We start from the raw sequence: 111,521 nt of genomic DNA, 5'->3' as shown, positions 1-111,521 counted from the left end.
TCCCGCCCATGAACGTGGGCTATGCCGGCATGAAGGATCGCCACGCGGTGACGCGCCAGGTCTTTACCGTGCAGTTGCCGGGCAAGGCGGATCCGGACTGGAGCGCGTTCCCGCATGCCGGCGTGACGCTGACGGCGCTTGGGCGGCACTCGCGCAAGATCAAGCGTGGCGGGTTGCGCGGGAATCGTTTCGTGCTCGTGCTGCGTGAGATCGAGGGTGATCGTGCCGAGGCCGAGGCGCGCCTTAGCGCAATCGCTGCGCGAGGCGTGCCGAATTATTTTGGTGAGCAGCGCTTTGGCCTGGGCGGCAATAACGTCGAGCAGGCGCGTGCGATGTTCAAGGGCCGTCGCGTCGATCGTGACAAGCGCTCGATCCTGCTGTCGTCGGCACGCTCGCACATTTTCAATGGCGCCCTGGCCGAGCGCGTGGCAGCCGGTACGTGGGATGCGGGCATGGATGGCGAGATCTGGGGCCTGGATGGTTCGCGTTCGTGGTTCGGGCCGGAAGTGTTCAACGACGCGCTTGCCGAGCGTCTCGCCCGCTTCGATATCCATCCGACCGGGCCTTTGTGGGGCAGGGGAGATACGCCGGCCTCCGGGGATGTCGCGGCGCTTGAGAATGCCGTTGCCGCCCGCGACGCCGATCTTGCGGAAGGCCTTGTTGGCGCGCGGATGGATCAGGAGCGCCGTGCGCTGCGTCTCAAGCCCGCCGATTTCGCGTGGCGCTGGCTGGAAGATGGCGCACTCGAAGTAAGCTTCGCGCTGCCCGCCGGCGCCTATGCCACCACGGTGATCCGCGAGCTCGCCCTGACCAGCTGACCGTGGCTATGTAGGAGCGTCAGGCTTTAAGCAGGACGATCACTGCGCCCGTGCCGCCTTGAGCGGGCTTGGCCGAGGCGAAGGCGACCACATCGTCACGCCGCCGTAGCAATTTGTCGGTGAGGCCCTTCAGGACCGGCCCGGCGGCTTTGGAGCGCAGGCCCTTGCCGTGGATGATCCTGGCGCAGCGCACACCGTCATGACGGCACTCGGCCAGGAATTCAGCGATGGTGAGCTGCGCAGCCGCCGCGTTCATCTGATGCAGGTCAACCTCGGCCTGGATGCTGAACTGGCCGCGCTTGAGCTGTTTCAGCACTTTCGGTGGATAGCCGTCACGCAGGTACGATAATTCTTCACCGACTTCGAGATCCGCGGGGTCGTAGTCGAACAGCATGGAATCCGCAGGAACCGCCGCTTCATCCGCATCGCGCATGAATGGCACCGGGGCCGGGCGGGGCCGCTCCGGTACGGCTTCCCTGGCAATCATGGGCCGGACGTCGCCGATCGCCTCGCGGAACAGGCGGCTGTCGTCGTCATGCACCGAGGGACTTCGTCGTTTCATGAACTCCATCCTAGCCGGTTCCGGTGAATCCCGCGCCCCGCTCCGGTAGACTTGGGTGGTCGCGCGGCCCGGGTTGAATATGGGGCCGCCAGCCCCGTTTTTCGATCTGGATCAGCATGCAAGTTCTGGTTAGCAACGACGACGGCGTGGAAGCTCCGGGCATCCGGGTGCTTGCCGAGCGTCTTGCCGGGTTCGGCACGGTGACCGTGGTCGCCCCTGACCGTGACCGCTCCGGCGCAAGTAATTCGCTCACCCTCGATGCGCCTATCCGCGTACATCGTCTCGACGAGCGGCGCTATCGTGTCGCGGGCACACCCACGGATTGCGTCCACCTCGCGCTCTCGGGCCTGCTCGATCACGAGATCGATATCGTTGTCTCGGGTATCAACAACTGCGCCAACCTCGGCGATGACGTCATCTATTCAGGGACGGTCTCCGCGGCGATGGAAGGGCGCTTCCTCGGCTTGCCCGCCATCGCGGTATCGCTGGTGACGAAAGAAGGCTCGGGCCATCATTTCGAATCCGCTGCCCACGCCGTGCTCATGCTCATGCGCCGCCTGGTCGTCGATCCACTCCCGGCCGACACCATCTTGAACGTGAACGTCCCTGACCTTCCGTGGGAGGAGATCCAGGGCTTCGAGGTCACCCGCCTGGGCAAGCGGCACCGGTCCGCACCGGCTATCCGCACCGAGGATCCGCGCGGCCGCGACATGTGGTGGATCGGTCCGCCGGGCAAGGTGGACGACGAAGGCCCGGGTACCGATTTCAACGCGGTCAGTCGCGGCTACGTTTCGGTGTCACCTATCCATACCGATCTCACGCGCTTCCAGGCGCTGGAGAAGGTGAGCAGCTGGATGCTCTCGCTTTCGTCGGCCATGGACAGCGAGGAGGCCGCCTGACGTGGTGAACCTGCACGCCCTGCCAGCGTCGGCATTGCGTGGCGAAGGCATGACCTCGCAGCGCGCCCGCGACCGCCTGGCTGCCAAGCTGGCGGAAGAGGGTATTCGCGATGAGCGTGTGCTGGAGGTCATTCGCCAGTTGCCCCGCCATCATTTCATCGACCAGGCGCTGCACTCGCGTGCCTACGAGAACAACGCGCTCCCGATCGGCCACGGGCAAACCATTTCCCAGCCCTGGATCGTGGCGCGCATGACCGAAGCGCTGATTGAACATGGCATCCCCGAGCGGGTGCTCGAAATCGGCACGGGGTCGGGCTACCAGGCCGCCGTACTCGCGGGGATCGTGCCCACCGTCTACACGGTGGAGCGCATCGAGGAGCTCCTGCGCCAGGCCCGTCGCCGGTTCCGCCAGCTGGGTATCGAGAACCTGCGTTCGCGCCATGACGACGGCAAGCTGGGCTGGCCGTCCGATGCCCCGTTCGATGGCATCATCCTCACGGCCGCTGGCGACCGCATCCCCACGCAATTGCTCGATCAACTGAAACCCGGCGGCGTCCTGGTCGCGCCGGTGGGCAGCCCCAGCCAGCAGGTGCTTATCCGGTTGCGCAAGGACGAAAACGGCGAAGTTATCCGCGAAGAACTTGGCGCGGTGAGTTTCGTACCGCTACTTGGCGGCATCGGATGATGCGCCTTCCACATAAGGGAGTCCGCTGAATGCGGTTGTTTGGATCGCTTTACGAACGTGCCATCGTCTGGGCACGCCACCGCCATGCCGTGCGTTACCTCGCCGGCCTATCGTTCGCCGAAGCGTTCATTTTCCCCATCATGCCCGAGGTGATGCTGGCGCCCATGATGCTGGCGGAGCCTAAAAAGGCGTTCCGCTATGCCAACTGGAGCCTGCTGTTCTCGCTGCTTGGCTCGTTGGTCGGCTATGCCTTGGGGCACTTCGCGTTCGAGGCGCTGAAACCGGTGCTCGAATCGATGCACCTGCTGGCGCACATCCAGGAAGGCGTAGCCAACCTCCAGAAGGATATGCAGTCGCACGCGCTCGGTCTGTACATCGTGCTGGCCATGGCGGCGCTACAGCCGGTGGTCCCGATGAAATTCGTGACCTGGGCCGCCGGCATCGTCGGCGTTCCCCTCCTGCCGTTCCTCCTGTGCATGCTGATCGGCCGCGGCAAGCGGGTGTGGCTGCTGGCGCTGCTGGTCCGTATCTTCGGTGAACGGGCGGAGCAGATGCTGCGCAAACACATTGAGTGGATCGGCTGGGCTGTTATCGTAGCCATCATCCTCCTGGCTGCCTGGTGGTTCCTCCTGCGATGAGCGACCGAGAAAGGACATCTGCGATGCGCTTGCTTCGTCCGCTGGGCCTGACCGCAGTGGGCGGCGCCGTACTCCTTGTCGCCGGCTGCGGCGATCTCGACCCTACCCGCCATTCGGTGGTGGTGACGCGGCCTTCCGGTTATAGCGCGAGCGCGCCGCGTGCGTCGGCGCCTACGCCGCCCCCGCCGGGCGGCGTTTACCGGGTGAACAAGGGCGATACCCTTTACAGCATCGCGTTCCGCAACAAGGTCGATTTCCGCGACCTTGCCAAGTGGAACAATGTTGATTCCTCCTACACGATCTGGCCGGGGCAGGAGCTTCGGCTGTCACCGCCAGACCAGGGCAAGCCTGCTCCGGCAGCCTCGCCCTCGCATGCGGCACCCGTGGTTGCCGCGGTGCCCCCGCCGCCGCAGGGCCATGCGGCCGCGCCGGCAGCACAGCCGCCCCAGCCTGGCTTCCAGAGCGTGAGCGATGCCGATGTGGCGCCGGCGCCGGCGACCACCACCAATACCCCCGTCGTAGTGGCCGGCAAGCCCGCCGACTCTGTCGTGCCGCCGCCCGCGCCGCCTACGGCCACGCCAGCCGCCGCGCCTGCGCCGGTCGAGAACCCGCCGGCTTCGACGCCGATCATTGCCAGCGGCGCCACGCGTAACGCCGGTGGCATCACCTGGCGTTGGCCGGCCGATGGCAGCCTCATCAAGCGCTTCGCCTCAGGCGATGCGATCCCCGGCATCGAGATCGCTGGCAAGTCGGGCGACCCGATCCGCGCCGCCGCCGATGGCGTGGTGGTCTACAGCGGCAACGGCCTCGTCGGCTACGGCGAGCTGGTGATCATCAAGCACAGCGATAGCTTCCTCTCCGCTTACGGCCACAACCGCAAGCGTCTGGTGAAGGAAGGCGAAAAGGTGAAGGCGGGGCAGACAGTGGCCGAGATGGGTTCGTCGGGTGCCACCCGTGACGAGCTGCAGTTCCAGATCCGCCGCGACGGCAACCCGGTCGACCCGCTGCAGTTCCTGCCACCGAAATAACGCCGTTCGCGATAACGCCTCAGGGCCTGCTGGCGAAGCAACGTAGGAGCCCACCCTGTGGGCGACGCCGTTCGCGGAAAAGCTGCAGGGCCTGCTGCGTCGCTGCGAAAGATGTCGCCCACAGGGTGGGCTCCTACGGCGGTGAGGCGAAAGATGTCGCCCACAGGGTGGGCTCCTACGGGGTTGCGCGTGCCTTGCGGGCTTCGAATGCCTGAAGGTGCGCCCAGGCCGTTTCCAGCATCGGTGCCTTGATTCCCTGGGCATGGCCCCGTCGCAACATATCGCCGACGATATGGTCCGCCTCGATTTTCTGCCCTGATTCCAGGTCGCGCAGCATCGAGGCCGTCAGGGGAGACCCTTCCTGCGTCAGCACTTTCCAGGCCTGCGAGCGCGCCTGGTCGGGCACGGGCTGGCCGGAGGCGCGGGCAATTGCCAGGCATTCGTCGTAGAGCTGTTCTACAAGACGGCGCCCGTCATCGGTGCCGACGATGTCGCCGATGCTCGCGCGGAACAGACAGGTGCTGCCCGCCAGCGCGGTGAGGAAGGTGAACTTCGCCCAGAGGTCGCGGCTGATATCCGTGGAATGGACGTGGTCGACCTTCGCCTCGGCGAAAGCGGCCGCCAGGGCGTCGCAGCGGCCGTCATGGGCCGCGCCATCCCGTTCGCCGAAGGTCACGGAAGCGCCGTTACCGTAGTGGATGACCTCACCGTCGGGGCCTTTACCGGCGCTGATGACGCACATGCCGCCGATGACCTTATCCGGCCCGAACCGCGCGTCGAGCGTGGCGTAATGGGCCAGTCCGTTGAGGATCGGCAGCACGGCGGTGTGCTCACCCACGGCCGGGTCGATCGCCTCGATCGCGGAGTGCAGGTCGTAGGCCTTGCACGAAAGAAGGACCAGATCGAAGGCGCCGGCGTCGGCGACGGTTTCCGCCGTGACGTGCTTCACCTTCAACGTGGCATCGCCGAACGGGCTACGGATGACCAGTCCCTTCTCGTCGAGCACGGCCGCGCGGGCAGGGCGGACGAGAAAGGTGACATCGAGGCCGGCCTGGGCAAGGCGCCCGCCGAAGTAACCGCCGGTCCCGCCGGCGCCGAGGACCAGGATACGCATGGGCGTTTTAGCCTTGCTTGGGCAGGATGAAAGCGGCCAGCACCCGGCGGCCTTCGCCGGACAGCAGGCTGTAGGTACGCGCGGCGGACCCGCTGGTCATGGCTTCCACGCCGATGCCGCGGCGGAGGAAGCCCGCCATGACCTCTGCCGGTGGGAAGACCTGGCGCTCGCCCGTGCCGATGATGACGATCTCGGGCTTGAGGGCGCCGATGGTTTCCACATCGGCCAGACTCATCTGGCTGGCGTCGGTGACAGCCCAGTCCTCCACCACCTGTTCAGGCGTGAGAAGCAGGCTGGCGTGGAAATCGCGATCCACCACCGTGACGGTGTCCGCGCTGACCCGGCGTACGAAAAGGTATTCGCCGGGACGATCGAGCGTGAGATCCATGGGGCTTACCGGGGCAGGGCGAGCTTCGGATCCTGTTCGTTGCGGCGGAACAGGACCACGACGTGGCCGATTTCCTGGACGGTTTCGGCCTTGGTCTCGCCGGTGAGGAAGGCGACCTGGGCCTGGCGCTCTTCCTTATCGCCGCCCGAGAGCTTGACCTTGACCAGCTCGTGCTGGTCCAGGGCGTTGCCCAGTTCCTTGGCGACAGCGTCGGTGGCGCCCTTGTTGCCAAGCAGGATCACGGGGGAGAGGTCGTGCGCCAGGCTGCGGAGGTAGCGGCGCTGCGTAGGGGAGAGCGACATTGCGTTCAGGTTCGATTCGCGGGGGAGAGGGCCCAAAGGGTATCATGCGTGCCCCCCTCTCTTCTTTATCTGGCGGTTCCCCGGCCAATGGCACGTAGTAAAAGCAGCTCCCGCTGGCTCAAGGAGCACTTCGATGACCCGTTCGTCAAGCGGGCCCAGGCCGAGGGGATGCGTTCGCGCGCCGTTTTCAAGCTCGAAGAGGTGCTTGAGAAAGATCGCCTGATCAAGCCCGGCATGACCATCGTCGACCTGGGCGCCGCCCCGGGCGGATGGTCGCAGCTGGCGCGCCAGCGCCTGGGCGAGTCCGGCAAGGTCATCGCCCTCGATATCCTGCCCATGGTCGGCCTGACCGGCGTGGACTTCATGCAGGGCGATTTCCGTGAAGAAAGCGTCCTTCGTGAGCTGGAAGGCATGCTGGAAGGGAAGAAGGTCGATCTTGTCCTCTCGGACATGGCCCCCAATATGTCGGGTGTGGCCCTCGCGGACCAGATCCGAGCCATGGATCTTTGCGACCTCGCCCGGCAGTTTGCGCTCGATTGGCTGACGCCTGGCGGCTCGTTCCTGGTGAAACTGTTCCAGGGGGCCGGTTTCGATGAGTACTTAAAGAACTTGCGCGCTGACTTCAGTCGCGTGACGATGCGTAAACCGAAGGCCTCCCGCGCGCGTTCGCGAGAGGTCTATGCGCTGGCGACCGGCCTTAGATCCGCGTCCCGGCAACCTGGCGAGAACCGCGCATGAATGAGATGGCTAAAAACCTGTTGCTGTGGCTGATCATCGCGGTGGTCCTGCTAACGGTCTTCCAGACCTTCAATCCGCACAGCGGATCGTCGCAGGATATGTCCTACACGGCGTTTGCCCAGCAAGTCGATAACGGCAACGTCGCGAGCGGCACGATCACCTCGTCGGCTCCCCCGACCATTACCGGCAAGCTCAAGGATGGTGTCAGCTACCGCACGGTCGTGCCGGTGGTCGGCCTGTCCACCAGCGACCTGGTCAAGCAGATGCGCGACAAGGGCGTCGATCTCCGCCAGGAGCCGGCTGATAACGGCTTCTCGCTGATCGGCCTGCTGTTCAATTGGCTGCCCATCATCATCTTCGTCGCCGTGCTTATCTGGTTCATGCGCCAGATGCAGGCCGGCTCCGGTGGCCGTGGCGCCATGAGCTTCGGCCGTTCGCGCGCCAAGCTGCAGGGCGAGGACCAGGTCAAGGTCAACTTCTCCGACGTCGCCGGTTGCGACGAGGCCAAGGAAGAGGTCGGCGAGCTCGTCGAGTTCCTCCGCGACCCGGGCAAGTTCCAGAAGCTCGGCGGCAAGATCCCGCGCGGCGTGCTCATGGTCGGTCCTCCGGGTACCGGTAAGACGCTGCTCGCCAAGGCGATCGCCGGCGAGGCCAAGGTGCCGTTCTTCTCGATCTCCGGCTCGGACTTCGTCGAAATGTTCGTCGGCGTGGGCGCCAGCCGCGTCCGCGATATGTTCGAGCAGGCCAAGAAGCACGCTCCCTGCATCATCTTCATCGACGAAATCGACGCCGTCGGCCGCCATCGTGGCGCCGGCATGGGTGGCGGTCACGATGAGCGTGAGCAGACCCTCAACCAGCTGCTGGTCGAGATGGATGGTTTTGAAGGCACCGAGGGCATCATTGTCATCGCCGCCACCAACCGTCCCGACGTGCTCGATCCGGCACTGCTGCGCCCGGGCCGCTTCGACCGCCAGGTCGTCGTGGGCCTGCCGGACGTGAAGGGTCGCGAGCAGATCCTCAAGGTGCACATGCGCAAGGTGCCGACCGCAGCCGACGTCGATGCCATGACGATTGCCCGCGGTACGCCTGGCTTCTCCGGCGCCGACCTGGCCAACCTCGTCAACGAGGCGGCCCTGTTCGCCGCGCGTGAGAACGCCCGCGAAGTCCGCATGAGCCACATGGACCGTGCCCGCGACAAGATCCTCATGGGTGCCGAGCGCCGCTCGATGGCCATGAACGACGAAGAGAAGAAGCTCACCGCGTACCACGAGGCTGGCCACGCCATCATCGGCCGCCTGGTGCCGGAGCACGATCCGGTCTACAAGGTCACCATCATCCCGCGCGGTCGCGCCCTGGGCGTCACCATGTACCTGCCGGAAGGCGATCGGTACAGCATGAACAAGGTGGCGATCGAATCGCAGCTGGCCTCGCTGTATGGCGGCCGTGTCGCCGAAGAGATCATCTTCGGTGCTGACAAGATCACCACGGGCGCTTCCAACGACATCGAGCGCGCGACCAAGATGGCGCGCAACATGGCGACGAAGTGGGGCCTCTCGGATGAGCTCGGCCCGGTCATGTACGGTGAGGAAGAGGACGAGGTCTTCATCGGCCGCTCGGTGACGCAGCACAAGAGCGTCTCCAACGAGACCGCGCGCAAGATCGACGAAGTGGTGCGCACGATCCTTGATCGCGCTTACGCGCGCAGCAAGGACCTCCTCACCACGAACATCGACAAGCTGCACGTGATGGCCGAGGCGCTGCTCCAGTACGAGACGATCGATGCCCGCCAGATCGACGACATCATGAACGGCCGTGAGCCGGGCCCGCCGGCCGATTGGCAGAAGCCGGGTTCCACTCCGCCGCCGCCACCGCGTGGCGACGCCGGCTCGGCGCCGGACAAGGTCGGTAAGCCGGCTACGCAGCTGTAAAAGGGAAGGGCGGCCATAGGGCCGCCCTTCTTCGTTTGGTGCCCCGCAGAACGCGCTACAGGCCGTCTATGCGCGCGCACCGTCCGGGAGGAGGGCGCTCCATCGCAGAGCTGCCCATGGCTTTTAGCCGATTAGCCCAGGGTTGCCGTATCCCTGTAGGAGCGCGCTTGCGCGCGACGCCGTTCGCGCCACCGCTACAGGACCATTTTCCAGGGGTGCGACACATTGCCCACCTCCAGACTCAAACCCCTATGCGACAACCATTTAGCCGTCCAATTACCCCAACTGTTACCGTCTCGCGAAAAAAAGTTTCAGAAAAGTGTTGACGCCCACCCCGGATATCTGAATAATTCCGCTTCTCGACACGGCGGTAACGCTTCACAGCGGTCTCCACCGGGTCAAATGTTTTAAGTGTGCGCCCGTAGCTCAGTTGGATAGAGTACCAGGCTACGAACTTGGTGGTCGGGAGTTCGAATCTCTCCGGGCGCACCATTTTTAAAACACCATTGAGTCGTTCGCGTTTCGGTGGTGGTAGTGGAAAGTGTGGTGTGTTCATACGGATTGACGGGCTAGGCTTTGACCCGTAGCATCTGAAAGCTTCACCAATACACCGGTGTGGTTTTAGGTTTCGGGGTATAGCTCAGTCTGGTAGAGCGCCAGCTTTGGGAGCTGGATGTCGGGGGTTCGAATCCCTCTGCCCCGACCAATTGGTGCTCTACGTACAGTGCCTGCGCCTGTAGCTCAACCGGATAGAGCATCGGCCTTCTAAGCCGACGGTTGCAGGTTCGATTCCTGTCGGGCGCGCCAGTTCAGGTTTATGGTGGGCGTAGCTCAGTTGGTTAGAGTACCGGATTGTGATTCCGGATGTCGTGGGTTCGAATCCCATCGTCCACCCCACTTTTAGTGTGTTACAATTTACGTTTTAGGGCCGTTAGCTCAGTTGGTAGAGCAGTTGACTCTTAATCAATTGGTCGAAAGTTCGAATCTTTCACGGCCCACCAATTCGAAAGGCACCTAGAGAAATCTAGGTGCCTTTTTCTTTATTTGCTACGCTTCACGCGTTTCATCTTTATGACACGCTGGCGCAAAGGGCCAGGGAAAGGTCCGGAATGATCATCGAAGAAACCTCGGTCTCCCGTCGGCCGAAGCGCGCCATGCCAGCCTGGCTGCTGGGCGCTCTCGTCGTGGCGTACATCCTCATTGCGCTCAACCGCAGCCTGTGGGGCGAGGCGCATGATGCCCTCGCAGTCTCGCAAGGCACGGCCGGGTTCTGGGCACTCAGCATCGCTGTCTGGGGCCGGTTGATAGCCAATATGGTCCTTACCGTTGCCATCGTTCTGTGGCCGCGTATTGGCAAGCCGCTCCTGGCTATCCTGATCCTCGTTTCCGCTGCCAGTGCGTACTACACGCAGACGTTTGGCGTGCGCTTGAATGAAGAAATCATCCAGAGCATTTTCGAGACGACCCGGGCGGAAGCGGGTGCGCTGATCACGCCGGCCTTCCTTGGATGGATGGCTCTGTACGGTGTGCTCCCGGTCGTCATCATCGCGGTGCTTCCCGTCCGCTTCATGCCGATGTGGCGCAGCCTCGGTGTGCGCGCCGCGATCATCCTTGTTGCCGCTGCCATGTTGCTGCTCCCGCATTTCCTTGTGGGCCGCAACTACATTTACTTTGAGCGCAACCATCGCGGCATGTACGACGTGTACCACCCGTACGCGGCGCTGAGCGGCACGTTCCACTACCTGCAGCGCGACGTGTTCCGTAAGAAGCCCGTCGTGACGCCGATCGGCACGGACGCCGCGTTGGCGCCCAGCGCCGCCATGGCCGCACGCAAGCGCGTCGTCGTGCTGGTGGTGGGTGAGACGGCCCGTGCGGAGAACCAGTCGCTTCAGGGCTACGGCCGCGACACCAATCCGGAAATGAAGCGCGAAGGCGCCATCTATTTCAGCGACGCCTGGTCGTGCGGTACGGCGACCACCGTCTCGGTCCCGTGCATGTTCTCGAACATGACGCGCGAGAAGTTCGACAAGCCCGCGGCCAAGGCCCGTTGGAACGCGCTGGACGTGCTGCAGCACGCGGGCGTGGATGTGTTCTGGCGCGACAACGACGAAGGCTGCAAGGACGTCTGCGCACGCGTACCGAACGATGACGTGACCGACGCGAAGATCGCTGGCCTGTGTGACGCCAGTGGCTGCGTGGACGATATTCTGGTCGGGGACCTCCCGGAGCGCCTCGCAAAGATGCGTTCACCGGCGCTGCTCGTGCTGCACATCAAGGGCAGCCACGGTCCCGCTTACTTCAAGCGCTACCCGGCGGAGTTCAACGTCTTCAAGCCGGGCTGCGAAACCGCCGAGGTGCAGACCTGCTCCTACGCGCAGACCGTCGCGAGCTACGACAACACGATCCTCTACACCGACCACATCCTCGGTAAGGTGGTGGAGGCCCTCAAGGCGGAGCCCGACACCGACAGCGCCATGATGTATCTCTCCGACCACGGCGAATCGCTGGGCGAGAACGACGTTTACCTGCACGGTGCGGATTGGGCTACGGCTCCGTCCCAGCAGAAGCACATCCCGATGCTGATGTGGCTCTCGCCGGGCTGGGTTCGCGATAGCGGCCTGCGGATGGATTGCGTGGCCCAGCGTCGCGTGCAGCCGGCCAGCCAGGACAACCTGTTCCACACGCTGCTGGGCTTCTTCGGCACGCGCACCGAAGTGTACAAGCCGGAGCTGGATCTCCTGGCCGGATGCCAGGGCTGACGATCCGGTAGTTCGGGGGAGCCGTTCGGCGGCGAAAGGCGAGGGCGGTTATGGACCGCAGGCGAGCCTGCCCCTAGAATGGCGCCGCAATGCGAGAGTGGCGGAATTGGTAGACGCACCAGATTTAGGTTCTGGCGGGGTAACCCGTGGGGGTTCGAGTCCCCCCTTTCGCACCATATGAAAATGAAACGCCCCGGCATCCGCTCGATGCCGGGGCGTTTTCTTATCTGGATTCGCAGCGATGCAGCTTGAACATGCCTCGGCCCACGTCCATCCCCGTGCTGGTTCGAATGCTCTCAGTCAGGTGAGGCAGGAAGATGTAAACAGGGGCAGTTGAGCCGGGCGAGGGGATGACCGTGGTAACGACTTCATCCTTGCCCCAGGCGATAAAGTCCCTGACGCGGTCGAGGAGGCCGGGTTCGTGAGGGAGTTCCCAAAGATCCCAGGAGGGCTTCTGCCGATCGGTGCTTTCCAGTAGGTGGATGATGCCGCTACTGCCCTGGTCGTAGATAAACCAGTCGTCGAATCTTGCTGTCGCGCTTGTGCGATGCGGCTCAAACGAAAGGTGGAATGCTGCGATGTCGTCGGAGCCCGGCATCCACGCGGGCCTCGGTACGATAACGAAATCTGCGTATCCAGTGCTTTCGCTAGTGGTGAACTTGTAGTGAGCTCTTTCGACCGGGCAGGCCGTTGCGGCGACTGTCGCTGAGGCGAATCCCACAAGAGCCGAAAACTTCATTGCCTTCGAACGCATGTTAGCTTTCCTCCGGCAAGGACGTGTCCCGGCACGCGATTAGCTTGAACATGCTCCCGGCGCCACGTTTTGCGACGTCCCATACGTGTGTCGATAGGCCAGGAATCAGCAGATACGTAGGCGCTGTATCGAGCGCCGAAATCGGCGCATCAACCAGGACGCGGTCGTCATTCCAGGCAAAGAACTCGAGTGCATAGGGCGCGGCCATCCTTCGCTCCCTGTTTTCAACGGGTTCCCAGATCTGCGTTCCAGGTGCCGTGTTCTCTACTAATTCCGTCCTTCCGGTCTCACCTCTGCGAGCAAGGAACCATGCATCGTACGCTGCTCCCGCTTTGCGTCTTGGAAAGCTGATCTTGAGAGTCAGCGCGTGCGAAGCATGCTCCCGAGGACCGCGAACTTGATGGAATTGTGCGGTTCCATGGCTCGCCTTCGACGTGTCGCGATAGATCGCTTGCTGGATCGGGCAGCCGATAGCATTCCCCGCCGCCACGACGGCGATCAAAGAGGCAATCGTGCGGCGGGGAAGAACGTGCATGACTAGTTCCTATTCGACGTGCAGGGAAAGCGTGTACCACTTGTCTTTGAATGCGGTCAGTTTCTTCCGGGTTTCCTCGTTGACCGCAAAGTCGCGGGGATTGAATGGGCCAGCAGTGTGTGAGGCGTAGGCGTAGTCAACGAAAGGCATGGTCCCCTCAAGCGCGCCAGATGCGAGATGTGCCGAGTACCGTGCGCGGAACCAGTCGACTTCGTCGTACATTGCGACGATCTGGTCAGAGGTGTCGTGTCGATTCAGATGCTTATGGCGTTCGTTCCAGGGATTGACGAGAAACTGAAAAATGCCAATGGCGGATGAGTCGGGATTCGTTGCTCCCTCGTTGAAACTGCTTTCTTGAAAGGCAGTCGCGACTACGATGGATATGGTCACTTCTGGCGCGCCTCTGGAGAATCCTGCATCCACGATTTGGCTGATGATCCTTTCCTGATGAGCGTTTAAGCGCATCTGAAGGCTGTATCGATGTCCACCACGGGTGATGTACTTGTATCCGCCTCTCTGATACGGCGTCAATCTGCTTCCTGGAGTTGACCCCGTTCCTGGAAAGGGGCCGATGTGATCAATTGGAGGTTGGAGAGGGGTTGGTTGGCTAGGGGGCGTCGGCGTTGGATCTCGGGGACGGTCGGCGTTGACGACCGTCGGGGGGAGGTCTACGGGCGGCGGAGAAGGGAGTCCGCCATCGCCGCCTGGTTCAGTGCCAATCTTTGGTTTGTTCATGGTGTGCAGGTCCTTTTGTCCGGAGTCCGTCCGGCTCGGTTCGCGGTTCACGCTGATGCGCAGTGAACGTTACGGACCCAGTGACTTACCCGATGTCGGCGCAGTACGGCGCGACATGTAGTCCTTTTCTGAGCGTTCTTTACGTCGCGAACGCCATGCGCATTTGTACTGGCGGGGGCGTTCGATCGGGGCCGGACAGTTGCATCGCGAAGGCGTTGTGGGCAGCGGCCGCATTGCGAAGCCGGAGATGAAGCGCTTCCTAGCTTAGGATCGAGCGGAATTGGCATGGCGCCATGGTTGTAGTATCCGCATCGTGCTGTCTCGACTGAAATGGTCCCGGCCTCAATCTAGGGCCGGGACCTTCTTTCAAGCCGTCTAGAAGACCGTGATCGTGTTGCGATCAGCCGCGCATGTGCCCCCGACGCATGCTGACGTTCGGGTCGGTGCGCTCCCCGTACGCGGCATGTAGCAATTGACGCTCGCGGCAGTCTGGCCGCTGACTGGGTGCGAAACGTAATCAGATAGTGCTGTCCGACAGCGCTCATCGACGACGACTTCGCCCGTGATGGTTGCGGGGCCTTCCGATCGATAGTTCACCTGACCTCGGTGGACCGAATTCTGATTCACGGGTACGGCGTACGGGCCGGGTGCTCTCGCCTGGATGGTGGGCGCGCGAGCGCCTGTTTGTTTCGAGGCCAGATCGCCATCGGGAGCGGGCATGTGACAAGCGACGCTGGAGAGGGTGTCCGGGCCGAGGATCAGTGTCGCGACGACCGTGGCGTTCTCTCCCATGGCTTCGCAGAGACGCGCGTCCAGATCGCGGGTGGGCTGCGGTTGAGCGTCGTGAATGTAAAGAAGATCGCCGTTAGGGAGTTCGGTGAGGTTTTGCTCAACTACAGTGTCGAGGCCGTGCTCATCCTTTATGACGACATGCCGAGTGATTCGCTTCTCGCCGGGATGCGACGAGATAACCTGCTGATCGATGATCTGGCTGAAAGCTATCGAAGGGATCAGGGCGATCGCTCCGATGTACGGAGTCAAGCGTTTACACATGTGACGCACCTCTTTGCTGTGGCTAAGGAGGTACTAGCTTCGCGTCAACGACTCGCGCGGTCTGTCGGGCTCACCTGATGGTTGTGCGGGTCGTCTTCACTAGTAGACGTCGTTCATGCCTGACCTGCTTGTAGGTCGAGCCCTCGGGCATGCTCAAAGCGTCTTGACTAGCGCCGTTACCACCGCTGCGGCGGCGCTGATGGCTGTGACCACGATGGCCCCGAGACCTATGGCGGGGTAGTAGCGTGCCTCGGCCCGGATCTTTTCGGCTTAAGCTTCAAATCGCGCAGCTCGCGCCAAGGTCTGTGCGCGTATGGTGGCTGCGAAGTCGGACGCGGACTCCGCTTCTTTTTCGATCTTTGATGTTTCGGCGTGGAGCTTCGATGACTCCGATCTCAGCTTGATCGCCTCGGCTTCCAGTCTGGCGGCTTGCGCCCGGCTTTTCGTGGCTTCAAGATCTAGCCGCGCCATCTCGACGCGTGCTTTCATCGCTTCGAGATCGAGTCGCGAAGACTCGCTACGCGCCTCTGCAAGGTCGGCGGCGGCCTTGGTATCCGCTTCGGCGCGACACTTCATGGATTCGGCGTGGAGCTTGCACGCTTCCATGAGTGTGCGGGTTAGTTCGGCCGTCGCCAGCCGGTCGTCTGTCATGCGGGAGCCATCCATCGTGTTCGGGCCTCGGGTTCCTGGTGCTAATCACCACGACGTACGGTACGGCGCGGGTGAACTTGAGAACAGTCGGCCGTGCTCAATAGGCTGTGTAAGGCAATTCCTTCGTAACTCTCGCGGACCGCGCGCGCGGTCAAGACCGGTTTGCGATAGAGAACAGTAGGGTGGCCAAAGTGGCCAGGGACGTAAGCAGCGACGTCACAATGGCGACGCCCATCCAGAACGGATACCAGTGCCTTTCGTATTCGAGCTTGTCGATCTCGGCGTACATCTTGCGCATCTCAAGCGATGTGCGTTTGTACTCTTCAAACCAGCGTTTCCGTTCTTCGTCCAACGTGATGGCCCGATCCATGAGGTGCGTACTCCGTAGCGTAGCAGGCGCGTTTTGCCTGCACGCAGGGTGGGCCGGGCCATCGGCACGCAACAGTCGTACCGTTCGGATAGGCGTTGTAGGGTTTTCCCGGGTTTACACGTGGGCGGGAGCGTTTGTCCGTCGTGCAACGACATTCGCCAGGCATGCGAGCACCACGGTGATTGCGAAGTTCGCGCCGAACGCCATGGTCTGCGAGACGTTGAGTAATGCCGCAAACAATGAACCACCAATAGCGAGTGTGGAGGCCACGGTGAGCGATTCGCACAACTGCAGCGCCGAGGCATTCGTGCCTTGTTCGTGCGGTGCAGACATCGAAAGCGCAAGCGTCGAAACCGTGCCGTAGACCATGCCGATACCGAGGCCGGTGGTTAGCCAACCCAGCACGGCGATCGGTACGGGCGTGGAGGCGAATGTCGCGAGGCCTGCGATGACGGTACCGATCGCCATGAGGCCGGTGCCGCGATTCAACAACGCCTGACGCGAGATCTTTGCGAGGTGCCCCTGATACCACGAGCCCGAGAACCAGCCGACCGCGCCGACGCTGATGGCGAGCCCGGACCACGTCGGTGAAAGCCCATGCTGACGTGAGAAGGCGAGCGGAAGGAAGGCCTCAGCGCCGAAGAACGCCGATGCTGCCAGGCCGCGAAGGCCAATCACCGCGGGCAGGCCGCGCGCGGCGCGGAGGGTGCCCATCGGAAGCAGGCGGCGCCCGCAGACGACAAGGGCAATCAGCGCCGGGATCAGCAGGGCGACGGCGCGCCATCCCTGTTCCTGTCCGGCGACGAATAGCGCGCATGCACCGAGCGACGCGCCCACGGCGTTGGCCATGCGACCAGGCGCATCGTTGTCGTGGACGACGGGCGGGTCGAGCGAGCGCACTGCGCCGCGCACGCCCAAAGCTGCCGGAATTGCCAGCAAGGGCACCGCAAGAAAGACCCAGCGCCAGCCGACGTGCTCGACGATCAGTCCGCTCACGGCGGGGCCGATCAGTGCAGGTACGACCCAGCCCGCCGAGAACGAGGCGAACACCTTGGGCCGGAGGCGCTCCGGGTAAAGGCGGCCGACGATCACATAGAGGGCGGGCGAGAGCAGGCCTGCACCGAGTCCCTGGATGAGCCGGCCTACGAGCAGCATGGGCATGGTGTGGGCAAAGCCCGCTACCAACAGGCCGGCAACAAAGCCACCGAGTCCGGTGGCGAGGGCGGGGCCCGGGCCGCGGCGGTCGCTCCAGCGGCCAGAGATCACCATGCCGATGACGCTGGTGGCGAGCACGCCGCCAAAAGCGAGGGCGTAGAGGCGCAGTCCGTTCAACTCGCGGGCCACCGTCGGCATGGCCGTGGTGACGGCCAGCGCCTCGAAGGCAATCAGTGAGATCAGGGAAACCATGCCCAGGGTGGCGGCGCGGTAACGGGGTGCGAGGATGCCGTCGGTCGGGGAAGCCGCGGCGTCGAGGAGCTTGGGGTCAGACATGCCCACGTTCATGGTCAATCCTTGGGGGAGGGGAGTGTCGGACGGTTGCGTGCGAGGTCCGGAGGCGGCAGGATCGGACCTGAACCATGGTTGAGGTCAAGCGATGCGCGAGCTGAGCGTAGGTGAAGTGGCCCGGCGGGCGGGGGTGGCGGTCTCGGCGCTGCATTTCTATGAGCGGAAAGGGCTGATCCATAGCTTGCGGACGGCGGGCAACCAGCGCCGTTACGGCAGCGACGTGCTCCGCCGCATCGCGGTGATCCGGGTGGCCCAGCGGGTAGGCATTCCCCTGGAGGCCGTCAGGCAGGCCCTGGCGACGCTCCCAGACGGCCGGACGCCCAGCCGCGAGGACTGGGCGGGCCTGTCCGCCCGTTGGCGCCAGGACCTTGATGACCGGATTTCGCAGCTCACCAACCTGCGAGACCGGCTGGGCGACTGCATCGGCTGCGGGTGCCTCTCGATATCAGCCTGCGCCCTCGCCAACCCGGGCGATGCGCTCGGCTCGGAAGGGGGCGGCCCCCGGCGCTGGGGCGGGCCCTGAGCCCTGTTGCGGGGGCGTAAGCGCAAAACGTAGAATGGGCAGTCATTTGCGGGGTTTTCCGCCAGCACCGGTTGGTCCGGGGTGGGGCCAGGCGCTCGCGGTGAATCCCTATAGTTTTGGTCAGGCGGCGGATGCCGCCATCACGCCGCATATAAGCGGTGGTTTCAGGAGAGGTCATGCAGGTTTCGGTTGAGAATGTCGGCAAGCTCGGGCGCAAGCTCACGGTGAAGTTCCCGGCCGAGCGTCTGGAGACGCAGGTCTCCGAGCGCATCGCGGAAATGGGCCGTACGGTCCGCCTCAAGGGCTTCCGCCCCGGCAAGGTCCCCACCACGGTGATCAAGCAGCGCTTCGGCGCGCAGGTCCGTGGCGAGGCGCTTTCGGACCTCATCGGCACCACCCTGCGTGAAGCCGTGACCCAGGAAAAGCTCCAGCCGATCGCCAACCCGTCGGTCGACACCACGGGCAATGCCGTCGACGGCGAAATCGCCTACACCGCCACCTTCGAAGTCATGCCGGAATTCCCGGCGGTCGACGTGGCTGCGCTCGAGATCGCGCGCCCGAAGGCTGAGGTCAAGGACACCGACATCGACAAGATGATCGAAACCCTGCGCACCCAGCGTCGCAGCTTCGACGAAGTGTCGCGCGCCTCGAAGGACGGCGATTTCGTGATGTTCGAGTACTCGGCTGAAGCCGGCGACTACCGCTTCCCGGCCGAAGGCCTGGAGCGCGCGGGCAGCGTCCTCGGTTCGGGCACCCTGTTCAAGGCCCTCGACGAGGCCCTGACGGGCCGTACCGCCGGTGAAGACCTGGTCCAGGACGTGGCCTTCCCGGAAGACTTCCGTAACCCGGAACTCGCCGGCAAGACCGCCAAGGTCACCTTCAAGATCATCAAGGTCCAGGAGCCGAACCTCCCGGCCGTCGATGCCGAGTTCATCCAGCTGTTCGGCGTGGCCGATGGCGATGTCGAGACCTTCCGCAAGGAAGTCCGCGCCAACCTCGAGCGCGAGCTCAAGGCCACGCTCATGGCCCGCCTGAAGTCGGAAGTGGCTGAAAAGCTTGCCGGCGCTTACTCGGAGCTGGACGTGCCGGAACTGATGGCCAACGCCGAGGCCCAGAGCCTGGCAGCCGGCAACCTGCCGCGCGGCCAGCAGCCGTCGCCGGCCATGGTGGCCGAGGCCCTTCCGTTCGCGAAGAAGCGCGTCATCGCCGCTCTGCTGATGGGCGAAATCGCCCGCAAGAACGAGCTGCGCCTTGACCGCAAGCGCATGGGTGAGATGCTGACCGCGATCGCTTCCACCTATGAAGAACCGGAAAAGGTCATTGAACTGTATAACAGCGACCCCCAACTGATGCAGGGACTGCAGAACCGCGTGATGGAAGACCAGGTGGCTGAGTGGGTGGCGGATAACGCCAAGTCCACCGACCAGGAACTGAGCTTCGACGAGGTCATGCGGCCGATCGGCGCCTAAGGCGCCGGTTTCCCAGCACTAACCGGGCCCCATACCCAGGAGAATCGCATGTCCATGGCTCCGATCCAGAACCTCAACCTGGTGCCCATCGTTGTCGAGCAGACCTCGCGCGGCGAGCGCTCGTACGACATCTATTCGCGCCTCCTCAAGGAGCGTGTGATCTTCGCGGTGGGCCCGGTCGACGACTACATGGCCAACGTGATCGTCGCGCAGCTCCTGTTCCTTGAGTCGGAAAATCCGGACAAGGACATCAACCTGTACATCAACAGCCCGGGCGGCTCCGTCACCGCGGGCATGGCGATCTACGACACCATGCAGTTCGTGAAGCCGGACGTCAGCACCATGTGCATCGGCCAGGCCGCCTCCATGGGCGCCCTGTTGCTGGCGGCGGGTGCGGCTGGCAAGCGTTACTCGCTGCCGCACTCCCGGATCATGATCCACCAGCCCTGGGCTGGCGGCATTTCCGGCCAGGCAACGGATATTGAGATCCACGCCCGTGAAATTCTCACGATGCGTGAGCGTCTCAATGCCATCCTGGCGCACCACAGCGGCAAGACGGTCGAGGAAATCGCCCGTGATACCGAGCGCGATCGTTTCATGAGCGGCGCGGAAGCGCAGACTTATGGCCTGATCGATTCGGTTCTCGACAAGCGCACGGTCGACACCGTCAAATCCGCTTGATAGGTACTTTCGCTTGTGAAATCCAGCACTTCGCCCCGGCTTCCCGGGGCGGGGTGCTGTGCTATTCTCAAAGCGCATCTGGATTCTCAGTAGGGCCCAAAGCATGAGCGACGAGCGGCAAGGCCGTTCCAACGACGGCAAGATTCTGTACTGCTCCTTCTGCGGCAAGAGCCAGCATGAAGTGCGCAAGCTGATCGCCGGCCCCAGCGTGTTCATCTGCGACGAATGCGTTGAGCTGTGCAATGACATCATTCGCGAGGAACTGGAAGAAAAGGCGGCCTCCGGCCGTACCCAGCTTCCGAAGCCGCGCGAAATCATGGAAGCGCTTGACCAGTACGTGGTCGGCCAGACTCGTGCCAAAAAGGCGCTGTCTGTTGCCGTTTATAACCACTACAAGCGCATGGAATCGCGCCAGAAGAACGACGAAGTCGAACTCGGCAAGTCGAACATCCTCCTGATCGGTCCGACCGGTTCGGGCAAGACGCTGCTGGCGGAAACGCTGGCCCGCCTGCTCAACGTGCCGTTCACCATCGCGGATGCCACGACGCTGACCGAAGCCGGCTATGTCGGTGAAGATGTCGAAAACATCATCCAGAAGCTTCTGCAGAAGTGCGATTACGACGTCGAAAAGGCGCAGAGCGGCATCGTTTACATCGATGAAATCGACAAGATTTCGCGCAAGAGCGAAAACCCGTCGATCACCCGCGACGTGTCCGGCGAAGGCGTGCAGCAGGCACTCCTCAAGCTGATCGAAGGCACGCTTGCCTCCGTTCCGCCGCAGGGTGGCCGTAAGCACCCGCAGCAGGAGTTCTTGCAGGTCGATACGCGCAACATCCTCTTCATCTGCGGCGGCGCGTTTGCCGGCCTGGAGAAGGTGATCCAGCAGCGTTCCGAGACCACCGGCATCGGCTTCGGCGCCGAGGTCCGCTCGAAGGAGCGCACCGAGAACGTCGGCAAGATGCTGTCGGAAGTGGAACCGGCCGATCTGGTCCGTTTCGGTCTTATCCCTGAGTTCGTGGGCCGCCTGCCGGTGGTCGCGACGCTGGATGAGCTCGACGAGGCCGCATTGATCCAGATCCTCACCGAGCCGAAGAACGCTGTCACCAAGCAGTTCCGCAAGCTGTTCGATATGGAAGGCGCCGAGCTGGAGTTCCGCCCGGAAGCCCTTTCGGCGATCGCCAAGCGCGCACTGAAGCGGAAGACGGGTGCACGCGGTCTTCGCACCATCCTGGAGCAGGTGTTGCTCGATACCATGTTCGAACTGCCGTCGCTTGAGCACGTCAGCAAGGTCGTGGTCGACGATGCCGTCATTGATGGCCAGGCTGAGCCGTACCTGATCTACCGCGGCAATCTGCAGCAGCGGATCGCGGGCGAGGGCGGCGACGCCGCCTGACGCTTCCAGGCGTGGCTATCCAGCGGCCCCGGCGCCTTATAGCGCCGGGGCCGTTTTTGTATGTAGGCCTGGCCCTTGATGGTCCCTTCGCGAACCTCCACTTGACTACCATGGTAGCTCCGGCGCAGTGTCGGGGCGAACCCCAACTCTTTGAGGGAAATCCCAGACACATGGCGAAGAATCGCAGCCAAACCACGAGCGGAGCCGCGCTGGACCTGTTGCCGGTCCTCCCCCTGCGCGATGTCGTCGTCTACCCGCACATGGTCATCCCGCTGTTCGTCGGGCGCGACAAATCCATGCGCGCGCTGGAACAGGCGATGGAAGGCGAACGGCAGATCCTCCTCGTTGCGCAGAAGAGCCCGGATATCGATGATCCGTCCGTTGAAGACCTGCATCAGGTCGGTACGCTGGCGGGTGTGCTACAGCTGCTGAAGCTTCCCGATGGCACCGTCAAGGTGCTCGTCGAGGGCCAGTCGCGCGTGCAGGTCGAATCGTTCGAGGACGATGCCGGCATGATGCGCGGCCGTGCCCGCGTCATTGAGCCCATCTACACCGGTAGTGAGCGTGAGCTCGATGTGGTTTCGCGCTCGCTGGTCTCGCTCTTCGAGCAGCTGGTGAAGCAGAGCCGCAAACTGCCGCCGGAAATTCTTGCGACGCTGTCCGGCATCGACGATCCGTCGCGCCTGGCCGACTCGATCGCCGCGCACCTCTCCGTGCGCATGGCGGACAAGCAGAAAGTCCTCGAGACCTCCGACGTTGGCCAGCGCCTTGAGCTGCTCATCGGCCTCGTCGATGGCGAGATGGATCTGCAGCAGGTCGAGAAGCGCATCCGCGGCCGCGTGAAGTCGCAGATGGAGAAGAGCCAGCGCGAGTACTACCTCAACGAGCAGATGAAGGCCATCCAGAAGGAACTGGGTGAGGGTGAGGAAGGTACCAACGAGATCGAAGAACTCCAGAAGAAGATCGACAACGCGGGCATGCCGAAGCCGGTACTCGCGAAGGCGCGCCAGGAGTTCAACAAGCTCAAGCAGATGTCGCCGATGTCGGCGGAAGCCACGGTCGTGCGCAACTACCTCGATTGGGTGGTGGGCGTGCCGTGGAAGAAGCGCAGCAAGGTCCTGAAGGATCTCGCCCTCGCACAGGAAACCCTCGATGCGGATCACTTTGGCCTGGAGAAGGTCAAGGAGCGCATCCTTGAATACCTGGCGGTGCAGCAGCGCGTAAATACCATGAAGGGCCCGATCCTGTGCCTCGTCGGCCCGCCTGGCGTCGGCAAGACCTCGCTCGGCCAGTCCATCGCCAAGGCCACGAACCGCAAGTTCGTCCGCATGAGCCTGGGTGGTGTGCGCGACGAGGCCGAGATCCGTGGCCATCGCCGTACCTACATCGGTTCCATGCCGGGTCGCATCGTGCAAAACCTCAACAAGGTTGGCACGAAGAACCCGCTGTTCGTCCTCGATGAAATCGACAAGATGTCGATGGATTTCCGTGGCGATCCGTCCTCGGCGCTGCTCGAAGTGCTCGACCCGGAGCAGAATCACGCGTTCAACGACCACTACCTCGAAGTCGATCTCGACCTGTCGGAAGTGATGTGGGTGGCTACGGCTAACTCGCTCAACATCCCGGGCCCGCTGCTCGACCGCATGGAAGTGATCCGCATCCCGGGTTACACCGAAGACGAAAAGCTCAACATCGCGCAGAAGTACCTGCTGCCGAAGCAGCTGAAGGCCAATGGTCTGAAGGTGGATGAGCTGTCCATCGCGGAAGACGCGGTGCGTGACATCGTCCGTTACTACACGCGCGAATCCGGCGTGCGTAACCTCGAGCGCGAAATTTCCAAGATCTGCCGCAAGGTGGTGAAGGAGCTTGCGCTGGGCACGGTGCCGGCGAGCGCGAAGGCCAAGCCTGCCAAGGCGCCTGCGAAGTCCGCGAAGGGCAAGGTAGCTGCGCCCGGCCAGGTGCGTGTCGATGCCGCGAATCTCGACCATTATCTCGGCGTGCGCCGCTTCGATTTCGGCCGCGCCGAGCAGCAGAACGAAGTGGGCCTGGTGACGGGCCTCGCATGGACGCAGGTCGGTGGCGATCTGCTCAGCATCGAAGCCTCGGTCGTCCCGGGCAAGGGCCGTCTGGTCCACACCGGCCAGCTTGGCGATGTGATGAAGGAATCGATCCAGGCCGCACTCAGCGTCGTGCGTGCACGCGCCGCGGGTCTTGGTATCGAGCCGGATTTCCACGAGAAGCTCGACATCCACATTCACGTGCCGGAAGGTGCGACGCCGAAGGATGGCCCGAGCGCGGGTATCGCCATGTGCACCGCGTTGGTGTCGGCACTCACCAAGGTGCCGGTGCGTTCCGAAGTGGCCATGACCGGCGAGATCACCTTGCGCGGTCGTGTGTTGCCGATCGGTGGCCTGAAGGAAAAGCTGCTTGCGGCGCATCGTGGTGGCATCACCACCGTGATCATTCCCGAAGAGAACCGCAAGGACCTCGTCGATCTGCCGGAGAACATCACCAGTTCGCTGGAGATCCATCCGGTGAAGTGGATCGACGAAGTGCTCGATCTCGCACTGGAGCGCCCTCTGGGCCCCAGCAAGGCGGCGGATGGCAAGCCGGTTGAGGTAACCCGCAAATCAGGCAAGGGTGGCAAGGGGAAGAATTCCCCGTCGCTTACGCATTGATTTGACGTAACGTGCCGTCGTAGCGGCAAAAGGGCGCACCACAAGTGCGCCCTTTTTATTTTCGCTAACCTGTCATTAACTACCCGCGATAATCTTTTTTCACCACGAACGCAAGCCTCCCCGAATGATGCACTCGCGCTGAAAACGTTGGTATTGCTCGTGTTGCGGCGGGGGGAGGGCGCTGGTATAAAGGCCACACCGCCATCGCCCGCGCCGCAAGGGCGCCATGCATCGCGGGGTCGCCGATCATGCCCATGGCAGGTCCGTTGACCTGACGTATTTTCGTCCGGGATCGCCGTCCGGCGTTCCGAATTACCTTTAGGGAGTCACGTAATGAACAAAACCGAACTCGTCGCTGCTATTGCTGAGAAGTCCGAGCTGTCGAAGGCCGATGCCGGCCGCGCGCTCGAGGCTTTCATCGAAGCGGTGAAGGAAGGCCTGAAGAGCGGCGGCGACGTCGCCATCGTGGGCTTCGGCACGTTCAAGGTGCGCAGCCGCGCCGCTCGCACGGGCCGCAACCCGCGCACGAACGAAGAGATCAAGATCCCGGCGTCGAAGGTTCCGGCCTTTACCGCTGGTAAGGCGCTCAAGGATCACGTAAACTAAACGGCTTACCGTTGCCGGGTGCTTAGCTCAGCGGTAGAGCGTCGCCTTTACACGGCGCTGGTCGGGGGTTCGATCCCCTCAGCACCCACCAACGGGAAGTGGAGTGGTAGTTCAGTCGGTTAGAATGCTGGCCTGTCACGCCGGAGGTCGCGGGTTCGAGTCCCGTCCACTCCGCCAATCGTCCTGCAAAGGCGCCCGTGTGGCGCCTTTGTTTTATCTACCGCCGGCAACGGTTTGCCGGTGCCACCTGTGCGAGTCGCATCATGCTGCAAGCCCTGCGTAACAAGATCCACGGTTGGCCCGCTGCCATCGTCCTTGGCATCTGCGTCTTCGCCGTCGCCTTCTTCGGCATCGAGTCGTATTTCGTCTCGCACCAGGATACGTTCGTAGCCAAGGTCGACGATCACGAGATCTCGCAGCAGGATTGGCAGAACCGCCTGACCGAACTGCGCCAGCAGCTCGCGGCTAATCCGAACTCGCCGTACACGGTGGCCGATCTCGAAAAGCCCGAGATCAAGCAGCAGGTCCTGGAAGGCATGATCAACCAGGTGCTCCTGCAGAAGGCCAACACGGATCTCGGCCTCGCCGTCTCCGATCTGGCTGTGCGCGACACGATTGGCACCGACCAGGGCTTCCAGGTCGATGGCCGCTTCGATCCGGGCACCTACCGCGCCGTGCTCGCCTCGCAGGGCATGACGCCGGCGATGTACGAAGCCAAGATCCGCTCCAGCCTGGCAACGCAGATGCTGCCGGAGGCCATTTCGGCCACCACGCTGGTCAGCGATGCGGATATCGATAACTTCTTCCGCCTGCACGACCAGCAGCGCGACGTTCGTTTCGTCAGCCTGCCGCGCCCGGTGCTGGCCGACACGAACGTGGCTGACAACGACATCGACACGTTCTACAAGTCCCACATCGCGGACTACACCACGCCGGAGCAGGTCTCCGTGCAGTACCTCGAAGTGAAGCAGGCAGATCTGAAGGTGGGCGAGCCCACCGATGCGCAGCTCCACGAGTACTACGACAAGTTCAAGCAGCGCTACGCCCAGCCCGAGCAGCGCATGGCGTCGCACATCCTCATCAACGTGCCGAAGAACGCGACGCCCGACCAGCAGAAGGCCGCGCTCGAGAAGGCGAAGAAGATCGCCGCCGAAGCTACGCCGGAGAACTTCGCGAAGCTCGCCGCCGAGAACTCGGACGATCTGGGCTCCAAGCGTACGGGCGGCGATCTCGGCTGGCTCGAAAAGGGCGTGACCAACCCGGCCTTCGATGCCGCGCTGTTCGCCATGAAGAAGGGTGAAGTCAGCAAGGAGCCGATCCTTTCGCCGGACGAGGGCTACCACATCATCTGGCTGCGCGATGCGCGCGAAGGTGATGCCAAGCCGTTCGCAGAAGTCCGCGGCCAGTTGGCCGGTGACTGGACCAAGGCCGAGGGTGAGCGCCTCTACAACGAGAAGGCCGGCCAGCTCGCCGACCTCGCCGAGCGCAACCCGGGTTCGCTCGATGCGGCCGCGAAGGAACTGGGCCTCGAGATCAAGACGAGCCCGCTGTTCGGCCACAAGGGCGGCGAAGGCATTCCGCAGGATCCGAAGTTCATCCAGGCCGCGTTTGCCGATGACGTGCTGAACCAGGGCAACAACTCGTCGCTCGTGCAGGTTGGGCAGGGCGATGCCATCGTCATGCACCTTGCCAAGCACAATGCGGCTGCCCCGCAGGATCTCGCCAGCGTCAAGGAAGTCATCCGCCAGCGCATCCTCGACGAGCGCGTGGACGCCCAGTCGAAGAAGCAGGCTGACGAGCTGATCGCACAGCTGGCCAAGGGCGGCGACGCCGCGGCCCTTGCCAAGGCACCGGTGCAGACCGCCACGGGTCTTACCCGCAGCAAGCTGGGCGACGTGAAGGACGTGCCGCCGGCGATCCTGCGCGAGCTGTTCTCGCTGCCGCACCCGGTGGATGGCAAGCCTTCGTGGACCGCCGTCGATGTGGGCAATGGCACCTATGCCGTGGTCGCCGTAGACAAGGTCACCGACGGTGACCCCGCCAAGGTCGAGAAGGCCACCCGTGGTGCCCTGCGTGGCCAGATGATGGACGCCATGGCGCGCGCCGTCACTCTGGAATACGTGGACGCCCTGCGCGCCAAGGCAAAGATCACGGTCGCGAACGATCGCCTCTAAGCCAGGCGCGTTCCGGCCCACGAAAAACCCGCCCTCGCCGGCGGGTTTTTTTTGCCCCGCAACATGCGGGAGCGCATGGACCGCATCCCGATTTAGAATGGCGGTCTTATCGCGTCAAAGGGACAACCCGTGATCATTCAACCCAAGGTTCGTGGCTTCATCTGCACCACCGCCCATCCGGTCGGCTGCGAGAAGAACGTCGAAGAGCAGATCGCCATCACCCAGGCCAGCGGCACCTTCGCCCAGGGCCCGAAGAAGGTGCTGGTCATTGGTTCCTCCACCGGCTACGGCCTGGCGTCGCGCATCACGGCTGCGTTTGGCCAGGGCGCCGATACCCTTGGCGTGTTCTTTGAGAAGCCCTCCAGCGAAACCAAAACGGGTACCGCTGGCTGGTACAACGCCTTCGCCTTCGACAAGCTTGCGCGCAAGGCCGGCCTTTTCGCGAAGTCGATCAATGGCGATGCGTTCGCCAACGAGACGCGCGACAAGGTCATCGAGATCATCAAGAACGAGATGGGCGGCAAGGTCGATCTCGTCGTCTATTCGCTGGCCTCGCCCGTGCGCAAGCTGCCGGAGGGCACGACGATGGGCGAGCCGGGCACCGTCGTGCGTTCGGCGCTGAAGACCGTGGGCGAAGTATTCAAGGCTTCGTCGGTCGACACCAACAAGAACGAAGTGGTCGAAGCCACGGTCGAGCCCGCCACCGAGCAGGAAAAGAAAGACACCGTCACCGTCATGGGTGGCGAGGATTGGGCGCTGTGGATCGACGCGCTGGCGAAGGCGGGTGTGCTCGCCGACCACGCCACGACCATCGCGTACAGCTACATCGGCACGGAGACGACGTGGCCCATGTACCGTCGTGGCACCCTGGGCCTCGCCAAGGAGCACCTTGAGCGTACGGCGCACGAACTGGGCGCACGCCATGCGGGTCTCCACCTGCGCTCGTACGTGGGCGTGCTGAAGTCGGTCGTGACGCAGGCCAGCTCCGCCATTCCGGTGATTCCGCTCTATGTCTCCATGGTCTTCAAGATCATGAAGGCCAAGGGCCTCCACGAAGGCTGCATCGAGCAGATCAACCGTCTGTTCCACGATCGCCTCTACCGTACCGATGGCAAGCCGGCCGAGACCGATCCGGAAGGCCGCGTGCGTCTGGACGACTGGGAGCTGCGCGACGATGTGCAGGCCGAGTGCAAGGCCCTCTGGCCGAAGGTGACCACGGCGAACCTGTTCGCTGAGACCGACTACGCCGGCTACAAGCACGAGTTCATCAAGCTCTTTGGCTTCGAAGCCAAGGGCGTGGATTACGACAAAGACATCTCGCCCGACGTACAAGAGTGGGATGTCGTGCAGCTGTAAGCCGTACCACGATAAGCGGTGTTATCCGTGGCGCCCTAGTGGGGCGCCACGGGGATGCCATTGCCCACCAGGTAGTAACGTGAGAACCCAGGGATGATGACGCTGCATAGCGACACCTCTCCACCCGTGGGGATCATGCAGGCCATAGGCGCGTAGCCCTCGGCGGCCAGTGCGGCCGTCGTCTGTTGCAGCATGACCGCAGGCGCTTGCCAGGCGAGCCTTTCCCCGGCGCCCACCTGAATAACAGCAGCATCACGTAGCCGTAGCGGCAGGTCTGCCCGGCAGGCGCGCGCAAGGCGGGGCCAGGCTTCCACGCGCGCCACCACCTGTTGCGCATAGGCGTCCATGAGCGGCGTGCCCTTTGAGCGAATCGCTTGTTGCACCAGTTCCGCCAGTGCGCGCTCGCTCGCGTGCGCGGGGCACATCGAGCTTCCTGCGCCGTACAGATGCACGTCATGAGGCCAATGCGCCGAGAACGCCATTCGGCTCGTGGTCCCCGCATGCCGTCCGACATCCACCAGGATGATGTCATCGTCGAGAGCGGCTTCGGCAGCTCGCCACGCGTATTCCATGGCCGCATCGCATGTCGCGCGTGCAACGAGACGCAGCGGCGCATCGCTCAGGGTGTGGAAGTGGGCATGGAGCCAGCGAGAGACATCATCACGTTCGATGCATTCATTAATCGCGTGCAAGCTGGCCTCGGCATCTGTCGAGCCAATCGCCGTACCGCTGTTGGAGGCATAGCGCTCCAGGCCGTGGTAATCGAACGTGTCGCGCGGGTGTGCCTGGCGAACGTAGCGCGGTTGCGCCAACGCAAGCGGTATGTAGGCCGCTGTGCCATCGATAAGATGCCGATACATGCGGCACCCCACGGCGCGCCCTGCCTGTGCACGTAGCAGGGCATCGATCCCTTCTCCCAGGCCTTCGCACACGGCATCCACGGGGATGGGGGTGCAGCGGAACGCCTCGGGATGGAACAGGCTTAGGTAGTGTTCCAGCGCTTCAAACATGGCCCCGACCCTCGCGGTGGTCGGGTTGCCCTTGCCGTGCCCCGTCGCGACGGTCGTGCCGTCGGCGCGGCGCAATTCGACCTCGACCGTGCATAGCGCGTCGCCGAAGGTGGCGGAGACGGCGTGCAGGCCATGGCGATGAATGGTGTCAGCGACGCGTGCCATCGCATCGGCGATGGGGACGTCCCGTTCGAACGGAATCATGGTCGTGCTTCCTTGCGAGCAAGCAGGGGCGGGCGTGCCGCCCCTGCAGTCACTCAGTCACCGGTGACGGCGTTGAGTTCCACATCGGTGAGCTGCTCCACCTTCGGCGTTGCTGGCTTCACCTGGCCCGATGCCGGGTAGTCGACGGCATACGATTCGGCTTCGAAGTGCACAAAGCGCGGCAAGTCCTGACCCATGGTTCTGCTCCTTTTCTGAGGGTTATGCACCAGAGGGAAAGTCCTCTAGCGCCAGGAAAGGATGCGTGAGCTGGCCGTATGCGTATGTGGGCGCACGCCATGAAGGCGCGTAGGCGAAGGAGGGTGGTGCATCAGCCCAAGTCTGATGCACACAGCAGCTGCTTTAGCGCGAGGCGGTGAGCTTGAGTACCTGGCCGGGCTTGACCGCCGCGGTGTCGAGATCGTTCCACTTCATGATCTGCTCGACGCTCACCTGGTGCCGGCGCGCGATGGTCCACAGCGATTCGCCGTTATTCACCTTGTAGGCGATGAGCTTTGCATCGTCGCCCTTCGTTACCGCTTTGGCCTTGCCCTTGGTGGTGCTGGCCTTGGCTACCGATTTCGACTTCTTCGATGCCTTGGTTGCCTTCGCTGGCGCAGCGTCCGCCACGTCATCGGCGGCGGCAGGCACATCAGCGACCGGATCGACCGGTCCGAGGTTGTACTGGTCCGCAGCTGACTTCGGCAGCAGCAGGGTGTTGGTGATCGTGCCCTTCGTCGTGCGGAAGGCCGGATTGAAGTCGCGCAGGTCGTTCATCGACAAGCCCGACTGTTTCGCGGCCTGGGCAAGCGATTGCGGGCTATCCACTTTCACGACCTGCAAGGCGTCATCACGATCCTGCTTCGGTAACTGGACATTGAAGCGGGCCGGGTCGCGGATGATGCAAGCCATGGCCATCAGCTTGACCAGGTGTTCCCGGGTATTCGCCTTCATCGGCACATCGGGCAGGCCGTCGTCATCCGTCGGGCCGCCGTGCTTGTCGATCGTCTTCTTCAGCCCGAATTCGCCCGCGTTGTAGGCGACATCCACCAGGCGCCAGTCGCCGAGATCGTCGTAATAACGGCGCATCATCGACATGACCGACTCGGTGGACTTGGTGATGTCCAGGCGTTCGTCGTAATTCTTGTCCACGCGCAGGCCGAGCGTGCGTGCGGTTTGCGGCATGATCTGCCACATGCCGGCCGGGCGGTTTTTGACGCCGGGCACGTGGCGGTACTGGCTTTCCACCCACGGCAGCAGGGCGAATTCACCCGCGACGCTGTGCTTCATCGCCGACTTGTGTGCGTACACGATGAGCGGCAGTACTTCATTCACCTGCTGCTCGAAACGATTGGGCATGCGCGTGTAGGTATGGGCCCACGCCATCACCTGCGGATCGGCCTCGCAGCCCGGCATGGCGAAGCTGTCGCGCATGTCACCCCAGAAATCCGCCGGCTGCGCGGGGCGCGCCAGCTTGGGTGACATATTCACGTTCTCCACCGTATCGACGGTGGTCGGTGCGGGCGGCGGGGCCATCGGTGCGGACGGACGAGGCGTCGTTCCGGCGCACGCGGTAAGCAGCAACGGCATAAGAGTCGGCAAAAGCCGTCGGACCAATACGTTCATGCGGCGAAGGTGTCCTTGGCCGAGCGGAGCGCTGCAAAGCGTTCCACCCGCGTGGCGTGTTCCTTGCCGTGGGCCTCGGTCCAGCGGGCGATCGCCTCGCTGTCTACGCGCAGGAAGGGGTTGGTGGCGAGCTCATCGGCGAGGTGGCTGGGCACGCTGGGGCGCCCCTCCTCACGCAGGCGCGCCACCTCATCCTGACGGCGGCGCAGCGGGCCGTTGTCCGGATCGACGCTGAGCGCGAAACGGATATTGGCCGCGGTGTATTCGTGCGCGCAGCAGACCAGGGTCTCCGGCGGCAGATGGCTGAACTTGTCCATCGCGGCGAGCATCTGCTCGGCGGTGCCTTCGAAAAGACGGCCGCAGCCCACGCTGAACAACGTGTCGCCACAGAAGAGGAAGCCTTCGCCGGCATAGGCGATGTGCGTCTTCGTGTGGCCGGGCACGTCCAGCACCGTGAACGTGGCTTCGGGCGACTCAAGGGTGACCGTATCGCCATCACCCACGATCTGGGTCTTATAAGGAATGCGCGTATCGAGCGGCGCATACACCTCCACATCGTGGTCGCGCACGAGGTCGAACACGCCACCGATGTGGTCGTTGTGGTGGTGCGTGAGCAGGATCGCGCGCAGCGTCCAGCCGCGCGCTTTCAGCGCAGCTTCGACAGGGGCGGCTTCACCGGGATCCACGACGAAAGCATTGCCCTCGTCATCGGCGACCAGCCAGATGTAGTTGTCGCTCAAGGCCGCGACGGGAACCCAATGCATCGGGCGGACTCCGTGACGTCGATAGGGCGCGAACACCCAGGATTTGGCCGCCACCCGCGCGGGAGGCGGGGCAGGGGCGGCCGGACTATATCAGCCGGGTATTTCCCGCTCGTTAGTGAGTTGTTAACCCGTGCGGCCGGGGTTCAACCTCACTACACTGATCACACATGGCTGGCCTCGTCTCCGACATCTATGCGACGCCCCACCTCCGCAAGCTGATTGCGGACGAAAACCGTGTGCTCGCCCCCTTGCTCAACCGCTGCACGGGCGACCATGGTTTGCACCTGACGGCCGCACTGGGCGCCGAGGCGCCGGCGATTCCGCTCCTGGGCCACTGGGCGACGGTACGCGTCACCGGAGCCCGTCTGGAGGGGGATGTGCTGGGGAGCGGCCTCGAGCCGCTGCCTTTCACCGATGAGGCCTTCGGGGTGGTCTTGCTGCGCCATGCGCTGGAAACGACCGCCCGCCAGGACAACCTGCTTGACGAGGCCATCCGGGTCCTCGAGCCCGGCGGCATGATCGCCATTACCGGCATCCATCCCCTTGGCTTGTGGTCGCCCTGGGTGGCGCGGCAATCCCGTGGCACCCGCCCGCGCCTGACCTGGCCGTGGTGGTGGAGCCAGCGCCTGGTCCGCGACGATTTCGAACTATCGATGCCGCGCCGGCTGGGCAGCGCCTGGCCGCGCGCCGGTGGCGCCACCATGGGCGAATCGCTCATCGGCGGCGGTTACCTCCTCGTGGCGCGCAAAAAACGCCCGGCGGCTGTACCCTTGCGGCCCCGCGTGGCCGAGGTGCCCGCACCCGTGCCCGGCACGTTCGCCTCCGGCGCGCGCCGCCACGCCCGTGAACACATTCGTTGAAGAGCTCCATGACTGATCTTGTTGAAGCGTTTACCGACGGCGCCTGCCTGGGTAACCCCGGCCCCGGCGGCTGGGCCGCCCTCCTGCGTACCAAGGGCATCGAGAAGATGCTTTCGGGCGGCGAAGCCGATACCACCAACAACCGCATGGAGCTGATGGGTGCGATCTCGGCGCTCGAAGCGCTGACGCGCCCGTGTAAGGTGCACCTCATGACCGACTCCAAGTACGTCATGCAGGGCCTCCAGGAGTGGGTACCCAAGTGGCGTCGCAATGGCTGGATGACCGCCGACAAGAAGCCGGTGAAGAACCAGGATCTCTGGGTTCGTCTTGATACCGCCGCGCAGGTTCATACCGTGACGTGGGAATGGGTGAAGGGCCACAACGGCCACGAGGAAAACGAGCGTGTGGACGTCGCCGCGCGTGACCAGGCCATCGTGTTCAAGGAGAAGGGGAAGGTGGCATGAGGCAGATCGTCCTCGATACCGAAACCACGGGCCTTGAAGCGCATCTTGGCCATCGCCTGATTGAAATCGGTGCGGTGGAACTGATCGGCCGCCGCCCCAGTGGCAACCACTTCCATACCTACCTCAACCCGGAGCGCGCCATCGACGAGGGCGCTCGCGAGGTCACGGGTATCCAGGATGAGTTCCTGCTCGACAAGCCGTTCTTCCGCGACAAGGTGGAAGAGTTCCTCGCCTACATCAAGGGCGCCGAGCTGATCATCCACAACGCGGCGTTCGACGTGGGCTTCATCAATGCCGAACTCGCCCGCCTTGGGCCGGAGTACGGCAAGGTTACCGACCACGCTACCGTGCTCGACACGCTGGCGATGGCGCGCACGATGTATCCCGGCCAGCGCAACAGCCTGGATGCCTTGTGCAAACGCCTCGGCGTCGACAACACGCATCGTGACCTGCACGGCGGCCTGCTCGATGCGCAGCTGCTGGCGGATGTCTATGTCGCGATGACGTCAGGCCAGGTCGGCCTGGACTTCGTGTTCGATGCGAACGCGGAAAATGCGAAGGGCGATGTACTCGGTGACATCGTCATCAGCCGCAGGCCGGTGGTGGTACGCGCTTCCGACGACGAACTGGCGCTGCACGACAAGCGCCTCGACGCCCTCGATAAAGCCGCTGGCGGCCAGAGCATCTGGCGCAAGCTCGAGTCAGGCGAAACCATCCACTAACAGCGTCCTCGCGCGGGTCCGTATGGCTTCAACGGACCCGCGGCTCCTGTAGGAGCGCGCTTGCGCGCGATTCACCCCGCGACACGCACCAAAATAGCCGTCACGTTATCCCGCCCCGCACCCGCCAGAGCCTCAAGAATGAGGTGATCCACGGCTTCCTGCGCAGCGATATCCGCGCGCGCCACGATCTCGCCGATCCGTTCGTCAGCCACGTCATCGGTCAGCCCGTCGGTGCACAGCAAAAGCCGGGCGCCCGGGGTGAGCTCGCCACGAGCCAGGCCGATATGAAGCTGCTCCGGCAGGGTGATGCCCAGCGCCTGGGTGAGCACGCTGCGCTGCGGATGGCTTTGCGCCTGCGCCTCGGTCAATTCGCCGGCCTCCACGAGTGCTTCCACGATCGAGTGATCGTGCGAAAGGCGCTCAAGGGTGCCATCCGCCCAGCGGTAGATCCGGCTATCGCCGACCCATGCCGCTTCGTACGTTCGGCCCGCCACGCGGATCGCGGCGATCGTGGTGCCCATGGGGCGAGCATCGCGCAGGCCGCGGGAGCGTGCGATCAGCGCCTCGTTCACCCGCTGGATCGCATCGACCAGCGATTGGCCGGCGGTGACCTGCGCCACCACGCCATCGCGGGCCATGGCCGAGGCCACCTCGCCATGCTGATGGCCACCCATGCCATCGACGACCAGGAACAGGCCCAGGCTGGCATCCGCGTAGTAAGAATCCTCGTTGCGCTGCCGGCGGAGGCCGGTGTGCGTGCCGTGTCCGAACTCGATCATGGTGGCCTTGGGCTGCTTGGGGGAGGGCGCCGGGAGCGTCCCGAATGCCCCGCGAGCATGCCCCATCAAAAGCCTGTTGTCACGGCGAGGCGGACCCATTATGATTGCCGACTCGGCAGGCCCCACAGCCCGCCGTCGACCCTGCGGAGAGGTGGCAGAGTGGTCGAATGTACCTGACTCGAAATCAGGCGTACGTGTAAGCGTACCGTGGGTTCGAATCCCACCCTCTCCGCCACTATTTACAAAGAAGCCCGCTCAATGCGGGCTTTTTTGTGCCTGTTCGAGGCTGGCGTAGGCGGGCACCTGAATGATCAGCGGTGCCATGGCCGGCGATGATGCTGTTGGCAGCGCCGTTTTGAACGACGAGCTCACGGCAAGAAACAGTCCGGCGAAGCCGAGGAACAAACCGATCACAGTGGCGATCATCCAGGTTCGTATCGACGCGTCGGCTTTATGGATATCCGCGCGGACTTCGCTGATGTCGGCCTTGGTCGCCAGTGTCGGGAGGATGGCTTCGATGCTCGTTATTCGCTCGGATGTGTTGTGCCAGAGGTTCGCTGCGTGACTGTGTGCATGGCCTGGTGTTGAGCCGGTGTCGGCCTCGTTGAGGGTGAAGCGCGATCGCGCCGCGGTGTGCATTGCCGTCATCTGATACTCCCTCTGATCGAGTCGCCGTGTGCACCATCGTTGTTTCCGGCGCGCCCGGAACGCGGACCGTTGCGTTCTAGTCGATCAACGATAAAGCCATCGACGTTTCTTGCAAGACAGCGATCGTCGCCGATCGTTGTAGGTATTCGCCCACATGAATGGCCGCACATGCTTCACGTTCTCCGGAAGAGTGAAGATGACACGGCGACACGTCGTTGCCTGCACGCGCAGGCGCCGCTGCCTTACGCATATTTCGGAAGACGCCACGGCGTGCATCGTCGATCAGCGGCATAACCTCTCCTCACGATCCGTAGCGAAGGAGGTCGACGATGAAACGTGTAGCAGCTTTTTTGTTTGGTTCGATCAACGGTGGGGTGGCGTCTACCCACGTTTGCCGCGAAGTTTTCCGGGGTAACCGTCCATGATGGCCGTTGGATTGGGTACATCGATCGCAAAGCCTGCCCTGCAAAATCAACAAGCAGCCATCGGGCAGCAGCGATCAGTAACGTCTGGGCAAACGTCAAGCGCTCTTTCATCCGGTTCATCAGCGCCAGAAAAGGCCGCTAGTCCGGACTACAACGCGTTCAACATATTTAGCAGGACGCACTGGGCGCTCGGCAATACTCTGCAATCGTTTGGGCAGCGCCTGGACGCGACGATGTCGAGGATGCGCGATATCCGACCGGACATCACCGATACGCCCTTTGACCTGAAACTCGATCACGGCCGGCTCGCCGTCGTGGACGATTCGCTGGATGAGCGCTCGCGTATTTGGATTGAGGAGTCAATGAATGGCGATAGCGAGCTTGTACGTTTGGCTGGAATGTTTAACGAGCTTGCCGTCGATGTGTTGGATCCCAAGGACTTTCGGGATCCATCTACCAGGATTCCAGGGCGTCACTACGACAAGCTGAGCAGCACGATCGATCGCTCCACGCGATTCGTTTCCCTCTTGAAGGGTGTCGAAAGTACGCGTCCCGACAGCTGGTATGCCGGTACGCCCTTTCACCGTGCTGCTGCGCTGGTCGAGCGGCAGGTGATTGCTGACACCTACGCCTACCAGGCGAAGGGTGGGGCGATTGAGCTCATGCGGAACACATCGACACCGCCTTTCTATCATTTGTCTTGATGCGCAAGTTTGTCGCCTAGCCCTCGTAAGTCACCGTCTTGATCCCGTCAACCCCACGCATCGCATCTGCCAGCGTAGCTAGCTGCTCGCGCCGCACCGGTTTGGCGAAAAGGATGGTGACCCGATCATCGCCATCCGGCTGGCGGCGCAGCACGGTTTTCGTGAATGGCAGGTGCTGTTCCGCCAGTACGGTTTCGCAAGCGGCGAGGGCGTTGACGCCGCTCAGTGTCGCGACGACGCGCGGGCGTCGGTCGCGCCTGCCGGTGAGGCGGCGTTCTAGCGGCTTGAGCATGGCGAGGATGATCCAGATCAGGCCCGTGGCGATGGCGGCGCCCCAGTAAAGGCCCGCGCCGGCAGCGAGGCCTACGCTGGCCACGGCCCAGAGACTCGCTGCGGTGGTCAGCCCGCGGACAATCTGGTCGCGCTCTACGAAAAGAATGGTGCCAGCACCAAGGAAGCCGATGCCGCTGATGACCTGGGCGGCGATACGGGACGGGTCGAGCACGACATGGTCGTTGCTGAGGACGTCGTTGAAGCCGAAGGCGGACACGATGATGGCGAGGGCGGCACCGACACCCACGAGCATGTGGGTACGGAGGCCGGCGGTCCATTCGAGGCGTCCACGGTTGATGCCGATGATGCCGCTTAGGGCGGCTGCGACGGCCAGGCGCAGGAAGATCGCAACGGGAGTAATCATCCCGCCACGCTACCGTTTGGGGTGTTTAGGGGGTGTGGATCGCGCGCAAGCGCGCTCCTACCGGAGCTCGGTCGACACCCTCAGGCTTCGAGGGGGTCGTCTTCGTGGAGTTCATCCATCCAGCCGCGGCGGCGGTGGAGTGCCCATTCCACGTGTTCGGAGAACAGGACATCGATGGGCGCGCCCTGGTCCATGGCGGCTAGTTTCCCCGCGGTAACGTTGCCGAGGTGTTCGGCCTGTTCCGCATAGCCTTCGATGCCTTCACGTTCGAGCTGGATTAGAACTTTGCGTAAATTCTGGTGGCGCGCATGCTGGACCGGCATCGGAGGTGAATTCCTGAGGTGTACGGAAGACATCGGCGGAGGCCGTGCAGCCTTTAGCGTGCCGACGTAACGCGCGTTAGAAGGGGACGTGAAGCACATTTCCGGCAATCGATATGGAGGAATCGCACGGCATCGTGCGACGCTTGGCAGTCCCCCATGAACCCGCGCTCCCCATGCCCGCCCCGTCCTCAAAGACTTACGACAGCCAGTCCGTCTATTCCCCGGCCACCCTGGCGATCTACGACACCCTCGTACTCCGGCTATCGAACCCGCTGGTCTGGCGTTGCCCGACCGGCCGGATCCTCGATCTGTACAACAAGCACGTCACCGATGCGCACCTCGATGTCGGCGTGGGCACCGGCTGGTACATGGATCACTGTCGTTTCCCGGCGCCGCCGCGGCTCGCCCTGATGGACCTCAACCCGAACGCGCTGGCTGCCGCCGCCCGGCGAGTGGAGCGCTATGCGCCCAGCACGCATGTGGCGGATGTGCTGAAGCCCATCGAGGGCCATGCGGACACTTACGGCTCCATCGGTGTCACGTACCTGCTGCACTGCCTGGCCGGCGATATCCGGCAGAAGGCGGTGGTTTTCGATCACCTGATCCCCTTGCTGGCGCCGGGCGGCACGGTCTTCGGCGCGACCATTCTGGCCCAGGGCGTGCCGCGGTCCGGGGCGGCGCAGAAGCTGATGGGCTTCTACAACAAGAAGGGCATCTTCGGTAACGCACGCGATTCGCTCGATGACCTGCGCCTGGCCCTCGCCAGCCGGTTTAACGATGTACGTGTGGATACGATCGGCTGCGTGGCGTTGTTCAGCGCAAAGAGTCCCTCGCCCTGAACTAGGCCGTGCGCTGCCCTTCCATCCAGTCGGGGAGGGCGGCGTTCACCGTGTTCAGCAGGTCATCGAGATCGTGGGTTTTCTGCGCCAGTACGCGAGCTCGTTCTGCCTCGCGGGCCTGTTCCTCCGCCTCATCCTGGCCGGCGGCGTTCACGGCGCTCACGATCAGCCGTGCGTATTCGCTGACAAGGTCAGCCGAGGGTACCCGGAACCAGATGCTGCCCTCGACCCAACGAATATCGGGCGAGGTGTGACGCGAGAAGGTGTCGTCGCAGCGCACCGCAAACAATGAGAGCCAGCGTTCGCCCGGCGCGGTATCCAGCTCCGCGAGTACGCAAAAGCCGATGTCATCCTGGTGGGCGGCATGGAAACCCGCGATGCGGGGAATGTGGCGAGTGATGGTGGTCATGGAGGCTCCCGGGGCACCGCACATATAGGCCCCGCTGCGTCGATGGCTTGCGAAGCCCGCGCGCCGCAACGCACCGCAAGGTTTTGCACGCCCCATGCACGCGAAGCGGGCTGTAATGAACGTGAACGCGATGTGCGTAAACGCAGGCGGCCGGGTGAAAGAAGACGTCAGGCAGGCACGCGATGCCCAGGTGATGCGGGACGTCCTCGACGGCCGACGTGGCGGGCTGGCCGCCCTGGCGCCGTTTGCCGGTCCGGCGGTGGTGGTCTCCGTCGCCTATATCGATCCGGGTAATTTCGCGACGAACATCCAGGCTGGCGCGCGCTACGGCTACGCGCTGCTGTGGGTGGTGGTGCTGGCCAATCTGGTGGCCATGCTCTTCCAGGCCTTGTCGGCCCGCGTCGGTATCGTCACCGGCTGCAATCTCGCCCAGCTCTGCCGCCTGCACCTGCCGCGCCCGCTGGTGTGGGTCATGTGGGTGGTCAGCGAACTGGCCGCCATGGCGACCGATCTGGCCGAATTCCTCGGTGGCGCCATTGGCCTGTCGTTGTTGTTCCACATGCCCTTGCTGGCGGGAATGGTGATAACCGGTGTCGTCACGTATCTGCTGCTCCTGCTTGAAGGGCGTGGCGCGCGGCGTCTTGAGCTCACCATTGGCGCCCTGGTCGGCGTGGTCGGGTTGTCCTACCTCGCGGAGCTGTTTATCGCCCCCGTGGATTGGGCGGCCGTCGGTCTGCATGTCTTCAAGCCAGACCTGCCCGACGGGATGGCCGTCGCCCTCGCGGTAGGCATCATCGGTGCCACCGTGATGCCACATGCGCTATTCCTCCATTCCGGCCTGACCGAGCGGCGTGCCCGGCCCGTGAACGATCCCGAGCGGCAACGGATCATTCGCGTATCGAATATCGAAGTGGTGCTGGCGCTCGCGGTCGCAGGGTTGATCAACATCGCGATGGTGATCATGGCAGCGGGGGCGTTCCACGGTGGGCACCCGGATGTCGCGAAGATCGAAACCGCCTACCAGACACTGGTGCCATTGCTCGGCGGTGCGGCCGCGACCATCTTCCTCGTATCGCTGGTGGCGTCGGGCTTCTCGAGCTCGGTGGTTGGCACGATGGCCGGCCAGATGATCATGCAAGGCTTCGTCGACGTCAGGATCCCATTGTGGCTGCGCCGGGCGGTGACGATGGTGCCCAGCTTCGTGGTGGTCGCGGCGGGCGTGGACGCCACGCGCGCGCTCGTGCTGAGCCAGGTCGCCCTGAGCATCGCGCTGCCATTTCCCATGGCCGCGCTGGTCGGATTTGCCGCGCGGCGACGCATCATGGGCGCGTTCACCATCGGCCCACTTGTGACGACGCTGGCCGCTACGGCCGCCCTTGTCGTGTTGGGATTGAACGCGGTCCTGCTCCTGGACGCCTTCGGTGCCGTGTCGCTGTAGCGGCGGCAAAACTGCTAACCTGCCGCGCCTGAACCTCACGGAGACCCTTACATGAGCCTTATCGAAACCCCGGTGTCCTTCGGTGAGCTGATCGACAAGATGACCATCCTGCAGATCAAGCTCCAGGAAATCACCGATGAGGCCAAGCTGGCCAACGTGCGCAACGAGCTGGAACTGCTTGAAACCACGTGGTCCAACCACGCGGCCTCCAAGACCGATATCAAGGACGAAACGGGCCGCCTGCTGGCCGTGAACAAGCGCCTGTGGGATATCGAAGACCGCATCCGCGTGAAGGAAAAGGCGCAGGAGTTCGATAACGACTTCATCCAGCTCGCCCGTTCCGTGTACTTTGAAAACGACGAGCGTGCCGCGGTGAAGCGCGAGATCAACCTGAAGCTCGGCTCCACCCTGGTGGAAGAGAAGTCGTACAAGGATTACGGCGCGAAGCCGAAGTTCTGATCAACGCTTCAGCGAAAGCTGCAGGAAGTCCGCGCAGGCTTCAAAGCGGTCGATCATCTCCGGCACCTCGACGAGATCCATGACACCGGCTTTCTCGATCTTGGTGCCCCAGGGGATCTCGGCCGCCGGTTTGCCGAAGAATTTCCGTGACGCGGCATCGTATTTGTCGACGCACCAGCGGCGGTCGGAGTAAGGACCCGAGCGGTGCGGATTGCTTGCGGCATGCAGCCCCAGCACCTTCGTCCCGGCCGCATTGGCCATGTGCATCGGGCCGGAATCCGGCGTAAGGATCATGCTCGTCCGGGCGAGCAGGGCCATGAATCGCTTCAGGGTGTCCTTGCCCGTGAGGTCCATGGGGGCGGTTTTCACCGCGCCGAGGATCTGGTCGGCCAGCTCGCGTTCGGCGGGTGAAGGCCCGCCGACGAGCGCCACGCGCATGCCACGCGCCATGGCGTGGTCGATCACGGCGGCATAGCGGTCAACACGCCAGTTGCGCACCGTATGGCTCGACATGGGGCTCACCAGCAAGGTCGGCGTGTCGCCAGGCAACTGCTCGGCCGCCCAGGCATGCGCGTCGGCGGGCACGGGGATATCCCAGCGCACCTCGGTCTGCTTCAGGCCAAGGGGCTCGATGAAGCTGGCCATCGCGTCGAGCACATGCTCGCCGGTGCGGGCGGGGATGCGTTCGTTGACGAACAGTCCGTGGAGATCCTTGGAACGCGCCTTGTCGTAGCCAATGCGACGATCGGCCTTGACCGCCAGGCTGAGCAGGTTGGAGCGCAGCGCCACCTGCATGTGGAGCAAGGCGTCGAAATGGCGGCCAGCCAGCGCCTCGCGCACGGCGCGCACGCCCTCGCGGCCTTTGCCCTTGTCAAACAGCACGAAATCCACGCCGGGCAGGTCGCCCACGAGCTTCTGCTCCAGCTTGCCGACGATCCAGGTCAGCCGGGTCTGCGGCACCGCAGCCTGCAGCGTCCGGATGAGGGGTACGACGTGCGTTACATCACCAATCGCCGAGGTGCGCAGGATGCATAGGCTGGAATCTCCCGGCGGGAGGGGGCGGCTTGCTAGACTGGACACGATCGGGTTACCGGATAGGTGGCCGCCAGGTGGGCGGCCCTTCAGATGACAGACCAACGAGTAACGGAGGCCGCGGGCGGCACGATTTTGTTCGACGCGGCCCGGGCAGCTCAAGTCGACGCCAGCTGGTTCTCGCCTGAGGCGTGGGCCAGCCAGGGCGCGTTGCGTGCCCAGCCGGGTGGCCGGGGCGGCGTCGCCATTATAGATACGCCAGCGGGCGAGGCTGTGCTGCGCCACTACCGCCGTGGCGGCATGGTGGCCGCATTGCTGGGTGATAGCTACCTTTTTACGGGCCACGAGCGCACCCGTAGCAGTCGTGAGTTCCGTCTGTTGGCGGAGCTGGCGCGGCGTGGCTTGCCCGTACCGCCGCCGGTCGCGGCGCAGCACGTCCGTGGGGGGCTGGGCTATCGCGCCGACCTCATTACGCTGCGGATCCCCGAGGCCCGTACGCTCGCGGAGCGCGTGGCGGATGGCGCCTTCAACGAGGCGCTGGCTCGGCAGGTGGGCAGCCTCGTGGCGCGCTTCCACCGCGAAGGCGCATGGCATGCCGATCTGAATGCGCACAATATTCTCGTGAATGCCGATGGCCTCTACCTGATCGATTTCGACCGTGGGCGCCTGCGTCGCCCGGCGGTGGGCTGGCGGCGCGCCAATCTCGCGCGGTTGAAGCGCTCGCTGGTGAAAATCGGCGCGCGCGAAGAGGGCGATATGTTTGATGAGGTCCTGTGGCCTGCCTTGGTCCAGGCCTACGATGAGGGTTTCCGCGCGTGAGCTACGACCTCCGTTTCCTCGGCACCGGAGCGGCGCACGCCGTCGAACTCGGCTCCTCGGCCGTGGTGCTTGAGCGTGATGGCCGGCCCTTGCTGCTGGTCGATTGCGGGCCCGACACCCTGGATCGTTACGTGGACACGTACGGCGCACCGCCCGCGGCGCTCTACATCACCCATACCCACATGGACCATGTGGCTGGCATGGAACGGCTGTTCTTCCGGCTGTGGTTCGACGAAACCCTGCGCGGCCGCACCAAGGTCTTTCTCCACGCGGGCCTGTTGCCCTGGTTGCAGGGCAGGGTGGCGGACTACCCGGGTGCGCTGGCCGAGGGTGGCGTGAATTACTGGGAGGCCTTCCATCTGGTCCCGTGCACGCGCGGTTTCTGGCACGAAGGCCTGTGGTTCGACGTGTTTCCCACCCGGCACCACGTGCAGGGCACGTCCTACGGCCTGGGCCTGCGCGGTTCCTTCGTCTTCACGGGCGATACGCGGCCCGTGCCCGAAGCGCTTGCCCTCCATGGCGCCTCCGGCGAACTCATCGCCCACGATTGCGGCGTCGTCGGCAACCCATCGCACACCGGGGTCGATGACCTCGAACGTGAGTACACCAGCGAGGTCCGTGCCCGGATGGCGCTCTACCACTACGGCAGTGTCGCCGACGGCGAGACGCTGGAGGCGCGCGGCTACCGGATCGCCCGGCCAAGTGAGCGCCTGGCCCTTCCCGAACCCCCGCCAGCACGCCCCACGGCGGGCTAGGCGCTTGTGCGGGGCCCCGCATGCCGTTATCCTTCCGCTTCTTTGCCGGGACGGAAGCCGGTGAAGAGGTAGTACAAGTGCGGAGAGGTGTCCGAGTGGTTTAAGGAGCACGCCTGGAAAGTGTGTATACGTTAATAGCGTATCGCGGGTTCGAATCCCGCCCTCTCCGCCAGTTATTCAGTTTTAACGTCTTTATGGTGGCCCTGTCGGTCCCCCCGCGACGATAGTCCGTAAACTCCGCCAGGTCCGGAAGGAAGCAACGGTAGCGGATGATTCGGGTGCCGGGGTGTGGCTGGCAGGGTCATCGCCTTTTCGGGCCAGCGCTTTCGCCAGCCCTGTCTCCTTGGCACAATCCACTGTCGCCCCAAGGTAGATCGCATGTCCTATCAGGTTCTCGCACGCAAGTGGCGCCCACGGAAGTTCGCTGAACTCGTGGGCCAGGAACACGTGGTTCGCGCGCTCACCAATGCGCTCGATAGTGGGCGCATGCACCATGCCTACCTGTTCACCGGTACGCGCGGCGTCGGCAAGACCACTATTGCCCGTATCTTCGCCAAGTCGCTTAATTGCGAGCGCGGTGAATCGGCGGATCCGTGTGGCGAATGCGCCGTGTGCACCGCCGTCGATGCTGGCCGCTTCGTTGATCTTCTCGAGATCGATGCCGCTAGCAACACCGGCGTGGACGATGTGCGCGAAGTCATCGAAAACGCGCAGTACGCACCATCGCGGGGCCGCTTTAAGGTCTACCTCGTCGATGAGGTGCACATGCTCTCGAAGCCGGCCTTCAATGCGTTGCTGAAGACGCTCGAAGAGCCGCCGCCGCATGTGAAATTCTTGCTCGCCACCACCGACCCGCAGAAATTGCCGGTGACGGTGTTGTCGCGCTGCCTCAAATTCAACCTCAAGCGACTTCTCCCTGAGCAGATTTCCGGCCAGATGAAGCACATCCTGGGCGCCGAAGCGATCGAGTACGACGATGAAGCCATCGCCGAACTCGCGCACGGTGCGGATGGCTCGCTTCGTGATGGGCTTTCGTTGCTCGACCAGGCTATCGCCTACGGCGGCGGCGTGCTGCGCGCCGGTGACGTGCGCGCCATGCTGGGCAGTGTCGAGCGCGGCCAGGTGTTGGGCGTGCTTGATGCGCTGGCTGCCGGCGACGGCGCCGCGCTCATGGCCGAGGCCGATCGCATCGCCTCGTTCTCGCCCGATTTCGGCGGGGTCCTCGACGATCTCGCCACCGTGCTGCACCGGGTGCAACTGCTGCAGCTCGTGCCGGGATATCGCGGCGAAGAAAGCGATGAAGGCCTGGCCGCACTGGCCGAACGCCTCGCGCCGGAAGACGTGCAGCTTTACTACCAGATCGCCACCAACGGCCGTCGCGAGCTGCCGATGGCACCCGATGCGCGGATCGGCTTCGAAATGGTCCTGCTACGCATGCATGCGTTCCGGCCGGCAGAAGGCGGCCATGGCCCGTCCGCGCCGCGTGGCGCGCAGGCTGCCGCGCCTTCGGCGCCGCGACAGGCACCGCCGCCGGCCGCCGCCCAGCCCGCGCGCCAGGTTCCGCCAGCGCCTGCTGCCCGTGCTCCCGCCGCTGCGCCGCCCGCCGTGGCCGCACCGGTTGCGCAGCCACCGTCACCGCCGCGTCCCCTCGCGGTCGGTGCGAACGGCCTGCCTGACTGGCATGACATCGTGGAGCGGGCGAACCTGCGCGGTCCCATCGGCCAGCTGGCGCAGAACTGCACGTTGCGTGGCATGGAGGGCGAGGCGATGGTGCTGGCGCTACAGCCGCAGCACCTGCATCTCGCGGTCGAACCGTTGACTAGCCAGATGGAAGAAAAGGTCTCGAACGCGCTGGGCCGCCGCGTGCGGTTCCGCTTCGTGGCCGAGGGCGGCAACCTTGGTACGCCCGCCGAGCGTCGCGCCCAGGCGGCTAGCGATGCACAGGCGACCGCCGAAGCGTCGATGGACAGCGATCCTCTCGTCCAGGCGCTCAAGCGCGACTTCGGTGCGCGCGTTATTCCCCAATCGATCAAACCCGTGGAGCCAGGAACATGAAAGGTCAAATCGGTCAGCTGATGCAGCAGGCCCAGCGCATGCAGGATGAAATGAAGCGCGCGCAGGAAGAACTGGCGAAGACGGAAATCACCGGTAGCGCCGGTGGCGGCCTCGTCACCGTGACCATGACGGGCGGCCACGAAGTGCGCGCCGTGCACATCGATCGCCAGGCGTTCGCCGATGATCCGGAGATGGCGGAAGACCTCGTTGCCGCCGCCGTCAACGATGCCGTCAACAAGATCGCCGAAGTCAGCCGCAGCCGTCTCGGGGGTGTCACCTCGGGTCTGAACCTGCCGCCTGGCTTCAAGATGCCGTTCTAAGAGCACCCATCACCTTCATGAGCAACGGTTCCCGCCTGTTGGGCGAACTGATCGACGCCTTGCGCTGCCTGCCGGGCGTCGGCGCCAAGAGCGCGCAGCGCATGGCTTTCCATCTGCTCGAGCGTGAGCGGCAGGGTGGTTTGCGCCTCGCCTCCGCGCTGGATTCCGCCATGCGCGACGTGGGCAACTGCACGCGCTGCCGGAACTTCAGCGAGACGCCCGTGTGCACGGTGTGCGCCAGCGCGACCCGTGATCGACAGGTCCTTTGCGTGGTGGAATCGCCTTCGGATCTCGCGGCGATCGAACAGGCCACAGGGTATCGCGGCCATTACTTCGTGCTGCTGGGCCGGCTCTCGCCCCTCGATGGCCTGGGGCCGGAAGAGCTCGGCCTGCCGTTGCTCGTCGAGCGCCTGGGCGAAGGAGAGGTGGAGGAAATGATCATCGCCACCAATCCGACCGTCGAGGGCGAAGCCACGGCCCACTACATCGGCCAGTTGGCCAAGGCCGCCGGTATCCGTGCGACGCGTCTCGCCCACGGCGTACCGCTGGGTGGCGAACTGGAGTTCGTCGATCGCGGCACCCTGGCGCACGCGTTTGGCAGCCGGCAATCGCTAGGCTGAAATCCCTTTCAGGAGATGGCAGTGACCGACACCATTTTTGCCAAGATCGTCCGCCGCGAAATCCCGGCCGATATCGTCTACGAAGACGACGACGTGCTGGCGTTCCGCGACCTGAACCCGCAAGCGCCGGTCCATGTGCTCTTCATTCCGAAGCGGGCCATCGCCACGCTGGACGATGCCGTGCCGGGGGACGCCGAGCTGCTGGGCAAGCTGCTACTTGCGGCGGCGGCCTATGCGCGTGCGCAGGGGCTCGAAAAGGATGGCTACCGCACGGTCATCAACACCAATGGCCACGGTGGCCAGACGGTCTTCCATATCCATGTCCACCTCCTGGCCGGTCGCCAGATGCATTGGCCGCCAGGCTAAGCCGTTGTAGGAGTGGCGCAAAAAAAAGCCCGGCGTGAGCCGGGCTTTTTCGTGGGCGCTTACCTGGCGCGCGGCGGCGGAGCCGGGCGAATGATCACGGTGCGCGGGCGGTACCAGAACGGATCGCCCCACGGGCCGTAACCATACGGGCCCCAACCCGGGCCCCAGCCCGGACCCCAGAACGGGTCGTAGAAGCCTGGCGGGTAGCGGTTGATCGGCACGCGCTTCGGCCAGAGGTAGACCACGTCGGCCTCGACACGCGGGTAGGCGTAATCGAAATCGCCGACCTTCTGCGACACCGCGCCATGCAGCGTGCCAGTCACCGTGATTTCGCGGCCACGAGTGAAGACCTCGGGATCGTAGAAGCCGTCGCGGCAAGCCACGAAGCGGCCCTGGCTCTCAGACTTGCTCGCGGTCGGGCGGGCCTCGTCGTCGAGCGGCTGCGAGAGCACGAAGAAACAGGTTTGCTGCGGACCCGGCTCGGTCTTGATGATTTCGCCACCCCAACGCACCTTGGCACCCGGTGCGCCACCCTGCTGGGCACTGACGGTGGTCACGTCGTTGAACTGGCCTTGCAGCGGCTGCGGTACCGTGGCGCAGGCGCCCAACGCAAGGGTGGCAGCGGCGACGGCCAACGGTTTGTACATGGACATGTCACTCTCCTGGGGGCGACGGGCACAACCGCCGCCATGACCTATTTGACCACGCCGCGCGTCCGGAATTCCCTAACCAGCTGCCGAAACTGCTTGACCAGTTCAGGTGGCGGTTCGTCGTGCGCGTAGCGTGATCTCAAGTAAAGCTCGCTCAACCTTTCCAAGGCATTTCGATGCGTGGGCAGGGAGCGTGCTGCCCTTGCCATGAAATGCTTTGGGCCTTCGCCCGTACGCCTCACCACGCCGGCCTTCGCAAGTTTGCGTTGTAGCCGGTGCATCCACGCATCCAATGCGTCGCCTTCACGTCGCTGGAACAGAGCCCAGCCCAGTGCTGCGGCAACGAGGAAGGTGCAACCCACCGCGAAGATGACGGCGAGGTCGCCTATCTCGGTACGCCGGATGCCAAACGGCTGCAGCATGCCACGCTGGCGGAGGGCGTCGAATCCATTAACGGCCTGGTTCCACCATTGGTTGACTACATCCCACCGGTCGCGCAGGGGCCGCAACCAACTGCCATCGAAGAACGATACGCCTTCACCACTGGCATTGGCGGCCGATGCGGCGCCCTGGCTAACCCGCTCGGGGCGCACGGCGCCCGTGGGGTCGAAGCGAACCCAGCCGCGTCCCTCGATCCACAGTTCCGTCCACGCATGCGCATCGGACCGGCGGACAAGGAGGTACGAGCCGAGCTTGTTCCAATAGCCGCCCTGGTAGCCCGTCACGACGCGCGCGGGGATACCGGCGGCGCGCATGAGGAAGGTGAAGCTAGAGGCGTAGTACTCGCAAAAGCCTTCCCGCGTGCCGAAAAGAAAATCATCGATCCGGTCGGCACCGAGCGGTGCGGGGGCCAGCGTGTAGCGATACCCGCCGTCGCGGAACATGCCAAGGGCTGCGCGGGCGATGGCGAGGGGGTCATGGTTGAACTCGGTTGCCCAGCCCTGGGCGAGCACGCGCGCTCGCTCGCCCGTCGTGGCTGGTAATTGCAGTGCCGCCCGGCGAAGGGCCGGGTTCAGCACGGGGTCTACGACGGCGTCTACGTTGGCGACGGCATCGTACATGTGCGTCGATTGCACGCGCTGATTCGCCAGCGCTGTCCGGTCGTACTGGAGCGATGCATCCGAGGGAGCGGCAACGGGCATGTCCAGCATTGGCAGGATCCGCTGCTGGGTCGGTTCCATCGTCACGTGGTAGCGAAAGCGCGGGGTCCCGGCGGTCACATCGGCCGCCGCAGGGAATGCGCCGTATCCGGAGCTCCACTGCCGCCCGTCGAAGTAGAGCATGGTGTAAGCGCGGAAGTAGCGCCCTTCGCCCGTGGGAACAGGACCATCGAAGGTGATGCGCAGGGCGGGCGTGTCGTCGACCAGCAGTTCGCCCATATCACCTGGTGACATGGTGTCGGCCAACCCCGTGACCGCTCGCTGGGCGGCGGGCGCGCCCCATAGTGGCGATTCGAGGCGCGGAATAAAGAAGAACGCGAAGGCGGCCAGTGGGACGGACGCGGCCAGCATGACGAGGGCTGGCGCGAATTCCCCTCGCCAGGCATCACGTGGGGGTGAAAGTTCTTCGATGGCACGTAGCGTCCCCAGCGCAGGGACCAGGCCAAGGGCGACCACGAGGGTTGCGATCAGGGATTGGTTGAAAAGCAGGGCGCTCATGAGCGCAAACCCGCCAAACGCGACGCCGACCCGGGCATCGCGGCGATGCTCCGTTTCCAGGGTTTTCAGCACCAGCAGGCCCGCGGCGAATGCGGCTCCCGGCTCGCGGCCGAACAGCGTGCCGTAGGTGGCGATGACAACGGCTAGCAGCAGGCCGACCACTGGCAGCTTGATCCACATCGAGACAGGCTGCCCACCGTGCCGGCGATGCCACCATCGCCAGCCAAGCACCGCCGCCAGTGTGGCGGAGAACCACCAGGGCAGGTGGATGGCGTGCGTGGCAAGTACGAACGCCATGCTCAGGCACAGCAGGTTGAACGGACGTTCGCCGAGACGAGGCTCCGTATCGACGCGCGGGGCAATCGAGAGGCGGAAGCCGGTCATGGCCGCAGCGCCAGTGCCGTGAGGCAGCGATGATAGTGCTCGTCGCCGTGGGCTACGTCGAAGTACGCATCAGGCAGCTTCAGGCTCCAGCGCCTGCCGCTGTCGTGGGCCTCGTCGATCCAGCGGGCGAGCCTCGCGATGCGGGATTCGTCGTCGAGGCCACGCACGCTTTCCCAGTCGAGCCGCCAGTCTTCCTGCGGCGCGGGTTGTTCCATGTCCTTCACGAGTAGCCCGTGGTGCCGGGCGCTCAATTTCCACGCGATATGCCGGCGGGGATCACCCGGACGGTATTCGCGGAGCGCAGCGAGTTCGTCCCCCACGCGTGGCCGTCCGCGGTCCGCGTCGCCTTGTGGCTCGAATGGCGAGGGGCCCATGGCTTCGGGCATCGGATAGACGAGGACGGAGCTATCTGGATGGATCCAGCTCCACGCGCGGAACAGGCCTAGCGGCCAGCGGGTGTGGATGCGGATGCGAGGTAACGGTAGCCAGCCGCGGTGTTCCGCATCCAGTTCGAACTCCATGGTGGCCGGGCCACCCGGTGGCACATCGACCGCATGCTCGGTGCCCGCGATATCCATGCGGACAGCGTGGCGCGCGCGCTGGCTCGCCGACAGGTCCAGGGATACGCGAATGCGCTCGCCCACGCGTGCGGTGTCGGCACGCAGCGTGCTGACCATCAGGCCATTCAGGACGCGAAAGGCGACAAGCATGCTGCCTGCGGTGGCTGCGCCGAGCAGGCAGGTCAGCATGAGTGCGGCGTTGTTGGCGTAGTTGAGCGCGCCAACCAGCATGACGCCCAGCAGGATCGCGAAGCCCATGCCAAAACCCGTGGGCACGATATAGATGCGGCGTCTGTGCAGCACGATGGGGAGTGCTTCGCGCGGGCGTAACCGGGTGAGGGCGGGCAGGCGTCGTTCCGCCCACGCCAGCATCCGTGGTGCGGCATGCGCCATCAGGGTACCGGGGTCTCGGCGAGGATGGCGCGGGCGATCGCCTCGCGGTGGCTTCCTCGGCCGGGCACCAGGCGGTGCGCTGCCGCAGGGATGAAGACGGTCTGCACATCCTCGGGGATGACGTGATCGCGGCCGCTCAGCATGGCCCATGCGCGCGAGGCCGCCAGGATGGCGAGGCCCGCGCGTGGCGACAGGCCAACGCGCACCTCGCTGTGCTTGCGGCTGGCGGCAAGCAGTGCCTGCAGATAATCGAGCAGGGTGCTGCTCGCCTTGACGCTTTGCGCGGCGGCACGCAGCTGGCCGATGGCTTCGACATCCAGGCGCGGGCGCAAGGTGGCCATCATGTCGCGGCGATCCTCGCCGATCAGCAGGGCGCGCTCTGCAGCCGGGTCGGGGTAATCGAGCGATAGCCGAAGCATGAAACGATCGAGCTGCGAATCCGGCAGCGGGAAGGTGCCGGCGAGGTCGAGCGGGTTCTGCGTGGCGACCACGAAGAAGGGTTTCGGCAAATCATGCGTCGTTCCGTCGACGGTCGCCTGGCCTTCGGCCATCGCCTCGAGCAGCGCGCTCTGTGTTTTTGGCGTCGCGCGATTGATTTCGTCGGCGAGCAGCAGGCTGGTGAAAATCGGGCCCGGATGGAAACGGAACTCGCCGGTCTCGCGCTCGTAGACGCTCACACCGATAATGTCCGATGGCAACAGGTCGCTGGTGAACTGGATGCGCTGGAATTCGAGGTCGAACGTGGCGGCCAGGGCATGGGCCAGCGTGGTCTTGCCCACGCCCGGCACGTCCTCGAGCAAGAGGTGGCCGCCGGCGACCAGGCAGGTGAAGGCCAGCTTCACCTGGCGCGGCTTGCCGAGCAGCACGCCGTTCACCTGTGCCAGGGCGGCATCGAGCCGGTGGCGCAACATTTCGTCGTTAAGTGGAGTAATGGCAGACATGATCGTTGCGTGTGCCCCCCGGCCTGGCCATGTCGATGAATGATCCATCGAGTTTAGCGGTGCGCATGCGGCGCTGGCGAGGCGTATTCCTCGTTCTGTTCGTTTTCGTTCTTGCGTGCAAGGTGGCCATAGCGGCCACGTTATCGCCCTTTGGCGACGAGGCCTTCTACTGGCAGGAGAGCTTGCGGCCCGCGTGGGGCTATAGCGACCTGCCTCCGCTCACGGCGTGGCTCATCGGGGCCTCCGAGGCCGTTTTCGGGCATGGCCTGCTGTCGATGCGCCTTCCGTTTCTCGTGTTGGGTGCGCTGGTGCCCTGGCAGGTCGCCTCGCTGGCCCGGCGCGCGGGCGGCGCCGTGGCCGGGTGGCAGGCCGCTACCTTCGCCCTGATGCTGCCGCTCGTCGGTAGCCTGGGGGTGCTGGCGCTACCCGATGTACCGCTGACGTGCGCCATCCTGCTGGCCACGCAAGGCCTCGTCGCTGCGCTTGAGGTAAATCGTAGGCGTGATTGGCTCGTGCTTGGACTTGGGCTGGCGCTCGCATGGGCAACCCATTACCGCGCAGCCATGGCGATGCTTGCGGGTCTCGTGTTCCTTGCCGTCATGCCGCGTGGCCGCAAGGCGTGGCGCCAGCGTGGCCTGTGGCTGGCCATGGCCGTGGCCTCGCTGGGGCTGCTGCCGATCATCATCTACAACCTCGCTGCACGCGGCGCGGGCCTCGCGTTCCAGGTGGTGGAGCGCAATCCGTGGCAATTCCACGCCGATGCGCTCGTGCAGCCGTTGGAGCAAGCGGTCGCCTGCACGCCGCTTCTTTATGTCCTGCTTCTGTGGGTGCTGTGGAAGGCGTGGGCGCGACGTCGTGTGCCGCCGCTCGATGTGTTCGCCGCCCTGGCGGGCACCTTTGTCGTGGCCTATTTCATCCTCGGCCTGTTCGCGGATGATCTCCGCTTCCGTGCGCACTGGCCGCTCCCGGCGTATGTGTTGCTCTGCGCAGCCGTGCCGCAGGTGCTCGCCGGTGCGTCGGGGCGCTGGCGGCGTTTCGCGTTCGTGGCCTTGGGGACAGCGGGCCTGGGTCTGGCAGCCGGCCTCATCTATCTTGCGCTGGCGGCCTCGCCGCGTGGTGCGTCAGTGCTTGCGGAGGCCAAGGCGTTTCCCTCGCATTTCGTCGGCTGGCGCGATGCGGCAGATGGCTTGCCGCCGCGAGCCGAGGGCACGTTGCTCGTTGCCGACAACTTCATGTTGGCTGCCGAACTGCGCTTCGCGTTCGGCGCGGCGTCCACGGTTTATACGCTCGACAGCCCGCTTAACGTGAAGCATGGGCGTGCGCCACAGGTGCGGGCTTGGGGTCTGGATGAAGCGGCGCTGCATGCGCACGCTGGGGCGTCCGTGCTCCTTGCCGTCGATGAAACGGCGCTGCGTGATCGTGATGCGCGTGACTGGCTAGGTTCGGTGTGCGCCCGCGTGGATATCATCCGCCCGTTGGGGCGGGTGGATGTGTTCGATGGGCGGCGTCGTTTCGCGTTTTACGAAGCGAGGGCGAAGGCCAGCATGGGCCGCGTTGGCCCGGCCGACGGGTGCGTGGTCTGGATGAATGCCTGGCGGGCGTCAGGGCAGGGTGATGCCCGCAGTGCGCAGTAATCGCGAGGTAGCGATGAGTGGCAGGCCTATGAGCGCGGTGGGATCCTCGTTGGCGATCCGCTCGAACAAGGTGATGCCGAGCCCTTCGCACTTGAAACTGCCTGCGCAATCCAGCGGACGTTCGCGTTCGACGTAACGAACGATGTCGTCGTGCGTCAGGTGGCGGAACGTGACGCGCGTTTCATCGAGGTGCGTATGGGCATCCCCGTGCGCATCGATGACGCAGACGGCGGTGTGGAACACCACGTCGTGGCCCGAACTCGCCTCGAGCTGCCGGTGAGCGGCGTGTACCGTCCCCGGTTTGTCCAGCACCGTGCCGTCAAGGTCGGCGACCTGGTCCGAACCGATGATGACGGCGCCGGGGTGCGCTACGGCGACCGCCCGCGCTTTGGCTTCCGCCAGGCGCAGGGCGCGGGCCGAAGGCGCCTCGCCCTCGAGCGGGTCCTCGTCGGTGCCAGGCGATGCCTGGGTGAAGGTATCAAGGAGTCGGCGGAGGAGGGCGGCGCGGTAGGCCGAGGTGGAGGCGAGGATGACGTCAGGCTGGGGCACGGCTTATCGATCCGGCTGGAAATGTTCACGAACCGCTGTGTCGAGAGCGGTTTGGGCATCATCCAGCGCCTGCAGTCGCGGTTCGAGCTGGTGGCGGGCCCGGACGAGGGCATTCACGGCATCGTCGAGCTCGCGCTGGCTGGCGCTGGGCGCGCGATCGCGGATCCACAGCCGTTGCTGGAGCAAGGCCCGTAGTCCGGAATCCACGGCCTGCTGGGCTTCGACTTCGCCCACGGCAGGCTGATCCGGGCTGAACTGCATCACGGCATGGGCGCGCTGTAGACGATCCCGGCAGTCCTTCAGATCGGTCTCAAGGCGGTCGGCCTGATCCATCAGGTCCTGCAGGGCACTATGGCGGCGCCGGCGGCGATGGTGGGCCACCAGCCAGCCAAGTAGCACGATGACCGCGACTGCGATCACCATAAGTGCATAATAGACAAAGGAAAACACGCTTACTCTTCCCCCTGTTGGGCGTGTTGCGGCAAACTTCCCGCTCCCGGCGAGTCTGCCCGAAACCCGGGATGCTTCGCAAAATCGCCGGGCCGAGCTTTTGATTCCACCTAACCGGTTGACTTCAGGCATGTTGATGCCTACCATTTCCCGATTATGTCCGTGACTCTGCCATCGTCCGTGGACGCTTGGCGCGAAGTACGTGCGCGGCGTTCGTTCCAGGGCCAGCTCCCACTGTCGGCGTTCAAGCGCCTGGCTGATGTGGTGGCTTCGCCCGAAGGCGACGTAACCTACGAACTGGACTTTGGTCGTGATGACCTCGGTGTCGCCTATGTGGCCGTTCGCGCAAAGGCTTCGCCCACGCTGGTCTGCCAGCGTTCCCTGGAGCCGTTCAAGCTCCCGGTGGAGGTTGATGCCGTGCTCGGCCTGATCGTCGAAGAGCGTGAGGAAGCCTCGCTTCCGCCCGGCTACGAACCGCTCCTGCTGGAGCAGGACGGCAAGCTGGATCCGCTGGCCGCGATCGAGGACGAACTGTTGTTGGCGTTGCCCCTTGTTCCGGTGAACCCGGACGCGGAGCTGCCTGAAGACGTAAATGCGCCTGAGGAAGAAGAACCTTCTCCGCAGGACTCATCCGATAACCCGTTCGCGGCTCTCCGCGGACTTATTAAGTAATTTCGCTGGAGATTCGCCATGGCCGTTGCCAAGAGCCGCAAGACCCCGTCCACCCGCGGCATGCGCCGTTCGCACGACGCCCTCAAGGGTGTGCAGCTGTCGACCGACCCGACCAGCGGTGAAGTCCACCTGCGCCACCACGTCACGAAGGACGGCTTCTACCGTGGCAAGAAGGTCATCGACACCCGCGGTGCGGTTGAAGTCGAAGACTGATCTTCACCCCAGGTGAAGATGTAGCAAAACGGCGCAGCGATGCGCCGTTTTGCATTTCTGGCGCGCTCCAAACCCTTGCGAATGGTGCATTCGCCCATGGGTTGCTGGCACCATTCGCGGTTTGAACCACCGGAATCGCCCAGCATGACCTCGACCAGTGCCTCGCTCGCCATCGTTTTCCCCGGCCAGGGGTCCCAGTCCATCGGCATGCTTGCCGAACTGGCCGCTGTCCATCCCGAGGTCCGTGCGGCATTTGATGAGGCCTCCGCGGGCGCCGGCGTCGATCTGTGGGATATCAGCCAGAACGGCCCCGAAGAAAAGCTCAACAGCACCGAGAACACGCAGCCGGCCCTGCTGGCCGCCAGCGTGGCCGTGTGGCGCGTTTACCTGAAGCAGGGCGGTGCGCTGCCTGCCTACCTTTCCGGCCATAGCCTCGGCGAATACAGCGCGCTGGTCGCTGCTGGCGCCCTGTCGCTGAAGGATGCCGCTGGCCTCGTCGCCGAGCGTGGCCGCCTCATGCAGGCCGCCGTCCCGGCGGGTGTGGGTGCGATGGCCGCCATCCTCGGTGGCGACGATGCCCAGATCGCCCAGGTGTGCGAGGAAGTCGCCCAGGGTCAGATCGTGGCCCCGGCCAACTTCAATTCCCCTGGCCAGCTGGTGATCGCCGGCCACGCCGAAGCGGTGGATCGTGCGCTGGCGCGCCTCGCCGAGCTGGGTGTGAAGAAGGCTGTGAAGCTGGCCGTTTCCGTGCCCTCGCACTCCATGCTGATGCGCGATGCCGCCGACAAGCTTGGCGAGAAGATGGCTGCCATCGACTGGCAGGTGCCCTCCATTCCCGTGGTCCAGAATGCCGACGCGAAGGTACATGCCTCGCTCGACGATATCCGTGGCGCCCTGCAGCGCCAGCTGTACCTGCCGGTGCGCTGGACCGAGTGCGTCCAGGTCCTGGCGGCCAACGGCATCACCCAGGCCCTCGAATGTGGCCCGGGCAAGGTCCTGGCTGGCCTCATCAAGCGCATCGACAAGTCGATCGAAGCCAAGGCCATCGGCACGCCGGCCGAACTCGACGCGGCCGTGCAGGCCTGATCCCCCTTTCCCTGTAGCAGGATCCTAACCATGACCCATTCCCTGAAGGGCGAGATCGCCCTGGTCACCGGCGCCAGCCGCGGTATTGGCGCCGCCATCGCCGATCTGCTGGCCGAGCACGGCGCGACCGTGTACGGCACTGCCACCAGCGAAAACGGAGCTAAGGCCATCGGTGAGCGGCTCGCCGCGCACGGCGGCCATGGCCGCGTGCTTGACGTGACCAACCCGGAAGCCATTGATGCCCTGGTGGACGAGATCGCCAAGGCCTCCGGTGCCATCAGCGTCCTGGTGAATAACGCAGGTATTACCCGCGACCAGCTCCTCATGCGCATGAAGGAAGAGGACTGGAGCGCCATCATGGATACCAACCTGACGTCGGTATTCCGTACCTCCAAGGCCGTGATGCGCGGCATGATGAAGGCGCGCAAGGGCCGCATCATCAGCATCGCCTCGGTCGTCGGTGTCACCGGTAATCCCGGCCAGGCCAACTACGCGGCCGCCAAGGCCGGCATCATCGCTTTCTCGAAGTCGCTGGCCCGTGAGATCGGTTCGCGTGGCATCACCGTGAACGTGGTGGCGCCGGGCTTCATCGATACCGATATGACCCGCGCCCTGCCGGAAGAGCAGCGTGAGGCCCTGTTGTCGGGCATCGCCCTGGGCCATCTTGGCGAGGGCCGTGATATCGCCGAGGCGGTGGCTTTCCTGGCCTCGCCGGCAGCGAAGTACATCACCGGTGAGACCCTGCACGTCAACGGCGGCATGTACATGCCCTGACCGGTTGGCCCCGGCAGTCGCCACCGGGCCATTTTTGAGAGACAATCACCCTTTCGCGCCCGGGCTCGCCCGGGTGCTATCTACGACACGGCTACGTGCTGGCGGGTATGGACCTTAGCCACTACAATGCGCCGGATTTTTCCCCTCGGGAGGTTATAGCGACATGAGCACCATCGAAGAACGCGTCAAGAAGATCGTCGTCGAACAGCTGGGCGTCAAGGAAGATGAAGTCACTGCGAACGCCTCGTTCGTGGACGATCTGGGCGCCGATTCGCTGGATACCGTCGAACTCGTCATGGCTCTTGAAGAAGAGTTCGAGTGCGAGATCCCGGACGAAGAAGCCGAGAAGATCACGACGGTTCAGCAGGCTGTCGACTACGTCAAGGCCCACGTCAAGGCTTGATTACGTTGACTGGTCGTCGATCGGGGGTTTGTCCTCCCGTCGATCTCCGAGCGACATGGAAGCTGCGCCGTTATGGCGCAGTTTTCGTTTCCGCCTATCGAAACCTGCGCTTGCGTATGGTTTTGCGTGGGCACAGTGAAGGAACAAGTGCATGACTAAGCGACGCGTGGTAGTGACCGGCATGGGTATCATCTCGCCGGTCGGTAATGATCTCGCCACCGCCTGGAAGAACGTCGTCGAAGGCAAGTCGGGCATCGGCCCGGTCAAGCCCATCGAAGGCAACGACTGGTCCAAGTACGCCACGCAGATTGCTGGCGAAGTCCCGGATTTCGATCCCGTGGAAGCTTACTTTACCGGCGCGGAAGCACCGGACGACGAGAAGCGCTCCATCGCCAAAGACTTCAAGCGGATGGATCCCTTCATCCACTACGGCATCGTCGCGGGCACGCATGCGTTCCGCCAGTCCGGCCTCGTCATCACCGACGAGAACGCCGGCCGTGTCGGCGTTGCCGCCGGCGCGGGCATCGGTGGCCTCCACACCATCGAGGCTACGGCCCTCGAACTCGCCGAGAAGGGCCCCCGCAAGGTCTCGCCGTTCTTCGTGCCGAGCTCCATCATCAACATGGTGGCGGGCAATCTTTCGATTTATCACGGCCTGAAGGGCCCGAACATCGCCCTGGTGTCGGCTTGCACCACGGCCGCGCACAATATCGGCATGGCCATGCGCCTTATCCAGTACGGCGATGCCGACGCGATGCTGGCGGGCGGTGCCGAATTCGCCACCACGCCGACGGCCATGGCAGGCTTCTGCTCGGCCAAGGCCATGTCCACCCGCAACGATGATCCGACGCACGCCAGCCGTCCGTGGGACACCGGCCGCGATGGCTTCCTGCTGTCGAACGGCGCGGGCATGCTCATGCTCGAGGAATACGAGTTCGCCAAGGCGCGTGGTGCCACGATCCTGGGTGAAATCATCGGCTTCGGTATGAGCGGCGACGCTTACCACATCACCTCGCCGAGCGGCGATGGCGCCGAGCTCGCCATGCGCAACGCGCTGCACGACGCAGGCCTCAAGCCCGAGGATGTGCAGTACGTGAATGCGCACGGTACCTCCACGCCGGTGGGCGACCTGGGCGAAGCCAAGGCCATCCGCAACGTGTTCGGCGAACACGCCACGAAGAAGGGCCAGTTCGCGGTCAGCTCCACCAAGTCGGTTACCGGTCACCTGCTGGGTGCCGCGGGCGGCGTGGAAGCGATCTTCTCGATCCTGGCGCTGCGCGACGGCATCATGCCGCCGACCATGAACCTCAACGAGGTGGATCCGGAAGTGGCGGCGCTCGGCATGGACCTCGTGCCGAACAAGGCGGAAAAGGCCGACCTCACGGTAGCCATGTCCAACTCGTTCGGTTTCGGTGGCACCAACGGTACGCTCATCTTCCGTCGCGTCTGATCCCCGCGTGGCGTTTTCCACGCGAACCCTGGCCGGCCGGCGCGATCTTCTCGCGCCGGCCGCGCTGTTTCCGGAGCGCTATCCGGCGCTGCTTGCCTCCGCGGTCAGCGGTACCGCGCAATCCCGCTTCGATATCCTTTTTGCCGATGGCGGCATGACGCTGGCGCTGCATGCCGATGGCGTGCTGCGCGATGCGGCCGGGCAGGCGGTGGAGGGTACCTTCCTCGACGCGTTTGATCGGGCATGGGCTGCGAAGCATCGTCCAAGGGTCGACGACGGCTTGCCGTTCCATGGCGGTTGGGTGGTCTATCTCGCTTACGAACTGGCGGCGCAGGTTGAGCCTTCGCTGCGTTTGCCGGGCTCGCGTGGTGCCGCGCCGGTGGCGTGCGCGCTGCGTGCTCCCGCAGCGGCCATCGTGGATCACGTCGAAGGGCGGACGATCCTCGTGGCGGAAGAGGGGGCTGAGGCCTGGCTCGACACGCTCGAGGCGGATCTGGCCGCGCCGACGCCTGCCTACGACCTGGCCGCACCCGAGCGGGTGGACGAGGATGAGCCTGCGCGATTCCTCGCTGGCGTAACCCGCATCCACGAGCACCTGCACGCGGGCGATACCTTCCAGGTCAATCTGTCGCGGCGCTGGTGCGCGCATTTTGCCGAGCCGCCTGCACCCGCTGCACTCATGCATGCGCTGCGGCGTGCGAACCCGGCGCCTTTCGCCGGTTTGCTACAGCAGCCAGGCTGGGCCGTCGTCAGCTCATCGCCGGAGCGGCTGGTCGAGTCGCGTGATGGCGTACTGCAAACGCGCCCCATCGCCGGCACGCGTCCCCGTACGCCTGGCGACGACGATGCCGCACGCATTCGCGAGCTCACCACGCACCCGAAAGAGCGTGCTGAACACGTCATGCTGATCGATCTCGAGCGCAATGACCTTGGGCGCGTTTGCGTGCCGGGTAGCGTGCGCGTCGATGAACTCATGGTGGTGGAAAGCTACGCCCATGTGCACCACATCGTGTCGAACGTTCGGGGCCGTGCCCGCGAAGGCATCACGCCCGGTCAGGTCATTGCCGCGACGTTCCCTGGTGGCACCATCACCGGCTGTCCCAAGGTTCGTTGCATGCAGATCATCGGCGATATCGAGCAGGAGCCGCGCGGCGCGTACACCGGCGCGCTCGGCTACATCGACGATAGCGGTGACATGGATCTCAATATTCTCATCCGCACGCTCATGGCAGAGGGATGTGACGTATCGCTACGCGCGGGCGCGGGCATCGTCACGGATTCGGTGCCTGAGAAGGAGCTGGATGAAACCCGGGCCAAAGCACGGGGCCTTCTGCGGATTTTTGGCGCGGCATGAGCACGCGCTTCTCGGTGAATTTCAGCGATACCAGCGCCGTCTCGGCCGCGGATCGCGGATTCACCTACGGCGATGGCCTGTTTGAAACGTTGCGTGTGGTGGAAGGCCGGGCGCCGCTCTGGCCGCGTCACGCGGCACGCCTGGCGCATGGTTGTGAGCGGCTGCGTCTTCCGCCTCCCGACCTGGCTGCCATCCACACGGAAATCGCGCGCCTGTGCCATGGGCTCCCCGACGCAGTGGTGCGTCTTACGCTGAGCCGTGGGGTGGGCGAACGCGGCTATGCGTTGCCCCTCGAGCCGCGGCCGACCCTGGTGGTGGCTGCGTCGCCGCTCGCACTGGATTCGGGGGCGGCCCACGATGGCATCGCCGTCCGGCTGTGCGATATACGCCTCGCCTGCCAGCCGATCCTTGCCGGCCTCAAGCATCTCAATCGGCTCGAGCAGGTGCTGGCGCGGGCGGAATGGACCGACCCGGCGATCGGCGAAGGCCTGCTATGCGATCCGGAGGGTGAGGTGGTGTGCGCCACCGCCGCCAACCTGTTCGCCGTGCTCGATGGCGAGCTGGTGACGCCACCGGTCGATCAATGTGGCGTAGCGGGCGTGGCGCGGGCCGAAATCCTTGCCCTGCGGGCGGTAACGGTCGCTCGCCTGAGCCTGCCCCGGTTGCTGGAAGCGTCAGAGGTCTTCCTCACATCCGCCGTTCGCGGCATCCTCCCGGTTCGGGCGCTCGGCGCTCGAACGTGGCAGCCCGGCCCTGTGGCCCGTGCCCTCCAGGCCCATTGGGCATCGCTGGGGCTGCCATCACCGAACCGTGCCAAGGATCCTGATCGATGAAAGTGCGTGGCGCCGCCCTGTGGCGCGCGGTTTTGCTGGTGTTGCTGCTTGCGGCGGTCGCCGTCGGCGCGTGGCTGTGGATGGACTGGTCGCGCTTTGCGCGGACCCCGCTGACGGTCCCCACCGCCGGCCAGAGTATCGATGTGGCCCGCGGCTCATCCTTCGCCACGATCGTGAGCGAACTGCGGACGCGTGGCGCGACGCGGGCGCCTGCGCTCTACTGGCGTGCGCTCGCCATGGAAATGCACGCCTCCGGTCGCCTGCACGCAGGTGAGTTCGCCTTGCGCCAGAACATGACCCCACGCGAGCTCATTGCCGACATGGCAGCCGGCAAGGTGATGCAGCGCAATTTCACCATCGTCGATGGCTGGACCTTTGCGGACCTGCGCCGCGCACTTGGTGCCGTGGATACGTTGACCCACGATACCGCCGGCGTGGACGACGCCGAGATCATGAAGCGCCTGGGTGCCCCCGGTGCACTGCCCGAAGGGCGGTTCCTGCCGGAGACCTATGCCTACGTAAAGGGTGATGCCGATAGCAGCATCCTGAAGCGTGCCTACGTGGCGATGACGAAGACGCTGGATGCCGAATGGCCCGGGCGGGCGGAGGGCTTGCCCCTCACAAGCCCGTATGAAGCGCTCATCCTCGCGTCGATCGTGGAGAAGGAGACGGGCAGGGCAGATGAGCGGCCGCGCATTGCAGGCGTATTCGTCCGCCGCCTCGAACAGCACATCCTGCTGCAGACCGATCCCACCGTGATCTACGGTATGGGCGCGGCGTATGCCGGCAATATCCACAAAAGCGACCTCACCACCGACACCCCGTACAATACGTACACGCGTGCGGGCCTGCCGCCCACGCCCATCGCCCTCCCGGGTGTGGCGGCGATCCGGGCAGCACTGCACCCGGCCGATGGCAATGAGCTGTACTTCGTCGCACGTGGCGACGGCAGTCACGTGTTTTCGGCCACCCTCGAAGAACATAACAAGGCCGTGGCCTGCTACCAGTTGAAGCGATGCAAGTGACCCAGGGACAGCGCGGACGGCTTATCACCCTTGAAGGCGGCGAAGGTGCCGGCAAGAGCACGCTGCTGCGTGGGCTCGAGGCCCACCTGCGCGAGCGTGGCGTCGACCTCGTCGTGACCCGTGAACCGGGTGGCACCGTCGTGGGCGAGGCTGTGCGCGGCGTGGTGCTCGACGCCGCAAACAACGAGCTGTGTGCCGAAGCCGAGCTGCTGCTCATGTTCGCCTCGCGCGCGCAGTTGGTACGCCAGGTGATCGAGCCAGCGCTGGCCGCTGGTCGCTGGGTGCTCTGCGATCGTTTCACCGATGCCAGCTATGCCTACCAGGGTGGCGGGCGTGGCCAGCCGGTCGAACGCATCGCCGAGCTGGAGCGCTGGGCCGCGCTGGGCTTGCGGCCCGACGTGACCCTGCTGCTCGACCTGCCGGTGAGCGAAGGGCGCGCGCGGGCCGCTGGCCGCGGCGAGGCTGATCGTATCGAAGTCGAAGGCGATGCCTTCTTTGAGCGTATCCGCGGTGCGTACCGTGAACGCGCGGCAGCCGACCCGTCGCGCTTTCGCGTGCTCGATGCGAGCGCCGCGCCGGACGGGGTGCTTGCGCAGGCAGTCGCCGGCGTCAGTGGCTTGTTCAGCCCGGAGGCGCCGTGATCGCCCGGCCGTGGCATGCCGATGCATGGGCGCGCCTGCAGGCGCGCCGCGAGCGCGATGCGCTACCCCATGCGTTGCTACTGGCCGGCCCGGCAGGCCTCGGTAAGCGTGAGTTCCTGGCGGATTTCGTCAAGGGGCTGCTCTGCCAGCGTCCGGAACAGGGTGTCGCCTGCGGCACCTGCCGTAGCTGCCTGTTGCTGGCGGCAGGCACCCACCCCGACGTGGTCGCGCTGAGCTTCGGCTTGCGCAAGGATGGCGGCGTGCGTACCGAGATCGTGGTCGACCAGGTGCGCGACCTTTCCCAGCGGCTGGCCATGTCCAGTCAGTTCGGTGGCTGGCAGGTCGCGACCATCGATCCGGCGGATGCGATGAACGCGGCCGCGGCCAATGCGTTGCTGAAAACCCTGGAGGAGCCGACCCCGTCGACGATCCTCATCCTCGTCGCCGACGAGCCGGCGCGCTTGCCTGCGACGATCCGTAGCCGCTGCCAGCGCATCGATTTCCTGGTGCCCACCCGCGAGGTGGCGCTGGAGTGGCTGCGTGGCCAGGGCGTGGCTGATGCACCCGCCGCGCTTGAGGCGGCGGGGGGCAATCCGGGCCTGGCCCGTGCCTGGGCCGGCGATGGCGCGCTGAAGCAGCGCACCGAAGTGCGCAACGACCTGAAGAGCCTGGCCGCAGGGCGGGGCGATCCCATGGAGGTCGTGAAGCGCTGGCAGGCGACGGATCCCTCCCGTTACGTGTGGTTCGCGGCCCAGGCCGCCACCGACGAGTTGCGTGCCCGTGCCGCCGGACGGCAGGCGCCGCTGGAAAGCCAGCTCGACGACGAATCGCTCGATGCCTGGTATGGCCGCGCCAATCGCGCCCGCGATGCCCTGCGCGGGCCGCTGCGCGCCGACCTGGTCCTGCTCGAACTCATCGCCGCCTGGCGTTGACGTGACGTTTTCGCGCCCCGGTCCTGCCGTGTCCCAGCCGCCGCTCATCGATGCATCGACACGCTTGCTCGTTGTGGCGCCGCACCCGGATGACGAGTCGCTCGCCGCAGGCATGCTGATCCAGCGCTGCCTGGCCGCCGGTGGCAGTGTCGACGTGGTGCTCCTGACCGATGGCGACGACAACCCCTGGCCCCAGCGCTGGCTCGAGAAGCGGGTCTTCGTGGGTGCCGCGGGGCGCCGGCGCTGGGGTGCGCGGCGGCGTATCGAGGTCGCCGCGGCGCTGGGTCGGCTGGGTGTGCCGGTGGATCGGCTGCACGCCCAGGGCTGGCACGATATGCAGGTCACGGCGCAGCTCCGCCATCACCATGAGGCGTCGGTGGGCGCGTTGCGTGCCGTCATCGAACGGGTGAGCCCGACCCTGGTGGTCATTCCCGACCTGGGTGACCGCCATCCCGACCACGGTGCCGGCCATGTGCTGGCGCGCCTGGCCCTGCATGCGGCGGGCTCGACGGCCGATCTGCTCACCTACATGGTGCATGGCACCGAGGCCTGCGCGCCGGAAGACCTGATCGTTCCCGACCTGGACCCCGGCCGCCAGGCCACCAAGATCGCGGCGGTGCAGGAGCACGGCACCCAGATGGTGCTGAGTCGGGAACGCATGCTCGCCCTTGCCGCCCGCCCCGAGCGCTTTGACCGGCCGGCTGTTGTGGCGGTAGGCGACACCCTGAGGCTGCCATGGCGGCCTGGCGCCATGGCTCGTAGTCGCCTGCGGGTGCTGCTGGCGGACGGGCAGGGGGCTCGGCACTGGACCTGGCGCAGCGCACCGCTCGAACGCGATGGCGATGATTGGCTGTTGGCCCTGCGCCCCGTGCCCGGCCCGGCGTTCGTCAAGCTCACCGCGGACCTCTCCACGCCGTGGATCTTCGATCGCTACGGCTGGATCGCTCAGGATCCGGAACCGGTTGGGCTTGTGGCCCGGCCGGTGGGCTAGCTACGATGGCCGCTAATCAAGGGAATCCGACCTCTCCATGAACGCCACCAGCCCGTCGCCGCGCCAGGGCATCCTGTCGCTGAAGATCAAGGACGTGAACTCCCTGTACATCTCGTACATGCCGTTCCTGAAGACGGGCGGCCTGTTCGCCCCGACCGCCCAGCGCTACAACCTGGGCGATGAAGTGGCCCTGCTGGTGACGCTGATCGATGACAGCGAGCGGCTGTCTGTTGCCGGAAAGGTGGTCTGGATCACCCCGGTGGGGGCGCAAGGTAACCGTACGGCCGGTGTCGGCATCCAGTTCAACGAGTCGCCCGAGAGCGAGGCCGCCCGGCAGCGTATCGAGGCCCTGCTGGCGGGTACGCTCAACTCGGAACGCCCCACCCAGACGATGTAACCAGCGAGGCTTTTTCCCTCGTGGCAGGTCGGCCTGCGCGCCTAATGCGAGTCCCTCGCATTTGGGCCTTATTTAATGCGCATTTTTTGTCTGTTAAGACTTGTCGGCATACCTGCACGCACTGGTACAATAGCTCGGTTCTCCCATAGGACATCGTAGTACACCGGAGTTGACGAGACCCTGTGGTCTCTCGTCGCGGGTCGGTTCGGTTTAGATCGATTCGATCGGGCTCCGGCGCCCCTAGTCCGGACCGCCGTCCCCCGCCGACGGTCACTGATGCGCCCAGAGAGGCGCGGAGGTACGCAGCATCGTGCTCGCCCAATATTGGCCCGTCCTGTTGTTCATAGCCGTGGCCGTCGGCCTTGGCGCTGTGCTCATGGTGCTCGGCATGCTCGCCGGCCCGAAGCGCCCCGATGCGGAAAAGCTCTCGCCTTATGAGTGCGGCTTCGAAGCCTTCGAAGACGCACGCATGAAGTTCGACGTGCGCTATTACCTCATCGCGATCCTCTTCATTATTTTCGACCTCGAAATCGCCTTCCTTTTCCCGTGGGCCGTGGTGTTCGACAAGATCGGACTCATCGCACTGGTGGAAATGGCGCTCTTCCTGGCGCTTCTCGTGGTCGGTTTCGGTTATGTCTGGAAGAAGGGAGCGCTCGAATGGGAGTGATGACCACCATCGACCGGGTGATGCACAACCCGCAGCCCCTCAACCTCGTCGACGACATCATTCGTCCCAATGGCGATGCACCGGTGCCGCAGCGCGGCTTCGGCGTCACCAGCGTGGATGCCCTGATGAACTGGGCACGCACCGGCTCCATGTGGCCGATGACGTTCGGCCTGGCGTGCTGCGCGGTTGAGATGATGCATGCGGGCGCTGCTCGCCTCGATCTCGATCGCTTTGGCGTCGTGTTCCGCCCCAGCCCGCGCCAGTCCGACGTCATGATCGTCGCCGGCACCCTGGTCAACAAGATGGCCCCCGCGCTGCGCAAGGTCTATGACCAGATGCCTGAGCCGAAGTGGGTCATCTCCATGGGTTCGTGCGCCAACGGCGGCGGCTACTACCACTATTCGTATTCGGTCGTGCGCGGCTGCGACCGCATCGTGCCGGTCGACATCTACGTGCCGGGTTGCCCGCCGACGGCCGAAGCGCTGATCCACGGCATCCTGCAGCTGCAGAAGAAGATCCGTCGCACCCACACGATCGCGCGCTAACAGGGCCTGCACATGAGCGTTAATAACGAGACCTCGCTGGTCGAACGCCTCGCCGCGCGCTTCGGCGACATGCTGACGGTGAAGGTCGAACGCAACGAAGTCACCGCCGAGGTCGCCCCGCGCGATCTGCTGGCCGTGGCCACCGCGCTGCGTGATGAAGCCGGTTTCCGCTTCACCGTCTTCATCGACGCGTGCGGCGTGGATTACCTCAGCTACGGCAAGACCGAATGGGATACCGATACCGCGCAGGGCGAAAGCTTCTCGCGTGGCGTCGAAGGCCAGGCCGTCGGCCGTTTCACCTGGGCAGAGCGCCCGCGCCCGGCAGACCTGCCGCGCCGCTTCGCCTCGGTGTACCAGCTGCTGTCGCTGGAACACAACCAGCGCATCCGCCTGCGTTCGTTCTGCGAAGACGACAACTTCCCGGTGGTGCCGTCGGTGACGGGCATCTGGCCGGGCGCTGACTGGTTCGAGCGTGAATCGTTCGACCTGTACGGCATTATTTACGATGGCCACCCCGATCTGCGCCGCATCCTCACGGATTACGGTTTCGTCGGCCATCCGTTCCGCAAGGATTTCCCGCTCATCGGCAACGTCGAAGTTCGCTACGACGCCGAGCAGAAGCGTGTTGTCTACGAACCGGTTTCGATCGAGCCGCGCGTGCTGGTGCCGCGCACGATCCGCAACGATGCCGACCTCGATCAGGCCAGGGCGGAAGCCGCCGACCGCTGGCGGGAGAATTAAGCCGTGGAAGAAATTCGCAATTACACGATGAACTTCGGCCCGCAGCATCCTGCGGCGCACGGCGTGCTGCGCCTCGTGCTGGAAATGGACGGCGAAACCATCGTCCGTGCCGATCCGCACATCGGCCTGCTGCACCGTGGTACCGAAAAGCTCGCCGAATCGAAGCCGTTCAACCAGTCCATCGGTTACATGGATCGCCTCGATTACGTCTCGATGATGTGCAACGAGCACGCCTACGTGCGCGCCATCGAGAACCTCATGGGTGTGGAAGCGCCGATCCGTGCGCAGTACATCCGCACCATGTTCGACGAGATCACCCGCATCCTGAACCACCTCATGTGGGTCGGTTCGAACGCGCTCGATCTGGGCGCCATGGCCGTGTTCCTCTACGCGTTCCGTGAGCGCGAAGAGCTCATGGACGTCTACGAGGCGGTGTCGGGCGCGCGCATGCACGCCACGTACTACCGTCCGGGCGGCGTGTACCGCGACCTGCCGGAGCAGATGCCGCAGTACCGCGAATCGCCGTGGCACAAGGGTGGCGATCTCAAGCGCCTGAACCAGTGGCGCGAAGGCTCGATGCTGGACTACCTCACGGAGTTCACCAACGACTTCCCGGCCCGCGTCGACGAATACGAGCTGCTGCTCACCAATAACCGTATCTGGAAGCAGCGTACGGTCGGCATTGGCGTGGTCGACCCCGAGAAGGCACAGGCCTGGGGCATGACCGGCGCGATGCTGCGCGGCTCGGGTATCGCCTGGGATCTGCGCAAGAAACAGCCGTACGCCGCGTACGACAAGATGGATTTCGACATCCCGGTCGGCGTGAATGGCGATTGCTATGACCGCTACCTGGTGCGCGTGGAAGAAATGCGCCAGTCGAACCGCATCATCCGCCAGTGCGTGGAGTGGCTGAAGGCCAATCCGGGCCCGGTCATGGTGCAGAACTACAAGGTCGCCCCGCCCAGCCGTGTCGAGATGAAGAACGACATGGAAGCGCTGATCCACCACTTCAAGCTCTTCACCGAGGGCTATGGCGTTCCCGCCGGCGAAACCTACGCCGCCGTGGAAGCACCGAAGGGTGAATTCGGCTGCTACCTCATGTCCGATGGTGCGAACAAGCCGTTCCGCGTGCATCTGCGCGCGCCGGGCTTCGCCCACCTTTCTTCGATGGACGCGTTCGTGCGTGGCCACATGCTCGCCGACGTCGTCGCGATGATCGGCACTTACGATCTCGTCTTCGGCGAAGTCGACCGCTAAGTCGACGGAGTACACAGAATCATGAAAGCCACCGGTCATTTCGAGCAGGTGAAGGACGTCGATCCGATCGCCGTGCTCAACGATCACACCCGGGAGCATATCGACCACTGGGTCGGTAAGTTCCCGCCGGACCGCAAGCGCTCGGCGCTCATCCAGTCGCTGATGGCCGCCCAGGAGCAGAACCAGGGCTACCTCACCGACGAGCTGATCACCGCCGTCGCCAAGTACCTCGACCTGCCGCCGATCTGGGCGTACGAAGTCGCGAGCTTCTATTCGATGTTCGAGACCACGCCTGTCGGTCGCAACAACGTCGCCATCTGCACCAACATCTCGTGCTGGTTGAACGGGGCCGAAGGCCTCGTGCGCCACTGCGAAAAGAAGCTGGGCATCAAGACCGGCGAGAGCACCGCCGACGGCCGCATCTACCTCAAGCAGGAAGAGGAATGCCTGGCTGCCTGTGCTGGCGCGCCGATGATGGTCGTCAACGGTCATTACCACGAGAAGCTGACGACCGATTCGGTCGACGCGATCCTCGACGGTCTTAAGTGAGGTAAGGGCAATGGCTAGCACCACTGGTCCGGTCGGACCCGCACCCAAGGAACACCAGGTCGTCTACACGACCCTGCATTTCGAAAAGCCCTGGTCGCTCGAGAGCTACGAGAAGGTCGACGGCTGGAAGGCATGGCGCAAGATCCTGGCTGAAAAGCCGGATCCGGCTGCGCTGATCGAAGAAATCAAGAAGAGCTCGCTGCGTGGCCGCGGCGGCGCCGGCTTCCCCACCGGCCTGAAGTGGTCGTTCATGCCGCGCAATGCGCCGGGCCAGAAGTACATCCTGTGCAACTCGGATGAATCCGAGCCGGGCACCTGCAAGGATCGCGACATCCTGCGCTTCAATCCGCACTCGGTGCTCGAAGGCCTGGCGATCGCGTGCTATTGCACCGGTTCCACCGTGGCCTACAACTACCTGCGCGGTGAGTTCCACCACGAGCCGTTCGAGCACATCGAAGAAGCCCTGAAGGAAGCGTACGCCGCTGGCCTGCTGGGTAAGAACATCGATGGCACCGGCATCGACGTGGACATCTACAACGCCCTCGGCGCTGGCGCCTACATCTGCGGCGAAGAAACCGCGCTGATGGAATCGCTGGAAGGCAAGAAGGGCCAGCCGCGCTTCAAGCCGCCGTTCCCGGCCGGTTTCGGTCTGTACGGCCGTCCGACCACGATCAACAACACCGAGACCTACGCCTCGGTGCCGGCGATCCTGCGCAACGGCGCGGAGTGGTTCCTCAACATCGGCAAGCCCAACAACGGCGGCCCGAAGATCTTCTCGGTCTCCGGCCACGTGAACAACCCGGGCAACTTCGAGATCAAGCTCGGCACGCCGTTCTCCGAACTGCTGGAGATGGCGGGCGGTGTTCGCACGGGCAACAAGCTCAAGGCGGTCATCCCGGGCGGCTCCTCGATGAAGGTGCTGCCGGCCGAGAAGATGATGGAATGCACGATGGACTACGACTCGCTGCAGAAGGCGGGTTCGGGTCTGGGTTCGGGCGCCGTTATCGTGATGGACGACAAGACCTGCATGGTCCGCGCCTGCCACCGCATCTCGCGCTTCTACATGGCCGAATCGTGCGGCCAGTGCACCCCGTGCCGCGAAGGTACCGGCTGGATGCACCGCGTGCTGTCGCGCATCGTCGAAGGCAAGGGCACGCAGGATGACCTGCACCGCCTGAAGGCTGTCGCCGGCCAGATCGAAGGCCACACCATCTGCGCCTTCGGCGAAGCCGCCGCATGGCCGGTGCAGGGCTTCCTGTTCCACTTCTGGCACGAATTCGAATACTACGTGCAGCACGGCCGTTCCATCGTGGACGGCCCCGCTGGCACGGCCACCACTGGAGTCGCTGCATGAGTGCGCAGCCCGTAGCCAATGCCGCGCCGGATCTCGTCAATATCGAGATCGATGGCGTTCCGGTGCAGGTAGCCAAGGGGTCGATGATCATCCAGGCGGCGGATGCCGTCGGTATCGCGATTCCGCGCTTCTGCTACCACCGCAAGCTCCCGATCGCCGCCAACTGCCGCATGTGCCTGGTGGAAATCGAGAAGATGCCGAAGCCGGCACCCGCATGCGCCACGCCGGTAGGCGAGGGCATGAAGGTCTTCACCCGTTCCGACAAGGCACTCAAGTCACAGCGCAACGTGATGGAGTTCCTGCTGATCAACCACCCGCTGGATTGCCCGATCTGCGACCAGGGTGGTGAGTGCGAACTGCAGGACGTCTCGCTCGGCTACGGCCGTTCGGTGTCGCGTTACGTCGAGCGCAAGCGCACGGTGGCCGATGAAAACCTCGGCCCCCTGATCGCCACCGAGATGACCCGCTGCATCCAGTGCACGCGCTGCGTCCGCTTCACTAGCGAGATCGCCGGCACGTATGAACTGGGTGGCATGAGCCGCGGTGAAAACCTCGAGATCGGCACCTATATTGGCAAGACCATCGAAAGCGAACTGTCGGGCAACATCATCGACGTTTGCCCGGTGGGCGCGCTGACCAACAAGCCGTTCCAGTTCCAGGCGCGCGCCTGGGAGCTGGTCGCCCGTCCGTCGGTGGCTTACCACGACGCGCTGGGTTCGAACCTGTGGCTGCACACGCGCCGCGGCGAAGTGCTGCGCACGGTGCCGCGCGATAACGAATCGATCAACGAGTGCTGGCTCTCGGACCGCGACCGCTACAGCCACCAGGGCCTGTACGCCGCGGATCGCGTCAAGGCACCGATGGTCAAGCGCAACGGCCAGTGGGCGACCACCACGTGGGACGACGCGCTGTCGGTTGCCCGCGAAGCGCTGAAGAGCGTCTCCGGTGCCGACCTCGGCATCCTGGTGAACCCGGCAACCACGAACGAGGAGGGCGAGTTGCTCGTCCGCCTGGCGCGTGGCCTGGGCAGCGCCCATGTCGACCACCGCCTGCGTCAGCTCGACTTCGCCGACAACGCCTTCGCGCGTCCGTTTGCGTCGCCGATCGCCTCGCTCGACAAGGTCAAGTCCGCGCTCATCGTTGCTTCGGACCTGCGCTACGAAGTGCCGCTGCTCAACCACCGCATCCGCCAGGCCGCCAAGAAGGGCGCCAAGGTGTTTGCCGTGAACCCGGCGCATTTCAACTTCAACTTCGATCTCGCTGGCGAAGCAGTAGCTCCGCCGCACGAGCTCGTCGCCGAGCTGCTGCAGTTCGCCAAGGTGGCCGCTGAAAACGGTGCCGCCGTGCCCGAGTCGATCGCGGGCGTGGTGAACGCTGCCACGACCACTGACGACCACCGCGCTGCCTACGCCGAGTTCGCGGTCGAAGGCGCCGTGGTGATCTTCGGCCACGCCGCCGCCAACCACCCGGAAGCTTCGTGGCTGCGTGCCATCGCGCGTTACATCGCGCAGGCCGCTGGCGCGGCGTTTAACGAAATCCCGGCCGGTGCCAACGCCGTGGGCCTCTCCACCGTCGGCGTGCTGCCGACGGCAGGTGGCCTCGACGCGCGCGCCATGCTGGCGCAGCCGCGCAAGGGTTACGTGCTCTACAACGTGGAGCCGCCGTACGATTTCGCCGATGGTGCACAGGCCTTGCAGGCCATGCATTCGGCGCAGACCGTTGTCGCCTTCGCCGCCTACGCGTCGGATGCCCTCAAGGATTCGGCCGACGTGATCCTCCCGATCGCGCTGACGCCGGAACTGGAAGGCACCCTGGTGAATGCCGAGGGCACCGCCCAGGCCGTGCTCGCCGGTGCGAAGGCCCCGGGTGAAGCACGCGAAGGCTGGAAGGTGCTCCGCGCGCTGGGTGGTTCGCTTAATGTCGCCGGCTTCGAGTTCGACGACATGGCGGGCCTGCGTAGCGGGATCGTCGAGCGCACGACCGATGTCCGTTCGGTGCTGGGCCAGCGCACGTCGGGTACGACGCTCTCGCGCGTGGCCACGGTGCCGGTGTATCGCGGCGATGCCGTGCTGCGCCGCGCTGGTGCGCTGAACTCGCATCCGCTCAACCGCGCCGCCGCCATCCGCGTCAGCGCGGAAGACGCCGGCAAGCTCGGCCTGGCCGATGGTGGCCAGGGCCGCATCGGTGACAGCGTGCTCCCGGTGGTTGTCGATACCGCGGTGCCGACCGGCGCCGTGTGGATCGACGCCGCGCTTCCCGAAACTGCGATGCTGCCGCCGTACGGCGCCGCCATCACCCTGAGCAAGGCGTAAACCATGGCCGATCAACTCTTCGACCACCTCTTGCTGCCGGTGCTGTTCATCCTGGCGATCGTCCTGCCGCTCGTTATCACCGTCGCGCTGTACGTGTGGTGGGAGCGCAAGGTGCTGGGCTGGATGCACGTCCGCATGGGGCCCAACAAGGTCGGCCCCGCCGGCTTGCTGCAGGCCTTCGCCGACGTGGTGAAGCTGCTCATCAAGGAAGTGGTGCTGCCGACCAACGCGAACAAGTTCCTCTACTTCCTGGCACCGATGCTGGCCCTCGTGCCGGCGCTGGCCGCCTGGGCGGTGGTGCCGTTCGCTCCGGGTATCGTGCTCGCCAACGTCAACGCCGGCGTGCTGTACCTGCTGGCCATGACCTCCATGGGCGTGTACGGCATCATCCTCGCCGGTTGGGCTTCCAACTCGCGCTACGCGATGCTCGGCGCCATGCGTGCCGCGGCACAGGTCATCTCGTACGAACTGTCGATGGGCATGTCCATCGTCTGCGTGCTGGTGCTCACCGGTAGCCTGAACCTCACCGCCATCGTGGAAGCACAGCACGGCGGCCTGCTCAGCTGGTACTGGATCCCGCTGCTGCCCGTCTTCGTCATCTACTTCGTCTCGGGCGTGGCGGAAACCAACCGCGCACCGTTCGACGTGGCGGAAGGCGAGTCGGAAATCGTCGCCGGTTTCCACGTGGAATATTCGGGTTCGCCGTTCGCGCTGTTCTTCCTCGCCGAATACGCCAACATGATCCTGGTCTCGTTCCTGACCTCGATCCTGTTCATGGGCGGCTGGCTGTCGCCGTTCCCGGAAAGCTTCGGCTTCCTCGGCCACGCCAGCATCCTCTGGCTGTTCGTGAAGGTCTTCGTCTTCGCCTTCCTGTTCCTGTGGTTCCGCGCCAGCTTCCCGCGCTACCGCTATGACCAGATCATGCGCCTCGGCTGGAAGGTCTTCATCCCCATCACCATCGTCTGGGTCCTTGTCGCCGGCTGCATGAAGTATTTCGGCTGGGTCCACATCGGCACGGGAGCCTAAAGAGCCATGTCCCGCGTAACCCACTATTTCAAGAGCCTCCTGCTGCTCGAGCTGTTCAAGGGCATGGGCCTGACCATGCGCTACATGTTCAGCCCGAAGTACACGATGCGCTATCCGTTCGAGCACATCCCCAAGTCGAACCGCTTCCGTGGCCTGCACGCCCTGCGCCGTTACGCTAACGGTGAAGAGCGCTGCATCGCCTGCAAGCTGTGCGAAGCGGTGTGCCCGGCCCTCGCCATCACCATCGACTCGGCCCCGCGCCCGGAAGATGGCCAGCGTCGTACCACGCGTTACGACATCGATCTGTTCAAGTGCATCTTCTGCGGTTTCTGCGAAGAGAGCTGCCCAGTCGATTCCATCGTCGAAACGCACGTGCACGAGTACCACATGGAACATCGCGGCGAGAACGTGGTGACCAAGGCGCAGCTGCTGGCCATTGGTGACCGCTTCGAGCAGGACATCGCTGCCGCCCGCGCCCAGGACGCGGCTTACCGCTAAGGGCCCGGATTACGATGAATACCGATCTGCTCCAACTCATCTGTTTCTACCTCTTCGGTGGCGTGGCTGTCCTCGCCGGCCTGATGGTCATCACCGTGCGCAACTCGGTCCACGCCGTGCTGTCGCTGGTGCTTACCTTCTTCAGCATGGCCTGCGTGTGGCTGCTGGCCGAAGCGGAGTTCCTTGCTATCGCCCTCGTCGTCGTTTACGTCGGCGCGGTGATGGTGTTGTTCCTGTTCGTGGTCATGATGCTCGACATCAAGCAGGAGGTCGTCCGCGAGGGCTTCATCCGCTACCTGCCGGTGGGCATCATCGTCGCCGTGGTCATGCTGGTCGAAATGCTGGCCATGATCGGCGTGAAGTCCATGCACGCCCATACGCTTGGCCCGAACCCGGCCGGTAACTCGAACGTCGCGTGGCTGGGCCAGGCCCTGTACACCGACTTCCTGCTGCCGTTCGAGATCGCCGCGCTGATCCTTACCGTGGGTGTCGTGGCCGCCGTGGCCCTGACCCTGCGCGAGCGCCTGGGTTCGCGTCACCAGTCGGCTGCCCAGCAGGTGGCCGTGCAGGCGACCGATCGCGTGCGCGTGGTGAAGATGGCCCCGAGCCAGGTGGCTTCGGTGGTACCGCCGCCGGCACCCCCGGCTGCCGAACCGACGCAGGAGAACACCAAGTGATCACGCTTTCCCATTACATCGTGCTCGGCGCGATCCTGTTCTGCATCGCGGTGGCTGGCCTGTTCATCAACCGCAAGAACGTGATCGTGCTGCTCATGGCGATCGAGCTCATGCTCCTCGCGGTGAATACCAACTTCGTGGCCTTCTCGCGCTTCTTCGGCGATGTGCAGGGCCAGGTGTTCGTGTTCTTCATCCTCACCGTGGCCGCGGCGGAATCCGCCATCGGCCTGGCGATCCTGGTCCTGCTGTTCCGTAACCGGAGCACGATCAATGTCGCCGAAATCGACAGCATGAAGGGTTGATCCGATGAGTCTCTCGCTTTCAATCCTGCTCACGATCGCACTGGCCCCGCTGGCCGGCGCGATCCTGGCGGGCCTCTTCGGCAAGGTGATCGGCAGGGCAGGGGCGCACAGCGCCACTATCCTCGGCGTCGCCATCGCCTGCGGCCTGTCGTTCTACGTGCTCTACCAGCTGGTGTGGGGTGGGGCGGATAACTTCAACCAGGATGTCTACACCTGGTTCGAGATTGGCCGCTTCCACGCTTCCGTCGGCTTCATGGTCGATCGCCTGACCGCCATGATGATGGTGGTGGTTACCTTCGTGTCGCTGCTGGTGCATCTGTACACCATCGGCTACATGGCGGAAGACCCGGGCTACCAGCGCTTCTTCAGCTACATCTCGCTCTTCACCTTCTCGATGTTGATGCTCGTCATGAGCAACAACTTCATGCAGCTGTTCTTCGGCTGGGAAGCGGTGGGCCTGGTGTCGTACCTGCTGATCGGCTTCTGGTACAAGCGCCCGACCGCGATCTTCGCGAACCTCAAGGCCTTCCTGGTCAACCGCGTGGGTGACTTCGGTTTCCTCCTCGGTATCGCCGCGATCCTGTACTTCCTGGGCACCCTGGATTACCAGACCGCGTTCGACCATGCGCCGGACCTCGTGGGCAAGACCCTGCAGATCACGCAGAACCATGCGTGGGATGCGGCTACCGTGATCGGCATCCTGCTGTTCATCGGTGCCATGGGTAAGTCGGCCCAGGTGCCGCTGCACGTGTGGCTGCCCGATTCGATGGAAGGCCCGACCCCCATCTCGGCGCTGATCCACGCGGCCACCATGGTGACCGCGGGCATCTTCATGGTCGCGCGCATGTCGCCGATCTTCGAACTGTCCGACGCGGCGCTGTCGTTCATCCTCGTCATCGGTTCGACCACTGCCTTCTTCACGGGCCTCATCGGCATCGTGCAGAACGACATCAAGCGCGTCATCGCGTACTCCACGCTCTCGCAGCTGGGCTACATGACCGTCGCGCTGGGCGTCTCCGCTTATAGCGGCGCCGTGTTCCACCTGATGACCCACGCGTTCTTCAAGGCCCTGCTGTTCCTGGGTGCCGGTTCGGTCATCATGGGCATGCACCATGAGCAGGACATGCGCTACATGGGCGGCCTGCGCAAGTACATGCCGATCACCTGGATCACCATGTGGATCGGTTCGCTCGCCCTCGCCGGTACGCCGTTCTTCTCGGGTTTCTACTCGAAGGACGCGATCATCGAGGCCGTGGGTGAGTCGCATCGCTGGGGTGCCTCGTACGCTTACTTCTGCGTGCTGGGCGGCGTGTTCGTGACTTCGTTCTACAGCTTCCGTCTCCTGTACATGACCTTCCATGGCAAGGAGCGCTTCACGATCGAGCACAAGGCACATGGCCACCACGGCCACGATGCCCATGCCGACCACCATGACGATGCGCACGACGACCACGGCCACGGTACCCCGGGCGTGCTCGAACACGCGCCGCATGAGTCGCCGTGGGTGGTGACGGTGCCGCTGGTGCTGCTGTCGATCCCGTCGATCCTGATCGGCCTGTTCACCGTGAAGCCGATGCTTTACGACAACTGGTTCGGCAAGGCGATCCACGTCAACGAAGAAAACAACGTGCTGGGCGAGCTCGCGCATGAGTTCCACGGTGCGCTGGCGGCTGGCATCCACGGTTTTTACCAGTGGCCGTTCATCATCGCCTTGGCTGGCTTCGTCAGCGCTACGTACATCTACCTCTTCAACCCGTCCATCGCCGACAAGGCGAAGAGCGCGCTGAAGCCGCTGTACAACCTGCTTGACCATAAGTACTGGATCGACGAACTGTACTTCGCGGTGTTCGCGAAGGGCGGCGTGAAGCTGGGTGAGGGTCTTTCGAAGGTGGGCGATCAGGCCATCATCGACGGCGCTCTCGTCAACGGCTCGGCTGGCCTCGTGCAGCGCATCGCGGGTGGCGCACGCCGCCTGCAGTCCGGATTCCTCTTCCATTACGCGTTCGCCATGATCCTCGGCCTCATCCTGCTTCTCGGCGGGTACTGGCTGATCGGGCAATAAGGGAAACGAGCTATATGTCGAATCACTTGCTCAGCCTGCTGATCTGGCTTCCGATCGTCGGCGCCATCCCGGTGCTGCTCGCCGGTTCCGGTCGCCCAGGCCTCGCCCGCTGGATCTCGCTGCTGGTCGCGGTTGCCACTTTCGCCGCCAGCCTTGCCCTCCTGCCTGCCTATGATGCCGCTACCGGCACCATGCAGCTTTCGGAATCCTTCAGCTGGATTCCGTCGCTTGGCATCAACTACTCGCTGGCGGTCGACGGTATTTCCGTCGCTCTGATCATCCTCACCACGTTCACCCAGATCCTCGTGATCGTGGGGGCGTGGGAAGTGATCCAGAACAAGCCGCACCAGTACATGGCCGCCATGCTCGTCCTCGAGGGCTGCATGGTCGGCGTGTTCTGCGCGACGGACGCGTTGCTGTTCTACGTGTTCTTCGAAGCCATGCTGATCCCGATGTTCGTCATCATCGGTATCTGGGGTGGCCCGCGCCGCGTTTACGCCACGCTGAAGTTCTTCATCTACACGTTCTTCGGCTCGATCTTCATGTTGATCGGCCTGATTTACCTGTACCACAAGACCGGCGGCAGCTTCGCCCTGGCCGATATGGCCAAGGTGCACCTGACCCTCACCGAGCAGAGCTGGCTGTTCTTCGCCTTCCTGCTGGGCTTCGCCATCAAGGTCCCGATGGTGCCGGTACACACTTGGTTGCCGGATGCCCACGTCGAAGCGCCTACCGGCGGTTCGGTGGTGCTGGCGGCGGTGATGCTGAAGATCGGTGGCTACGGTTTCCTGCGCTTCTCGCTGCCGATCGTGCCGGATGCGTCGGAGCACTTCGCCTGGCTGATCATCGCGCTCTCGCTGATCGCGGTTTGCTACATCGGTTACGTGGCCCTGGTGCAGGGCGATATGAAGAAGCTGGTGGCGTACTCGTCCATCGCGCACATGGGTTTCGTCACCCTGGGCATCTTCATCGCCTTCATGCTGGTGCGTGAGGCCAACAACCCGGATGCCGCCCGCCTGGGCATGCAGGGTGCGATGGTCCAGATGATTTCGCACGGCTTCATCTCCGGCGCGATGTTCAGCTGCATCGGCGTGCTGTACGACCGCCTGCACTCGCGTCAGATCAAGGATTACGGCGGCGTCATCAACGTCATGCCGATCTTCGCTCCGTTCTACGTGCTGTTCGCCATGGCCAACTCCGGCCTGCCGGGCACCTCGGGTTTCGTCGGCGAGTTCATGGTCATCCTGGCCGCGTTCAGTGCCAACCCGTGGATTGCCCTGTTTGCGGCCTTCACGCTGATCATCGGTGCGGCTTACACGCTGTGGATGGTGAAGCGCGTGCTGTGGGGTGAAATCACCAACCCGCACGTGAAGGAACTGACCGACGTCAACGGCCGCGAGATCTTCATGCTCTCCGCGTTCGCCGCCGGCGTGCTGGTCTTCGGCATCTGGCCGGAGCCGCTGGTCCACCTCATGGATGCGTCGGTCGCTCGCCTGGTCGAGCAGCTGGCCATTACGAAAGTCTGAGCGGGAATTAGTCCATGCCTGGTATCAATGACATCCTTATCCTGCTCCCCGAGGCTTACCTCACGGTCGCGGCGTGCGTCCTGCTTATGCTGGATGCGTTCCTGAAGCCGGGCCAGAAGGGCGCCGTGCACTGGCTTTCAGTGCTGGTGCTCCTGGTCGGTGCCTACCTGGTCGTGAGCGGCCAGCCGGATAGCAGCGTCACCGCGTTCAGCGGCATGTTCGTCCGCGACGGCGTCGCCGAAGTGCTGAAGGTGTTCTCGCTGCTGCTGATGGCGGTGATCTTCATCTACGCACGTCCGTACCTGAAAGAGCGGGCCATCCCGTTCGGCGAGTTCTACACGCTGTCGATCTTCGCCACGATCGGCATCATGTTCCTCGTCGCCGCTGGTAGCCTGGTTACCGTTTACCTCGGTCTCGAACTGCTGACGCTGTCGTCGTATGCGCTGGTCGCCCTGAACCGCGACTCGCGTCTCTCGTCGGAAGCGGCCATCAAGTACTTCGTGCTGGGTGCCCTGGCCTCGGGCATGCTGCTGTACGGCATGTCGATGGTGTACGGCGCGACCCACACGCTCGACCTGCACGGCATTCATGCCGCCATCGTCGGTGCCGAATGGCATACGCTGCTCCTGTTCGGCCTGGTCTTCATGATCGTGGGCATCGGCTTCAAGCTGGGCGCCGCTCCGTTCCACATGTGGATCCCGGACGTGTACCAGGGTTCGCCGACGGCCGTGACCATCTTCATCGGTTCGGCACAGAAGCTCGCCGCGTTCGGCATGGCCTACCGCTTGCTGTCCACGGGTATGGGCGATATTGCTGGCGGCACCACGGGCCTCGCGCCGCAGTGGCAGCTGATGGTGGCGGTGCTCGCCGTGCTGTCGCTGGCGATCGGTAACTTCGTTGCCCTCGTGCAGACCAACCTCAAGCGCCTGCTGGCCTATTCGACCATCTCGCACATGGGTTACCTGCTGGTTGGCCTGGTGAACGCCGGTCCGGAAGGCTACTCGGCCTCGATGTTCTATGCCGTCAGCTACGCGCTCACCAGCGCCGCCGCGTTCGGCATGATCCTGGTGCTCTCGCGCGCCGGCTTCGAGTGCGAAGAGATCGACGACCTGAAGGGCCTGAACCAGCGTTCGCCGTGGTTCGCCTTCATGATGCTGCTGGTGATGTTCTCGCTGGCTGGCGTGCCGCCGCTGTTTGGCTTCTTCGGCAAGCTGCTGGTGCTGAAGGCTGCGATGGATGCGGGTTACCTGTGGCTCGCCGTTGCGGGTGCGGTTGCCGCGATCATCGGCCTGTACTACTACCTGCGCGTCGTGAAGGTCATGTACTTCGATGCGCCGGTCGAGGGCACCGATGTGCGTGCCACGTCCGACGTCGCATCGCGCTGGGTGCTGTCGCTTAATGCGATCGCACTGCTCGTGCTCGGCTTCACCTGGTCCCCGCTGTTCGCGTGGTGCCAGCGAGCCTTCGGCGTCTAAAGGATCTTTGCAGCCCTTTCTTCATGAATGTGTAAGAAAGGGCTTGCAAGAATCCCGCCACGTCGCTATACTTTTTTTCTCTGATGCGGGGTGGAGCAGTCTGGCAGCTCGTCGGGCTCATAACCCGAAGGTCGTAGGTTCGAATCCTACCCCCGCTACCAGTTTCAATAAAAAGGCGCTGACTCTGGTCAGCGCCTTTTTTCTTTTGTGCCTACAAGGATTGGCGCCCTGCGCCTACATCCATCCGCAGGTCATTTAGCTAACTTGTGCTCCCGTCACCCAAGGAGCCGCCATGACCGCACTTACCAGCGCAGCCCCCGTTCCCGCACAGATCAGTGTCGACATGCTGCTGGGCATCACGTCGGCGCTGGCCAAGCTTGATGCGAAGTTCGATGTGAAGTTTGCCGCGGTCGAAGCGTCGATCGCGCATCTCACATCCGATGTCACGGCGCTCAAAATGGACGTCGCCGTACTCAAAACCGATGTGGCGGTCCTCAAAACCGATGTAGCAGTCCTCAAAACGGACGTAGCGGTCCTCAAGACGGACGTGGCCGAACTGAAGACAGACGTCACCGTGCTGAAGGCTGACGTCACCGTTCTGAAGGTGGATGTTTCGGGGCTCAAGGCAGGTGCGAAGATCATGGAGGGAGATCTTCGGAAGCTTCTGGACTGGAAACAACGCGTGTGGGGCATGCTATTCCTCGTGGGGGTGGCCACGACCGTCGCACCATCCGTGTGGAACGCTGTTGTCGAGCTCTTCTACAAGAAAGGTGTGGCTAGTGCGTCACTCGAGCCGGTCCAGTAACTTGCGCAGCTCCGCGATATCGCGCTTCGATAACGGGCGATGCGCCGAAAAATGCGCAACGAGTGGTGCCACCCGGCCGCCAAAAAGGCGGTCAAGCAATCCTGCGCTTTCGGACGAGAGATAGTCGTCGCGCGAGATGAGCGGTGTGTAGAGATAACGTCGCCCCTCCTGTTCTGCCTTGACGGCATTCTTTTTCAGTAAGCGGTTGAGCAGGGACTTCACCGTGCCCAATTGCCATGCCTGCGTGGTGGTGACGGCGGCGAGGATCTCTTCGGTGGTGCGTGGGGCGCTCGTCCAGAGCACCTCCATGACAATCGCCTCCGCATCAGTGATCGAGGCTGTCATGCGTGGGCCTTGCCGGCGGCAGGACAGCCTGTCGATGGCACGATGTCGATCGCGCGCAAGCCGCTGTCGGCGTTTTCGCTATAGCGTACGGCCATCGCTTCGCCCGGCTTGCCGCGCAGGATCTGTCGTGATGCCACTCGATGGTGGGCATCGTCCCGCGCGCTATCGATAGTGATGTCCAGCATGCCCGCCTGCGGTGCAGGTGTCACGGTGAACGTCACGGTCCAGGGTGGTGTGCCGTCTTTGGTCGCCGGCGTGATCGAAGCGGCTTCGTTTTCATAAGCACAGACGGTGACGTGAGCATCGCTGCCACTCGTTGTAGCGATATCCGCCTGTAGCTGGTATTGCGGTTTCGCGTGAACCGGTGCGGGCGTAGTGCTCCAGGCGGAAGCCATCACGCCAAGCAAGGCGAAGGGTGCGGCGATCGCCGCGATGCGGCGGCGAAGCTTCGTTGGCGTGGACGTGAGCATGGCGATCCGTTCCGTGAGGGGGTGGGTGGAAAACCACGTGCAGCCGACGGGTAGTCGGGCGGCGCCATGGTTCTTGAGAAGGGCTTCGGCATAGGTGCGCCGCGCGTGGGCGTGATCGCGGACCACCGCGGCATCGCAAGCCAGTTCCTGATCGATGCGGAACGCACCAAGCGCCCACCACGCAAGCGGGTGGAACCAGAACAGGACGACCACCACGTGCGCCAACGCACTCCAGGCCGTGTCGCGCCGACCGGCGTGGACCTGTTCGTGCGCAAGGACCAGCGCCTGTTCTTCCGTGGTGAAGCGTTCGGCAAAATCGGAGGGCAGGATGATCCGTGGGGTGAACAGTCCCAGCAGGGCCGGGCCTATATCCGGGCGTACGGCTACGAACAAGGGGATGCCCTCGTGATTACCCAGCGCGTATGCCTTCCGCAGTGCCGTCGAATATCTCCATTGAGCCATGCCGAACCAAAGCGCGCATCCGACCATGCCTGCGAGCCACGCCAGGGGCAGGTAACGGTCCCATCCTGTCGTCGCTTCCGACGCATTTGTCGGTGCGGCTAACGGAACGGCCACCTCGCGTAGTTGCATGGCAACGCTGCTGAAGCCTGGCGGGGCGTGCGTAGGAGCGAGGGTGAGCGCGAGCACGAGTGGAACGACCAGCCATAGCAGGTAGGGCGCGCCGCCGCCGAAGAGGGCACGCCACGGGCGTCTCAGAACGGCCAGTCCGATACTCGCAACGGTGAACGCCAGGACGGCGCGGAACGGTGTGTCTCGCCAGTCCCACAAGTGGTTGATCAGCATCCCATGCTCCGTTTACGCCCGTAATCGTAGATTGAGATTACACGCGTAAACGACGAATGGGAAGCATTGGATCGCCTCGATACGGACGAGGAGCATGCCGGGAATACAAGGTCCCGCGCTTACGACGTCGATGTTGGCGGGGCGTCGGTAAACCTTGTGATGGCGCCGGCGTTAGATGCATAGTCCGCCACCGGCCACTTTGCCACCGTGCTTTCCATGACCCCACGTGTCCTGTGCACCCTTTGCTATGTACTCGCGTTCGTCTCTGTCCGGACCGTGGCCGCTGTGGCGAACCCCACGCCGCACGTCGCCAGCGAGGCACAAGCGGAGACGCTGGCCCTCGATGCGATCGCACGCCATCACCTTACTTCGCTTGCCCCGGCATGCCTGGCTCTGATGTCCGAAGACCTCACGAACGGCTGGTCCATCGATGTCCATGAGCTGCACGACGAAAAGTGTGGTGGCGATCCCGAGACATCGCCTCGGCTGTTTACGATCGACGTGGATGCGACCACCGGGGCCATGACCACCGACGCGCTCGATCCAGCAGACGGGGAGATGCAGTCCCTCGATTGATCTGCGCAAGATCGGTCATGCGTAGCCGGGCGGCAACCGCTAGGCTTTGCCCATGAGTGAAGACCGCTTCCGCCACGTACTTGGCTATATCGATAGCCACCTCGACGACACGCTCTCGCTTGGCGTGCTTGCCGCCCAGGCCGCCTATTCGCCTTTCCATTTTCACCGTCGTTTCGCGGCGCTTACCGGCATGGGTGTGCATCGCTACGTGAAGCTCTCGCGCTTCAAGCGCGCGGCATGGCAGGCAGCGTTCCGGTCCGACCTATCGGTGACCGAGATGGCGATGCAGGCCGGGTATGAAGGTCCGGATGCCTTTTCACGCGCGTTTCGTCAGCGCCTCGGGGTATCGCCCACGGCGTTTCGTGAGCAACCGGATTGGGCGCGCTGGGCGCACGCCTGGCAGGATCTTGATCAAGTCAGGAGGTTTGTCATGCCTTTGGCGCACCAGCATGGCGATGTGCGCATCGTCGAATTCCCGGAAACTGCCGTGGCCTGCCTTCCGCATCGCGGGCCGCAGGAACGCATAGGGGAAACGATCCGCCGCTTCATCGCCTGGCGAAAGGAAAACCGACTGCCGCCATCCCGTGCGGCCACCTGGAACATCGCTTACGACGACCCTGATGAAACGCCACCTGACGCATACCGCATGGATATCTGTTGCACCTGCGCGAGCGTCCTCCCCAACGAGCATGGCGTGGTGGCGGCGACGATCGACGCAGGACGTTGCGCAGTTCTCCGGCACACGGGTCCGGATAGCCAGCTGATCGACAGCGTGCGCTTTCTTTACGGCGAATGGCTGAGTGCGGGCAAGGAGACGCCGCGCGATGCACCGCTATTCTTCCACCGTGTCACGTTTTTCCCGGATGTGGCGGAACATGAGGCAGTGACGGATATCTATCTGCCGCTCGCCAGCGGTACGTAGATCTCGGTCAGCAGGTCCTCGACCGGTGTTTCATCAGGGTCGTTGAGATAGTGGTGCAGCATGGGGGCATCCGCTGGCTCGGCATCGAGGTCGAGCAGCGTCGTCGCCATGAGGCGCGCCTCGGCGTCTGGCAGCCCGGCGTAGTCGCCCCTATGGGTGAGGCAGGCGTAGTGGCCGCCGGCGATACGCTCCAGGCGAAATTCACCCGGCGGTTCGACCTGGCCCAATGCGACGCAGGCATCGAAGCGCGCATCGTCAACGCTCAAGACGTCGTCGAGCGCGATTCCGTAGATGCCATGGAACTGCCCCATGAGCCCGGCGGCGCCGGCCCACGCGAACAGGCGACCATAGCCTTCGGCCACCTCGGCGTAGTCGTTGCCATTGCGGCGTAGCGCCACCACTTCGAAGGGCTCGCGCAAGACGACGCGAACTTCGGTGTCGGCAAGCGGACGGTCTTCGACGACACGGCCGCCGACAAAATCACTGGGAGTGATGCCGGTCTGGCGTCGGAACGCCCGGGAGAACGCCTGGGGTGTGGCGAAACCGGCGTCCATGGCGACCATCGTTACGCTGCCGCCTGCCGCGCGCAGGCGGTGCTGCGAGGCCTCGATTCTCAGACGGGCGATCGTCTCGCCGACGGTCTCGCCGGTCAGTGCGCGCCATACGCGGTGAAAGTGATAAGGCGAGACGCAGGCCGCCGCCGCCAGTTCGTCCAGACTCGGCGGTGCATCCATGCGTTCGGTCAGCAGGCCGACGGCGGCAGCGAGGCGGTTGTTCCAGCGGTCTTCGGGTGCAGCGTTCATGGCGGGCTCCAGCGAAAGGGTGAGGCCAGCATGGGGCCGCCCAGTGGCCGGCGCGGTCCCCATCTTGCGCATTACTCCGGACACCGGGGCGGCCGCTCATAAGACGATAACGCAATAACTTGCGCATGCGTCAGCAGGTACGCATCTCCGGCGCCGCAAGATCCTTGCCGTCTTCACTGAACCTATACGGACGCCGTCACAAGAACGCGCCGATCGTCAACCCGCCGGTTCCTGGGGAAAGGCTCGCGAAAGTCTCAACAGCGCCTGCTCGATGGACAGGGGGAAGTCGGCGTTTCGGCTTAGGGGTTCGCAAATTCCTGCGCTGAAGCGCCTGCAGTGTCAACGCCGCCACGCAATGTGTGCGGCATTCCTACGGGCAAACGAAGGAACACAACGCAATGAAGATCGATGCTTTTCGCGTCACTCGGAAGACGGCATTGACGGTCGCGATCACTCTCGCGATGACATCCCTGGGGAGCCACGCGGCTGATGCGTGGGTATCAACGAACACCAAGGCGGCCCTGTTGCCTGCGTCGACCACGCAGACCCTCGCCGTGAGTTCCACTGCAGCGACCACGGTGGGTACGGGCTATCGCCTCAACATGACCGGCCAGCCGTCCATTGAGGGCGCCGCCGTAACCGCTATGGCGGCGGACCATCCGCTGCATGTCGTCATCGGCATGAAGCTGCGCAATCCGGATCAGCTGCAGACCTTCCTGCGCAACGTGACGACGCCGGGGAGCGCCGCCTACGGCAAGTTCCTCACGCCGGAGCAGTTCAAGGCGGCATACGGTCCGACCCAGGCGCAGGTGGATGCCGTGGTGGCCCACCTGAAGCAGTCGGGCTTCACGAATATCGAAGTCACCCCGAACAACCTGCTGATCTCGGCCGACGGTACGGCCAACGCCGCGACCACGGGCTTCCACACCTCGATCAAGCGCTTCGAGCAGGGTGGCCGCGAGTTCTTCGCCAATGATGCGCCGGCCCTCGTGCCGTCCTCGCTGGGCGAATCGGTGAACGCCGTGCTCGGCCTGCAAAACGTGAGCGTGAAGCACACGTTGCACCACGTGTACCACCCCGAGCGCGTCACGGTGCCTGGCCCCGCGTCGAGCACGCAGGCCGCCGCCGCTGTCGCTGCCCATCATCCGCAGGACTTCGCGGCGATCTACGGTGGAAGCAGCGTGCCGGCTGCCACGAACACGGCCGTCGGTATCATCACCTGGGGTTCGATCACGCAGACCGTGACCGATCTCAACAGCTTCACGTCCAGCGCCGGCCTTGCGACGGTCAACAGCACGATCACCAAGGTGGGCAGTGGCACGTTCGCCAACGATCCGGATTCCAACGGCGAATGGTCGCTCGACAGCCAGGACATCGTCGGCATCGCCGGTGGCGTGAAGCAGCTGATCTTCTACACCTCGGCCAACGGTAACTCGACGTCATCGGGCATCACCGATGCGGGCATCACCGCGACCTATAACAAGGCCGTTACCGACAACATCGCGAAGCTGATCAACGTGTCGCTTGGTGAAGACGAGACCGCTGCGGAAGAGTCGGGTACGCAGGCCGCGGATGATGCGATCTTCCAGCAGGCCGTCGCGCAGGGCCAGATCTTCTCGATCGCCTCGGGCGATGCCGGTGTGTACCAGTGGTCGACCGACCCGACCTCGGGTTCGCCGGGCTACGTGGCCAACTCGGCCGGTACGGTAAAGATCGACCTGACCCACTACTCGGTCAGTGAACCGGCAAGCTCGCCGTATGTGATCCAGGTGGGCGGCACGCAGCTTTCCACCAGTGGTACGACCTGGTCGGGCGAAACCGTGTGGAACGAAGGCCTCTCCGCGATCGCGCCGAGCCAGGGTGACAACAACCAGCGCCTGTGGGCGACGGGTGGCGGCACCAGCTTGTACGAAACAGCGCCGTCGTGGCAGTCGTCCGTGTCCAGCAGCACTAAGCGCGTCGGTCCGGATGTGGCCTTCGACGCGGCCTCGTCGTCCGGTGCGCTCATCGTGGTGAATGGTTCCACCGAGCAGGTGGGTGGCACGTCGCTGGCATCGCCGCTGTTCGTCGGTGCGTTCGCCAGAATCGAGTCCGCAAACGCCAATGGCATCGGCTTCCCGGCGTCGAAGTTCTACGCCGCGTTCCCGACCCAGACCTCGCTGCTGCATGACGTGACCTCGGGTAACAACGGTTACCAGAACCACGGTTACACCGCTGCTACCGGCTTCGATGAAGCCACGGGTTTCGGCAGCTTCGATATCGGCAAGCTCAACACCTACGCCCAGGCCAACTGGGTGAGCGGCGGTGGTGGCACGACCAACGCGCCGCCGGTGGCGAACTTCAGCTTCACCACCAGCGGGCTCACTGCCACCTTCACCGATAGCTCGACCGACAGCGACGGCACCGTTGCCTCGCATGCGTGGAACTTCGGCGATGGCAGCACCTCGACCACGACCAGCCCGAGCCACACCTACACCGCGGCCGGCACCTATAGCGTGAGCGAGACGGTGACCGACAACGCCGGTGCCACCAACACGAAGACCTCGTCGGTGACGGTGAGCTCCTCGGGTGGTGGTACGGGTGGCAACACGCTGCAGAATGGCGTGGCGGTCACCGGCCTGTCGGCGGCGAAGAACGGCAAGCTGAACTACACCGTGGCGGTGCCGGCTGGCGCGACCAACCTGAAGATCGCGATCTCGGGTGGCTCGGGCGATGCGGACCTGTACGTGAAGTTCGGCTCGGCACCGACGACGTCGAGCTACGACTGCCGTCCGTATGTCACCGGCAACACTGAATCGTGCACCGCGGCTTCGCCGCAGACCGGCACGTACTACGTGATGCTCAACGGCTACGCCGCGTTCTCGGGCGTGACGTTGAAGGCGACCTGGACCAACTAAGAAGCACGGCGACACGATGCCCGCCCGTCATGGGCGGGCATCCCTATATCAGGCGCTCGGGACTGACTGAGTCGCTCACCGTCAGGGTGACGTCCAGTGATAGCTCTTGCTAACTCGCCCGTTGTTGTCGAGATCAACGCTCCATGCTTCCATGTCGGGCAGTAACGGATGGATCCACCACAAGCGTCGTACGCATGGGGCGGTGCAGCGCGTCTCCGAGGTGGTGAAATTCTTGCCGGGACTTGGTTCGGGGGCAGCAGCAGTTTCGACGGCTGGTGTGAACCAGAACGATGCGCGAGCGCTTACCTCGGGCGTGCCAGTTGCGGTCCCTTGTAGCGCTCGATTCTGCGCGTACGTGATGACGATGGCTGACAGCGCGTACGTCACCAGAAGGAGGCAAATGGCCTGGACTAGGCGTAACCCTATGCCGCGCGTTGATTTCCCAGGCATATCAGGCCGCTCCATTGGGCTCGTCTTTGCGTTCGTTCGGCTTGCCGGAAGGGTCGGGCTTCGGGTCTTTCTTGTCGCTAGAGTTTAACTATTTCCGTGGCGGTATCGAACGGTGGCGCTTGACCACGCCGGATGATGGTCCGGGTGTCCCTATGCTGGATGGGCGCTGGCCTTCCCTGGGAGATGGCGGCACACTTCGCCCGACGGACAGGGGAAAACGCAATGGATGAGACCCGAAAGGCTGGTGCGCGAGCGCGCTATGCGGCCATGGATACCGACGCCCTCGAGCGGATTTGGGTAGGCGAGGAACGGGTGGACTGGGCCGAGGCCGCCCTGCGTGAGGAGCTGGTCTCCCGTGATATCGACCCCGAAGCGCTAACGGCGCGTGCCGCCATGCGGGCACAGGCGGCGCAACCTGAATGGGTGTCGCCGGCGGACAGCTTACGGCTGGCGCGGCCCCAAGGCGTGCAACGTGCCGCTCGCTATGCGATCCACTCGCTTTGCGGCGTCCTGCTGCTCGCGGCAGGCGTGATCTGGTGGCAGCGACCCGCCCGGCTGTCGCTGGCGGATACGACGCCGTCGATCATGGAGGGTGTGGCTGCGGCGCATTCTGCGGTCACGGCGGATGCGTCTCGTCGTACCGCGGTGATACTGGTACAAGCGTCGCTCGCGAGGTGGTGGCACGATTCGCAGGCAATCGAGAAGGGCTCCCAGGAAGCAGACACCGCGTCGCCGTGGGAGGCTCAACGCTATGCAACGGCGCTACAGCGCGATGCTGTCGCGAGCGACCTCTTGCGCTGGCGTGTCGAGATAGCGGCGCACCTGACAGCAAACGAGACCCTGGTAACCGAGTTGGAACACGAAACCCTACCGTTGCCTCCCGACGTGCGCGAGCAATTCATGCAGACCGTGGTGACGCCGGCCCATGCCTATGTTGAAGCGGAGAAGAAGCACCTGGAGATCGGTCGCCAGCAGCTCGCTCTCATCGAAAACCTTGGCGCGCTTGCCGCGAAGCATTCGCCATCGGTCGATCCGAAAACAGGCGATGCGGCGTTCTCCGGTAGCGCCGCGACCGAGTATGCAGACATCCTGAAGCAGCGCAGTGCGCTCGCCGCGAAGTTTGCCGAGGCCGGGGCTGCTTCCGACTCGGCTTACGAATCCCTGCTTCACGAGTCCCGCGTTACGATCGGACAACTGGGCGAGTAGCCTTCGGGACCAGGGTCGCGAGCATGGCGTGAATTGTCCGCTGTGCGTCCGTGCGGGGTCTGTCGCGGGCTGCTGCCTGGGCGCAGACTGTTGTCATCCCACATACGGCAGGACGATCCCCATGGCTTCAGATACCGCCCTCATCGTCATTGATGTCCAGGAATCGTTCCGCCAGCGCCCGTATTGGCGCGAGGACGGGGTGGCCGCCTATGTGCAGCGGCAGCAGGCGCTGATTGATGGCGCCCGGGCTCGCGGCATACCGGTGGTCCGGATATTCCATGTGGAAGATGAGGGTGCGTTCTCCGAGGCGTCTGGTTTCGTCGTGACACTGGCGCCGATTCGCATCGAACCCGATGTGACCTTCCGCAAGCGCCGGCACAGTGCGCTCGTCGGCTCGGGCCTTGATGTCTGGCTGACTGAGCACGGCATCCGCCGCGTCATCATTTCCGGTATTCGTACCGAGCAGTGCTGCGAGACAACGACGCGCCACGCTTCTGATCTCGGCTATCAGGTGGATTACGTGGGTGAAGCAACCCTTACGTTTCCGATGATCGATGCTACGGGCCGTGAGTGGGGCGCGGCCGAGATCCGCGCACGCACCGAACTGGTGCTTGCCGATCGCTTCGCACGCATCGTCTCGGTTGAAGAGGCCCTGGCAGGTCGGGTCGAAAGGGCAGCCTGATGGCCAGGGTGCTGCCCATCTTCGTCGTCGTCCCGCCGAGGGTGCTGTTGCTCGATCTGGCCGGACCCGTGGAAGTCCTGCGCAAGACCAATCTGCTTCAGGCCGATGTTCGTTTCGAGGTGACGTTCGTCGGCCCACGGCGGAAAGTGGGCAGCTCCGTGGGCCTGGGTATCGAAGGTATCGCGCCCATGCCCCCACGCTTGCCGGAGGGTGCGATGGTGGTGGTGCCGGGCCACGCTGACGAGCCGATGGGCGGGTCGCGCGAAACGCCCGAAGACAACGCGGCGGCGGAACAGGCCATCGTCCACTGGCTCGCAACGGTCGTGCACCCAGGCATTCGCGTGATGTCGATCTGTTCCGGTGCCATGTTGGTCGGGCGTGCCGGGTTGCTCGATGGCTTCGAATGCACCACGCACCATGCGAACACGGCGGAACTCGCTGCGGAGGTGCCCGGCGCACGAGTGCGGGAGAATCGCCTCTACGTCGAGGATGGCGAGCGCCTCAGTAGCGCAGGCATCACCTCCGGCATCGATCTGATGTTGCACGTGGTGGCCGGCCTGGCGGGGCCAGCGATTGCCGTGGCGGTGGCCCGGTTCCTCGTTGTCTATCTGCGCAGGGCGGGCGGTGATCCGCAGCTCTCGCCGTGGCTCGAAGGGCGAAACCACATGCATCCCGTGATTCACCGTGCGCAGGACGCCGTCGCGGCGAATCCGGCGCGGGCGTGGTCGGTTGATGCGCTAGCCCAGGTGGCTGCTGCCAGTCCCCGGCACCTGTCGCGCCTCTTCAATGAGCATGCGGGCATGAGCGTCAGTGAGTACGTGAACCGCATGCGGTTGGCGCTGGCCCGGGAGCTGCTCGCCGAATCGCGGCTAGACATGGAGGCGGTCGCCGAGCGTTCGGGCTTCGGCTCGACACGCCAACTGCGCCGGGCATGGGCACGGAACCATGCGTTGCCGCCAAGCCAGTTCCGCGGTGAGGTCGGGCGCTCGTAGCGTCGGGGCCCTTCGGGTCTCAAGCCGGGAGATTGAGGTGGGCTATTCTCCAGGCTCGCTATGGTTGAAGGATCAACATGCTCACCACGCTTGCTGTCGCTAACTATCGTTCTCTGCGTTCATTGGTTATGCCCATGGGGTCGCTCAACCTTGTGACGGGCGCCAATGGCAGTGGCAAGTCCAGCCTGTATAGGGCCCTGCGGTTGCTGGCAGAGACGGCGCAGGGCGGGGTGGTAAGCGCGCTGTCGCGCGAGGGCGGGTTAGGTTCCACCTTGTGGGCCGGTCCCGAGAAATTCTCGAAGGGTATGTTGGCTGGTACGGAGCCGGTCGAGGGTGCCGCCCGCCGCGATAATGCAGTGGCCTTGAAGCTCGGGTTCGCGAGCGACGGATTTGGCTACGCTATCGATCTCGGCTACCCGGTGCCATCGATGTCGATGTTCGACTTCGATCCCGCGATCAAATCGGAAGTCATTTTCAACGGCGCGTTCCTGCGCGAGGCGAGTTCGCTTGTCGTGCGCAAGGGGGCTTCGGTGCGCGCGCGTGATGGAAAATCCTGGCGCGTCGTCGCCCAGCATCTCGCGCCCTTCGAATCGATCTTCACCCAAATGGCCGATCCCGAGCGCGCGCCGGAAGTGCTCACGCTGCGTGAGCTGATCCGAGGCTGGCGCTTCTACGATCACTTTCGTTCCGATGCCGATGCGCCGGCGCGTGCGCCACAGCTGGCCACACGGACACCGGTGCTCAGCCACGATGGCCGCGACCTCGCGGCCGCCTGGCAGACGATTCGGGAAATCGGCGATCCGCGCGGGCTCGATGCGGCCGTGGATGATGCATTCCCGGGCGCACACGTCACCGTGGTGCACGAAGGCGAGCGCCTGACCTTGCGGTTTCATCAGCCTGGGCTTTTGCGACCGCTGTCGTCAGCGGAGCTTTCCGACGGCACGTTGCGCTACCTGCTGTGGATCGCCGCGCTCCATACGCCCCGGCCGCCGCCGCTGATGGTGCTGAACGAGCCGGAGACCAGCCTGCATCCTGATCTCTTGCCCGCGCTGGGCCGGTTGATCCTTGGCGCGGCCAAGCGCAGTCAGGTGTGGGTGGTATCGCACGCATCGCGGCTTATTGCGACACTCGAGGCCGCCGCGGAGTGCAACAGCGTGCGCCTGGAAAAAACCTTGAGTCAGACGAAGATCGAAGGGCAGGGCATGCTCGATGAGCCGCCCTGGCACTGGCTGGAAGATCGCTAAGCGGCGACGCGCTACCATGCGCGGATCTGGCTCAGGCGAGGACACCATGCAGATCAACGGCGCATGCCACTGCGGCAACCTGGCGTTTGAACTCGAGTGGCCGGCCGACACGCCGGTGCCTGTGCGTGCTTGTGGCTGCACTTTCTGCCAGAAGCATGGCGCGGAATGGACGGCACATCCGCAGGCATCGCTGCACATGCGCGTCGGCGAGCCAGGCCTTGTATCGAAGCATCGCTTCGGCACGAACACGGCGGACTTCCATGTCTGCGCGCGCTGTGGCGTCGTCACGGTCTGTACCAGCGAGATCGAGGGCCACCTCTATGCCGTCGTGAACACCCGTGCTTTCGAGGATCGCAGTGTCCTTTCTTCGCCCGTCTCAGTGGACTTCGACGGCGAAGAAGAAGAGGCGCGCCTCGGCCGCCGCACCCGTAACTGGATTGGCCGCGTCGTCGTCGAGTCCGTGTGAACCCGGGAGGGGGTTTGTCGGTGTTCCCTTGCGCGAAATAAGGCGGGGCCTGTAGCCAATCCTTGGCCGCGGCTGATACCGCCCTGTTGCCCTGCCTGACATGATCGCTTATCGACAATCGATAAGTGATAAAGTATGATTGTTTCGTTCGCGGACAAAGACACGGAAGCCCTGTTTCACGGCCATTGCGAACGCCGCTGGACTTCGATCGGCCGTGTGGCTCGACGGAAGCTCGTGCAGCTTCATGCAGCCGCGACCCTTTCGTTCCTGGCGAGCCCGCCCGGTAACCGGTTGGAGCTACTCAAGGGCGGCAGGGCCGGACAGTTCAGCATCCGGATTAACGACCAGTTCCGGGTTTGCTTTTGTTGGGACGACGGGCACGCGCACGCCGTCGAAATCGTCGACTATCACTGAGGCTATGCCATGGGCCATCCGCTTCCACCCGTACATCCTGGTGAAGTGCTCCGCGAGGACTTCATGAAGCCCTTTGGGCTTTCGTCAAACGCACTCGCCTTGGCGATCGGCGTGACCGCTGCGCGCGTTAATGAGCTCGTATCCGGCAAGCGCGGCATGACTGCCGACACGGCGTTGCGCCTGGCGCGCTACTTCGGCACTGATCCGCATAGCTGGATGAACCTGCAGTTGCATTACGAGCTGGAACAGGCGGAGCGCCGTCTGGGCGATGCGTTGGCCCGCATCCAGCCGCGTGCTGCCTGACTAGCCCGTTGCTCCCGCCGTGATCGGCGCCGGCCCCGCGTGGCTCGCCGCTGGGTCGGACACCATGGCCTCCACCCGGTCGCGGCCAGTGCGCTTGGCCTGGTAGAGCGCGGTGTCGGCGGTATCGATAAGGCGCTGGATGTGCGCCCCCGTGCCGGTAGCAACGCCCACGCTGGTCGTGAAAAGGATCGGCTCGCCACCGTAGGTGGCCGGGGAGCTTTCGATCAGGGCGCGAAGCGATTCGGCCACCCCCACCGCCACGCTCACGCTGGTGCATGGGAGGAACAGCAGGAATTCCTCGCCGCCGTAGCGTGACAGCAGGGCTCGCGGCGGGAGGCCGCTCAGGCGGAGCGTCTGGGCGAAGTGCTTCAGCACCGCATCGCCAGCGGCGTGGCCCCAGCGATCATTGATTGTCTTGAAGTGATCCAGGTCGAAAAGCAGCACCGCGTGGGTGAGCTCGCGGTTGGCCTGGAGCATGGGCGCAGCCCCTTTGAGCAGGGCGGTGCGGTTGAGCAGGCCGGTCAGGCCGTCGACATCAGCGGCAACCCGCAGGTCGTACACCAGACGCTGTGACAGCATCAGGGTGAAGCCCGTGCTGAGGAGGAAGGTGCACAGGATCCCGAACAGATAGTTCGACGTGGTCAGCAGCGATGAAAGTTCAGGGGACTCAATCTCAGGGTGGAGTGAGATAAAGCCCCGGGCGACATAGAAAAGGATGTCGATCATGAAGACCAGCGCCGTGAACACGCTGCCGGCACGGAGCTCACGAGGTGCCCTGAGCAGGAAAAAGATCATCCAGCCATCCCAGAGGACGCTCTTGAGCCCGAACACCGCACTTTCCAGTGGCTGGCTGGGCGGCCAGGCAAGAAAGGCCACCTGGATCATGAGGAAGAGGGCGATCACGAGGACTGGCCATAGCCAGCGCAGGGGACGGCGCAGGTGGATAGCGATGCCGACCAGCATGGCGGCATTGGCCAGGGCGATGAGGGCGCTGCCAATGATGGCGGAAAGGAAGCTGCCATTTTCCTCGTAACCTTCGGCCAGGCCCGCGAAGGTAAGCAGCCAGAAGGCGGCCGCCCAGACGTGCAGGGCCGGCATGCCGCGGAGCACGAGGCTCATCAGCGAAAAGCTCAGCGCGATTGCGATGCCCACGGCCAGGCCGATGATGCCTAGCGTGTGGACATCCAGTCCGGTAACCCCGTCCATCCGTCCGAATCCCCCCGATCGGTCATGGCGCCATTCTAGGGGCATTAACGCGCCACGTGGCGCGGCGTTACACCGTTTGCCGGGGGTGGGGCGAACTTGCGCGTAGGAGGGGATTTGCGATAGAATTCCTGAATCTTAAGCGCCGTTAACCATCGATCGCATATCGCGGAGATCGTCGCTTCAGGACCTTTCTTTTTACAAGAAAGCCTCCTCGTGAGGCTTTTTTGTTGGGCGCAGGGAGCGCGTCCAGCGATATCCACGGGTGCCGCAAGGCTTTCCGGGGCGCAGGAAGGAAGTATCGGGATACATCGGCGACGAAAGGAATGGGCCGTTCGAGCCCTTTTTTTGTTTCTGGCGCACAGAAAACCGTAGGTAACGTGGACACCAACGCACTAACACAACGCTTCTCGGAGATCGTGGCCGACCTCGGTCTCGAGGTGCTGGGTATCGAATTCCTGCCGGCCGGCGGCGGGCAGAGCACTTTGCGCGTCTTCCTGGATGTCCCGGAAGCGCTGCGCGAGGGCCGTGAGTCGCCGGAAGTCACCGTGGACGACTGCGAATCCGCCAGCCGTGAGTTCTCGGCCTGGCTGGATGTTGAAGATCCGATCCCCGGCAACTATGTACTGGAGGTCTCCTCCCCGGGTATCGATCGGCCGATCTTCAGCGCCGAGCAGTTCGCGCGCGTCCTGGGCCAGGAAGTGAAGGTACTGCTGAAGGCCCCGATCGAGGGCCGTCGCCGCCTCAAGGGCAACGTCGTTGAAGTAAACGGCGAGCACATTGTGGTGGAAGGCGAGGCCGGTAAGTTCGAATTCGAGCATGCGGACGTCGAAAGCGCCCGCGTGGTGCCCGACTGGGTGGCGCTGGGCTATGCCCCGCAGCCGAAGCCCAAGCCGGGCGAGAGCAAGAAATCCAAATAACGACACGACGGGATGCCGCGGGGCATCCTCACTGGGAGTAGCGGCAATGAGCAAAGAACTTTTGCTGGTAGTCGACGCGGTCGCCAACGAAAAGGGCGTGCCGCGCGATGTCATTTTTGAAGCCATGGAAGCGGCGCTCGCCTCTGCCGCCAAGAAGCGCTACCCCGAAGAGGACCCGGACATCAGCGTCGAGATCGATTCCGACTCGGGCGATTACAAGACGTTCCGTCGTTGGGAAGTCATTGCGGACGATGGCGAGATGGAGGATCCGTCCTTCCAGATTCGCCAGATGGACGTCGAAGACGAAGTGGCTGACGGCGGCGAGCTGATCGAGACCGCCGACGAAGGCCGTCTCTTCATCATGCGCCAGATCGAGAACGCCGAATTCGGCCGCATCGCCGCCCAGGCCGCCAAGCAGGTGATCGTGCAGCGTGTGCGCGAAGCAGAGCGCCAGCAGGTCGTCGATGCCTTCATCGACCGCGTCGGCGAGCTGGTCACGGGTATCGTCAAGCGCGTTGAGCGCGGCAATGTCTACCTCGATCTCGGCAGCAATGCCGAGGCGTTCATCCCGCGCGACAAGACGATTCCCCGCGAATCGCACCGTGTCGGCGACCGCGTCCGCGGTTACCTGTACGAAGTGAAGTCGGAAATCCGTGGCCCGCAGCTGTTCGTTTCGCGCAGCGCCCCGGAATTCATGATGGAGCTGTTCAAGCTCGAAGTGCCGGAAGTCGGCCAGGGCCTCGTCGAGATCAAGGGCTGCGCCCGCGATCCGGGCGACCGCGCCAAGATCGCCGTGGTCGCGCACGATACCCGCACCGATCCCATCGGCGCGTGCATCGGCATGCGTGGTTCGCGCGTGCAGGCCGTGTCGAACGAGCTCAATGGCGAGCGCGTCGACATCATCCTGTGGCACGAAAACCAGGCCCAGTACGTCATCAACGCGATGGCGCCGGCGGAAGTGCAGTCGATCATCATGGATGAAGAGAAGCACTCCATGGACATCGCGGTGGCCGAGGACAAGCTGTCCCAGGCGATCGGCCGCGGTGGCCAGAACGTGCGCCTTGCCAGCAAGCTCACCGGCTGGCAGCTCAACGTGATGACGCAGGACCAGGTCACCGCCAAGAGCGAAGCCGAGCAGAACGCTGCGCTCGAGCTGTTCCAGGAAAAGCTCGAGGTCGACGCGGAAATCGCCGGCATCCTCGTGCAGGAAGGCTTCTCGTCGGTCGAAGAAATCGCCTACGTGCCGAGCGCTGAACTGCTCGCCATCGAAGGATTCGACGAAGACATCGTTGAAGAGCTCCGCGCCCGCGCTCGCGACGCGCTGCTCACCCAGGCGCTGGCGGTCGAAGAGAATGTGGAAGGCCCGGACCAGGAGCTCCTGGATCTGGACGGTATGGATGAAAACACGGCTTATGCGCTCGTCGAGCGCGGCATCCGTACGCTGGACGACCTGGGTGACCTGGCCGTCGACGAACTCATCGATATCGAAGGCATGACCGAGGAGCGCGCTTCGCAGCTGATCATGGCTGCGCGCGCCCCGATGATCGCCCGACTGGAGAAGGGCGGCTAAGCGCGTCACCGGAAGCGCCCCGGAGGGGCGCCCCGAGGGAGGCCACACGGCCTCCTACCAGGGACGGAGGCAGCCTGAGATCGCATCAATGGCACGGGTAACGCGCGGGAACGGCGGAGAATGAAGAACGATGTCGGACGTCACTATTAAACAACTCGCCCAGGTACTGGGTATGCCGGTCGACAAGCTGCTTGGGCAGCTTGGCGAGGCCGGAATGAATTTCTCCACGGCGGAGCAGATCATCAGCAGCACCGAGAAGGTGAAGCTGCTGGGCTTCCTGCGCCGTACGCATGGCAAGAACGAGCCGGCTCCGGAAGCCGAAGACAGCTCGCCTCGCCAGATCACGCTCAAGCGCCGCACCGTAGGCGAGCTGAAGGTCAGCTCGGGCTCGGGGCGTGGTGCCGGCCCGGCGAAGACCGTGAACGTGGAAGTGCGCGCCAAGCGTACCTACGTGAAGCGCGGCGCGATCGGCGACGACGCACCGGTCGACAACGAGCGTGAAGAGGCTGCGCGCAAGCTGGCCGAATCGCAGGCCCAGCGCGAGCACGAAGAGAACGAACGCCGCGAAGAAGCCGAGCGTCGTGAGCAGGCTGAAACCGAGCGTCGCGAAGCGGAAGCTGAAGCACGTCGCCAGGAAGAGGCTGCTGTCGAAGCTCGCCGCCAGGCCGAGGCTGCTGCCGCGGCTGAACGCGCACGCGCCGAAGAAGCCTCGCGCGCCGCCGCTGCCGCTGCCGCGGAACAGCCTGCTGCATCGCAGCCGGTTGCGCCGCAGGCTGCCGAGCCTGCCGCTCCTGCTGCTGCCCCGGAGGCCGCGCCGGCCGCTGCGGGCGACGACCAGCTGGGCCACCAGACGGCCAAGCTCGACACGCGCTCGCTCGGCATGATCCTGCCGCGCATCCACGAGCCGCGTAAGCGTGAGCGCATTGTTTCCAAGCCGACACCGCCGCCGGCTCCGGCACCCGCGCCCGTCGCGGCACGCCCGGCCGCGCCTGCCGCTCGTCCGGCCGCGCCGGCCGCCGGTGCCGCGCGTCCGTCGCCCGGTGCTGTCGCCGCTGCCAACGATACCCGTGGCAACGCGCGTCCGAAGCATGGCGGTGGTGGTGGCGCCGGTGCAGGTGCTGGCAACGGCCGCGGTGGTGATCGCGATGCCGGTGGCAAGCGCTTCGCCGGTGGCGAAATGCATCTGTCCGATGCCGACCGTGCCCGCCGTTCCAGTGGCAAGGGTGGTCGTGGCAAGCCGGGTCGTGGTGGCCGTTCCGAGCCGTCGCGCGGTTCCGCCGCGTCCAGCGGTCCGCACGGCTTCACGCGTCCGACCGCTGCCGTCGTCCGCGACGTGTCCATCGGTGAGAACAACCTCGTCGCCGATCTCGCCCAGAAGATGGCCGTGAAGGGCGCCGAGGTAGTGAAGGCGCTGTTCAAGATGGGCGTCATGGCGACCATCAACCAGACGATCGACCACGACACCGCGGCACTCGTCATTGAAGAGCTGGGCCATAACCCGGTGCGTGCGACCGACAACGACGCGGAAGCGGCGCTGGTCCTGCACACCACGGCCGAGCTCGAGGGCGACAAGGTCACGCGTCCGCCGGTCGTCACGATCATGGGTCACGTCGACCACGGCAAGACCTCGCTGCTCGACTACATCCGTCGCACCAAGGTCGCGTCGGGCGAAGCCGGTGGCATCACGCAGCACATCGGCGCATACCACGTCGAAACCAGCCGCGGCGTCATCACGTTCCTGGATACCCCGGGCCACGCGGCGTTTACCGCCATGCGTGCGCGCGGTGCGCAGTCCACCGATATCGTGGTGCTGGTCGTGGCCGGCGATGACGGTGTCATGCCGCAGACGGTCGAAGCCGTGAAGCATGCGCGCGCCGCCAAGGTGCCGCTCATCGTCGCGCTCACCAAGATGGACAAGTCGGACACCAACGTCGACCACGTCAAGCAGGGCCTCGGTAACCTCGAGGTCATCCCGGAAGAGTGGGGTGGCGATACGCCGTTCGTGCCGGTGTCCGCGAAGACGGGCATGGGCATCGACGACCTTCTCGACGCGATCTCGATCCAGGCCGAAGTCATGGAACTCAAGGCTGTAGCCGATGGCCGCGCCTCGGGTGTCGTGATCGAATCCAGCCTCGATCGTGGCCGCGGCCCGGTCGCGACGGTACTGGTCCAGCAGGGCACGCTGAAGAAGGGCGATTTCGTCGTCTGCGGCGTGGAATACGGCCGCATGCGCGCGCTGATCGACGAAACCGGCAAGCAGGTCAACGAAGCCGGTCCGTCCATCCCCGTGCAGGTGCTGGGTCTGTCGGGCGTGCCGGAATCGGGTGACGACTTCGTCGCTGTCGAAGACGAGCGCCTGGCTCGCCAGGTGGCCGCCGAGCGTCAGCAGAAGCGTCGCGAGACCCGCCTGGTGACCAAGTCGAACCGCCTGGAAGACATCATGGCCCAGATGGGCCAGGGCGAAGGCCAGCAGACCCTCAACATCCTGGTCAAGGCCGATGTGCAGGGTTCGGTCGAAGCACTGCGCGATTCGCTCACCCAGATCGGCAACGATCGCGTCAAGGTGAACGTCATCTCGTCGGGCGTCGGTGGCATCACCGAATCCGAAGCCCAGCTGGCTGCCGCCTCGAAGGCGCTGGTCATCGGCTTCAACGTCCGTGCCGATGCCTCGGCACGCAAGGTGATCGATACGGCGGGCCTCGATGTCCGTTACTTCTCGATCATCTACGACGTCATCGACCAGGTGAAGCAGGCTGCTTCGGGTCTCCTCGGCATGGAAGTGCGCGAAGAGATCATCGGTATCGCGCAGGTTCGCGACGTGTTCCGTTCGTCGAAGTTCGGCGCGGTCGCTGGCTGCATGATCATCGAAGGCATCGTCAAGCGCTCCAAGCCGATCCGCGTCCTGCGCGACAACGTCGTGGTATTCCAGGGTGAACTGGAATCGCTGCGCCGCTTCAAGGAGCTGGTGGACGAAGTCCGCAACGGCACCGAGTGCGGTATCGCGGTGAAGCAGTACAACGACGTGAAGGTGGGCGACCAGATCGAGTGCTTCGAGCGCATCGAAGTGCCCCGCACGCTGTAATTGGAAGACCCTGCCTCCCCGGTTCGCCGGGGAGGCTTTTCTCGTTTATAGGAGGCGGATATGCCGTCCCGTGATTTCAAGCGAACCGACCGCGTCTCTGCCGAGCTGCGCCGCGAAATCGGCCTGTTGGTGCATGCCGCCGTGCGCGACCACGCGCTACCGTCGGTCAGCGTTTCCGATGTGGAAACCACTAAGGATCTCGATGTCGCGACCGTCTGGGTCACGGCGTTGATGCCTGAAAAGTCGGCCGAAGCCGTGAAGGCGCTCAAGGAGCTGGCGAAAGAATTCCGTCGTGAACTCTCGCGCTCCATGCGCCTGCGCCGCGTGCCCGAACTGCGCTTCAAGTACGACGAATCCGTCGACCGCGGCGAGCGCATCGAAACGCTGCTGCGCGAAAACCCGGTGCCCCCGGCCCCGGCCGACGACGAAGCCGAATAAATCCGTAGGAGCCCACCCTGTGGGCGACATCTTTCGCGGTGGCGCTGCAGGGCCTGTGGCTCATCGGCGAAAGGCGTCGCCCACAGGGTGGGCTCCTACAAGTTGCGCTCTCCCTATTTATGAACCGTCGTTCCTTCCGTGATATCCACGGCATCCTCCTGCTCGACAAGCCGCTCGGCCTGAGTTCCAACCAGGCCCTGCAGACGGCACGTCGTCTCGTGGGTGCCGCCAAGGGTGGCCATACCGGCAGCCTCGACCCTCTCGCCACCGGCCTGCTGCCGCTGTGTTTCGGCGAAGCCACCAAGATCGCCGGCTGGCTGCTGGGCTCCCGGAAGGCCTACGAGGCCGAGGTAAAGCTCGGCGCGACCACGACCACGGCCGATCTTGAGGGTGAGATCGTCGAGACCCGGCCCGTGCCGGCTCTCGACGACGCGCTCGTCGAGGCTGCGCTGGCGCCGCTGCGTGGCCGGATTACCCAGATTCCCCCGGCGTATTCCGCCATCAAGCAGGACGGCGTCCCGCTCTACGTGCGCGCCCGGCGCGGCGAAGTGGTCGATGTGCCCTCGCGCGAGGTGGATGTCTACCGCCTGGACGTGATCGAGCGGGCAGGGGATACCCTCAGGCTTCACGTCGAGTGCGGTTCAGGTACGTATGTGCGTAGCCTCGCGGTGGATCTCGGTGCGAACCTGGGTTGCGGGGCTCACCTGACGGGTCTGCGCCGCCTGTGGGTCGAACCGTTCATGGCGCCCGCCATGGTCACGCTCGATGAGCTTCGCGAAGCGGCGGAATCCGGCCCGGATCCGCTCGACGCCTGCCTGCTACCCGTCGATGCTGGGTTGGCACATATTCCCCGGGTGGAACTCGATCCAGAGCAGACCCGGGTGCTCGGCTTCGGCCAGCCCGTGCCGCTTGGTGCAGCCGCGATCGCGGGCCGTTGTGGCGTCTGGGGTGCCGATGGCCGCCTGATGGCCCTGGGAGAAACCGGCGAAGACGGTATTTTGAGGGTTCTCAGGGGCTTCAACCTGCCGGCGGTCTGACCGGGCTTGTTGCCGCTACGCGCAGGACGTTACAATTACGTGCTCGTTTAATAGCTTTCATCAAAGCGAGGCTTGCGCAACTTCATCGGTGGCCGTTGAGGTTGCGCAAGTCTCGCATCCGCTTTTTTAAGGAATCGATACACATGTCGCTCACCGTCGAACAGACCAGCCAGATCATCAAGGACTACGGTCGCAAGGATAACGACACCGGCTCGACCGAAGTCCAGGTCGCGCTGCTGTCCGCGAACATCACCGCGCTGCAGGATCACTTCCAGGCGCACAAGCAGGACCACCACTCGCGTCGCGGTCTGCTGAAGATGGTCAACAAGCGCAAGACGCTGCTGGCCTACCTCAAGAAGAGCGATCTCGCTCGCTACCAGACCCTTATCGAACGCCTCGGCCTGCGCCGCTAAATCACCGGATCAGGACGAGGAGACAACGAAGTGGCGAAAGTAACCAAGTCATTCCAGTACGGTAGTCACGAAGTCACGCTGGAGACGGGCGAAATCGCCCGCCAGGCGTCCGGTGCGGTCATGGTCAGCATGGGCGGCACTGTCGTCCTGGTGACCGTTGTCGCCGCTCCGAAGGCCCGCGAAGGCCAGGACTTCTTCCCGCTCACGGTCGACTACATGGAGAAGTTCTACTCCGCGGGTCGCATCCCGGGTGGCTTCTTCAAGCGCGAAGGCCGCCCGACCGAGAAGGAGACGCTCACCTCGCGTCTTATCGATCGTCCGCTCCGTCCGCTGTTCCCGGAAGAGTTCCGCAACGAAATCCAGGTCATCGCACAGGTTGTGTCGCTGAACCCGGAAGTCGACGGTGACATCCCGGCGCTCATCGGTGCCTCGGCTGCCATGTCGCTCGCCGGCGTGCCCTTCAAGGGCCCGATCGGTGCCGCGCGCGTTGGTTACGCCAACGGCCAGTACATCCTGAACCCGACCGCTTCGCAGCTGAAGACCTCGGACCTCGACCTCGTCGTGGCCGGTACCTCCAGCGCCGTGATGATGGTGGAGTCGGAAGCCAAGCTCCTCAGCGAAGACGTCATGCTCGGCTCGGTGGTCTTCGGCCACCAGCAGATGCAGGTCGCGATCGACACGATCAACGCCTTCGTCGCCGAAGCCGGTGCCAAGTCGTTCAAGTGGGAAGCCCCGGCGCCGAAGACGGCCCTGTACGACGCGGTCAAGGCCGCCGTCGGCAACCGCTTCGCCGAAGCCTTCCAGATCCGCGACAAGCTGGCTCGCCGCGACGTCATCAGCGCGCTCAAGGGCGACGTGAAGACGGCCATCGCCGCCGACGCCGAAGTCAATGGCTGGACCGATGGCGACATCGGCAACGCTTTCGGCGAAGTCGAGTACCGCACCCTGCGTGACGGCGTGCTCAGCACGAAGGTCCGCATCGACGGTCGCCAGCTCGATGACGTCCGCCCGATCACCGTCCGCGTCGGCGTGCTGCCGCGCACCCACGGCTCGGCGCTCTTCACCCGCGGTGAGACGCAGGCGCTGGTCGTTGCCACGCTCGGCACCACCCGCGATTCGCAGATCATCGACGCGCCGGAAGGCGAGTGGAAGGATACGTTCCTGTTCCACTACAACTTCCCTCCGTTCTCGGTGGGCGAAACCGGCCGCGTCGGCAGCCCGAAGCGTCGCGAAGTCGGTCACGGCCGTCTCGCCAAGCGCGGCGTGCAGGCCGTCAAGCCGACGATCGAAGAGTTCCCGTACGTCGTCCGCGTCGTCTCGGAAATCACCGAGTCGAACGGTTCCTCGTCGATGGCTTCGGTCTGCGGTTCGTCGCTGGCCATGATGGATGCGGGCGTCCCGCTGAAGTCGCCGGTCGCCGGTATCGCCATGGGCCTGGTGAAGGAAGGCAACGACTTCGTCGTGCTCTCCGACATCCTGGGTGATGAAGATCACCTCGGCGACATGGACTTCAAGGTGGCCGGTACCGCCGATGGCGTGTCCGCGCTGCAGATGGACATCAAGGTCGACGGCATCACCGAAGAGATCATGCGCACGGCGCTGGCCCAGGCCAAGCGCGGTCGCCTGCACATCCTCGGCGAAATGGCCAAGTGCATCACCGAAGCCCGTTCGGAAATGAGCGAGTACGCCCCGCGCCTGCTCACCATCAAGATCCATCCGGACAAGATCCGCGAAGTCATCGGCAAGGGCGGCGCCACCATCCGCTCGATCACCGAAGAGACCGGCACTACCATCGACATCACGGACGACGGCAACGTCGTGATCGCCTCGGTCAATCGTGAGGCAGCCGAAGCCGCCCGTAAGCGCATCGAGCAGATCGTCTCCGACGTCGAGCCGGGCCGCATCTACGAAGGCAAGGTTGCGAAGCTGATGGACTTCGGCGCATTCGTCACCATCATGCCGGGCAAGGACGGTCTCGTGCACGTCTCGCAGATTTCGAGCGAGCGCGTCGAGAAGGTCTCCGACAAGCTGAAGGAAGGCGACATCGTCAAGGTCAAGGTCCTCGAAGTCGACAAGCAGGGCCGCATCCGCCTGTCGATGAAGGCTGTCACCGAAGAAGAAAACGCCGCGGGCTGATCACCGCCCCGGTAACAACAAAAAGCCCGGCGCAGCGATGCGCCGGGCTTTTTGTTTGCGTAACGAAAAAAGGGCAGCGGGTGCTTAGACGGCGACGGAGCCGCCATCGACAAACAACTCCGCGCCCGCGATGTAGCGGCTTTCGTCCGAGGCAAGGAACAACACGGCGCTCGCCACTTCATCCGGCTCACCCAGTCGCGCCAGCGGCACTAGTTGCTGCAGCATGTCTTCCACTCCCGGGCGCTCATCCAGGAAGTTGCGCATCATCTTGGTCTCGGTGCCGCCGGGCGCCACCACGTTCACCCGAATGCCGCGGGGCGCGAGGTCGGCGGTCCAGCTTCGCGCAAACGAGCGCACGGCCGCCTTGGTCGCGTTGTACAGCGACTGGCCGGGAAAGCCCTTGCTGCCGGCGACCGAGCCGTTGAGAACGATTGCGCCACCGTCGCTCAGCAGGGGCAGGGCCTTCTGTACGGAGAACAGCAGGCCGCGAACGTTCAGGCCGAACAGGCGATCGAAGGCTTCTTCATCGATCTCGCCGAGTGGTCGCGGGTTGACCTCAGCGGTACCTGCGTTGGCAAACACCACATCCACCTTGCCGTGGTCGGCGCGGACGCGATCGTAGAGGGAGTCCAGGTCGGCCACGCTCGATGCATCACCCTGGATGCCGATGGCGCCATGCCCGATCGCCTTGGTGGCCGTATCCAGGGCCTCCTGCCGCCGCCCGGTGATGTAGACGTGCGCGCCCTCGGTGGCAAACCGCTTGGCGGTCGCCAGACCAATGCCCTCGCTTCCGCCGGTGACCACGACAACCTTGCCTTCAAAACGCTTGCTCACGGGAGATCCTTTGATAAGTGGAGAATTGCTCCACTTAGAATATGGAGGCATCATCCACTTTACAAGTGAGCCCGCCGATGACGACCCCACAGCCCCCGACAGACGATCCGCCGCTGCGCGCCGACGCTGCGCGCAACCGCGAGCGCATCCTTGCCGCGGCTGAGGAGGTCTTTGGTGAGCGGGGTGCGGATGCCTCGCTGGATGACGTGGCCAAGCGAGCCAAGGTCGGTATCGGCACGCTGTATCGCCGTTTCCCTACGCGCGAAGCGTTGCTGGCGGCGTTGAGCGACGCCCGTCTGCTTGCCCTGGCCGATGCCAGCCGGGCGCGAGATGCCACTCATGAGCCGCTCGAAGCGATACGTGCTTTCGTCATTGCCCTGGTTCACCACGCCAGTCACTACCGCGGCCTCGCGACGTCGCTCGGCGCCGTGCTTCACAGTGGTACGCCCGGCTGCCACGCCAGTGGCGCGGAAGGCCAGCGTCTGCTGCTGCGCGCTCAGCAGTCCGGAGCGGTACGCCAGGATGTGACGTTCGACGACATTGTCTGCGTCGTCACCGCCGTGTCGCTCGCCGTGGAGCAGGGCGGCTCGCCCGCCGCGCGTATTCCCCACCTGGTCGGCATCTTCCTGGGCGGCATAGCGACTCTGTAGGAGAGCGCCGTGCCGTACCATAGGCCCATGGCTGACAAACCGAACGATTTCATCGACCAGTACCAGGCTTTCGTGCGTCAGGGCGTGGAGGCGTGGGCCAAGCAATTCGATCCTGGCGCGGCGCCCACGGAGGCGCCGTCGGCCGATATCGTCGGGCGGCTGTTCGCCGGCCTTGGCGGCTTCGGCGACTGGATGCGCGCTTTCACCAGTGGTGAATCGCCTGCAACACCCTTTGCCCACGGCACGCCTCCCTTCGGCCAGCCCGGCCCGGCTGAAGGCTTCGCGCCGTTTGGCTACGGCCCGCCGCCGGGTGCGGCACCGGGTTCCGATGGCTTCGACGAGTGGGCACGCGTGGCGAGGGAAACCCTTTCCATGCCCGCACTTGGCCTGACGCGCGAGCAGCAGGAAGAGCAGCAGGCTCTGTTGCGTGCGTGGATCGATTACGCCCAGCAATATGCGCGCTACCAGGCGCTGCTCCAGCGCGTGCAGGATCGGGCGGGCGACACCATGCGTTCGCAGGGCATGCCCACCGATGCGGACAGCCTCCGCACCGTCTACGACCGCTGGGTGAACTTCTCCGAAGAGAGCTACGCCCAGGCGGCGATGTCGGAAGAATTTCGCGAGGTGTATGCCGCGCTGGTGAACGCGCAGATGCACCTGAAAGTGCTGCAACAGCGCCAGGTTGAGCGTTTCGCCGTGCAGGCCGGGCTGCCGACGCGTCGTGAAGTCGATAGCCTGGGTGAGCGCCTGCAGGCGGTGCGTCGTGAATTGCGGCAGATGCAGGGGCTGGCCACCGAGGTGGAGGTCTTGAGGGCTGAGGTCGCCGCGCTGCGCGGCGCGCCGGGTGCCGCGGAAAGGCGCTCTGGCGCATCGCGAAAAGATGTCGGCGCCAAGGCCGCTCCTGCAAGGGCTGCGGTGAAGAAGGTTTCGGCCAGGAAGGTCGCGACGAAGAGTGGCGCAACGAAGAAAAGCGCGGTGGCCAAGAACGCTGCGGGCAAGAAAGCTGCCGCGAAGAAGGTTGCCCCAAAAAAGGTGGCACGAGGTAAGACGCGATGAGCGCCAATCCGTTCCATATCGATCCCGAGCGCGCGCGTGCGGAAGTCGAGGCATTCCGCCGCAAGGTGGAAGCGGGGATGGAAACGTTGAAGAACGTTGGCCCGATTGAGTTGGGTACGACGCCGCGCGAGGCCGTCTATACGGAAGATAAGCTCACGCTCTGGCACTTCAAAGGCACGAAGAAGCCCTCTGCGAAAGTGCCGTTGTTGATCTGCTATGCACTGGTCAATACGCCCTGGATGGTCGATCTTCAGGAAGACCGCTCGATGGTGCGTAACCTGCTGGAGCAGGGCGAGGATGTGTACCTCATCGATTGGGGTTACCCCGATGGTGCTGATCGCTGGCTCACGCTCGAAGACTACATTGATGGTTACCTCGACCGTTGCGTCGATGTGATCCGCCGCCGTCACGCGCTGGACGCGATCAACCTGCTCGGCATCTGCCAGGGCGGTGTGTTTTCGCTGTGCTACGCAGCGCTGCACGGCGACAAGGTCAAGAACCTGATCACCATGGTGACGCCGGTGGATTTCCACACGCCGGACAACATGCTTTCCCACTGGGCGCGTAACGTCGATATCGACCTGTTCGTCGACACGATCGGCAACGTGCCGGCTGACCTGATGAACTTCGCCTACCTCACGCTGAAGCCGCTGCGGCTTAACCAGCAGAAGTACGTGGCGATGGTCGACATCCTGGACAACCCGAAGGAAGTGGAAAACTTCCTTCGTATGGAGAAGTGGATCTTCGATTCACCCGACCAGGCCGGCGAAACCTTCCGTCAGTTCACCCGTGATTTTTTCCAGAAGAACCTGTTGATCCAGGGCAAGGCCACCGTGGGCGGCAAGGTCATCGACCTTGGCACGATCACCCAGCCCGTGCTGAATATCTACGCCGAGCAGGATCACCTGGTGCCGCCAGCGGCTTCCCTGCCGTTGAAGGACGTGGTCGGTAGCAAGGACTACACAGTATTGCCGTTTCCCGGTGGCCACATTGGCATCTATGTTTCCGGTCGTGCGCAAAAGCTGGTCCCGCCCGCGATCCATGAGTGGCTCGCCGCACGATGATCGTGCGCATGGCCAAGCTGGCCATGGTGTTGGCGCTGGCCGCTTTTGCGCTCGTGGTGGCGGTCGATAACCTGATCGACTATGGGTCGAACTTCAGCTTCGTCCAGCACGTCCTCTCGATGGACACCACGTTCCCGGGTAATGCACTCATGGGGCGTGCCATTCATGCACCGTGGGCATGGCACGCGGGCTATCTGATGATCATCGCAGGGGAGGGCGCGACGGCTGTGCTTCTCCTGCTGGGTGGCTATGAGCTCTGGCATTCGCGCCGGCTACCGGGTCCGGTGTTTCAGGCTGCAAAGCGCTTCGTGGCTGCGGGGTGCGCCATCGGCTTCCTGGTCTGGTTTTTCGGGTTCATGGTGGTCGGTGGCGAATGGTTCGCCATGTGGCAATCGAAGACCTGGAACGGCCAGGAAGGTGCGTTCCGCTTTTACATGGCCCTGTTGGGCGTCCTCATCTTCGTCAACCAGCCCGATGCCGACCTGTAGGAGCGCGCTTGCACGCGATCCGGATTGCGACGGCGCCGGAATCATTTGAACTGAGGCCAACCCCATCGCGCGCAAGCGCGCTCCTACAGGGGTCCGTATAATCACCGGTATGAATATGACCACTTCCCACGACTCCATCCGCGCCGTGCAATGGCTCGGCGACCGCCTCCGCCTGCTCGACCAGCGCCGTCTTCCGGCGGAAGAAATCTGGTTCGATAGCGTGAACTCGGATGACGTCACCCGGGCCATTCGTGACCTGGCGGTGCGTGGTGCGCCCGCCATTGGCATCGCGGCCGCGTGGGGTGTGGTGCTGGCAGCGAAGGGTGGGGAAGATCTCGCAAAGGCGATGGCGACGCTGCGTGCCGCCCGCCCAACGGCGGTCAATCTCATGTGGGCACTGGATCGCATGAAGGCGCGCGTCGACGCGGGTGCCGATGCGGCGGCGCTCGAGGCCGAGGCGCAGGCGATCCAGGATGAAGATCTCGCTGCCAACCGTCACATGGGCGAACTGGGCGCTGCCCTGATCGAGGCGGGCTCGCATGTCATGACCCACTGCAATACCGGTTCGCTCGCTACGGCCGGTTACGGCACGGCGCTTGGCGTGATTCGCGCCGGCGTGGAAGCTGGCCGCATCGAGCAGGTGTTCGCGGGTGAAACCCGTCCCTGGCAGCAGGGTGCGCGCCTCACCATGTGGGAGCTGGTCCGTGACGGCATCCCGGCCAAGCTCATCGCTGATTCCGCTGCCTCGCACCTCATGAAGGATGGCAAGGTGAAGTGGGTCATCGTCGGCGCTGACCGCATCGCCGCCAATGGCGATACGGCCAACAAGATCGGTACCTACCAGCTGGCCATTGCCGCGCGCCACCATGGCGTGAAGTTCATGGTCGTGGCACCGTCCACCACGGTGGATATGGCCACAGCCTCCGGCGACGATATCGAGATCGAATTGCGCGACGCCACCGAGCTGCTTTCGGTGAGCGGCACCCGTACGGTGATCGAGGGTGCAGAAGCCTGGAACCCCGTTTTCGACGTCACCCCGGCCGACCTGATCGATGCCATCGTGACCGAGCGCGGCGTCATCCTGAAGCCCGATGAAGAACAGATGCGGATCATGTTTCCGTGACCGCCAAAACACCCCTGTAAGCCATTGATTTTACGGCTTTTTTAGCTGTCATTTCGACACCCGTTGTGTTATCATCGAGGGGTTGAGCCGACCGTGCCGCCCTGAGGGCGGAAACCATGGTCGGCGGGGGCATTCACACGGACACCCAGGAAGCCGATTGATGGCAGAACTCGCCAAAGAAGTCATCCGCGTCAACATCGAAGACGAGATGCGCCAGAGCTATCTCGACTACGCGATGAGCGTCATCGTCGGGCGCGCACTGCCCGATGTACGCGATGGCCTGAAGCCCGTGCACCGCCGCGTCCTGTTCGCCATGAACGAACTGGGCAACTCGTGGAACAAGGCATACAAGAAATCCGCGCGCGTCGTCGGTGACGTCATCGGTAAATACCATCCGCATGGTGATGCGTCGGTTTACGACACCATCGTCCGCATGGCCCAGCCGTTCTCGCTGCGCTACATGCTGGTCGACGGCCAGGGTAACTTCGGTTCGGTCGATGGCGATAACGCCGCGGCCATGCGATACACCGAAGTGCGCATGGCGAAGCTCACCCATGAGCTGCTCGCCGATATCGATAAGGAAACGGTCGATTTCGGGCCGAACTACGACGAAAGCGAAAGCGAGCCGCTGGTGTTGCCCACCCGCGTGCCGAACCTGCTCGTCAACGGTTCCGCGGGCATTGCGGTGGGTATGGCCACCAATATCCCGCCGCACAACATGACCGAGGTCATCAACGCCGTGCTGGCGCTGATCGAAGAACCCTCGCTCGGCGTCGATGAACTCATGACGCACATCCCGGGTCCGGATTTCCCGACCGCGGGCATCATCAATGGCTCGTCCGGCATCATCGAGGCGTACCGCACCGGCCGTGGCCGCATCCTGGTCCGCGCGCGTGCCGAGATCGAAACCGAAGCCAACGGCCGCGAGACGATCATCGTCCACGAGCTGCCGTACCAGGTGAACAAGGCTCGCCTGATCGAGAAGATCGCCGAGCTGGTCAAGGAAAAGAAGCTCGAGGGCATCTCGGAGCTGCGCGACGAGTCCGACAAGGACGGCATGCGCGTGGTCATCGAGATCCGCCGCGATGCCATGGCCGACGTGGTGCTGAACAACCTGTTCCAGCAGACTCAGCTGCAGGTCACCTTCGGTATCAACATGGTGGCCCTGCTCGATGGCCAGCCGAAGCTGCTGAACCTCAAGGACATCCTTGAAGCGTTCATCCGTCATCGTCGCGAAGTCGTCACCCGCCGTACCATTTTCGAACTGCGCAAGGCCCGTTCGCGCGCCCACATCCTCGAAGGCCTCACGGTCGCGCTGGCCAACATCGACGAGATGATTGAGCTGATCCGCACCTCGTCGTCGTCGCAGGAAGCCCGCGAGCGCATGGTCGCCCGCAAGTGGGAGCCGGGCATGGTCCAGGCGCTGCTCTCGGCCTCTGGTGCCGAGGCGTCGCGTCCGGAAGACATGGATCCGCGCGATGGCCTGCGCCCCGACGGCTACCAGCTGTCGGAGATCCAGGCCACCGAAATCCTGCAGATGCGCCTGCACCGCCTCACCGGCCTGGAGCAGGACAAGCTCAGCGACGAGTACCGCGATATCCTCGAGACCATCCGTGGCCTCATCGAGATCCTGGAAAACCCGGCGGTGCTGCTTGAGGTCATCCGCGGCGAGCTGGAGCAGGTCCGTGCCGATTACGGTGATGAGCGTCGTACGGAAATCCAGCATTCGCAGGAAGACCTGAACGTCCTCGACCTGATCGCGCCGGAAGACGTCGTGGTCACGCTCTCGCACACGGGTTACATCAAGCGCCAGGCCGCCAGCCTGTACCGCGCGCAGAAGCGTGGCGGCAAGGGCCGTTCGGCGTCGGCACTGAAGGACGAAGACGTCGTGCAGCAGCTGTGGGTGGTGAACACCCACGACACGCTGCTCACCTTCACCAGCACCGGTCGTGTTTACTGGCTCAAGGTGTACCAGATGCCGGAAGCCGGCCCGGGGGCGCGTGGCAAGCCCATCGTGAACCTGCTGCCGCTGGGTGAGGGCGAGAAGGTCCAGGCCGTGCTGCCGATCCGCGATTACGACCCGAACTGCTTCGTGTTCTTCGCCACCCGCAAGGGCACCGTGAAGAAGACCCCGCTCACCGAGTTCGCGTTCCAGCTGCAGAAGGGCAAGGCCGCCATCAACCTCGACGAGGGCGATGCGCTGGTCGACGTGGCCATGACCAACGGCGAAAGCGACGTGCTGCTGTTTGCTTCGAACGGCAAGGTCGTGCGCTTCGACGAGAACAAGGTGCGCTCCATGGGCCGCACCGCGACCGGCGTGCGCGGCATGCTGCTCGCCGACGATGCCACGGTGGTGTCGCTTATCGTGGCCCACGGCGACGGTGACATCCTCACCGCCACGGCGCGTGGCTTCGGCAAGCGCACCGTGCTCGAGGATTTCCCGAAGAAGGGTCGCGGTACGCAGGGCGT

General features: G+C 64.2%; 114 protein-coding genes, 11 tRNA genes and 1 other RNA gene (2 of these 126 running past the window's edge). 93 read left to right on the top strand and 33 right to left on the bottom strand.

All coding sequences use genetic code 11. From position 1 onward, the window contains the following. Positions 1-818, top strand: the 3' portion of a protein-coding gene (truD, locus tag L2Y96_RS14725) for a tRNA pseudouridine(13) synthase TruD (RefSeq protein WP_247327699.1). Its footprint begins 199 nt before the window's first position; 818 of the gene's 1,017 nt are visible here — the last part of the coding sequence; its start codon lies beyond the left edge, outside the window; its stop codon occupies positions 816-818. A gap of 19 nt (positions 819-837) precedes the next feature. Here truD and L2Y96_RS14720 read toward each other — a convergent pair whose 3' ends face one another. Further along, positions 838-1,380 carry a Smr/MutS family protein gene (locus tag L2Y96_RS14720; protein ID WP_247337045.1) on the bottom strand — a complete coding sequence of 181 codons (543 nt, stop codon included), beginning with the start codon at positions 1,378-1,380 and terminating at the stop codon, positions 838-840. A 116-nt stretch (positions 1,381-1,496) separates the two neighbouring features. Here L2Y96_RS14720 and surE point away from each other — a divergent pair, with 116 nt between their 5' ends. Genes surE through L2Y96_RS14700 form a run of 4 tightly spaced genes read left to right on the top strand, consistent with a single transcriptional unit; the run spans position 1,497 to position 4,630 of the window. Further along, on the top strand, positions 1,497-2,279 hold the full coding sequence (gene surE / locus L2Y96_RS14715; RefSeq protein ID WP_247327698.1) for a 5'/3'-nucleotidase SurE: 783 nt from the start codon (positions 1,497-1,499) through the stop codon (positions 2,277-2,279). 49 nt (positions 2,280-2,328) lie between these two features. Beyond that, the gene (locus tag L2Y96_RS14710) at positions 2,329-2,964 is read left to right on the top strand and encodes a protein-L-isoaspartate(D-aspartate) O-methyltransferase (protein WP_425492625.1); all 636 of its coding nucleotides are present in this window, start codon (positions 2,329-2,331) and stop codon (positions 2,962-2,964) included. 29 nt (positions 2,965-2,993) lie between these two features. Next, positions 2,994-3,602 (top strand): YqaA family protein, encoded by a 609-nt coding sequence (locus L2Y96_RS14705; RefSeq protein ID WP_247327697.1) that lies wholly within the window; start codon positions 2,994-2,996, stop codon positions 3,600-3,602. Between the two features lie 23 nt (positions 3,603-3,625). Beyond that, entirely contained in the window at positions 3,626-4,630 is a 1,005-nt protein-coding gene (locus L2Y96_RS14700) for a peptidoglycan DD-metalloendopeptidase family protein (protein WP_247327696.1), read from the top strand. Positions 4,631-4,805: 175 nt separating this feature from the next. Here the strand turns inward: L2Y96_RS14700 and panE are convergent, their stop codons facing one another. From panE to yhbY, 3 genes are read right to left on the bottom strand one after another with little or no spacing between them, the layout of a single operon-like run. Next, positions 4,806-5,744 carry a 2-dehydropantoate 2-reductase gene (gene panE / locus L2Y96_RS14695; protein ID WP_247327694.1) on the bottom strand — a complete coding sequence of 313 codons (939 nt, stop codon included), beginning with the start codon at positions 5,742-5,744 and terminating at the stop codon, positions 4,806-4,808. 7 nt (positions 5,745-5,751) lie between these two features. Further along, positions 5,752-6,132, bottom strand: a complete 381-nt coding sequence (locus tag L2Y96_RS14690) for an Mth938-like domain-containing protein (RefSeq protein ID WP_247327691.1) — start codon at positions 6,130-6,132, stop codon at positions 5,752-5,754. 5 nt (positions 6,133-6,137) lie between these two features. Continuing rightward, positions 6,138-6,434, bottom strand: a complete 297-nt coding sequence (yhbY, locus tag L2Y96_RS14685; protein ID WP_247327689.1) for a ribosome assembly RNA-binding protein YhbY — start codon at positions 6,432-6,434, stop codon at positions 6,138-6,140. A gap of 87 nt (positions 6,435-6,521) precedes the next feature. Here yhbY and rlmE point away from each other — a divergent pair, with 87 nt between their 5' ends. The 9 genes from rlmE to L2Y96_RS14640 all read left to right on the top strand — a co-directional run bounded on the left by rlmE (position 6,522) and on the right by L2Y96_RS14640 (position 12,035). Next, complete coding sequence (rlmE, locus tag L2Y96_RS14680) at positions 6,522-7,172, top strand: 23S rRNA (uridine(2552)-2'-O)-methyltransferase RlmE (protein ID WP_247327682.1); 651 nt, start codon at positions 6,522-6,524, stop codon at positions 7,170-7,172. Next, complete coding sequence (gene ftsH / locus L2Y96_RS14675) at positions 7,169-9,100, top strand: ATP-dependent zinc metalloprotease FtsH (RefSeq protein ID WP_247327676.1); 1,932 nt, start codon at positions 7,169-7,171, stop codon at positions 9,098-9,100. Before rlmE ends, ftsH begins: the two co-directional genes overlap by 4 nt. Positions 9,101-9,515: 415 nt before the next feature. Continuing rightward, positions 9,516-9,592 (top strand) — tRNA-Arg (locus tag L2Y96_RS14670). Positions 9,593-9,729: 137 nt separating this feature from the next. Continuing rightward, positions 9,730-9,806: transfer RNA gene (locus L2Y96_RS14665), tRNA-Pro, on the top strand. Positions 9,807-9,830: 24 nt separating this feature from the next. Beyond that, positions 9,831-9,907, top strand: a tRNA-Arg gene (locus L2Y96_RS14660). A 13-nt stretch (positions 9,908-9,920) separates the two neighbouring features. Continuing rightward, positions 9,921-9,997, top strand: a tRNA-His gene (locus tag L2Y96_RS14655). Between the two features lie 28 nt (positions 9,998-10,025). Beyond that, positions 10,026-10,101 (top strand) — tRNA-Lys (locus tag L2Y96_RS14650). Between the two features lie 108 nt (positions 10,102-10,209). Continuing rightward, positions 10,210-11,859: a phosphoethanolamine transferase gene (locus L2Y96_RS14645; protein ID WP_247327654.1), complete on the top strand. Its 1,650-nt coding sequence runs from the start codon at positions 10,210-10,212 to the stop codon at positions 11,857-11,859. Positions 11,860-11,950: 91 nt separating this feature from the next. After that, a tRNA-Leu gene (locus tag L2Y96_RS14640) sits at positions 11,951-12,035 on the top strand. A gap of 47 nt (positions 12,036-12,082) precedes the next feature. Here the strand turns inward: L2Y96_RS14640 and L2Y96_RS14635 are convergent. From L2Y96_RS14635 to L2Y96_RS14605, 7 genes are all read right to left on the bottom strand, one after another. Next, complete coding sequence (locus L2Y96_RS14635) at positions 12,083-12,613, bottom strand: hypothetical protein (RefSeq protein WP_247327652.1); 531 nt, start codon at positions 12,611-12,613, stop codon at positions 12,083-12,085. A 1-nt stretch (position 12,614) separates the two neighbouring features. Then, positions 12,615-13,148 carry a hypothetical protein gene (locus tag L2Y96_RS14630; RefSeq protein ID WP_247327649.1) on the bottom strand — a complete coding sequence of 178 codons (534 nt, stop codon included), beginning with the start codon at positions 13,146-13,148 and terminating at the stop codon, positions 12,615-12,617. Positions 13,149-13,157: 9 nt separating this feature from the next. Beyond that, positions 13,158-13,679, bottom strand: a complete 522-nt coding sequence (locus L2Y96_RS14625; protein WP_247327646.1) for a transglycosylase SLT domain-containing protein — start codon at positions 13,677-13,679, stop codon at positions 13,158-13,160. A 579-nt stretch (positions 13,680-14,258) separates the two neighbouring features. Then, positions 14,259-14,936 (bottom strand): hypothetical protein, encoded by a 678-nt coding sequence (locus tag L2Y96_RS14620; protein WP_247327643.1) that lies wholly within the window; start codon positions 14,934-14,936, stop codon positions 14,259-14,261. Between the two features lie 270 nt (positions 14,937-15,206). After that, a complete protein-coding gene (locus L2Y96_RS14615) occupies positions 15,207-15,587 on the bottom strand; it encodes a hypothetical protein (RefSeq protein WP_247327642.1) in 381 nt (126 codons plus the stop codon). A gap of 151 nt (positions 15,588-15,738) precedes the next feature. Beyond that, positions 15,739-15,957: a hypothetical protein gene (locus L2Y96_RS14610; RefSeq protein ID WP_247327639.1), complete on the bottom strand. Its 219-nt coding sequence runs from the start codon at positions 15,955-15,957 to the stop codon at positions 15,739-15,741. Positions 15,958-16,071: 114 nt separating this feature from the next. Next, positions 16,072-17,460 (bottom strand): MFS transporter, encoded by a 1,389-nt coding sequence (locus L2Y96_RS14605; protein ID WP_247327637.1) that lies wholly within the window; start codon positions 17,458-17,460, stop codon positions 16,072-16,074. 91 nt (positions 17,461-17,551) lie between these two features. On the opposite strand from L2Y96_RS14605, the gene soxR reads away from it, so the two are divergent. From soxR to fabV, 10 genes are all read left to right on the top strand, one after another. Further along, positions 17,552-17,986 (top strand): redox-sensitive transcriptional activator SoxR, encoded by a 435-nt coding sequence (gene soxR, locus L2Y96_RS14600; protein WP_247327634.1) that lies wholly within the window; start codon positions 17,552-17,554, stop codon positions 17,984-17,986. 176 nt (positions 17,987-18,162) lie between these two features. Then, the gene (tig, locus tag L2Y96_RS14595; RefSeq protein WP_247327631.1) at positions 18,163-19,455 is read left to right on the top strand and encodes a trigger factor; all 1,293 of its coding nucleotides are present in this window, start codon (positions 18,163-18,165) and stop codon (positions 19,453-19,455) included. A gap of 54 nt (positions 19,456-19,509) precedes the next feature. Next, entirely contained in the window at positions 19,510-20,136 is a 627-nt protein-coding gene (clpP, locus tag L2Y96_RS14590; RefSeq protein ID WP_425492624.1) for an ATP-dependent Clp endopeptidase proteolytic subunit ClpP, read from the top strand. A 103-nt stretch (positions 20,137-20,239) separates the two neighbouring features. After that, a complete protein-coding gene (gene clpX / locus L2Y96_RS14585) occupies positions 20,240-21,529 on the top strand; it encodes an ATP-dependent Clp protease ATP-binding subunit ClpX (RefSeq protein ID WP_247327626.1) in 1,290 nt (429 codons plus the stop codon). Between the two features lie 170 nt (positions 21,530-21,699). Further along, positions 21,700-24,207 carry an endopeptidase La gene (gene lon, locus L2Y96_RS14580; protein WP_247327624.1) on the top strand — a complete coding sequence of 836 codons (2,508 nt, stop codon included), beginning with the start codon at positions 21,700-21,702 and terminating at the stop codon, positions 24,205-24,207. Positions 24,208-24,540: 333 nt separating this feature from the next. Continuing rightward, positions 24,541-24,813 carry an HU family DNA-binding protein gene (locus L2Y96_RS14575; protein WP_247327622.1) on the top strand — a complete coding sequence of 91 codons (273 nt, stop codon included), beginning with the start codon at positions 24,541-24,543 and terminating at the stop codon, positions 24,811-24,813. 16 nt (positions 24,814-24,829) lie between these two features. Further along, positions 24,830-24,904, top strand: a tRNA-Val gene (locus tag L2Y96_RS14570). A gap of 9 nt (positions 24,905-24,913) precedes the next feature. Next, positions 24,914-24,990 (top strand) — tRNA-Asp (locus L2Y96_RS14565). A gap of 86 nt (positions 24,991-25,076) precedes the next feature. Beyond that, positions 25,077-26,987, top strand: a complete 1,911-nt coding sequence (locus tag L2Y96_RS14560; protein WP_247327620.1) for a SurA N-terminal domain-containing protein — start codon at positions 25,077-25,079, stop codon at positions 26,985-26,987. 129 nt (positions 26,988-27,116) lie between these two features. Next, positions 27,117-28,343 (top strand): enoyl-ACP reductase FabV, encoded by a 1,227-nt coding sequence (gene fabV, locus L2Y96_RS14555; RefSeq protein WP_247327618.1) that lies wholly within the window; start codon positions 27,117-27,119, stop codon positions 28,341-28,343. Between the two features lie 35 nt (positions 28,344-28,378). Here the strand turns inward: fabV and L2Y96_RS14550 are convergent, their stop codons facing one another. The 4 genes from L2Y96_RS14550 to gloB all read right to left on the bottom strand — a co-directional run bounded on the left by L2Y96_RS14550 (position 28,379) and on the right by gloB (position 31,944). Beyond that, positions 28,379-29,557, bottom strand: coding sequence for a YcaO-like family protein (locus L2Y96_RS14550; protein WP_247327616.1), 1,179 nt, complete (start codon positions 29,555-29,557; stop codon positions 28,379-28,381). Between the two features lie 53 nt (positions 29,558-29,610). Further along, the gene (locus L2Y96_RS14545) at positions 29,611-29,754 is read right to left on the bottom strand and encodes a hypothetical protein (protein WP_247327614.1); all 144 of its coding nucleotides are present in this window, start codon (positions 29,752-29,754) and stop codon (positions 29,611-29,613) included. A 163-nt stretch (positions 29,755-29,917) separates the two neighbouring features. Next, positions 29,918-31,180 carry a transglycosylase SLT domain-containing protein gene (locus tag L2Y96_RS14540; RefSeq protein WP_247327612.1) on the bottom strand — a complete coding sequence of 421 codons (1,263 nt, stop codon included), beginning with the start codon at positions 31,178-31,180 and terminating at the stop codon, positions 29,918-29,920. Beyond that, positions 31,177-31,944, bottom strand: a complete 768-nt coding sequence (gloB, locus tag L2Y96_RS14535; protein WP_247327610.1) for a hydroxyacylglutathione hydrolase — start codon at positions 31,942-31,944, stop codon at positions 31,177-31,179. The genes L2Y96_RS14540 and gloB overlap by 4 nt, the downstream gene beginning before the upstream one ends. Before the next feature lie 167 nt (positions 31,945-32,111). Between gloB and L2Y96_RS14530 the strand changes: the two genes are divergently transcribed. The 3 genes from L2Y96_RS14530 to dnaQ are packed head-to-tail and all read left to right on the top strand — an operon-like array spanning position 32,112 to position 33,990. After that, positions 32,112-32,804, top strand: coding sequence for a methyltransferase domain-containing protein (locus L2Y96_RS14530; RefSeq protein ID WP_247327608.1), 693 nt, complete (start codon positions 32,112-32,114; stop codon positions 32,802-32,804). Positions 32,805-32,812: 8 nt separating this feature from the next. Continuing rightward, positions 32,813-33,268: a ribonuclease HI gene (gene rnhA, locus L2Y96_RS14525; RefSeq protein WP_247327606.1), complete on the top strand. Its 456-nt coding sequence runs from the start codon at positions 32,813-32,815 to the stop codon at positions 33,266-33,268. After that, positions 33,265-33,990: a DNA polymerase III subunit epsilon gene (gene dnaQ, locus L2Y96_RS14520; protein ID WP_247327603.1), complete on the top strand. Its 726-nt coding sequence runs from the start codon at positions 33,265-33,267 to the stop codon at positions 33,988-33,990. Before rnhA ends, dnaQ begins: the two co-directional genes overlap by 4 nt. A 71-nt stretch (positions 33,991-34,061) precedes the next feature. Here the strand turns inward: dnaQ and L2Y96_RS14515 are convergent, their stop codons facing one another. Next, on the bottom strand, positions 34,062-34,769 hold the full coding sequence (locus tag L2Y96_RS14515) for a PP2C family protein-serine/threonine phosphatase (RefSeq protein WP_247327591.1): 708 nt from the start codon (positions 34,767-34,769) through the stop codon (positions 34,062-34,064). Positions 34,770-34,914: 145 nt separating this feature from the next. Between L2Y96_RS14515 and L2Y96_RS14510 the strand changes: the two genes are divergently transcribed. Further along, positions 34,915-35,004, top strand: a tRNA-Ser gene (locus tag L2Y96_RS14510). A gap of 20 nt (positions 35,005-35,024) precedes the next feature. On the opposite strand, the gene L2Y96_RS14505 is transcribed toward L2Y96_RS14510, so the two are convergent. Together L2Y96_RS14505 and L2Y96_RS14500 are read right to left on the bottom strand one after the other, a co-directional pair. Continuing rightward, entirely contained in the window at positions 35,025-35,417 is a 393-nt protein-coding gene (locus L2Y96_RS14505; protein WP_247327589.1) for a hypothetical protein, read from the bottom strand. Positions 35,418-35,493: 76 nt separating this feature from the next. Continuing rightward, positions 35,494-35,709, bottom strand: coding sequence for a hypothetical protein (locus tag L2Y96_RS14500; RefSeq protein ID WP_247327587.1), 216 nt, complete (start codon positions 35,707-35,709; stop codon positions 35,494-35,496). A 129-nt stretch (positions 35,710-35,838) separates the two neighbouring features. Between L2Y96_RS14500 and L2Y96_RS14495 the strand changes: the two genes are divergently transcribed. Further along, positions 35,839-36,546 carry a hypothetical protein gene (locus L2Y96_RS14495; protein WP_247327584.1) on the top strand — a complete coding sequence of 236 codons (708 nt, stop codon included), beginning with the start codon at positions 35,839-35,841 and terminating at the stop codon, positions 36,544-36,546. Between the two features lie 16 nt (positions 36,547-36,562). Here the strand turns inward: L2Y96_RS14495 and L2Y96_RS14490 are convergent, their stop codons facing one another. Both L2Y96_RS14490 and L2Y96_RS14485 read right to left on the bottom strand, forming a co-directional pair. After that, positions 36,563-37,243 carry an MgtC/SapB family protein gene (locus L2Y96_RS14490; RefSeq protein ID WP_247327582.1) on the bottom strand — a complete coding sequence of 227 codons (681 nt, stop codon included), beginning with the start codon at positions 37,241-37,243 and terminating at the stop codon, positions 36,563-36,565. Positions 37,244-37,323: 80 nt separating this feature from the next. Further along, positions 37,324-37,566: a hypothetical protein gene (locus tag L2Y96_RS14485; RefSeq protein WP_247327579.1), complete on the bottom strand. Its 243-nt coding sequence runs from the start codon at positions 37,564-37,566 to the stop codon at positions 37,324-37,326. 173 nt (positions 37,567-37,739) lie between these two features. On the opposite strand from L2Y96_RS14485, the gene L2Y96_RS14480 reads away from it, so the two are divergent. Beyond that, the gene (locus L2Y96_RS14480) at positions 37,740-38,405 is read left to right on the top strand and encodes a methyltransferase (RefSeq protein ID WP_247327576.1); all 666 of its coding nucleotides are present in this window, start codon (positions 37,740-37,742) and stop codon (positions 38,403-38,405) included. Between the two features lies 1 nt (position 38,406). Here the strand turns inward: L2Y96_RS14480 and L2Y96_RS14475 are convergent, their stop codons facing one another. After that, a complete protein-coding gene (locus L2Y96_RS14475) occupies positions 38,407-38,814 on the bottom strand; it encodes a hypothetical protein (RefSeq protein WP_247327573.1) in 408 nt (135 codons plus the stop codon). A 115-nt stretch (positions 38,815-38,929) separates the two neighbouring features. Here L2Y96_RS14475 and L2Y96_RS14470 point away from each other — a divergent pair, with 115 nt between their 5' ends. Together L2Y96_RS14470 and L2Y96_RS14465 are read left to right on the top strand one after the other, a co-directional pair. Further along, positions 38,930-40,252, top strand: coding sequence for an Nramp family divalent metal transporter (locus L2Y96_RS14470; protein ID WP_247327570.1), 1,323 nt, complete (start codon positions 38,930-38,932; stop codon positions 40,250-40,252). 51 nt (positions 40,253-40,303) lie between these two features. Beyond that, a complete protein-coding gene (locus tag L2Y96_RS14465; protein WP_247327568.1) occupies positions 40,304-40,711 on the top strand; it encodes a DUF6165 family protein in 408 nt (135 codons plus the stop codon). Here L2Y96_RS14465 and L2Y96_RS14460 read toward each other — a convergent pair whose 3' ends face one another. Continuing rightward, positions 40,712-41,791, bottom strand: a complete 1,080-nt coding sequence (locus L2Y96_RS14460; RefSeq protein ID WP_247327558.1) for a glycosyltransferase family 9 protein — start codon at positions 41,789-41,791, stop codon at positions 40,712-40,714. A 45-nt stretch (positions 41,792-41,836) separates the two neighbouring features. On the opposite strand from L2Y96_RS14460, the gene L2Y96_RS14455 reads away from it, so the two are divergent. From L2Y96_RS14455 to L2Y96_RS14420, 8 genes are all read left to right on the top strand, one after another. After that, positions 41,837-42,562, top strand: a complete 726-nt coding sequence (locus L2Y96_RS14455) for a 3-deoxy-D-manno-octulosonic acid kinase (protein ID WP_247327555.1) — start codon at positions 41,837-41,839, stop codon at positions 42,560-42,562. Further along, complete coding sequence (locus L2Y96_RS14450; protein ID WP_247327552.1) at positions 42,559-43,317, top strand: MBL fold metallo-hydrolase; 759 nt, start codon at positions 42,559-42,561, stop codon at positions 43,315-43,317. Before L2Y96_RS14455 ends, L2Y96_RS14450 begins: the two co-directional genes overlap by 4 nt. Positions 43,318-43,398: 81 nt before the next feature. After that, a tRNA-Ser gene (locus L2Y96_RS14445) sits at positions 43,399-43,489 on the top strand. A 32-nt stretch (positions 43,490-43,521) separates the two neighbouring features. Continuing rightward, positions 43,522-43,618: signal recognition particle sRNA small type (gene ffs / locus L2Y96_RS14440), an RNA gene on the top strand. Between the two features lie 77 nt (positions 43,619-43,695). After that, on the top strand, positions 43,696-45,372 hold the full coding sequence (gene dnaX, locus L2Y96_RS14435) for a DNA polymerase III subunit gamma/tau (RefSeq protein WP_247327541.1): 1,677 nt from the start codon (positions 43,696-43,698) through the stop codon (positions 45,370-45,372). Further along, positions 45,369-45,692 (top strand): YbaB/EbfC family nucleoid-associated protein, encoded by a 324-nt coding sequence (locus tag L2Y96_RS14430; RefSeq protein ID WP_247327539.1) that lies wholly within the window; start codon positions 45,369-45,371, stop codon positions 45,690-45,692. Before dnaX ends, L2Y96_RS14430 begins: the two co-directional genes overlap by 4 nt. Before the next feature lie 17 nt (positions 45,693-45,709). Continuing rightward, positions 45,710-46,312, top strand: coding sequence for a recombination mediator RecR (gene recR / locus L2Y96_RS14425; protein WP_247327537.1), 603 nt, complete (start codon positions 45,710-45,712; stop codon positions 46,310-46,312). Positions 46,313-46,333: 21 nt separating this feature from the next. Further along, complete coding sequence (locus L2Y96_RS14420) at positions 46,334-46,678, top strand: histidine triad nucleotide-binding protein (RefSeq protein WP_247327535.1); 345 nt, start codon at positions 46,334-46,336, stop codon at positions 46,676-46,678. 59 nt (positions 46,679-46,737) lie between these two features. Here L2Y96_RS14420 and L2Y96_RS14415 read toward each other — a convergent pair whose 3' ends face one another. From L2Y96_RS14415 to L2Y96_RS14400, 4 genes are read right to left on the bottom strand one after another with little or no spacing between them, the layout of a single operon-like run. Beyond that, positions 46,738-47,331, bottom strand: a complete 594-nt coding sequence (locus L2Y96_RS14415; RefSeq protein ID WP_247327533.1) for a Slp family lipoprotein — start codon at positions 47,329-47,331, stop codon at positions 46,738-46,740. Between the two features lie 41 nt (positions 47,332-47,372). Next, positions 47,373-49,370 carry a transglutaminase TgpA family protein gene (locus L2Y96_RS14410; protein ID WP_247327530.1) on the bottom strand — a complete coding sequence of 666 codons (1,998 nt, stop codon included), beginning with the start codon at positions 49,368-49,370 and terminating at the stop codon, positions 47,373-47,375. Beyond that, positions 49,367-50,323 (bottom strand): DUF58 domain-containing protein, encoded by a 957-nt coding sequence (locus tag L2Y96_RS14405; protein ID WP_247327529.1) that lies wholly within the window; start codon positions 50,321-50,323, stop codon positions 49,367-49,369. The genes L2Y96_RS14410 and L2Y96_RS14405 overlap by 4 nt, the downstream gene beginning before the upstream one ends. Further along, the gene (locus L2Y96_RS14400) at positions 50,323-51,264 is read right to left on the bottom strand and encodes an AAA family ATPase (RefSeq protein ID WP_247327526.1); all 942 of its coding nucleotides are present in this window, start codon (positions 51,262-51,264) and stop codon (positions 50,323-50,325) included. The genes L2Y96_RS14405 and L2Y96_RS14400 overlap by 1 nt, the downstream gene beginning before the upstream one ends. A 65-nt stretch (positions 51,265-51,329) precedes the next feature. Here L2Y96_RS14400 and L2Y96_RS14395 point away from each other — a divergent pair, with 65 nt between their 5' ends. Then, the gene (locus L2Y96_RS14395) at positions 51,330-52,898 is read left to right on the top strand and encodes a glycosyltransferase family 39 protein (RefSeq protein ID WP_247327523.1); all 1,569 of its coding nucleotides are present in this window, start codon (positions 51,330-51,332) and stop codon (positions 52,896-52,898) included. Here L2Y96_RS14395 and L2Y96_RS14390 read toward each other — a convergent pair. Next, the gene (locus L2Y96_RS14390; protein WP_247327520.1) at positions 52,866-53,447 is read right to left on the bottom strand and encodes a Maf family protein; all 582 of its coding nucleotides are present in this window, start codon (positions 53,445-53,447) and stop codon (positions 52,866-52,868) included. The two genes, L2Y96_RS14395 and L2Y96_RS14390, sit on opposite strands and share 33 nt — an antisense overlap. A gap of 3 nt (positions 53,448-53,450) precedes the next feature. Then, positions 53,451-53,897: a hypothetical protein gene (locus L2Y96_RS14385; protein ID WP_247327517.1), complete on the bottom strand. Its 447-nt coding sequence runs from the start codon at positions 53,895-53,897 to the stop codon at positions 53,451-53,453. 156 nt (positions 53,898-54,053) lie between these two features. Here L2Y96_RS14385 and L2Y96_RS14380 point away from each other — a divergent pair, with 156 nt between their 5' ends. The 29 genes from L2Y96_RS14380 to L2Y96_RS14240 all read left to right on the top strand — a co-directional run bounded on the left by L2Y96_RS14380 (position 54,054) and on the right by L2Y96_RS14240 (position 80,464). After that, a complete protein-coding gene (locus tag L2Y96_RS14380; RefSeq protein ID WP_247327508.1) occupies positions 54,054-54,569 on the top strand; it encodes a YceD family protein in 516 nt (171 codons plus the stop codon). An 18-nt stretch (positions 54,570-54,587) separates the two neighbouring features. Next, the gene (gene rpmF, locus L2Y96_RS14375; protein ID WP_139983614.1) at positions 54,588-54,782 is read left to right on the top strand and encodes a 50S ribosomal protein L32; all 195 of its coding nucleotides are present in this window, start codon (positions 54,588-54,590) and stop codon (positions 54,780-54,782) included. A gap of 144 nt (positions 54,783-54,926) precedes the next feature. Then, complete coding sequence (fabD, locus tag L2Y96_RS14370; protein ID WP_247327505.1) at positions 54,927-55,868, top strand: ACP S-malonyltransferase; 942 nt, start codon at positions 54,927-54,929, stop codon at positions 55,866-55,868. Positions 55,869-55,898: 30 nt separating this feature from the next. Continuing rightward, complete coding sequence (gene fabG, locus L2Y96_RS14365; RefSeq protein WP_247327502.1) at positions 55,899-56,642, top strand: 3-oxoacyl-ACP reductase FabG; 744 nt, start codon at positions 55,899-55,901, stop codon at positions 56,640-56,642. A gap of 163 nt (positions 56,643-56,805) precedes the next feature. Next, positions 56,806-57,045 carry an acyl carrier protein gene (gene acpP / locus L2Y96_RS14360; protein WP_166698890.1) on the top strand — a complete coding sequence of 80 codons (240 nt, stop codon included), beginning with the start codon at positions 56,806-56,808 and terminating at the stop codon, positions 57,043-57,045. A gap of 151 nt (positions 57,046-57,196) precedes the next feature. Then, positions 57,197-58,495, top strand: coding sequence for a beta-ketoacyl-ACP synthase II (gene fabF, locus L2Y96_RS14355; protein WP_247327499.1), 1,299 nt, complete (start codon positions 57,197-57,199; stop codon positions 58,493-58,495). A gap of 7 nt (positions 58,496-58,502) precedes the next feature. Beyond that, positions 58,503-59,849, top strand: a complete 1,347-nt coding sequence (locus tag L2Y96_RS14350; protein WP_247327496.1) for an aminodeoxychorismate synthase component I — start codon at positions 58,503-58,505, stop codon at positions 59,847-59,849. Continuing rightward, positions 59,846-60,682 carry an aminodeoxychorismate lyase gene (gene pabC, locus L2Y96_RS14345; protein WP_247327493.1) on the top strand — a complete coding sequence of 279 codons (837 nt, stop codon included), beginning with the start codon at positions 59,846-59,848 and terminating at the stop codon, positions 60,680-60,682. Before L2Y96_RS14350 ends, pabC begins: the two co-directional genes overlap by 4 nt. Then, the gene (mltG, locus tag L2Y96_RS14340; protein ID WP_247327490.1) at positions 60,679-61,707 is read left to right on the top strand and encodes an endolytic transglycosylase MltG; all 1,029 of its coding nucleotides are present in this window, start codon (positions 60,679-60,681) and stop codon (positions 61,705-61,707) included. Before pabC ends, mltG begins: the two co-directional genes overlap by 4 nt. Continuing rightward, entirely contained in the window at positions 61,704-62,348 is a 645-nt protein-coding gene (tmk, locus tag L2Y96_RS14335) for a dTMP kinase (protein ID WP_425492427.1), read from the top strand. Before mltG ends, tmk begins: the two co-directional genes overlap by 4 nt. Next, positions 62,345-63,280, top strand: a complete 936-nt coding sequence (gene holB, locus L2Y96_RS14330; RefSeq protein ID WP_247327477.1) for a DNA polymerase III subunit delta' — start codon at positions 62,345-62,347, stop codon at positions 63,278-63,280. The genes tmk and holB overlap by 4 nt, the downstream gene beginning before the upstream one ends. A 28-nt stretch (positions 63,281-63,308) precedes the next feature. Next, entirely contained in the window at positions 63,309-64,271 is a 963-nt protein-coding gene (locus tag L2Y96_RS14325) for a PIG-L deacetylase family protein (protein WP_247327475.1), read from the top strand. A 37-nt stretch (positions 64,272-64,308) separates the two neighbouring features. Next, positions 64,309-64,668 carry a PilZ domain-containing protein gene (locus L2Y96_RS14320; RefSeq protein WP_247327473.1) on the top strand — a complete coding sequence of 120 codons (360 nt, stop codon included), beginning with the start codon at positions 64,309-64,311 and terminating at the stop codon, positions 64,666-64,668. A gap of 310 nt (positions 64,669-64,978) precedes the next feature. Further along, entirely contained in the window at positions 64,979-65,335 is a 357-nt protein-coding gene (locus L2Y96_RS14315; protein WP_247327462.1) for an NADH-quinone oxidoreductase subunit A, read from the top strand. Then, complete coding sequence (locus L2Y96_RS14310; protein ID WP_045827793.1) at positions 65,326-65,880, top strand: NuoB/complex I 20 kDa subunit family protein; 555 nt, start codon at positions 65,326-65,328, stop codon at positions 65,878-65,880. Before L2Y96_RS14315 ends, L2Y96_RS14310 begins: the two co-directional genes overlap by 10 nt. Before the next feature lie 12 nt (positions 65,881-65,892). After that, entirely contained in the window at positions 65,893-66,621 is a 729-nt protein-coding gene (locus L2Y96_RS14305; protein WP_247327460.1) for an NADH-quinone oxidoreductase subunit C, read from the top strand. Positions 66,622-66,648: 27 nt separating this feature from the next. Next, positions 66,649-67,878 (top strand): NADH-quinone oxidoreductase subunit D, encoded by a 1,230-nt coding sequence (locus L2Y96_RS14300; protein WP_247337040.1) that lies wholly within the window; start codon positions 66,649-66,651, stop codon positions 67,876-67,878. A gap of 21 nt (positions 67,879-67,899) precedes the next feature. Then, positions 67,900-68,427 (top strand): NADH-quinone oxidoreductase subunit NuoE, encoded by a 528-nt coding sequence (gene nuoE / locus L2Y96_RS14295; protein WP_247327457.1) that lies wholly within the window; start codon positions 67,900-67,902, stop codon positions 68,425-68,427. A 10-nt stretch (positions 68,428-68,437) separates the two neighbouring features. Continuing rightward, a complete protein-coding gene (gene nuoF / locus L2Y96_RS14290; RefSeq protein WP_247327454.1) occupies positions 68,438-69,781 on the top strand; it encodes an NADH-quinone oxidoreductase subunit NuoF in 1,344 nt (447 codons plus the stop codon). Further along, complete coding sequence (nuoG, locus tag L2Y96_RS14285; protein ID WP_247327452.1) at positions 69,778-72,093, top strand: NADH-quinone oxidoreductase subunit NuoG; 2,316 nt, start codon at positions 69,778-69,780, stop codon at positions 72,091-72,093. Before nuoF ends, nuoG begins: the two co-directional genes overlap by 4 nt. A 3-nt stretch (positions 72,094-72,096) precedes the next feature. After that, positions 72,097-73,119, top strand: a complete 1,023-nt coding sequence (gene nuoH, locus L2Y96_RS14280; protein WP_247327441.1) for an NADH-quinone oxidoreductase subunit NuoH — start codon at positions 72,097-72,099, stop codon at positions 73,117-73,119. 6 nt (positions 73,120-73,125) lie between these two features. Beyond that, positions 73,126-73,617: an NADH-quinone oxidoreductase subunit NuoI gene (gene nuoI, locus L2Y96_RS14275; protein WP_139983578.1), complete on the top strand. Its 492-nt coding sequence runs from the start codon at positions 73,126-73,128 to the stop codon at positions 73,615-73,617. A 14-nt stretch (positions 73,618-73,631) separates the two neighbouring features. Continuing rightward, positions 73,632-74,294, top strand: a complete 663-nt coding sequence (locus tag L2Y96_RS14270) for an NADH-quinone oxidoreductase subunit J (RefSeq protein ID WP_247327439.1) — start codon at positions 73,632-73,634, stop codon at positions 74,292-74,294. Then, positions 74,291-74,596: an NADH-quinone oxidoreductase subunit NuoK gene (gene nuoK / locus L2Y96_RS14265; protein WP_247327437.1), complete on the top strand. Its 306-nt coding sequence runs from the start codon at positions 74,291-74,293 to the stop codon at positions 74,594-74,596. The genes L2Y96_RS14270 and nuoK overlap by 4 nt, the downstream gene beginning before the upstream one ends. A gap of 4 nt (positions 74,597-74,600) precedes the next feature. Beyond that, the gene (gene nuoL, locus L2Y96_RS14260) at positions 74,601-76,658 is read left to right on the top strand and encodes an NADH-quinone oxidoreductase subunit L (protein WP_247327428.1); all 2,058 of its coding nucleotides are present in this window, start codon (positions 74,601-74,603) and stop codon (positions 76,656-76,658) included. 14 nt (positions 76,659-76,672) lie between these two features. Continuing rightward, the gene (locus L2Y96_RS14255; protein WP_247327425.1) at positions 76,673-78,184 is read left to right on the top strand and encodes an NADH-quinone oxidoreductase subunit M; all 1,512 of its coding nucleotides are present in this window, start codon (positions 76,673-76,675) and stop codon (positions 78,182-78,184) included. 14 nt (positions 78,185-78,198) lie between these two features. Beyond that, the gene (gene nuoN / locus L2Y96_RS14250; protein ID WP_247327422.1) at positions 78,199-79,659 is read left to right on the top strand and encodes an NADH-quinone oxidoreductase subunit NuoN; all 1,461 of its coding nucleotides are present in this window, start codon (positions 78,199-78,201) and stop codon (positions 79,657-79,659) included. A gap of 84 nt (positions 79,660-79,743) precedes the next feature. Next, a tRNA-Met gene (locus L2Y96_RS14245) sits at positions 79,744-79,820 on the top strand. A 131-nt stretch (positions 79,821-79,951) separates the two neighbouring features. Further along, the gene (locus tag L2Y96_RS14240) at positions 79,952-80,464 is read left to right on the top strand and encodes a hypothetical protein (RefSeq protein ID WP_247327420.1); all 513 of its coding nucleotides are present in this window, start codon (positions 79,952-79,954) and stop codon (positions 80,462-80,464) included. Here the strand turns inward: L2Y96_RS14240 and L2Y96_RS14235 are convergent. Together L2Y96_RS14235 and L2Y96_RS14230 are read right to left on the bottom strand one after the other, a co-directional pair. Then, entirely contained in the window at positions 80,444-80,809 is a 366-nt protein-coding gene (locus L2Y96_RS14235; RefSeq protein ID WP_247327418.1) for a BlaI/MecI/CopY family transcriptional regulator, read from the bottom strand. The genes L2Y96_RS14240 and L2Y96_RS14235 overlap by 21 nt on opposite strands. Next, on the bottom strand, positions 80,806-82,083 hold the full coding sequence (locus tag L2Y96_RS14230; RefSeq protein WP_247327407.1) for a M56 family metallopeptidase: 1,278 nt from the start codon (positions 82,081-82,083) through the stop codon (positions 80,806-80,808). The genes L2Y96_RS14235 and L2Y96_RS14230 overlap by 4 nt, the downstream gene beginning before the upstream one ends. Before the next feature lie 216 nt (positions 82,084-82,299). On the opposite strand from L2Y96_RS14230, the gene L2Y96_RS14225 reads away from it, so the two are divergent. Both L2Y96_RS14225 and L2Y96_RS14220 read left to right on the top strand, forming a co-directional pair. Beyond that, positions 82,300-82,659, top strand: a complete 360-nt coding sequence (locus L2Y96_RS14225; RefSeq protein ID WP_247327399.1) for a hypothetical protein — start codon at positions 82,300-82,302, stop codon at positions 82,657-82,659. Between the two features lie 52 nt (positions 82,660-82,711). Further along, positions 82,712-83,581, top strand: coding sequence for an AraC family transcriptional regulator (locus tag L2Y96_RS14220; protein ID WP_247327396.1), 870 nt, complete (start codon positions 82,712-82,714; stop codon positions 83,579-83,581). On the opposite strand, the gene L2Y96_RS14215 is transcribed toward L2Y96_RS14220, so the two are convergent. Continuing rightward, entirely contained in the window at positions 83,554-84,384 is an 831-nt protein-coding gene (locus L2Y96_RS14215) for an AraC family transcriptional regulator (RefSeq protein ID WP_247327386.1), read from the bottom strand. The genes L2Y96_RS14220 and L2Y96_RS14215 overlap by 28 nt on opposite strands. 398 nt (positions 84,385-84,782) lie before the next feature. Between L2Y96_RS14215 and L2Y96_RS14210 the strand changes: the two genes are divergently transcribed. The 8 genes from L2Y96_RS14210 to L2Y96_RS14175 all read left to right on the top strand — a co-directional run bounded on the left by L2Y96_RS14210 (position 84,783) and on the right by L2Y96_RS14175 (position 93,038). After that, positions 84,783-87,281 (top strand): protease pro-enzyme activation domain-containing protein, encoded by a 2,499-nt coding sequence (locus L2Y96_RS14210; RefSeq protein WP_247327385.1) that lies wholly within the window; start codon positions 84,783-84,785, stop codon positions 87,279-87,281. 672 nt (positions 87,282-87,953) lie between these two features. Next, complete coding sequence (locus tag L2Y96_RS14205) at positions 87,954-88,937, top strand: hypothetical protein (RefSeq protein ID WP_247327383.1); 984 nt, start codon at positions 87,954-87,956, stop codon at positions 88,935-88,937. Positions 88,938-89,058: 121 nt separating this feature from the next. Continuing rightward, positions 89,059-89,619, top strand: coding sequence for an isochorismatase family protein (locus L2Y96_RS14200; protein WP_247327380.1), 561 nt, complete (start codon positions 89,059-89,061; stop codon positions 89,617-89,619). After that, positions 89,619-90,611: a GlxA family transcriptional regulator gene (locus L2Y96_RS14195; protein ID WP_247327377.1), complete on the top strand. Its 993-nt coding sequence runs from the start codon at positions 89,619-89,621 to the stop codon at positions 90,609-90,611. The genes L2Y96_RS14200 and L2Y96_RS14195 overlap by 1 nt, the downstream gene beginning before the upstream one ends. Before the next feature lie 77 nt (positions 90,612-90,688). Beyond that, positions 90,689-91,855: an AAA family ATPase gene (locus tag L2Y96_RS14190; RefSeq protein WP_247327374.1), complete on the top strand. Its 1,167-nt coding sequence runs from the start codon at positions 90,689-90,691 to the stop codon at positions 91,853-91,855. A 46-nt stretch (positions 91,856-91,901) separates the two neighbouring features. Continuing rightward, positions 91,902-92,321: a GFA family protein gene (locus L2Y96_RS14185; protein ID WP_247327370.1), complete on the top strand. Its 420-nt coding sequence runs from the start codon at positions 91,902-91,904 to the stop codon at positions 92,319-92,321. Between the two features lie 135 nt (positions 92,322-92,456). After that, the gene (locus L2Y96_RS14180) at positions 92,457-92,735 is read left to right on the top strand and encodes a type II toxin-antitoxin system RelE/ParE family toxin (protein WP_247327367.1); all 279 of its coding nucleotides are present in this window, start codon (positions 92,457-92,459) and stop codon (positions 92,733-92,735) included. 9 nt (positions 92,736-92,744) lie between these two features. Further along, entirely contained in the window at positions 92,745-93,038 is a 294-nt protein-coding gene (locus tag L2Y96_RS14175; protein WP_247327357.1) for a HigA family addiction module antitoxin, read from the top strand. Here L2Y96_RS14175 and L2Y96_RS14170 read toward each other — a convergent pair whose 3' ends face one another. Then, on the bottom strand, positions 93,039-94,244 hold the full coding sequence (locus L2Y96_RS14170; protein ID WP_247327342.1) for a GGDEF domain-containing protein: 1,206 nt from the start codon (positions 94,242-94,244) through the stop codon (positions 93,039-93,041). A gap of 377 nt (positions 94,245-94,621) precedes the next feature. Between L2Y96_RS14170 and L2Y96_RS14165 the strand changes: the two genes are divergently transcribed. The 7 genes from L2Y96_RS14165 (at position 94,622) to pnp (ending at position 103,837) form a co-directional block, all read left to right on the top strand. Further along, the gene (locus tag L2Y96_RS14165; protein ID WP_247327339.1) at positions 94,622-95,161 is read left to right on the top strand and encodes a ribosome maturation factor RimP; all 540 of its coding nucleotides are present in this window, start codon (positions 94,622-94,624) and stop codon (positions 95,159-95,161) included. A gap of 46 nt (positions 95,162-95,207) precedes the next feature. Then, positions 95,208-96,731: a transcription termination factor NusA gene (gene nusA, locus L2Y96_RS14160; RefSeq protein ID WP_247327337.1), complete on the top strand. Its 1,524-nt coding sequence runs from the start codon at positions 95,208-95,210 to the stop codon at positions 96,729-96,731. A gap of 130 nt (positions 96,732-96,861) precedes the next feature. Next, positions 96,862-99,813, top strand: a complete 2,952-nt coding sequence (gene infB, locus L2Y96_RS14155; protein WP_247327335.1) for a translation initiation factor IF-2 — start codon at positions 96,862-96,864, stop codon at positions 99,811-99,813. A 60-nt stretch (positions 99,814-99,873) separates the two neighbouring features. Then, entirely contained in the window at positions 99,874-100,251 is a 378-nt protein-coding gene (rbfA, locus tag L2Y96_RS14150; protein ID WP_247327333.1) for a 30S ribosome-binding factor RbfA, read from the top strand. A 119-nt stretch (positions 100,252-100,370) separates the two neighbouring features. After that, the gene (truB, locus tag L2Y96_RS14145; RefSeq protein WP_247327331.1) at positions 100,371-101,288 is read left to right on the top strand and encodes a tRNA pseudouridine(55) synthase TruB; all 918 of its coding nucleotides are present in this window, start codon (positions 100,371-100,373) and stop codon (positions 101,286-101,288) included. 143 nt (positions 101,289-101,431) lie between these two features. Then, positions 101,432-101,701: a 30S ribosomal protein S15 gene (gene rpsO, locus L2Y96_RS14140; protein WP_139983545.1), complete on the top strand. Its 270-nt coding sequence runs from the start codon at positions 101,432-101,434 to the stop codon at positions 101,699-101,701. 30 nt (positions 101,702-101,731) lie between these two features. Continuing rightward, positions 101,732-103,837 (top strand): polyribonucleotide nucleotidyltransferase, encoded by a 2,106-nt coding sequence (gene pnp / locus L2Y96_RS14135; RefSeq protein ID WP_247327330.1) that lies wholly within the window; start codon positions 101,732-101,734, stop codon positions 103,835-103,837. Between the two features lie 84 nt (positions 103,838-103,921). Here pnp and L2Y96_RS14130 read toward each other — a convergent pair whose 3' ends face one another. After that, positions 103,922-104,671: a glucose 1-dehydrogenase gene (locus tag L2Y96_RS14130; RefSeq protein WP_247327328.1), complete on the bottom strand. Its 750-nt coding sequence runs from the start codon at positions 104,669-104,671 to the stop codon at positions 103,922-103,924. A 77-nt stretch (positions 104,672-104,748) separates the two neighbouring features. Here L2Y96_RS14130 and L2Y96_RS14125 point away from each other — a divergent pair, with 77 nt between their 5' ends. The 6 genes from L2Y96_RS14125 to gyrA form a co-directional block, all read left to right on the top strand. Continuing rightward, on the top strand, positions 104,749-105,321 hold the full coding sequence (locus L2Y96_RS14125) for a TetR/AcrR family transcriptional regulator (RefSeq protein ID WP_247327325.1): 573 nt from the start codon (positions 104,749-104,751) through the stop codon (positions 105,319-105,321). Between the two features lie 27 nt (positions 105,322-105,348). After that, a complete protein-coding gene (locus L2Y96_RS14120) occupies positions 105,349-106,377 on the top strand; it encodes a poly(R)-hydroxyalkanoic acid synthase subunit PhaE (protein ID WP_247327323.1) in 1,029 nt (342 codons plus the stop codon). Further along, on the top strand, positions 106,374-107,441 hold the full coding sequence (locus tag L2Y96_RS14115) for a class III poly(R)-hydroxyalkanoic acid synthase subunit PhaC (protein ID WP_247327321.1): 1,068 nt from the start codon (positions 106,374-106,376) through the stop codon (positions 107,439-107,441). Before L2Y96_RS14120 ends, L2Y96_RS14115 begins: the two co-directional genes overlap by 4 nt. Then, positions 107,423-107,929: a DUF2165 family protein gene (locus L2Y96_RS14110; protein WP_247327318.1), complete on the top strand. Its 507-nt coding sequence runs from the start codon at positions 107,423-107,425 to the stop codon at positions 107,927-107,929. The genes L2Y96_RS14115 and L2Y96_RS14110 overlap by 19 nt, the downstream gene beginning before the upstream one ends. A gap of 115 nt (positions 107,930-108,044) precedes the next feature. Further along, entirely contained in the window at positions 108,045-109,052 is a 1,008-nt protein-coding gene (mtnA, locus tag L2Y96_RS14105; protein ID WP_425492426.1) for an S-methyl-5-thioribose-1-phosphate isomerase, read from the top strand. A 160-nt stretch (positions 109,053-109,212) separates the two neighbouring features. Continuing rightward, positions 109,213-111,521: the 5' portion of a DNA gyrase subunit A gene (gene gyrA / locus L2Y96_RS14100; RefSeq protein WP_247327312.1), read on the top strand. The gene runs 346 nt beyond the window's last position; 2,309 of the gene's 2,655 nt are visible here — the first part of the coding sequence; its start codon is at positions 109,213-109,215; its stop codon lies beyond the right edge, outside the window.

The organism is Luteibacter aegosomaticola (genome assembly GCF_023078475.1).
Lineage (GTDB): Bacteria > Pseudomonadota > Gammaproteobacteria > Xanthomonadales > Rhodanobacteraceae > Luteibacter > Luteibacter aegosomaticola.
Note: the sequence above shows the minus strand (reverse complement) of the source record. Positions and strands in the feature narration are given on the sequence as shown.

Coding starts and splice junctions, on each gene's coding strand:
- L2Y96_RS14720 (WP_247337045.1), bottom strand. CDS start 1,380: ATGAAACGACGAAGTCCCTCGGTGCATGACGACGACAGCCGCCTGTTC.
- surE (WP_247327698.1), top strand. CDS start 1,497: ATGCAAGTTCTGGTTAGCAACGACGACGGCGTGGAAGCTCCGGGCATC.
- L2Y96_RS14710 (WP_425492625.1), top strand. CDS start 2,329: ATGACCTCGCAGCGCGCCCGCGACCGCCTGGCTGCCAAGCTGGCGGAA.
- L2Y96_RS14705 (WP_247327697.1), top strand. CDS start 2,994: ATGCGGTTGTTTGGATCGCTTTACGAACGTGCCATCGTCTGGGCACGC.
- L2Y96_RS14700 (WP_247327696.1), top strand. CDS start 3,626: ATGCGCTTGCTTCGTCCGCTGGGCCTGACCGCAGTGGGCGGCGCCGTA.
- panE (WP_247327694.1), bottom strand. CDS start 5,744: ATGCGTATCCTGGTCCTCGGCGCCGGCGGGACCGGCGGTTACTTCGGC.
- L2Y96_RS14690 (WP_247327691.1), bottom strand. CDS start 6,132: ATGGATCTCACGCTCGATCGTCCCGGCGAATACCTTTTCGTACGCCGG.
- yhbY (WP_247327689.1), bottom strand. CDS start 6,434: ATGTCGCTCTCCCCTACGCAGCGCCGCTACCTCCGCAGCCTGGCGCAC.
- rlmE (WP_247327682.1), top strand. CDS start 6,522: ATGGCACGTAGTAAAAGCAGCTCCCGCTGGCTCAAGGAGCACTTCGAT.
- ftsH (WP_247327676.1), top strand. CDS start 7,169: ATGAATGAGATGGCTAAAAACCTGTTGCTGTGGCTGATCATCGCGGTG.
- L2Y96_RS14645 (WP_247327654.1), top strand. CDS start 10,210: ATGATCATCGAAGAAACCTCGGTCTCCCGTCGGCCGAAGCGCGCCATG.
- L2Y96_RS14635 (WP_247327652.1), bottom strand. CDS start 12,613: ATGCGTTCGAAGGCAATGAAGTTTTCGGCTCTTGTGGGATTCGCCTCA.
- L2Y96_RS14630 (WP_247327649.1), bottom strand. CDS start 13,148: ATGCACGTTCTTCCCCGCCGCACGATTGCCTCTTTGATCGCCGTCGTG.
- L2Y96_RS14620 (WP_247327643.1), bottom strand. CDS start 14,936: ATGTGTAAACGCTTGACTCCGTACATCGGAGCGATCGCCCTGATCCCT.
- L2Y96_RS14615 (WP_247327642.1), bottom strand. CDS start 15,587: ATGACAGACGACCGGCTGGCGACGGCCGAACTAACCCGCACACTCATG.
- L2Y96_RS14610 (WP_247327639.1), bottom strand. CDS start 15,957: ATGGATCGGGCCATCACGTTGGACGAAGAACGGAAACGCTGGTTTGAA.
- L2Y96_RS14605 (WP_247327637.1), bottom strand. CDS start 17,460: ATGAACGTGGGCATGTCTGACCCCAAGCTCCTCGACGCCGCGGCTTCC.
- soxR (WP_247327634.1), top strand. CDS start 17,552: ATGCGCGAGCTGAGCGTAGGTGAAGTGGCCCGGCGGGCGGGGGTGGCG.
- tig (WP_247327631.1), top strand. CDS start 18,163: ATGCAGGTTTCGGTTGAGAATGTCGGCAAGCTCGGGCGCAAGCTCACG.
- clpP (WP_425492624.1), top strand. CDS start 19,510: ATGGCTCCGATCCAGAACCTCAACCTGGTGCCCATCGTTGTCGAGCAG.
- clpX (WP_247327626.1), top strand. CDS start 20,240: ATGAGCGACGAGCGGCAAGGCCGTTCCAACGACGGCAAGATTCTGTAC.
- lon (WP_247327624.1), top strand. CDS start 21,700: ATGGCGAAGAATCGCAGCCAAACCACGAGCGGAGCCGCGCTGGACCTG.
- L2Y96_RS14575 (WP_247327622.1), top strand. CDS start 24,541: ATGAACAAAACCGAACTCGTCGCTGCTATTGCTGAGAAGTCCGAGCTG.
- L2Y96_RS14560 (WP_247327620.1), top strand. CDS start 25,077: ATGCTGCAAGCCCTGCGTAACAAGATCCACGGTTGGCCCGCTGCCATC.
- L2Y96_RS14550 (WP_247327616.1), bottom strand. CDS start 29,557: ATGATTCCGTTCGAACGGGACGTCCCCATCGCCGATGCGATGGCACGC.
- L2Y96_RS14545 (WP_247327614.1), bottom strand. CDS start 29,754: ATGGGTCAGGACTTGCCGCGCTTTGTGCACTTCGAAGCCGAATCGTAT.
- L2Y96_RS14540 (WP_247327612.1), bottom strand. CDS start 31,180: ATGAACGTATTGGTCCGACGGCTTTTGCCGACTCTTATGCCGTTGCTG.
- gloB (WP_247327610.1), bottom strand. CDS start 31,944: ATGCATTGGGTTCCCGTCGCGGCCTTGAGCGACAACTACATCTGGCTG.
- L2Y96_RS14530 (WP_247327608.1), top strand. CDS start 32,112: ATGGCTGGCCTCGTCTCCGACATCTATGCGACGCCCCACCTCCGCAAG.
- rnhA (WP_247327606.1), top strand. CDS start 32,813: ATGACTGATCTTGTTGAAGCGTTTACCGACGGCGCCTGCCTGGGTAAC.
- dnaQ (WP_247327603.1), top strand. CDS start 33,265: ATGAGGCAGATCGTCCTCGATACCGAAACCACGGGCCTTGAAGCGCAT.
- L2Y96_RS14515 (WP_247327591.1), bottom strand. CDS start 34,769: ATGATCGAGTTCGGACACGGCACGCACACCGGCCTCCGCCGGCAGCGC.
- L2Y96_RS14505 (WP_247327589.1), bottom strand. CDS start 35,417: ATGACGGCAATGCACACCGCGGCGCGATCGCGCTTCACCCTCAACGAG.
- L2Y96_RS14500 (WP_247327587.1), bottom strand. CDS start 35,709: ATGCCGCTGATCGACGATGCACGCCGTGGCGTCTTCCGAAATATGCGT.
- L2Y96_RS14495 (WP_247327584.1), top strand. CDS start 35,839: ATGATGGCCGTTGGATTGGGTACATCGATCGCAAAGCCTGCCCTGCAA.
- L2Y96_RS14490 (WP_247327582.1), bottom strand. CDS start 37,243: ATGATTACTCCCGTTGCGATCTTCCTGCGCCTGGCCGTCGCAGCCGCC.
- L2Y96_RS14485 (WP_247327579.1), bottom strand. CDS start 37,566: ATGCCGGTCCAGCATGCGCGCCACCAGAATTTACGCAAAGTTCTAATC.
- L2Y96_RS14480 (WP_247327576.1), top strand. CDS start 37,740: ATGCCCGCCCCGTCCTCAAAGACTTACGACAGCCAGTCCGTCTATTCC.
- L2Y96_RS14475 (WP_247327573.1), bottom strand. CDS start 38,814: ATGACCACCATCACTCGCCACATTCCCCGCATCGCGGGTTTCCATGCC.
- L2Y96_RS14470 (WP_247327570.1), top strand. CDS start 38,930: ATGAACGTGAACGCGATGTGCGTAAACGCAGGCGGCCGGGTGAAAGAA.
- L2Y96_RS14465 (WP_247327568.1), top strand. CDS start 40,304: ATGAGCCTTATCGAAACCCCGGTGTCCTTCGGTGAGCTGATCGACAAG.
- L2Y96_RS14455 (WP_247327555.1), top strand. CDS start 41,837: ATGACAGACCAACGAGTAACGGAGGCCGCGGGCGGCACGATTTTGTTC.
- dnaX (WP_247327541.1), top strand. CDS start 43,696: ATGTCCTATCAGGTTCTCGCACGCAAGTGGCGCCCACGGAAGTTCGCT.
- L2Y96_RS14430 (WP_247327539.1), top strand. CDS start 45,369: ATGAAAGGTCAAATCGGTCAGCTGATGCAGCAGGCCCAGCGCATGCAG.
- recR (WP_247327537.1), top strand. CDS start 45,710: ATGAGCAACGGTTCCCGCCTGTTGGGCGAACTGATCGACGCCTTGCGC.
- L2Y96_RS14415 (WP_247327533.1), bottom strand. CDS start 47,331: ATGTCCATGTACAAACCGTTGGCCGTCGCCGCTGCCACCCTTGCGTTG.
- L2Y96_RS14410 (WP_247327530.1), bottom strand. CDS start 49,370: ATGACCGGCTTCCGCCTCTCGATTGCCCCGCGCGTCGATACGGAGCCT.
- L2Y96_RS14405 (WP_247327529.1), bottom strand. CDS start 50,323: ATGGCGCATGCCGCACCACGGATGCTGGCGTGGGCGGAACGACGCCTG.
- L2Y96_RS14400 (WP_247327526.1), bottom strand. CDS start 51,264: ATGTCTGCCATTACTCCACTTAACGACGAAATGTTGCGCCACCGGCTC.
- L2Y96_RS14395 (WP_247327523.1), top strand. CDS start 51,330: ATGCGGCGCTGGCGAGGCGTATTCCTCGTTCTGTTCGTTTTCGTTCTT.
- L2Y96_RS14380 (WP_247327508.1), top strand. CDS start 54,054: ATGTCCGTGACTCTGCCATCGTCCGTGGACGCTTGGCGCGAAGTACGT.
- rpmF (WP_139983614.1), top strand. CDS start 54,588: ATGGCCGTTGCCAAGAGCCGCAAGACCCCGTCCACCCGCGGCATGCGC.
- fabD (WP_247327505.1), top strand. CDS start 54,927: ATGACCTCGACCAGTGCCTCGCTCGCCATCGTTTTCCCCGGCCAGGGG.
- fabG (WP_247327502.1), top strand. CDS start 55,899: ATGACCCATTCCCTGAAGGGCGAGATCGCCCTGGTCACCGGCGCCAGC.
- acpP (WP_166698890.1), top strand. CDS start 56,806: ATGAGCACCATCGAAGAACGCGTCAAGAAGATCGTCGTCGAACAGCTG.
- fabF (WP_247327499.1), top strand. CDS start 57,197: ATGACTAAGCGACGCGTGGTAGTGACCGGCATGGGTATCATCTCGCCG.
- pabC (WP_247327493.1), top strand. CDS start 59,846: ATGAGCACGCGCTTCTCGGTGAATTTCAGCGATACCAGCGCCGTCTCG.
- mltG (WP_247327490.1), top strand. CDS start 60,679: ATGAAAGTGCGTGGCGCCGCCCTGTGGCGCGCGGTTTTGCTGGTGTTG.
- L2Y96_RS14320 (WP_247327473.1), top strand. CDS start 64,309: ATGAACGCCACCAGCCCGTCGCCGCGCCAGGGCATCCTGTCGCTGAAG.
- L2Y96_RS14310 (WP_045827793.1), top strand. CDS start 65,326: ATGGGAGTGATGACCACCATCGACCGGGTGATGCACAACCCGCAGCCC.
- L2Y96_RS14305 (WP_247327460.1), top strand. CDS start 65,893: ATGAGCGTTAATAACGAGACCTCGCTGGTCGAACGCCTCGCCGCGCGC.
- L2Y96_RS14300 (WP_247337040.1), top strand. CDS start 66,649: ATGAACTTCGGCCCGCAGCATCCTGCGGCGCACGGCGTGCTGCGCCTC.
- nuoE (WP_247327457.1), top strand. CDS start 67,900: ATGAAAGCCACCGGTCATTTCGAGCAGGTGAAGGACGTCGATCCGATC.
- nuoF (WP_247327454.1), top strand. CDS start 68,438: ATGGCTAGCACCACTGGTCCGGTCGGACCCGCACCCAAGGAACACCAG.
- nuoG (WP_247327452.1), top strand. CDS start 69,778: ATGAGTGCGCAGCCCGTAGCCAATGCCGCGCCGGATCTCGTCAATATC.
- nuoH (WP_247327441.1), top strand. CDS start 72,097: ATGGCCGATCAACTCTTCGACCACCTCTTGCTGCCGGTGCTGTTCATC.
- nuoI (WP_139983578.1), top strand. CDS start 73,126: ATGTCCCGCGTAACCCACTATTTCAAGAGCCTCCTGCTGCTCGAGCTG.
- L2Y96_RS14270 (WP_247327439.1), top strand. CDS start 73,632: ATGAATACCGATCTGCTCCAACTCATCTGTTTCTACCTCTTCGGTGGC.
- nuoL (WP_247327428.1), top strand. CDS start 74,601: ATGAGTCTCTCGCTTTCAATCCTGCTCACGATCGCACTGGCCCCGCTG.
- L2Y96_RS14255 (WP_247327425.1), top strand. CDS start 76,673: ATGTCGAATCACTTGCTCAGCCTGCTGATCTGGCTTCCGATCGTCGGC.
- nuoN (WP_247327422.1), top strand. CDS start 78,199: ATGCCTGGTATCAATGACATCCTTATCCTGCTCCCCGAGGCTTACCTC.
- L2Y96_RS14240 (WP_247327420.1), top strand. CDS start 79,952: ATGACCGCACTTACCAGCGCAGCCCCCGTTCCCGCACAGATCAGTGTC.
- L2Y96_RS14235 (WP_247327418.1), bottom strand. CDS start 80,809: ATGACAGCCTCGATCACTGATGCGGAGGCGATTGTCATGGAGGTGCTC.
- L2Y96_RS14230 (WP_247327407.1), bottom strand. CDS start 82,083: ATGCTGATCAACCACTTGTGGGACTGGCGAGACACACCGTTCCGCGCC.
- L2Y96_RS14225 (WP_247327399.1), top strand. CDS start 82,300: ATGACCCCACGTGTCCTGTGCACCCTTTGCTATGTACTCGCGTTCGTC.
- L2Y96_RS14220 (WP_247327396.1), top strand. CDS start 82,712: ATGAGTGAAGACCGCTTCCGCCACGTACTTGGCTATATCGATAGCCAC.
- L2Y96_RS14215 (WP_247327386.1), bottom strand. CDS start 84,384: ATGAACGCTGCACCCGAAGACCGCTGGAACAACCGCCTCGCTGCCGCC.
- L2Y96_RS14210 (WP_247327385.1), top strand. CDS start 84,783: ATGAAGATCGATGCTTTTCGCGTCACTCGGAAGACGGCATTGACGGTC.
- L2Y96_RS14205 (WP_247327383.1), top strand. CDS start 87,954: ATGGATGAGACCCGAAAGGCTGGTGCGCGAGCGCGCTATGCGGCCATG.
- L2Y96_RS14200 (WP_247327380.1), top strand. CDS start 89,059: ATGGCTTCAGATACCGCCCTCATCGTCATTGATGTCCAGGAATCGTTC.
- L2Y96_RS14195 (WP_247327377.1), top strand. CDS start 89,619: ATGGCCAGGGTGCTGCCCATCTTCGTCGTCGTCCCGCCGAGGGTGCTG.
- L2Y96_RS14190 (WP_247327374.1), top strand. CDS start 90,689: ATGCTCACCACGCTTGCTGTCGCTAACTATCGTTCTCTGCGTTCATTG.
- L2Y96_RS14185 (WP_247327370.1), top strand. CDS start 91,902: ATGCAGATCAACGGCGCATGCCACTGCGGCAACCTGGCGTTTGAACTC.
- L2Y96_RS14180 (WP_247327367.1), top strand. CDS start 92,457: ATGATTGTTTCGTTCGCGGACAAAGACACGGAAGCCCTGTTTCACGGC.
- L2Y96_RS14175 (WP_247327357.1), top strand. CDS start 92,745: ATGGGCCATCCGCTTCCACCCGTACATCCTGGTGAAGTGCTCCGCGAG.
- L2Y96_RS14170 (WP_247327342.1), bottom strand. CDS start 94,244: ATGGACGGGGTTACCGGACTGGATGTCCACACGCTAGGCATCATCGGC.
- nusA (WP_247327337.1), top strand. CDS start 95,208: ATGAGCAAAGAACTTTTGCTGGTAGTCGACGCGGTCGCCAACGAAAAG.
- infB (WP_247327335.1), top strand. CDS start 96,862: ATGTCGGACGTCACTATTAAACAACTCGCCCAGGTACTGGGTATGCCG.
- rbfA (WP_247327333.1), top strand. CDS start 99,874: ATGCCGTCCCGTGATTTCAAGCGAACCGACCGCGTCTCTGCCGAGCTG.
- truB (WP_247327331.1), top strand. CDS start 100,371: ATGAACCGTCGTTCCTTCCGTGATATCCACGGCATCCTCCTGCTCGAC.
- rpsO (WP_139983545.1), top strand. CDS start 101,432: ATGTCGCTCACCGTCGAACAGACCAGCCAGATCATCAAGGACTACGGT.
- L2Y96_RS14125 (WP_247327325.1), top strand. CDS start 104,749: ATGACGACCCCACAGCCCCCGACAGACGATCCGCCGCTGCGCGCCGAC.
- L2Y96_RS14120 (WP_247327323.1), top strand. CDS start 105,349: ATGGCTGACAAACCGAACGATTTCATCGACCAGTACCAGGCTTTCGTG.
- L2Y96_RS14115 (WP_247327321.1), top strand. CDS start 106,374: ATGAGCGCCAATCCGTTCCATATCGATCCCGAGCGCGCGCGTGCGGAA.
- mtnA (WP_425492426.1), top strand. CDS start 108,045: ATGACCACTTCCCACGACTCCATCCGCGCCGTGCAATGGCTCGGCGAC.